The organism is Pseudomonas sp. TE12508 (genome assembly GCF_056279485.1).
In genome coordinates this window covers 1-114377 of record NZ_JBWCCN010000002.1, presented here as the reverse complement: position 1 = coordinate 114377, position 114377 = coordinate 1, and the positions used below count along the sequence as shown (strand labels likewise).

Below are 114377 nucleotides of genomic sequence, written 5' to 3'. Positions count from 1 at the left end.
ACCGCGGCAAGGATGCCGCGGTAGCCGCCCCCGGCCATGGATGGCCGATGGCGGCGGGCCCCCGGAGCAATGCCGGAGTGAGGGCATGCCGAGCCTAGGCGAGGCACCGAATGGCGGGGCAAGAGCGCTTTGGTTACTTTCGCGCTTCTCGAAAGTGACTCGCTGTAAAAGCGAAACCGCCAGCGGCCGTAACCGCAGCAATGGATATGTACACCATCAAAAAACAAACCGCCTGGCATACAGCCTTCGCGGGCAAGCCTCGCTCCTACAAAGACGAGCGATAACCGCCAGCCGACGCTACCGCAGAAACGGATATGTAAACGATCAAAGAGCAGGCCACCTCCGCGGAAAAACCATACAGAGTGCGATAACCGCCCAATAAAAAATGCCCCAATCTCTCGACCAGGGCATTTTGTGTAGCTCAGCTTATATATAGAAACTCAAAGCCTTAGTGCGAAACCGCCCCACTCGCCCCCAACCCAGTCTGCGAACGAACAAACTGCGGGAAGAACAGCGCCCGCTCGTTCACACCCTCAGCCGACTTGTCAGTGACCGAGAAGAACCAGATCCCGACAAACGCAATGGCCATAGAGAACAACGCCGGGTATTCATACGGGAAGATCGCCTTCTCGTGACCCAGGATCTGCACCCAGATGGTTGGCCCCAGCACCATCAAGCCAACAGCACTGACCAGACCCAGCCAGCCGCCAATCATCGCACCACGAGTCGTCAGCTTCTTCCAGTACATGGAAAGCAGCAGTACCGGGAAGTTGCAGCTCGCCGCGATGGAGAACGCCAGGCCCACCATGAACGCGATGTTCTGCTTCTCGAACAGTATGCCCAAGCCGATCGCCAGCACCGCCAGAGCGATGGTGGTGATTTTCGAGACACGGATCTCGTCCTTCTCGTTGGCCTTGCCCTTCTTGATCACACTGGCGTACAGGTCATGGGACACTGCCGAAGCACCGGCCAGGGTCAGACCAGCCACCACCGCCAGGATGGTTGCGAACGCCACCGCCGAGATGAAGCCCAGGAAGATGCTGCCACCCACCGCGTTGGCCAAATGCACCGCCGCCATGTTGTTGCCGCCCATCAGCGCGCCAGCCGCATCTTTAAAGGCCGGGTTAGTGCTGACCAGCAAGATCGCGCCGAAGCCGATGATGAAGGTCAGGATGTAGAAGTAGCCGATGAAGCCAGTTGCATACAGCACGCTTTTACGCGCTTCTTTAGCGTCGCTCACGGTGAAGAAGCGCATCAGGATGTGCGGCAGACCAGCGGTACCGAACATCAGTGCCAGGCCGAGGGAGAACGCCGAAACTGGATCTTTCACCAGGCCGCCCGGGCTCATGATTGCTTCACCTTTAGGGTGAACCTTGATCGCCTCGGAGAACAGCGCGTTGAAGTCGAAGTTGACGTGCTTCATCACCATCAGTGCCATGAACGAGGCACCGGACAGCAACAGCACCGCCTTGATGATCTGCACCCACGTGGTCGCCAGCATGCCGCCGAACAGCACGTACATGCACATCAGGATACCGACCAGGATCACCGCAACGTGATAGTCGAGACCGAACAACAGCTGAATCAGCTTGCCAGCACCCACCATTTGCGCGATCAGGTAGAACGCCACCACCACCAGCGAACCGCATGCCGACAGCGAGCGGATCTGGGTTTGCCCGAGGCGGTAGGACGCCACGTCGGCAAAGGTGTATTTGCCCAGGTTCCGCAGGCGCTCGGCGATCAGGAACAGAATAATCGGCCAACCCACCAGGAAGCCGATCGAGTAGATCAGGCCATCGTAGCCGGAGGTGAACACCAGGGCGGAAATACCCAGGAAGGACGCCGCGGACATGTAGTCACCGGCAATCGCCAAGCCGTTCTGGAAACCGGTGATCTTGCCGCCCGCCGCATAGTAGTCGGCGGCCGAGTTGTTTTTCTTGGAAGCCCAGTAAGTGATGCACAGGGTTGCACCCACGAATGCCACGAACATCAGGATCGCGGAAATGTTGAGTGGTTGTTTCTGTACCGCACCCGTCAGGGCTTCAGCCGCCCAGGCGCCAGGTGCGAAGGCTGCGATGCTCAATAGAGCCATTAGACGCCGGATCATTGCTGAGCCTCCTTGAGAATCGCATTGTTCAAGTCGTCGAATTCGCCATTGGCGCGTCGCACGTAGATGCCCGTCAGGATAAAGGCCGAAACAATCAGCCCGACACCGATCGGAATGCCCCAGGTAATTGAGGACTCGGGGCTGATTTTTGCGCCCAGGATATGCGGCCCGTAAGCAATCAAAAGAATGAATCCGGAGTACAGCCCAAGCATGATCGCTGAAAGAATCCAGGCGAATCGTTCTCTCTTGCTGACCAGCTCCTTGAAGCGCGGGCTGTTTTGAATCGAGAGGTAAATGCTGTCGTTCATTGTTTTTATCCTCGCAGCACAGATTTAGTTGGAACGGTATCCACTCTATGCGGCTGCCGGACAGGTTCCAGACGACCTTAGTATTAGAACGACATGACAGAGTCGCCATTTCTCATGCATGCGTTAAACACATAAAAAAGCAAAAGGCCCCTTGGCATAAATGCCAAGAGGCCTCGATAAGTGCTGACTAGACGCTTCAGATCAAATCATTTGACCCAGTCGGCAACGCGATCCGGGTGTTTGGCCACCCAATCCTTCGCTGCTGCTTCAGGCTTGGCACCGTCCTGAATCGCCAACATGACTTGGCCGATTTCGTCTTTCGACGCCCACTGGAAGTTCTTCAGGAACTTCGCAACTTCAGGCGCTTTGGTTGCCAGTTCTTTGCTGCCGATGCTGTTCACGGTTTCAGCTGCGCCGTAAACGCCTTTCGGGTCTTCCAGGAAGCGCAGTTTCCACTTGGCGAACATCCAGTGCGGCACCCAACCGGTGACGGCAATGGATTCGTTTTTCTTCTCGGCACGGGTCAGCTCGGCAATCATGCCGGCGCCGGAACTGGCCTTGAGGGTATAGCCGTCCAGGCCATAGTCCTTGATCGCCTGCTCGGACTTGAGCATCACGCCTGAACCGGCATCGATACCGACGATACGATTTTTGAAGCTGTCGTCGGTTTTCAGATCGGCAATCGACTTGGCCTTGACGTACTCCGGCACGATCAGACCGATTTTCGCATCCTTGAAGTTCGGGCCGTAATCGACGACCTGATCCTTGTTCTTGGTCCAGTATTCACCGTGAGTCACGGGCAGCCACGCCGACAGCATGGCGTCGAGTTTGCCAGTGGCCACACCCTGCCACATGATCCCGGTGGCAACCGCTTGCAGCTTCACGTCATAACCGAGTTTCTGTCTGATCACTTCCGCGGCCACGTTGGTCGTGGCGACGCTGTCCGACCAGCCGTCTACATAACCGATCGTCACTGCCTTGCCTTCAGCACTGGCCATCGTAGAACTGATCGCCAGCACCAAAGCGGCACCTGCGCCCAAGAGTCGTCGCATCTTCATCGTTACTTCCCCGAAAGTGCTGCGCTCGACGGATGCCGAGCCGCTCAACGTATTGTTATGGTGCACAGCGCCCCCATCACGCCTCACCGCAAACTCGTTCAAACATCAGCGGAGTACTGACGCCACGATAATCAACCTGACGCCAACGACGACCTGCTCTGCCAGCGACCTCAAGGCATCGAGAAACGACATCAGAAGGCCATTAATTGCAACCGTCGCAAATCCATCCGCCACCCCGCCCAAACTTTGCATGTCAAAATTATGCGGGCCACCAAGCGCGGGACAAATGCAGGTAACATGCGCGGCTTTGTTCCCAGACGGCCTGACCATGCCCGCGACATCCCGCTTTCCTCTTCTTGCTTATTTATTTGCCTGCCTGTTGGGGCTTTTTGCCCTCGGTGGCTTCTGGTATGGACTCGGCAAACCGGTGATCCTGCCGGACGTGGCCAGCGCAACACACAAGCTGCAATGCGCCTCCTACACCCCGTTCGACAAAGACCAATCGCCGTTCGATGTGCCGTTCAAACTGCGCCCCGAGCGCATGGACGCCGACCTCGCACTGCTGGCAACCCGTTTCGAATGCATCCGTACTTATTCCATGACTGGCCTTGAGGCCCTGCCCGACCTGGCACGCAAGCACGGCTTGAAGCTGATGATCGGCGCCTGGGTCAACAGCAACCCGGTGGACACCGCCAAGGAGGTCGACCTGCTGATCGCCTCGGCCAATGCCAACGCCGATGTAGTGACCTCGGTGATCGTAGGTAATGAAACCCTGCTGCGCAAGGAAGTCACCGGCGCACAGTTGGCGACGCTGATTAACAAGGTCAAAAGTCAGGTCAAACAACCGGTGACCTACGCCGACGTCTGGGAATTCTGGCTCAAGCATCCCGAAATCGCTCCGGCGGTGGACTTCCTGACCATTCATTTGCTGCCGTACTGGGAAGACGATCCGTCGAACATCGACGCCGCGCTGCAGCATGTGGCCGAAGTGCGTCAGGTGTTCGGCAACAAATTCGCGCCCAAAGACGTGATGATTGGCGAAACCGGTTGGCCGAGCGAAGGCCGTCAGCGCGAAACCGCGCTGCCGAGCCGGGTCAATGAAGCCAAGTTTATTCGTAGCTTTGTGATCATGGCCGAACAGCAAGGCTGGCATTACAACCTGATCGAGGCATTCGACCAGCCCTGGAAACGCGCCAGCGAAGGTGCGGTCGGAGGTTACTGGGGATTGTTCGACGCCGATCGTCAGGATAAAGGCGTACTCGCCGGACCGGTATCGAACGTGCCGTACTGGTCGCAATGGCTGGCGCTGGGTGGGTTGATCTTCATCGGCACACTGATCCTCGGCGGTCGCGTTCGCAGCACCCGCGCGGCGCTGGTACTGCCGCTGCTCGGCGCGCTGGCGGCCTGTTCGATTGGCGCCTGGGGCGATCTGGCTCGGGTCACCACACGGTTTGCCAGTGAATGGCTATGGGTCGCTTTGCTGACGGGGTTGAATCTGTTGGTGCTGGCCCATGCTGCGCTGACCTTGAGCGCTCGTACTGGCTGGCGTGAACGCGCCTTCAATGCACTGGAGCGTCGCGCTGGCTGGTGGCTGGCCGCGGCAGGTTTTGCCGCGGCGGTGATAATGCTGGAACTGGTGTTCGACCCGCGTTATCGCAGCTTCCCGAGTGTCGCGTTCATCCTGCCGGCGCTGGTGTACCTGTGCCGTCCGGTCAGTGTGCCGCGCCGGGAAATCGCCCTGCTGACCTTCATCATCGGCGCCGGCATTGCGCCACAGTTGTATCAAGAAGGTTTGCAGAACCAGCAGGCCTGGGGTTGGGCGCTGGTGAGTGTGTTGATGGTGGCGGCGTTGTGGCGCAGCTTGCGGGTTCGCAAGGGCTGATCAACAAAGCAAGATCAAAAGATCGCAGCCTTCGGCAGCTCCTACGCGCCTGTGGGCGCTGCCGCAGACTGGGATCTTTTTTATCAGGCGCTACGAGAAGCCCGGACCAGACGCAAAGCAGCAATCACCACCGCAAACACCGCCAACGTGGTGTTGTACAACGCCAGCGCCGGAAACCCGAACACCAGCGCCAGCACCGCCAGCCACCACCCCGCTCGCCCTGGTAGAACAAAACCAATCACGGCGGCGGCCATTGCCGTCCAGCCCAACACCTTGAAATGAATCATCAAGCCCAGGTTCGACCGAATCTGGCATTCCCAACGACTGGCCTCATCCACGCAGATGCCGACCCATTGCGCATCCTCCATGAAGCCATAACGCGCGCCATAACTGGCGGCCAGCCATAATGGCAGAAGAACGAGCAACAGGATCACGGGCAGACGGCGGGACATGCAACACTCCAATAAACGAAATCGGCGGCCAGCTTAATCCCCCGCCCGCGGTAAGCAAGTGACATCAACAGATAACTGTTCATCAAATAGCTGCAAAGTGTATCGTCCAGCTACCGTTGCTCCGAAATCAGGCCTGATTGGTGCCCATCATGGCACTTTGGCGCAAATCCTGTGGTCATAGCCTGCGAACTTCATCCGGCACCTTCCTCTAAGGGATCTAGTCATGCTCCGTTCCTTGCGCTGCGCCGCCCTGTTTGGCGGCTTGATTTTAAGTGCGTCCGCACTGGCGGCCGACATTGATGCCGCCAGTTACGGCTACCCCCTGACCAACCCGTTCGAGGCGACTATCGCCACAACACCGCCGGAGTTACGCCCGGAGTTGCCGCTCGACGACGATATCAATCAGGAGGATCGCAGCGTCACGTTGCGCCCCGAGCGTGAATTCAGCCTGCCGGACAACTTCTGGCCGGTAAAGAAACTCACCTACCGCATCGCCACGCAAGATCAAGCGGCACCGTTGATCTTCCTGATTTCCGGCACGGGTGCACGCTATGACAGCACCCTCAACGAGTACCTGAAAAAGCTCTACTACAAGGCCGGCTATCACGTGGTGCAGCTGTCGTCGCCGACCAGCTTCGACTTCATGACCGCCGCTTCGCGTTTCGCCACACCGGGCGTGACCAAGGAGGATGCCGAAGACATGTACCGGGTGATGCAGGCCGTGCGGGCGCAGAACCCGAAGCTGCCGGTCACCGATTATTTCCTGACCGGTTACAGCCTTGGCGCACTGGATGCGGCATTTGTCGCGCACCTGGATGAAACCCGTCGCAGCTTCAATTTCAAGAAAGTCTTGCTGCTCAACCCACCGGTCAACCTTTACACCTCGGTCACCAACCTGGACAAGCTGGTACAGACAGAGGTAAAGGGCATCAACAACAGCACCACCTTCTATGAACTGGTACTGGACAAACTGACCCGCTACTTCCAGCAGAAGGGCTACATCGACCTCAACGATGCCCTGCTCTACGACTTCCAGCAGTCCAAGCAGCACTTGAGCAACGAACAGATGGCCATGCTGATTGGCACTTCGTTCCGTTTCTCGGCAGCGGACATCGCCTTCACCTCGGACCTGATCAACCGCCGCGGCCTGATCACGCCACCGAAATACCCGATCACCGAAGGCACCACCCTCACGCCGTTTCTCAAACGCGCACTGCAATGCGACTTCGACTGCTACCTGACCGAACAGGTCATTCCGATGTGGCGCGCCCGCACCGACGGCGGCAGCCTGCTGCAACTGATCGATCAGGTCAGCCTGTATGCACTCAAGGACTACCTGCACGACAGCCCGAAAATCGCCGTCATGCACAACGCCGACGACGTGATCCTCGGCCCTGGCGACCTGGGGTTTCTGCGCCGCACCTTCGGCGACCGTTTGACTGTTTATCCATTGGGCGGCCATTGCGGCAACCTCAACTATCGCGTCAACAGCGACGCCATGCTGGAGTTTTTCCGTGGCTAAATACCCCTTGCTGATCGCAGCGTTACTCTGTGCAGGCGTCGCCAATGCCGACAACAGCAAAGCCAATGCACCTGTGGTGGTCGATAGTGACGGCTTCAAGGAACCGCTGAGCAAACTCAAATTCAACCCGGGGCTGGATCAGCGCGAGTTCGAACGTTCGACGCTCAACGCGCTGAACGTCTACGACCCGCTGGAAGAATGGAACCGCCGCGTCTACCACTTCAACTACCGTTTCGACCAATGGGTGTTCCTGCCCGTGGTCAACGGCTATCGCTACATCACCCCAAGCTTCCTGCGCACCGGCGTCAGCAACTTCTTCAACAACGTCGGCGATGTGCCAAACCTGGTGAACAGCTTGCTGCAATTCAAAGGTCAGCGTTCGATGGAAACCACCGCGCGCCTGCTGCTCAACACCACCATCGGTGTCGCTGGCCTGTGGGACCCGGCCACCGCCATGGGGCTGCCGCGCCAGAGCGAAGACTTCGGTCAGACACTGGGCTTCTACGGCGTACCGGGTGGCGCCTACTTCGTGCTGCCGATCCTCGGCCCGTCAAACCTGCGTGACACTGCAGGCCTGGTGGTGGATTACACCGGCGAATCGGCGATCAACTTCCTGAACGTGGCCGAAGTCAGCTCCAACCATCCGGAAGTCTGGGCACTTCGCGTCATCGACAAGCGCTATCAGAACAGCTTCCGTTACGGCCAACTGAATACGCCGTTCGAGTATGAAAAAGTGCGTTACGTGTACACCGAGTCGCGCAAGCTGCAGGTCGCCGAGTAATTCTGTCGACAATAAAAAAGGCCATTCGATTTGCGTCGAATGGCCTTTTTATGCGCGTCTCAAACACCACCAATCAACTGTGGGAGCGAGCCTGCTCGCGATGAGGCCATCACATTCACCATCAATGTTGACTGCTAGACCGCTATCGCGAGCAGGCTCGCTCCCACAGGTTCAGGCTTTCACCGTTTTCCAAAGCTTGCCGACAGCCATTACGCCCACCAAAACCGCCGCACCGGCAATAATCCCGGCCACAGCATTCAGCAACGTCGGCACGATAAACCCGGCCCCACCAGCACCCGCGCTGACACTCTCGATCCAGTGATGAACCACCGGCACGCCGTGGGTCAGAATCCCGCCGCCGACCAGGAACATCGCCGCGGTACCGATCACCGACAGGCTTTTCATCATGTACGGCGCTGCACGCAGAATCCCGCCGCCGATGCTTTTGGCCATTTGACCGGGCTTCTGGGTCAGCCACAGACCGAGGTCATCGAGTTTGACGATGCCGGCTACCAGGCCGTAGACGCCGATGGTCATGACGATGGCGATGCCCGAGAGCACGATCACTTGCTGGGTCAGCGAAGCGGCAGCCACGGTACCTAAGGTGATGGCGATGATTTCCGCCGAGAGGATGAAGTCGGTACGGATCGCCCCTTTGATCTTGTCCTTCTCGAACGCCACCAGATCGACCGCCGGGTTGGCCACGGCCTCGACCAATTCTGCGTGTTCGGCCTGATCTTCAGCTTTGCTGTGCAGGAACTTGTGGGCGAGTTTCTCAAAGCCTTCAAAGCACAGGTAAGCGCCACCGACCATCAACAACGGCGTGACCAGCCACGGAATGAACGCACTGATGGCCAAGGCCGACGGCACCAGGATCAGCTTGTTGAGGAACGAGCCTTTGGCCACGGCCCACACCACCGGGATTTCCCGCTCGGCACGCACGCCGGAAACCTGCTGGGCATTGAGCGCCAGATCGTCGCCAAGCACGCCGGCGGTCTTCTTCGCGGCCATTTTGGTCATCAACGCCACATCGTCCAGTACGGTGGCGATGTCGTCGATCAGCACCAGCAAACTGCTTCCTGCCATGAATCAGGTTTCCTTCTTGAATGAATGGTGCGCAGCATAGCGCGACCCGAGGCCAGACGGGGCATTCTTGAGCGCCGCGCGAGGCCGGTGCTACCATGCGCAACCGCCAGAACAGGCAAGGAACTCCTTGGTTTATGAGCACCATCCGCGAGCGCAACAAAGAACTGATCCTGCGTGCCGCCAGTGAAGAATTTGCCGACAAGGGCTTCGCTGCGACCAAAACCAGTGACATCGCGGCCAAGGCCGGGCTGCCCAAGCCCAACGTCTACTACTACTTCAAATCCAAGGAAAATCTCTACCGCGAGGTCCTGGAAAGCATCATCGAGCCAATCCTGCAGGCCTCGACGCCGTTCAACGCCGACGGCGTGCCCAGCGAAGTGCTGAGCGGCTACATTCGCTCGAAAATCCGCATCTCCCGTGACCTGCCCTTCGCCTCCAAGGTGTTCGCCAGCGAAATCATGCACGGCGCCCCGCACCTGAGCCCCGACCTGGTCGAGCAGCTCAACGGCCAGGCCAGGCACAACATCGACTGCATCCAGACCTGGATCGACCGCGGCCAGATCGCCCCGATCGACCCCAACCACCTGATGTTCAGCATCTGGGCCGCGACCCAGACCTATGCCGACTTCGACTGGCAGATCTCTGCGGTTACCGGTAAAGCCAAGCTGGATGAGGCCGACTATGAGGCGGCGGCGCAGACGATTATCCGGTTGGTGCTTAAGGGGTGTGAGCTGGACTGATAGACCGCGGTGCATTTATCGCCAGCAGGCTAGCTCCCACATTTGATCGATGGCGTAAACAAAATCCCCTGTGGGAGCTAGCCTGCTAGCGATGAAGACAACTCGATGTCAGTTCAAACCCAAATGGCATCCCACAGCGGATAGTCGCCAAGCTTTTTCACCAGACCAGCCCGCAATGGATTGGCCACGACATATCGCGCCACCGTCACCAGATCCTCCTCTCGCCGCAGAGCCCGGTCATGAAAGCCTTTCTGCCAAAGAGTGGTCTTGTGACCAGTAAAACGATTTACCGTTTTGGTGCTCATCGACTTGGTCTTCTGCATGAGGTCACTCAATGATCCCTGCTATAACTCAACCAACCAATGGAAATGATCGGGCATTACAACCCAGGCCAATGAATTTGCGATGCCTTGATGCTGCGCAGTTCTGAACTGATCCACGACCAAACGACCCAGCGCAAAATTTTTGAATATCGGTGTTCGTCCAAACGTATTGGTAGTCAGCAGATAAATTCGGTTGGTTTCAGCATAGCGACCGCGTCGTAGGCGATGTGAAGCAGGTAAGCCAGACATTCCTTTGCCTCTCCCATGAATTGATCCTGGGAAGGCTAGCTCGGCTGACTCGATTGAGATGTACAGACTGTTGGCAGGATGTGTCCGGGAGATAGCAATCGCTAGCAGGCTAGCTCCCACATTGGATCTCTGTGAACACAAAATACGTGTGAACAAACATCCCTGTGGGAGCGAGCCTGCTCGCGATGGCGACTGTTCAGACGCTGAAGATCAACCAATCACCCCCGCATCCGCCCTCAACCCCTGCGTCTCGATCGCTCTGATCGCACACTGCTCATCCACATCAGACAAATCACCGCTGATCCCCACCGCCCCCAACACACTCCCATCCTGATCCCGAATCAACACGCCGCCCGGTACCGGGACGACGCTGCCCTGCCCCAGGCTATTCAGCGCGGCGAAGAACGCCGGGCGTTGTTGGGCGTCCTGGGCCAGCAGGCGTGAGCCCTTGCCCAGGGCGATCGCGCCCCAGGCTTTGCCGATGGCTATCTGCGGGCGTAGCAGGCTGGCGCCGTCTTCGCGCTGCAGCGTTATCAAGTGCCCGCCGGCGTCCAGCACGGCAACGGTCAAGGGCGCGGCAGAGATTGCACGGCCTGCGGAGATGGCCTGGTTGGCCAGGTTGACTGCGACGTTCAAGGTTAAAGCGCTCATGGTGCCGTCCTCATTTTGTTATTGGGAAAGCCGTTGGATTACCTTCTGTTGCGCAATCCGATGCAACAAATAGAACACAATGAATTATTTTTTTGTATACAATAATTCTCGAAAAGCGCCACATGCGACGAAAAGCCACAGTCCTTCGGGCTTCCGACGAATGAAACAGCTGCTTGAGAAAATGGATTGACCTGCGCCGTCCGCCGTGAATACACTCTGCGCAAAGCCACTTGTATACAATTACAAAACGTAAGAGGCACAAAACTATGAGCAAAATGAGAGCAATCGAAGCCGCCGTTCTGGTGATGCGCCGTGAAGGGGTTGATACCGCTTTTGGCATCCCGGGCGCCGCGATCAACCCGCTGTACTCCGCCTTGCAAAAGGTCGGTGGCATCGATCACGTCCTCGCTCGCCACGTTGAAGGCGCCTCGCACATGGCCGAGGGCTACACCCGCACCAAGGCCGGTAACATCGGCGTGTGCATCGGCACGTCCGGCCCGGCCGGTACCGACATGGTCACCGGGCTCTACAGCGCCTCGGCCGACTCGATCCCGATCCTGTGCATCACCGGCCAGGCACCCCGGGCCCGGATGCACAAGGAAGACTTCCAGGCCGTCGATATCACCAGCATAGTCAAGCCGGTCACCAAGTGGTCGACCACCGTCATGGAGCCGGGCCAGGTGCCTTACGCGTTCCAGAAAGCCTTCTATGAAATGCGCTCCGGCCGCCCTGGCCCAGTGCTGATTGACCTGCCGTTCGACGTGCAGATGGCCGAAATCGAATTCGACATCGACGCCTATGAACCGCTGCCGCTGGCCAAGCCGACCGCTAATCGCGTACAGATCGAGAAGGCTCTGGCCATGCTCGATCAGGCTGAACGTCCATTGCTGGTCGCCGGTGGTGGCATCATCAATGCCGACGCCAGCGAACTGTTGGTGGAGTTCGCCGAGCTGACCGGCATTCCAGTGATCCCGACCCTGATGGGCTGGGGCACCATCCCGGACGATCACCCGCTGATGGTTGGCATGGTCGGTCTGCAAACCTCACACCGTTACGGCAACGCCACGATGCTGAAGTCCGATGTGGTGCTGGGTGTCGGTAACCGTTGGGCGAACCGTCACACCGGTTCGGTCGACGTTTATACCGAAGGCCGCAAGTTCATTCACGTCGACATCGAACCGACCCAGATCGGCCGGGTGTTCACCCCGGACCTGGGCATCGTGTCCGACGCTGCAGCCGCGTTGACCGTGTTCATCGAAGTCGCTCGTGAATGGCAAGCCGCCGGCAAGTTGAAAAACCGTAGCGCCTGGCTGCAAGACTGCCAGCAACGCAAAGCCAGCCTGCAGCGCAAGACTCACTTCGACAACGTACCGGTCAAGCCGCAACGCGTTTACGAAGAGATGAACCAGGTGTTCGGCAAAGACACCTGCTACGTCAGCACCATCGGTCTGTCGCAGATTGCCGGCGCGCAGTTCCTGCACGTCTACAAACCGCGTCACTGGATCAACTGCGGCCAGGCCGGCCCGTTGGGGTGGACCATTCCGGCCGCACTCGGCGTGGTCAAGGCTGATCCGACCCGTAAGGTTGTGGCGCTGTCTGGGGACTATGACTTCCAGTTCATGATCGAAGAACTGGCGGTGGGCGCGCAGTTCAAGCTGCCATACATCCACGTTGTCGTGAACAACTCATACCTGGGGCTGATCCGTCAGGCCCAGCGCGGTTTCGACATGGACTACTGCGTGCAGTTGTCTTTCGACAACCTCAACGCTCCGGAACTCAACGGTTACGGTGTCGACCACGTCGCTGTCGCCGAAGGCCTGGGTTGCAAGGCGTTGCGGGTGTTCGAACCGGCTCAGATCCAGCCTGCCCTGCGCAAGGCTCAGGAACTGATCGAGGAGTTCAAAGTGCCGGTGATCGTCGAAATCATTCTGGAGCGCGTGACCAACATTTCCATGGGCACCGAGATCAACGCCGTCAACGAATTCGAAGACCTGGCGCTGGTCGGCAACGATGCGCCAACGGCGATTTCGTTGCTCGACTAACTGCTGATCGATACCCCTGTGGGAGCGAGCCTGCTCGCGATGAGGCCGGCACATTCAACATTGATGTTGACTGCCCCACCGCTATCGCCAGCAGGCTGGCTCCCACAGGGGGTCTGCACATATTTACAGGAGACCACCATGCCGCGTTTCGCAGCCAACCTGTCCATGCTGTTCACCGAGCAGGATTTTCTTGCCCGTTTCGACGCTGCCGCCAAGGCCGGCTTCAGTGGTGTCGAATACCTGTTCCCCTACGATTTCAGCTCCGCCGAAATCAAGGCCAGGCTCGATGCCAATGGCTTGACCCAGGTGTTGTTCAACCTGCCGGCCGGTGACTGGGCCAAGGGCGAGCGCGGTATCGCGTGCCTGCCGGATCGGGTCGAAGAATTCCGCGCCGGTGTCGATCTGGCCATCGCTTACGCCAAAGTACTGGGCAACACCCAGATCAACTGCCTGGCCGGTATTCGTCCGCAAGGTGTCGACGATGTCACCGTGGAAAAGACCTTCGTCGCCAACCTCAAATACGCGGCCGACAAGCTGCAAGCGGCGGGTATCAAACTGGTGATGGAAGCGATCAATACCCGGGACATCCCAGGCTTCTACCTGAACAACACGGCGCAAGCCCTGTCGATTCGCGAGCAGGTCGGCAGCGCCAACCTGTTCCTGCAATACGACATCTATCACATGCAAATCATGGAGGGCGACCTGGCCCGGACCATGGCTGCGCACCTGGGCGAGATCAACCACATCCAGTTGGCCGACAACCCGGGGCGCAACGAACCGGGCACCGGTGAAATCAACTACAGCTTCCTGTTCGAACACCTGGACCGTATCGGTTATCAGGGTTGGGTTGGCTGTGAATACAAGCCGCTGACCACCACTGAAGCGGGCTTGGGCTGGCTTAAAACCCATAACGCGATTTGAAGTTGAAACAGAACCATTGTGGCGAGGGAGCTTGCTCCCGCTCGGCTGCGAAGCAGACGTAAAACCTGCGAGCGAGTTCTACCTGACACACCGCAGTGGCTGTTTTGGGGTCGCTTCGCAACCCAGCGGGAGCAAGCTCCCTCGCCACAGGATGTGTCTACCTCAGCCACGCGCACATTATTTGGCTACACAAAAACAAGAGGATTTTCTCATGGCTAAAATCGGATTTATCGGCACCGGCATCATGGGCCACCCAATGGCGTTGAACCTGCAGAAAGCCGGTCACAGCCTGTTCCTGTCGGCGCACCACGACCCAGCCCCTGCCGATCTGGTCGCTGCTGGCGCCATCGCCCTGGCGAACCCGAAAGAAGTGGCCCAGGAAGCTGAATTCATCATCGTCATGGTCCCGGATACCCCGCAGGTCGATGACGTGCTGTTCCGCGCCGATGGCGTTGCGGCTGGCGTGAGCAAGGGCAAAGTCGTGATCGACATGAGTTCGATCTCGCCGACTGCCACTAAAGCCTTCGCAGCCAAAATCAACGAGAAAGGCGCGCAGTACCTCGACGCCCCGGTTTCCGGCGGCGAAGTCGGCGCCAAGGCTGCGACCCTGAGCATCATGGTCGGCGGCGATGCCGATGCGTTCGAACGCGCCCTGCCGCTGTTCCAGGCCATGGGCAAGAACATCACTCTGGTCGGTGGCAACGGCGACGGTCAAACCGCGAAAGTGGCGAACCAGATCATCGTCGCGCTGAACATCCAGGCCGTGGCCGAAGCGCTGCTGTTTGCCTCGAAAAACGGTGCCGATCCGGCCAAGGTGCGTGAAGCGCTGATGGGCGGTTTCGCATCATCGAAGATCCTTGAAGTTCACGGCGAACGCATGATCAAGGGCACCTTCGACCCGGGCTTCCGCATCAGCCTGCACCAGAAGGATCTGAACCTGGCCCTGGCCGGCGCTCGCGAATTGGGCATCAACCTGCCGAACACCGCCAATACCCAGCAAGTGTTCAGCACCTGCGCGGCCATCGGTGGCAGCAACTGGGACCACTCTGCGCTGATCAAAGGCCTGGAACACATGGCGAATTTCTCGATTCGCGATAAGTAAAACCTGCACAAAACCCTGTGCTGATCGTTCCCACGCTCCGCGTGGGAATGCAGCCCGGGACGCTCCGCGTCCCTGCCGAAGCGGACGCGGAGCGTCCATTGAGGCATTCCCACGCAGAGCGTGGGAACGATCATCTGCGTAAACCAAGAACAATAAGATTGGGAGCCCGCCATGTCGGTCGATCCGCAACAATTGCTGCGCGAGCTGTTTGCTACAGCCATCGACGCGGCCCATCCGCAGCACGTCCTCGAAGCCCATTTGCCCCAAGATCGCAGCGGTCGGGTGATCGTCATCGGCGCCGGTAAAGCCGCAGCCGCCATGGCCCAGGTGGTCGAGCGCTGCTGGCAGGGCGAAGTGTCCGGCCTGGTGGTGACCCGTTACGGCCACGGCGCCCCGTGCGAAAAAATCGAAGTGGTCGAAGCCGCACACCCAGTGCCGGATGCTGCCGGCCTGGCCGTGGCAAAACGGGTACTGGAACTGGTCAGCGACCTGAGCGAAGACGACCGCGTGATCTTCCTGCTCTCGGGCGGTGGCTCTGCCCTCCTCGCCTTGCCCGCCGCCGGCATCACCCTCGCCGACAAACAGTCGATCAACAAAGCCCTGCTCAAATCCGGCGCGACCATCGGCGAGATGAATTGCGTGCGCAAGCACCTCTCGGCAATCAAGGGTGGTCGTCTGGGCAAAGCCTGCTGGCCGGCCACGGTTTATACCTATGCGATTTCCGATGTACCGGGCGATCTCGCCACAGTCATCGCGTCCGGCCCCACCGTGGCCGACCCGAGCACCTCGGCCGAAGCGCTGGCGATCCTCAAGCGTTACGACATCGAAGTTCCGGCCTCGGTGCGTCACTGGCTGCAAAGCCCGGAATCGGAAACGGTCAAACCCGGCGATGCGAGCCTGGCCCGCAGTCATTTCCAGTTGATCGCACGCCCACAGCAATCGCTCGAAGCGGCAGCGGTGAAAGCCCGTCAGGCCGGTTTCAGTCCGTTGATTCTTGGCGACCTGGAAGGTGAATCCCGGGACGTGGCGAAAGTCCATGCCGGCATTGCGCGGCAGATCGTCCAGCACGGCCAGCCGCTGGCAGCGCCGTGCGTGATTCTGTCCGGCGGCGAAACCACCGTCACTGTGCGCGGCAATGGCCGTGGCGGGCGCAACGCCGAATTCCTGCTGAGCCTGACCGACAGCCTCAAAGGCCTGCCCGGCGTCTACGCGCTGGCCGGCGACACCGACGGTATCGACGGCTCCGAAGACAACGCCGGCGCCATCATGACCCCAGACAGTTACGCCCGCGCTGCCGCCCTCGGCCTCGCTGCCTGCGATGAACTGGACAACAACAATGGCTACGGCTATTTCGCCGCGCTGGATGCGCTGATCGTCACCGAGCCGACCCGCACCAACGTCAACGACTTCCGCGCCATCCTGATTCTCGAGAGCACTAAACATGACGCCTGATAAGAAGGTCAAAATTCTCGCCACCCTTGGCCCGGCCACCAACGGGATCGACGACATCCGTGAGCTGGTGCAGGCCGGGGTCAATATTTTTCGCCTGAACTTCAGCCACGGCGATCACGCCGACCACGCCCAGCGCTATCAGTGGATTCGTGAAGTCGAGCGCCAACTGAATTACCCGTTGGGGATACTGATGGACCTGCAAGGCCCGAAACTGCGGGTCGGCAAATTCTCCCAAGGCAAAGTGCAGTTGCATCGTGGTCAGGCCTTGCGTCTGGACCTCGACCCGACGCCGGGCGATGAGCGCCGGGTCAACCTGCCTCACCCGGAAATCATCGCTGCGCTTACGCCTGGCATGGACCTGCTGCTGGACGACGGCAAGCTACGCCTGCGGGTGGTGACCAAGTACGCCGATGCCATCGACACCACGGTGCTCAATGGCGGCGAGCTGTCGGATCGCAAAGGCGTCAACGTGCCGCAAGCGGTGCTCGACCTGAGCCCGCTGACCGCCAAGGATCGTCGCGATTTGAGCTTCGGTCTGGAGCTGGGGGTGGACTGGGTCGCGCTGTCGTTCGTGCAACGTCCGGAAGACATTCTCGAAGCCCGCGCACTGATCGGCGACAAGGCCTTCCTGATGGCCAAGATCGAGAAGCCATCGGCCGTGACTCAACTGCGGGAAATCGCCGAATTGAGCGATGCGATCATGGTCGCTCGCGGTGACCTGGGCGTGGAAGTGCCGGCCGAAAGCGTGCCGCAAATCCAGAAAAACATCATCAGCACCTGCCGCCAACTCGGCAAACCGGTAGTGGTGGCGACGCAGATGCTGGAGTCGATGCGCTTCTCTCCCGCCCCGACCCGCGCCGAAGTCACTGACGTCGCCAACGCGGTGGCCGAAGGCGCGGACGCGGTGATGCTGTCGGCGGAAACCGCGTCCGGCGAGTATCCGCTGGAAGCGGTGCAGATGATGAGCAAGATCATCCGTCAGGTGGAAAACGGCCCGGACTATCAGGCCCAACTGGACGTGAGCCGACCGAAAGCCGAGGCCACGGTGTCGGACGCGATCAGTTGCGCGATACGTCGCATCAGCAACGTGCTACCGGTGGCGGTGCTGGTGAATTACAGCGAGTCCGGCACCTCGAGCCTGCGGGCTGCGCGGGAACGGCCAACGGTGCCGATCCTCAACCTGACGCCGAATTTGCAAACTGCACGGCGTTTGACGGTGGCGTGGGGCGTGCACTCGGTGGTCAACGATCGGCTACGCCAGGTGGACGAAGTGTGCTCGACGGCGCTGGAGATTGCCCAGGCACAGGGCATGGCTCAGCGGGGGGATACGTTGTTGATCACGGCGGGAGTGCCGTTCGGGCAGCCGGGGTCGACCAATTCGTTGCGTATCGAAACCCTGATTTAACCCCTACACGATGATCGTTCCCACGCTCTGCGTGGGAATGCAGCCCGGGACGCTCTGCGTCCCAAGAGCAGACGCAGAGCGTCCATTGAGGCATTCCCACGCAGAGCGTGGGAACGATCTGTACTGAACGACCCTTAACATGCCTGCCAACCACTTCAACACCCACTGCCCCGACTGGGCCACCGCTCTGCTCAACGGCTTCAGCCAGGTATTCCTCCAGTGCCATCCCCTGTGCGGTCTCCTGTGTCTGTTGGCGATTCTGCTCAGCGCCCCGGCCCTGCTCGGCGGTGCGTTGCTGGGAGGGGTCGCCGGGTTGCTCACCGCGCAACGTCGCGGGTACACCAAGGTTGATCGTCAGGCCGGCCTGTTCAGTTACAACGGTATTCTGCTCGGTCTGCTGCTGAGCCTTTATTTCCCATGGTCGGTGCTGTTGCCACCGCTGATCATTGCCGCTGGGGGGCTGAGCGCGATGCTCACTCAGCAATGGCTCAAGCATTCGCGCGATCTTCATTGCCTGCCCGCCTACACCGCGCCCTTTGTCGGGATGAGCTGGTTGCTACTGTCGTTTGCCGCTCCCCAGCAACCCGCGCCGCTGATCGAAATGACCACACTCAATTTGCTCGCCGCGTCATTGAAAGGGCTCGGTCAGGTGCTGTTTCTCGGTCATCCGCTGGCCGGTGCTCTGATTGCCACAGGTTTGATGATCGCTGACCGTCGTGCCTTCCTGTGGGCGCTGCTCGGCTCCGCTGCTGGTCTCATCTTCGCCTTGCTGCACCACGACACTTCAAGCGCCTTACAGGGCTTGAGCGGCTACAACGCCGTGCTCGCCGCCCTCGCCTTCAGCCAAAATCGTCGCCAGCCTTGGCTGCCATTGTTGGGAATCCTGCTGGCGGTGTTGCTCACACCGGGGTTCGCCGCACTCGGCCTGGCCACGTTGACGGCCCCCTTCATCCTCGCCTGCTGGATGATTCGCGCAGGTATGCGGGTGTTGCGTCAGGCCGCCATGGACAGCGCGCCTTGCGCTACCGGGGAGAATCGACCTAGGCTTCGCTGATTCTTGGTTCAGGCGTTCTCCATGGACAGCAATAAAAACTGGCGTGAAGACCTTTACGTCATCATTTTCCAAGCCGATACCCCGGCCGGTCGCCGCTTCGACAGCATTCTGTTGTTGATCATCCTGGCGAGCCTGGTGATCGTGATTCTGGACAGTATCGACAGCGTTCATCAGAACTACGCCGACATACTGGCGTACATCGAATGGGGCTTCACCATCGTTTTCGCCATCGAATACGGTCTGCGCCTGTACTGCTCGCCCAAGCCGCTGCGCTACGCGTTCAGCTTCTATGGGCTGGTGGATTTGCTGGCGATCGTGCCCGGCATTCTTGCGCTGTATTACAGCGATGCGCAGTACCTGCTGATTATCCGGATCATTCGGATGCTGCGGATTTTCCGCGTGCTCAAGCTCAGCCCATATCTGAAGCAAGCCAACTATTTGATGACGGCGTTGCGCGGCAGCAAGCAGAAGATCGTGGTGTTTCTGCTCAGCGTCAGCACCCTGGTGACGGTGTTCGGCACCTTGATGTACGTGATCGAAGGCCCGGAACACGGCTTCACCAGCATCCCGAAAGGCATCTATTGGGCCATCGTCACACTGACCACCGTGGGCTTTGGCGACATCGTGCCCAGGACGCCGTTGGGTCAGGTGATTTCGTCGCTGGTGATGATCACCGGTTACTCGATCATCGCCGTGCCAACAGGGATCTTTACCGCGGAACTGGCCAACGCCATGCGCGGCGAACAACTGCAACACGATTGCCCGACCTGCCAGAAAAACAGTCACGAACACGGCGCAGCATTTTGCTCGCGTTGCGGCAATGCGCTGTTCAAGAAACTGGAATAAGCAAAGTGCTTTTTAATCTTTAAAGGACTATGCGAGCCCGGCTATAGTCGCTGGCAAATTGCCAACACTTTCCATAGAACATGTTTGATAAAACAAGGAATGCGCAGTGAAAAAACTCTTTGGCGCCTCACTTCTGGCCGCGGGCCTGGCCTTGGGCAGCGTGGCACAGGCTGCACCGACCCTGCTTAACGTTTCCTACGACGTGATGCGAGATTTCTACAAGGACTACAACGCTGCCTTCCAGAAACACTGGCAAGCCGAGCACAACGAAAACATCACACTGCAAATGTCCTTCGGCGGTTCCAGCAAGCAGGCGCGCTCAGTGATCGATGGCCTGCCGGCTGACGTCATCACCATGAACATGGCCACCGACATCAACGCCTTGGCGGACAACGGCAAACTGGTCCCGGACAACTGGGTCACGCGCCTGCCAAACAACAGCGCGCCATTCACCTCGGCCACAGTGTTCATCGTGCGCAAAGGCAACCCGAAAGCATTGAAAGACTGGCCAGATCTGCTCAAGGACGGCGTGCAAGTGATCGTCCCCAACCCGAAAACCTCGGGCAACGGCCGCTATACCTACCTCTCGGCCTGGGGCTATGTGCTGAAGAACGGCGGTGACGAGAACAAGGCCAAAGCCTTCGTCGGCAAACTGTTCAAGCAAGCGCCAGTGCTGGATACCGGTGGCCGTGCAGCGACTACAACGTTCATGACCAACCAGATCGGCGACGTGCTGGTGACCTTCGAAAACGAAGCGGAAATGATTGCGCGTGAATTTGGTCGGGATCAGTTTGAAGTGATTTACCCAAGTGTTTCCGCTGAAGCGGAACCTCCGGTGTCCGTGGTCGACAAAGTGGTCGAGAAAAAAGGCACTCGCGCTGCTGCCGAGGAATATTTGAAGTACCTGTGGTCGCCGGAAGGTCAGGAGATTGCGGCGGCCAACTACCTGCGTCCGCGTGATCCGGCGGTATTGGCCAAGTACACCGATCGCTTCCCGAAGGTTGATTTCCTTTCGGTGGAGAAGACCTTTGGTGACTGGCGCACTGTGCAGAAGACCCACTTCAATGATGGTGGGGTTTTTGATCAGATTTACAGCGGTCAGTAATTCCTGAGGCCAATGAAAAGGCGACCTATGAAGGTCGCCTTTTTTTGTGGGAGCTTGAAGACCCAATGAACGGCCTCTCTCAATCATTCTTCAGAGGCATGATTACTATCACCCTGTTCCCTCTTCCGCCGCTCTAGCCAGCCGATTAGCCTCTGCGCATTCCTTCTTGTTCAACGAGACCCTTTATGAATCCAGCGACTCTGGTGCCCCTCGGTACCGCGACAATGACCCGAGGCATGGTGCTGCTCTTTGCCTTCTGTTGCGGCGCCATCGTGGCCAACATCTACTACGCCCAGCCGATCATCGGCCTGATCGCGCCGGACATCGGCCTGACCGACACCATGGCCAGCCTGATCGTTTCGCTGACACAGATTGGTTATGCGTTGGGTCTGTTCTTCCTGGTGCCGTTGGGTGATCTGCTGGAAAACCGCCGCTTGATGATTATTACCACCGTGGTGGCGATTGCCAGTTTGCTGGGCGCGGCGTTCACCAATCAGCCGAACGTGTTTCTGCTCATCTCGTTGCTGGTGGGGTTCAGTTCGGTGTCGGTACAGATCCTGATTCCACTGGCCGCCCACCTGGCGCCGGAAGAATCGCGCGGCCGCGTGGTCGGCGGCATCATGGGTGGTTTGCTGCTGGGGATTCTGCTGGCTCGACCGGTATCCAGCGTAATAGCCGACCACTTCGGCTGGCGTGCGATGTTCATCATCGCTGCGGTATTGATGGCGGCCATCAGCATTGTGCTGGCCCTGACCATTCCCAAGCGCCAGCCTGATCACAGCGCTTCTTATGGCCAGTTGTTGGGTTCGCTCTGGACGCTGTTGCGTCAGCAGCCGGTATTGCGTCAGCGCGCGTTTTACCAAGCCTGCATGTTCGCCACATTCAGCCTGTTCTGGACTGCAGTACCACTGGAGCTGTCGCGCAATCATGGCTTGTCGCAAACCCAGATCGCGATCTTCGCCCTGGTCGGCGCCATCGGCGCGATTGCTGCACCCATCGCCGGTCGACTGGCCGATGCTGGCCATACCCGCATAGCCTCGCTGCTGGCCCTGCTATTCGCCAGCCTGAGCTTCCTGCCCGCCTTCATCCACCCGGTCTACAGCGTTATCGGCCTGGCCGTGACGGGGGTGGTGCTGGATTTCTGCGTGCAAATGAACATGGTCCTCGGCCAACGCGCGGTCTACACCCTCGACGCTAAAAGCCGAGGCCGTCTGAATGCGCTGTACATGACCAGCATCTTCATCGGCGGCGCGTTTGGTTCTTCGGTGGCCAGCGCGGTGTATGAGCATGGCGGCTGGTTGTGGATCGTGATTGTGGGTAGTGCGTTTCCGTTGTTGGCGTTGTTGCGGTTTTTGAGTGTTTCGCAAAGGCGTTCGTTGGCAACGGCTTAGGACGCTAAAAGCTTCGCGGGCAAGCCTCGCTCCTACATTTAGGGGTAATGGTATGAGGCTTGCCCGCGAAGGCGATTCGGTTGATACCCCTCAATGCCGAACCAGCTTCTCCATCGCCGCATCCGCGAGAAAGGAGGAGCGGCTTTTGACATTGTGCTCTCGCACATAACGGTCAATGCGCTGGATCACGTAGCCAGGCAGTGTCACGTTGACCTTCTCGGTCTTGCCCAGATATTGCGAGATGTCGAGTTCCAGCATTCCCCAACCCATGTCGGCAAATTCCGGATTCTCGCGGTGCGCAGCCGCTGAGGTCGGCATCGGAATCGACTCCCCGTCTGCCATGATCTCCTGCAGCATGATGTGGGCGATTTCGACTGCCGCGTTGTAAGCATCTTCAAACGTATCCCCGGCCGTTACGGCACCAGGAATATCGGGGATCTGAATACCGATTGCGGTGTTCTCGTCGCCCCACTCGATACAGATTGGGTATTGCATTATGGATCTCCTGCCAAACTGGCTCCCGGGCAATAAAGCCCGGCTCGCCTCCTGATGCTTTTGACCGTCCCGACCGGCAAATCCTTCTTCGGATGAGGAACGGGTATCGTGTAAGGGTTGTAACGGTGAGTGAAAATGTGATGACTGCCGGTGACCCGGTCCAGTGTCCAGCCCGCCTCTATCAGCTCTTTGATCAATAACCTGCTCTGCACCACCAGCCTCCTTGCTCCGGCCCAACAAAAAATAACCCTAGAGTTACTTTTACTCAAGCACAAAAATCCGGATCACGACGCTCGGTTGTTTTACAGGGTGTTGATTTGATCGGACCGGAGCTGGCCAGTGTGGAGGCTCGGGCGTTTGTCGATTACGTCCAGACCTTGCTGGCAAAAGAACCTTAAACAAGCTCTTGTTTCGTTTATTGCGATTTTCGTTTGATTCGAATAGCCTTCCAGCATCGCTACTCAGAATGTTGGAATTTCATCATGTCCTTAGTCCTCCACCCACCGATCAACTTGCCCATGGCGCGCGAAGTTCAGGCTGCTATCGAAGGCCAGCGCGCCCTCGCTGCCTATCTCGCGACTCAGTTCGAAACCCAACGCATCCAGATTTTCGATGAGCAAAATGAAGCTCACAGCGTCGAACTGCCCACTTCAGCCCTTCGATTGCTGGTCGACATCCTGGCTGCATTGGCAGAAGGCAACGCGGTAAAGGTCGTCCCGGTTCACGCGGAACTGACCACCCAGGAAGCGGCGGACTTACTCAATGTCTCACGCCCGCACCTGATCAAACTGCTGGAGTCCGGCGAGTTGTCCTACCACAAAACCGGCAAGCACCGACGTGTGCGCTTTGCCGATTTGATGGACTATAAAAACCGGCGCGACACCGCCAGCGAGCAAGCAATGACGCTTCTCGCCGAGCAAGCACAAGCGTTAAGGACAGGATACGAGTGAGGCATTCCCCTTTTACCGCTGTATATGACGCATGTGTTCTTTACCCCGCTCCCTAGGGGGCGTTCTCAATTAGTTTCCCCGCCGCGCCGGGTCTGCTGTTGTGCAGGGCAAGGCGCGAGAAGTGTGGTTTGGTCATTCCAAATAAGCTTCGAGCAACGCAGCCCTCCACAACAGCAGGCCCGGCCCTTCGGGTTGTGCCTTAAAGCGGGCCAGCCTGCGTTGCAGGCCTTGGAAAGGGAGCAACCATTCCCAGCGGCCTGCGCCTTGCCTAGCCCGCTTTAAGGCGACAACGCGGCGGGGAAACTAATTGAGAACGCCCCCTAAGAGACTTTCTGATGTGGCTCGCGCTCTCTGGACGTTTCAGGGCGCGATGGTCGCTGGAGATACACAACGAATGGAAGCGCAATCTGCTGAAAAACCGCCTGGACCTGACAACAGAGCAATTGGATCGCACGTCCGACTTGATGGATCAGGCCATACCCGATGCTTGCGTATCCGGTTACGAAAAGCTGATCAAAGGGCTCACGCTGCCCGACATCGATGACCGACATGTTCTGGCTGCCGCCATACGCTGCAACGCCAGTGTCATCGTGACTTTTAATCAGAAAGACTTTCCCGATGAAACACTCGGATCTTTTGGCATCGAGGCCCAACATCCTGACGAATTCGTCGATAACCTCTTTGACCTGGACCCGGCAGCAGTTGTCGCGGCAGCACAACGGCAACGCAAACAGCTAAAGATGCCGCCGATGGATGTCGGCACCTATCTTGATCTGCTGTTACGCCAAGGCCTGATTCGGTCGAGCAAGGCGTTGACCCACTATCGAGCCATTCTTTAATCGCCTTCCTCCCCCCCCAAAAAAGCAAAACGGCGATCCTCAGATCGCCGCTTCCATTCACTGCCCGAATTGCCTGCCCAACCCGCCCGGCACGCCATGGATGTCCGTCTCTTCCCATGGCCCGTTCGGGCTGATCGAGCGGCTCCAGCCGTTGTTCCAGCGGTAGTAGGTGCGCTGGCGGTAGAAGGTGTTGGTCTGATCATCGAGAACGTAAACGCCGAGTTTCGCATCCCAATGGCTGTTGCCCCCCGGTGGCGGGGCGAAACTGGCGGAAGTGCGTGGAATCGGCTTGGACGGTTTGACCGGGATGCTCGGTTTGCTCGGTGTCGTCGTTGGAGGCGGTTTGGTGCTTGGCCCCGAAGGCGGGATTGGCGGCAGCCGTGTGGGCTCGGGCTGCTGGACCGCACAGGCGCTTAACCCCAAAACCATACTGAGGAGAGTGATACGAGCGATGGCGGTCATGGTGGTGCTTCCTGTTATTTATCCGGGCTGTCGATGATCAGTTTTTGTTGCGCGGTGGTGCTGGTGGCCAAGGGTTGGCTGCGACCGATCCATTCGCCGGCAGTCGGTTGGCCAGCGCGGGAGATGCGCGCAACCAGTTGGACTTCAGGGAAGTTCGACAGTTTCAACTGCGGCATCATGGCGTCGGCATCACCCAGTTCGACGGTTGCCGGCAAGTCGGCGACGGTCAGACGCTTGGCGGCCAGCGGTGCGGGCGGGCCGGAGATGGCGCGGGCGAAGATGAACACGCTGTCACCCGGCAGGACCTTGGCTTTCAGCTCTGGCGAAAGTTCGACTTGCACTTTGAGCAGCGCTGCAGCTTTAACCGCAGGCGCTTGGGCAACCTTTCCACCGCTGGCTTCCAGCTTCTCGGCGGCCCGAGTAATGCCGCCTTGCAGAGCGACGCGGGATTTATCATCCGGCGGCAGTTGCGCCAGCAGGCGATTCCAATAGTCGATGGCGTCCTGATAACGCTCGCCTTCGAAGGCCGCGATGCCCAGCAGACCGAGGCTGGTGACTTCTTTCGGATCAGCTTTGAGCGCTTCGTCGGTCAGGGCCTGGACCTTGTCCGACCACTTCTTGCCGTCGGCGAAATATTGCGCCTGAGCCCACTGCCCGAGCAGTTCCGGCTGACGACCGGCCAGGCTCACGGTGCGTTCGAAGATCTTCGCCGCATCGCCCGGACGGTCCTGAGCCATGTAGGTGCGGCCAAGGAAGTACAAGCCCTCGGCCGAGTCCGGTTGGGCGGCGACCGCACGCTCCAGACGACGGGTCATTTCTTCCATCGACTGCGGCGCCTGGGCGAATTCGCGGGTCAGCTCGACTTTGTCGCTGGCGCCGAAATGCAGGTACAGCCCAAGGCCCAGCACCGGAACCAGAATCGCCGCCAGCAATGGCAACGGCTTGCCCAGACGCGACACGCGCGGCGCCTCGACGCCTTCGGTGTCGGCGAGCAGTTCACGGGCAGCTTCCGCGCGGCCGGAGTCCATTTGTTCGGCGTTGAGTACGCCCTCTTCCTGCTGAGTCTGCAACTCAGCCACGCGCTCCTGATAAAGCGCGACGTTCAGTGCCGTGCGATCCTCTTCCAGCTGAGCGCGGCGACCACGCAGAACGGGGATCAGCAGAAAACTCAGGGCAACCAGAAGCAGCAGGCCTGCAGCGAGCCAGAAATCAATCATTCTTGGTTTTATCCAACAGGTGGTCGAGGCGCTCGCGCTCCTCGGCAGAAAGCGTGTCCGGGCTGTCAGTGCGTTGCACGCGACGACGACGGACGATCACGGCGATGATCACAAAACCGCCCAGCAGCAGGCCGGCGGGGCCGAACCAGAGCAGTGCGGTTTTGGCGTTGAGGGCAGGTTTGTAGCGAACGAAATCACCGTAGCGGTCGACCATGAAATCGATGATTTGCTGGTTGTCCTTGCCCTCGCCGAGCATGCGAAAAATCTCTTTACGCAGGTCGGCAGCGATCGGAGCATTGGAATCGGCGATGTCCTGATTCTGGCACTTGGGGCAACGCAACTCTTTGGTCAGCTCGCGAAAACGCTCACGGTCGCCTTCTTTGGCGAACTCGTAGGTGTCGATGGCCGCGTGGGCCACACCGGCCATGCTCAAACCCAGCACGGCGGCGGCAATCCAGCGCTTCATGGCTTGGCCTCGTCGACCAGCGCCTGATACTTGGCCGCAAGTTTTTCGCGCCAGACTTGTTCGTCGATCACGCCGACGAATTTGTCGCGGATGATGCCCTTGGCGTCGATGAAGAAAGTTTCCGGTGCGCCGTATACGCCGAGGTTCAGGCCCAGGGTGCCGGCATCGTCACGGATGTCCAGTTGATACGGGTTATGGAACTCGGCCAGCCACTTCAAGGCATCGGCGTTGACGTCCTTGTAGTTGACGCCGTAGATCACCACGCCTTGCTGAGCTAATTTGTTCAGCACCGGGTGCTCGACCCGGCAGGAAATGCACCAGGTGCCCCAGACGTTGACCAATGCCGGTTTACCCAGAATGTCCGCTTTGGTCAGGGTTTTGTCACCCTGCACCGAGGGCAGCGAAAACTCAGGGAACGGTTTGTTGATCATCGCCGAAGGCAGCTCGGCCGGGTTCAGGTACAGCCCCCGATACAGAAAAACAGCAACCACCAGAAAAATCGCCAGTGGCAACAGCATCAACCAACGTCTCATGCGGTGGCTCCCGTCATGCCGAGTGCTTCACGCACGCGGCTTTTCACCTTGACCCGATAACGACGATCCAGCGCCGCCAGCAAACCGCCGAAACCTGTGAGCAACCCGCCGAACCAGATCCAGCGCACGAACGGTTTGACGTGTACCCGAACCGCCCAGGCGCCCTCGCCGAGCGGCTCGCCCAGCGCGACGTAAAGGTCACGGGTGAAACCTGCGTCGATCCCGGCTTCGGTCATCACCGAGTTCTGCACGGTGTAGAGGCGTTTTTCCGGGTGCAGCACACTGATTTCCTTGCCATCGCGGATCACCCGCACGGTGCCCTTGTCGGAGGTAAAGTTCGGCCCTTCGAAGTGCTTGGCGCCGTCGAACACAAACTGATAACCGGCCAGGCTCATGGACTCACCCGGTGCCAGGCGCAGATCGCGCTCGGCACTGTTCTGGCTCGACAACACGACACCCAGCGCGCATACGGCAATGCCCAAATGCGCGATCTGCATCCCCCAATAGCTGCGGGTCAGGGTCGGCAGACCTTTGATCAAACCCTTGTGACGCGTTTTGTCGAAGATATCCCGCACACCGGCCAGCAACACCCAGGCAGCCAGCATGAACGTCGCCAGCACCGCCCAGTTGAAATCGCCGTAAGCGACACCCGCCACAACGGCCAGCGCAGCGCTGCCGAGCAACACCGGGGTCAACATGCTCATCAGCCATTTAACCGGCGTGTCTTTCCAGCGCACCAGCATGCCGACCGCCATCACCACCATCAGTATCGCCATCAATGGAATGAACAGCGCGTTGAAGTACGGCGGGCCGACCGACAGTTTGGCGCCGGTCATCGCGTCGAGGATCAATGGATACAAGGTGCCGAGCAGGATCATCGAAGCGGCCACCACCAGCACCAGGTTATTGCCCAGCAGCAGGGTTTCCCGGGACCAGAGGTTGAAGCCGACATGGCTCTTGACCACCGGCGCGCGCAGGGCAAACAGCGTCAGCGAACCGCCGACCACAAACAGCAGGAAGATCAGGATGAATACGCCGCGCTCAGGGTCGGACGCAAAGGCGTGAACCGACGTCAGCACGCCGGAGCGCACGAGGAAGGTGCCGAGCAAACTCAACGAGAACGCGGCGATCGCCAGCAACACCGTCCAGCTCTTGAACACGCCACGTTTTTCCGTGACCGCCAACGAGTGAATCAACGCCGTGCCCACCAGCCAAGGCATGAAGGATGCGTTTTCCACCGGGTCCCAGAACCACCAGCCACCCCAGCCAAGTTCGTAATAGGCCCACCAGGAGCCCAACGTAATACCGATACCGAGGAAAGCCCAGGCGACGATCGTCCACGGACGGGACCAGCGCGCCCACGCCGCATCGAGGCGGCCGCCCAGCAGCGCGGCAATGGCGAAGGCGAAGGCCACGGAGAAACCGACGTAACCCATGTACAGCATCGGTGGGTGAACGATCAGGCCGATGTCTTGCAGCAAGGGATTGAGGTCGCGCCCATCCGTCGGCATCTGCGGCAGGATGCGTTTGAACGGGTTGGACGTCAGGATCAGGAACAGCAAAAAGCCGGTGCTGATCATGCCCATCACTGCCAACACGCGAGCCAGCATCACTTGCGGCAATTGTCGGGAGAACACCGACACCGCGAAGGTCCAGCCGCCGAGGATCAATGCCCACAGCAGCAACGAACCTTCGTGAGCGCCCCAGACGGCGCTGAATTTGTAGTACCACGGCAAGGCGCTGTTGGAGTTGCTGGCCACATAAGCGACGGAGAAGTCGTCCGCCATGAAGGCATACGTCAGGCAACCGAAAGCGAACAGCAAAAACGCGAACTGCCCCCATGCTGCGGGCTGAGCCAGGCTCATCCACAGACGGTCGCCACGCCAGGCACCGAGCAACGGCACCACGGCTTGAACCAGCGCGAAACACAGCGCCAGGATCATGGCCAAGTGGCCGAGTTCGGGGATAAAGATGCCGGAAGTCATCGATCAACCCTCCTTCGCGGGTGTTGGGGCGGATTGACCACTGTCTTTCAGCGCCTTGGTCACTTCCGGCGGCATGTACTTCTCGTCGTGCTTGGCCAGCACTTCATCAGCCACCACCACGCCGTCAGCGTTGAGCTTGCCGAGGGCGACGATGCCCTGCCCTTCGCGGAACAGGTCCGGGAGGATGCCGCGGTAGCTGATGGTCACGGACTTGTTGAAGTCGGTGACGATGAATTTCACGTCCAGGGAATCGCCGGAACGTTGTAGCGAACCTTTCTCCACCATACCGCCCGCGCGGATACGCGTGTCTTGCGGGGCTTCGCCGTTGGCGATCTGGGTCGGGGTGTAAAACAGATTGATGTTCTGCTGAAGGGCGCTCAGGGCCAGGCCGACGGCAGCGCCGACACCGACCAGGATCGCGAGAATGATGATAAGACGCTTTTTACGCAGCGGATTCACTTGCCGTTCTCCCGGCGCAGACGACGCGCCTCTTGTTGCAGATACCGCTTGCGGGCCAGGATCGGCGCCGCCACGTTGAGGGCCAGCACCGCCAGGCTTATGCCATAGGCTGACCAGACATACAGGCCGTGATGGCCCATGGCGAGAAAGTCGCCGAATGAAGCGAAACTCATCGAGCGGCCTCCAGGCTGTTCTGCACTTCGGTTTTCACCCAGCTCGCCCGGGCTTCGCGCTTGAGCACTTCAAGGCGCATGCGCAGCAACAGCACCGCGCCGAAGAAACAGTAGAAACCCAGCGCCGACAGCAGCAGCGGCAGCCACATCTCGGCGGGCATCGCCGGTTTTTCGGTGAGGGTGAAGGTCGCGCCCTGGTGCAGGGTATTCCACCACTCCACCGAGTATTTAATGATCGGGATGTTGATCACGCCGACGATTGCCAGCACCGCGCAGGCCTTGGCCGCACTGTCACGATTGCTGATGGCGTTGCCCAGCGCAATAAGACCGAAGTACAGAAACAGCAGAATAAGCATGGACGTAAGTCGCGCATCCCAGACCCACCACGAACCCCAGGTCGGTTTGCCCCAGATCGCACCGGTGACCAGCGCCACGGCAGTCATCCAGGCACCGATCGGCGCGGCGCATTGCAGGGCGACGTCGGCCAGCTTCATCTTCCAGACCAGCCCGACGATGCCGCACACGGCCAGCATCACGTAGATGGACTGCGCCAGCATGGCGGCGGGAACGTGGATGTAAATGATGCGAAAGCTGTTGCCTTGCTGATAGTCCGGAGGCGCGAAGGCCAGCCCCCAAACCACGCCGACGCTAATCAGCAGCAACGCCGCGACGCTCAGCCATGGCAGCAGTTTGCCACTGATGCCGTAAAACCATTTGGGCGAGCCGAGCTTATGAAACCAGGTCCAGTTCATTGCTGTTTCCATCACGGGTGCTCTTCGCTTTGAAGAGCCAAGGGTCTTTACTGATCAAAATTTGACCAGACCTCATTATTCGCCGACGCTGATCTTCAGGCCAGCAGCTATTGCAAAAGGTGTCAGGGTTATCGCCAGGGCGGTCAGGCTACCAAGCCACAAGAGATAACCGGTCGCCGGCATGCCCTGCAATGCCGCCTGCAAGGCGCCACTGCCGAGAATCAACACCGGGATGTACAGCGGCAGAATCAGCAGCGCCAATAACAGGCCACCGCGCTTCAATCCTACCGTCAACGCCGCGCCCACCGCACCGAGCAGGCTCAGCACCGGTGTACCGAGCAATAAAGAAAGCAGCAACACCGGCAGACAGGCGGCAGGCAAACCAAGCATCAGCGCCAGCAAGGGTGCGAGCAAAACCAGCGCCAGGCCGGAAAACGCCCAGTGTGCCAGCACCTTGGCCAAAACCAGAATAGGCAGGGGGTGCGGCGAAAGGACCCACTGCTCAAGCGATCCGTCTTCGAAATCACTGCGAAAGAGCCCGTCCAGCGAGAGCAAGACCGATAAAAGTGCTGCCACCCAGACCAGCCCCGGGGACAAGGTTTGCAACAATTGAGGCCCGGCGCCGACCGCCAATGGGAACAAAGAGACGACGATGGCGAAGAACACCAGCGGATTCGCCAATTCGGCAGGACGACGGAACAGCAAACGTGCCTCGCGGGCGACCAACAGACCGAAAACACTCATACGGCCCAGTTCCCCAAATCAATGTCACGATAGCCGGCCGGTATCCGGGTGAGCGTGTGGTGAGTGGTGAGGACCACCATGCCACCCCTTTCGCAGTGCGCCGCCAGGTGTTCTTCGAGTTGCGCCACGCCTTGTTTGTCGAGCGCGGTAAACGGCTCATCGAGGATCCAAAGCGGCGGGCTGTCCAGATACAAGCGCGCCAACGCGACGCGGCGTTGCTGGCCGGCAGACAGGGTATGGCAGGGAACATCCTCGAAACCGCGCAGCCCCACCGCCGTCAGCGCCTGCCAGATCGCCTCATGGGAGGTCGGTTGATGCAAGGCGCAGAGCCAACTGAGGTTTTCCTCAGGGGTCAGCAGGTCCTTGATGCCGGCGGCATGGCCGATCCACAACAGGTTGCGCGCCAGTTCGCCGCGCTGTTCGTTCAGTGGCAAGCCGTTGAGCAGCACCTGCCCGGCAGTCGGATGCATCAAGCCGCAAAGCAGACGTAAAAGACTGGTCTTGCCACTGCCGTTGGGGCCGCTGATCTGTACCATTTCGCCACTGGCCAGTCTCAATTCGAGATTTTCGAAGAGCAGCCGAAGGTCTCGCTCACAGGCAAGGGCAACGGTTTGCAGGACAGGACTGGTCAAGAGATCACGGGCCTTTTGCGGTTCAAGTCGGCGGCAGGGCGGCCGCTAAAGAGATGCAGCATAGATGCATTGGCGGCTTGTTCTAGAGAGCCAGGTCAAACAAATGCAATGTTTTCGCCACTCCCCGAAGACGGGCGGCATTATACATGCCATGCCCTACTCTAAAGAGCGCAATTTCCACAGGTTGTGACCGCATATGACAGGCGAAATGAACATCCTCCCGCTGCCGCCGACCACGCCCGCGACTTCGCGGCCGCTGGTGGTGAGTGGTGATCTACTCAAGCTGCTGACACCGATGGAGGGCCTGATCTCCGTTGGGCAAACCGCCAAGGCTGAAGTGCTGTCGCTCAAGCAGACGGATCAGACCTTTCAACTGTTGCTCAAGGTCACCCTCGACAGCGGCCGCCAGACCACGGTCCAGGCCACCAGCACTCAGCCGTTGCCCCAGGGCACCAGCCTGGCGATTACCCAGCCATCGGCGGGCAACCTGGCGGTCACGGTGCAACAGGCCATCGCCTCCAGCGTCGCGACTCTCACCCGCATCGACACGGCGCAACTGCCGGTCGGCACTTTGCTGCAAGGCAAAGTACTGACCTCCCAGGTAATGCCGCAGGTGCCGGGTCAGCCGACGGTGTTTCGCTCGATGGTGAGCCTGCTCAATACCGCGCTGAGTGGCAGCACGCTGAGCATCGACAGCCCGACGCCACTGCGCATCGGTACATTGCTGAGCGCCTTGGTGCAGGACACCCAGACCCTGAAATTCGTCCCGTTGAGCAGCCGTCAGGAACAGTTGGCGGTGACGCAGCAATTGGTCAGCCAGCAAAGTCGCCAGGGCTCTCTGGATGGCTTGCTTAAAGTCCTGCAAAACCTGCCGCCATCGGATCAGACCTCCAGCGACCTGCGCGCCGCCGTAGACAAATTGCTCGCCGGCCTGCCGGACGTTCAGCAATTGAGTACACCCAAAGGTCTGGCCCAGGCGTTGGCCAACAGCGGTCTGTTCCTTGAAGCGAAACTGCTGACCGGGCAAAACCCGACGCTGACGCCAGACATGAAGGGCGACCTGCTCAAGCTGATCGCGCAACTGACGCCGGGCCTGCCGGCCAATACCAATCTCAACGCGATCATCGCCGCCAATACACTGGCGCAAGCGCTGCCCAGCTTCGTGCGCAGCGCCTTGGGAATGCTTGGGCAAGTCAGCGCCAAACCGTTGCCGACCAGTTTCCCGCTCCCCGAGCGCCTGCTGCAAAGTCAGGACGGTGAAGGCGATCTGGAACATTTGCTGCGCCTGGCAGCAGCGGCTGTCTCGCGCCTGCAAAGCCATCAACTGTCGAGCCTGGAACAGACCGGCCTCACCGACGACGGTCGGCTGCTCAGCACCTGGCAACTGGAAATCCCCATGCGCAACCTGCAGGACATCGTGCCATTGCAGGTCAAATTCCAGCGCGAAGAAGCACCTGAGAAAGAACAACCGCACGAACGCCGCGACGAACACGAACCCAAGCAACCATTGTGGCGAGTCGATCTGGCGTTCGACATGGAGCCGCTGGGGCCGTTGCAGATTCAGGCGCAGCTGATCAAAGGCAGCCTCTCCAGTCAGTTGTGGGCCGAGCGGCCGTACACCGCGAGCCTGATCGAAAGCAATCTGGCCGGGCTGCGCGAACGCCTGCTGGCGTCAGGCCTGAACGTCGGCGATCTGGATTGCCACCTCGGCACACCGCCACAAGGCCCTCAAACCCGCCTCGAACAACGCTGGGTCGACGAAACCGCATGAACAAATCCACCGCACCGCGCCAGGCCATCGCCCTCAAATACGACGGCAGCCACGCCCCTACCCTCACGGCCAAAGGTGATGAAGAACTGGCCGAAGCCATTCTGCAGATTGCCCGTGATTACGAAGTGCCGATCTACGAAAACGCCGAGCTGGTGAGATTGCTGGCGCGGATGGAATTGGGGGAGAGTATTCCGCAGGAGTTGTACCGCACGATTGCCGAGATCATTGCGTTTGCGTGGAATTTGAAGGGTAAGTTTCCCGAGGGGCATGATCCGCATGCGCCGATGGTGGAGAAAGATGTGACTGATCGCGGGGATGACTACTGATCGTTCCCATGCTCTGCGTGGGAATGCAGCCCGTGACGCTCTGCGTCACACAACAGCGGAACGCAGAGCGTCCCAAGAGGCATTCCCACGCAGAGCGTGGGAACGATCTCCATTGTGCACGCCCTGTAGGAGCTGTCGAGTGAAACGAGGCTGCGATCTTTTGATCTTCTCAGCTTCTGTGCAACTTGCTCATCAACTCCGCCTCAGCCTGGGTCAACCCGCAGGACTGCGTCAGCTCACTGACGCTCGCGCCCATTCCTACCAGCCGTGCCGCCTGGGCGAATGAAAGGCTCGACGGATCACGCTGCTCCAGCTGCGCCAGTTTGTCCGGCAACGGCCCGACGACGGCGCGCAGTTCGTGCAGGTCTTCACCCATGCGCACGTTGCCGTTCTGGTAGTCGTCGACGCGTTTGGCCAGGTCCTTGATGCGCTGATCGCGCAGCGCATCGCCCTCGACCTGTTGCGCGGCGATCTGCCGCTGAGCGCGGATGTACGCCAGGAACATCGCCAGCGTGCCTGCCCATAAAAGGAACAGGACAATGACAGCCACCTCAAGAATCAATCAGATACTCTCCAGTTCCGACCATTCTTCTTCGCTCATCATCTTGTCCAGCTCGACCAGGATCAGCAGTTCGTTGTTCTTGTTGCACACGCCTTGAATGAACTTGGCGGACTCTTCGTTACCGACGTTCGGCGCGGTCTCGATTTCCGACTGACGCAGGTAAACCACTTCAGCCACGCTGTCGACCATGATCCCGACCACTTGCTTGTCGGCTTCGATGATGACGATACGGGTGTTGTCGCTGATCTCGGCATTCATCAGGCCGAAGCGCTGACGGGTGTCGATCACGGTGACCACGTTACCGCGCAGGTTGATGATGCCCAGCACGTAGCTCGGAGCACCCGGGACCGGGGCGATTTCGGTGTAGCGCAGGACTTCCTGAACGCGCATCACGTTGATGCCGTAGGTTTCGTTGTCCAGCTTGAAGGTTACCCATTGCAGGATCGGATCTTCAGAACCTTTTGCATTCGTCGCTTGACTACTCATACCCTGACCCCTCGAAAAACCGCTTCTGGCGGTGTGTGTTCTGTAGGCAGCATTCAACAATGCCGTCGCATACTTGTTATGTCGGCAGCTATGTCGGTTTGTGAAGTGGCTTGCTGCCGCTCATGTGCTTTGCCCCGCCGCTGGCGATCAACTCGGCCAGGGCAGAAACGTCCAGCAGCGCACACATGTGCTCAATCACCGTGCCGGCGAGCCATGGCCGCTGACCTCGATGACTTCTCCATTTGATTTCGTTCGGGTCCAGGCGCAATGAGCGGCTGACCTGATGCACCGCCAGCCCCCACTCGTAGCCCTGAACCGAAATGACGTATTGCAGGCCCTGGCGGAAATCATCGCGGTAGCGGTCCGGCATGACCCAACGCGCGGTATCCAGCACTTTCAGGTTGCCGGCCTGGCTCGGCAGGATCCCAAGGAACCATTCCGGCTGGCCGAACAACGGCGTCAGCTCGTGACCGGCCAGGGAATAAATCGATCCCAGGCACACCAGTGGCACCGCCAGGGTCAACCCGGCGACGTCGAACAACAGGCACTCGAACGGCTCGGCAGCCCATGCCGGACGACCGTCGGTTTCCACCGGTGGCGGCGTGTTGCTGGGTGGCAGATGAACATCAACCAACGGCGGCACCAACGCTTGCAGCAGGGGTGCAATCGTCGACACGGGCGCCAGAATCGGTGCCGGTGCTTCGATCACGGCCACCGCTGCTTTCACCACTGGCGCAACGATGGGTGCAGCGGCCACGGCCGGTTTCTGCGCATCACGGGCCTGCTCTTCAAGCACGGCAGCCTGGAACTCATCCAGCGCGGCCTCAACCTCGATAACCTCGATAACCTCGATAACCTCGGGCAGCGCCTCCACTTCTGGCGGCAACTCTTCGGTCGCGTCCTGCAGCAATGCGTCCAGATAGGACTGGAGGGCCAGTTGCGGACGCGAGGTGATCTTCACCGGCCGATTCATGCGCACACCATCGTAGGAGCTGCCGAAGGCTGCGATCGTTTGGCGGATTCGAAGATGTCACAAAGCGAGATCAAAAGATCGCAGCCTGCGGCAGCTTCTACAGGGATTGAGTTCATCTCACGCCACCTGCGGAACAAGTTGCGCCGCCAGCAGATGCTTGAGCAGTGCGCGATAAGCGAGAACGCCACGGCTCTTGCCGTCGAATTGTGAGGGCGTCAGCCCTGCCCGGCTCGCGTCACGCAAGCGGGTGTCGATCGGAATGTAGCCTTGCCAGATTTCTTCCGGGTACTTGTCGCGCAGCACGCGAAGGGTGCCGAGGGACGCCTGGGTGCGGCGGTCGAACAGGGTCGGCACGATGCTGAACGGCAGCGCCTGTTTGCGCGAACGGTTGATCATCGCCAGGGTATTGACCATGCGTTCCAGGCCTTTGACGGCCAAGTGTTCGGTCTGCACCGGAATCACCAACTGCTGGCTGGCCGCCAAGGCATTGACCATCAGCACACCGAGCAACGGCGGGCTGTCGATCACCGCGTAATCGAAGTCCTGCCACAACTGCGCCAGGCTCTTGGCGATCACCAGGCCCAAACCACTCTGGCCCGGCGACTGGCGCTCAAGGGTTGCCAGCGCGGTGCTCGATGGCAACAGGGAAATGCGTTCGTCACTGGTGGGCATCAGCAACTGACCGGGCAAGCCTTGCGGCACACTGCCCTTGTGCAGAAACAAGTCGTAGCTGCTGTGTTCCAGGCTGTCGGGGTCGTAACCGAAGTAGCTGGTCATGGAGCCGTGGGGGTCGAGATCGACCACAACCACGCGCTTGCCCGCCTCAGCCAGCAAACCGGCTAAAGCGATGGAGGAAGTGGTTTTACCGACACCACCCTTTTGATTGGCGACTGCCCAGACTCTCATTCGGATTGTTCCTCCCGGTCGAAAAGGTCGACCGAGAAATAGCTCAACGTATTAATGCGGGTGACGGAGAATTGACGGCGCTCTCTCGTCCCGGCGACTTGACCGGAGCCGGTGCAGTTTGTGTGCCAGCCCGCTTCAACGCGGCATCCGGTTGTGCATGAGCCGTTCCGGTACCCGTGAGGCTGCGGCGTACATCGAGATTTCGTGAAACCACCAACACCACCCGACGGTTGCGCGCCCGGCCTTCGGCGGTGGCGTTATTGGCCACCGGCTGGAACTCGCCATAACCCACCGACGCCAGGCGCCCCGGGTTCACACCCTGCATCGCCAGCATGCGCACGATGCTTGCCGAACGGGCCGAGGACAGTTCCCAGTTGGTCGGGTATTGCGCGGTGCGAATTGGCTGATCGTCGGTAAAACCTTCGACGTGGATCGGGTTGTCGAACGGCCTCAGGATCGCGGCGACCTTATCGATAATGTTGAAGGCGATGTCGCTGGGCATCGCATCGCCGCTGCCGAACAACAGGCTGGAATTGAGCTCGATCTCGACCCACAACTCATTGCCGCGCACGGTCATCTGGTTGGAACTGATCAAGTCGCCGAACGCCGCGCTGATGTCATCGGCAATGCTTTTGAGCGGATCGTTCGCAGCCTGGGCGATGCCAGCGTCAATCTGTTCGCTGTCCTTGACCAGCGGCTTGGCCGGGGTCACGGTCTTCGGTCGCTCGTCACCGATCGGGATCGGCTTGAGGGCGCGATCAGAGTCGGTAAACACCCCGATCAACGCCTCGGAAATGACCTTGTACTTGCCTTCGTTGATCGAAGAAATCGAGTACATCACCACGAAGAAAGCGAACAGCAACGTAATGAAGTCGGCGTATGAAACGAGCCAGCGTTCATGGTTTACGTGTTCTTCAGGTTGCCGACGACGAGCCATGAGGTTATTCCCTTAATCCATGAAGCCCTGAAGCTTCAACTCAATAGAGCGAGGGTTTTCACCTTCGGCGATCGACAGGATCCCTTCCAGCAACATCTCGCGATAACGCGACTGTCGCAACGCGATGGATTTGAGCTTGGCGGCAATCGGCAGCAAGATCAGGTTGGCACTGGCCACGCCATAGATGGTGGCGACAAAGGCAACAGCAATGCCGCTGCCCAGCTGCGATGGATCGGCCAGGTTGCCCATGACATGGATCAGGCCCATCACCGCACCGATGATGCCAATGGTCGGCGCGTAGCCGCCCATGCTTTCAAAAACTTTGGCGGCTTCGATGTCACGGCTTTCCTGGGTGTAGAAATCCACTTCCAGAATGCTGCGAATCGCTTCCGGCTCGGCGCCGTCCACCAGCAGTTGCAGACCTTTGCGCGAGTAGCTATCGGGCTCGGCGTCGGCCACCCCTTCCAGACCGAGCAAACCTTCCTTGCGGGCAGTCAGGCTCCAGTTCACGACGCGATCGATGCCGCCGGCCAGATCCACACGCGGTGGAAACAGAATCCAGGCGAGAATCTGCATGGCGCGCTTGAAGGCGCTCATCGGTGATTGCAGCAGCGCTGCGCCAACGGTCCCGCCGAGTACGATCAACGCTGCCGGGCCGTTGGCCAACGCGCCGAGGTGACCGCCTTCAAGGTAGTTGCCGCCAATGATGGCGACAAATGCCATGATGATCCCGATAAGGCTGAGTACATCCATCAGAGACACGCCTCGACCAGGTGACGGCCGATATCGTCCAGGCTGTACACCGCGTCCGCGAGCTCGGCTTTGACGATCGCCATTGGCATGCCGTAGATCACGCAGCTGGCTTCATCCTGAGCCCAGATCGCACTGCCGCCCTGCTTGAGCAGACGCGCGCCTTCGCGACCGTCGGCGCCCATGCCGGTGAGTACCACCGCCAGAACTTTGTCGCCGTAGGATTTGGCCGCGGAACCGAAGGTGATATCCACGCAAGGCTTGTAGTTCAGACGTTCATCGCCCGGCAGGATTTTCACCGCACCACGGCCGTCGATCATCATCTGCTTGCCACCCGGCGCCAGCAGCGCCAGGCCCGGACGCAGGATGTCGCCATCCTCGGCTTCCTTGACGCTGATGCGGCACAATTTGTCCAGACGCTCGGCGAAGGCTTTGGTGAAGGCTGCCGGCATGTGCTGGATCAACACGATCGGTGCCGGGAAGTTGGCCGGCAACTGCGTCAGTACCCGTTGCAGGGCAACCGGGCCGCCGGTGGAGGTACCGATGGCGACCAGTTTGTAAGCTTTGCGTTTCGGCGCTGGCGACGCCGGCGTCGCTGCATGGCTGCGAGCCGGAATCGGTGCCGGGGCCGGACGCGCAGGCGCACTGCTGCTGCCGTAGCTGCTGACGCTCGAAGGCGCAGGCGTCGGGGCTGGTGCGGCCACTGGAGCCGGGGCACTGTAGGCGCTGACACGACGGTTACTGCGCGAGATGCTGAGAATCTTCTCGCACAGCAGCTGTTTGACCTTCTCCGGGTTACGCGAGATGTCTTCGAAATTCTTCGGCAGGAAATCCACCGCGCCAGCGTCCAGCGCATCGAGGGTGACCCGCGCGCCTTCGTGAGTCAGCGAGGAGAACATCAACACCGGGGTCGGGCAGCGCTGCATGATGTGCCGCACTGCCGTGATGCCATCCATCATCGGCATCTCGTAGTCCATGGTGATCACGTCTGGCTTGAGCGCCAGCGCCTGATCGATCGCCTCTTTGCCGTTGGTTGCCGTACCGACGACCTGGATATTGGAATCCGCTGAAAGAATTTCCGAGACGCGGCGGCGGAAAAACCCCGAATCGTCCACCACCAGGACTTTGACTGCCATAAACACTCCGTTAGACGGGGCGAGGCTCAGTCGCCCCGCTCCCGCAGAATCAAATACGCCGTGCGGCGTAACGCTTGAGCATGCTCGGAACATCGAGAATCAGCGCAATGCGGCCGTCACCGGTAATGGTGGCGCCGGACATGCCCGGGGTTCCCTGGAGCATTTTGCCCAATGGCTTGATGACCACTTCTTCCTGGCCCACCAGTTGATCGACGACGAAGCCGATCCGCTGAGTGCCCACCGAAAGGATCACCACATGGCCTTCGCGCTGCTCTTCGTGAGCGGCGGAGCTGACCAGCCAGCGCTTGAGGTAGAACAGCGGCAGCGCCTTGTCCCGCACGATCACCACTTCCTGGCCGTCCACCACGTTGGTGCGCGACAGGTCGAGGTGGAAGATCTCGTTGACGTTCACCAGCGGGAACGCGAACGCCTGGTTGCCGAGCATGACCATCAGCGTCGGCATGATCGCCAGGGTCAACGGGACCTTGATGACGATCTTCGAGCCCTTGCCCTTGGTCGAGTAGATATTGATGGTGCCGTTGAGCTGGGCGATCTTGGTTTTCACCACGTCCATGCCCACGCCGCGCCCGGAGACGTCGGAAATCTCGGTCTTGGTCGAGAACCCCGGCGCGAAGATCAGGTTGAAGCAATCGGTCTCGCTGAGACGGTCCGCCGCATCCTTGTCCATCAGGCCTTTCTTCACGGCGATACCGCGCAGGACATCGGCGTCCATGCCTTTACCATCATCGGAGATGGACAGCAGGATGTGGTCACCTTCCTGTTCAGCGGACAGAATCACCTTGCCGCTGCGAGGCTTGCCCATCGCTTCGCGCTCAGCCGGCTCTTCGATACCGTGGTCGACCGAGTTGCGCACCAAGTGGACCAGCGGGTCGGCCAGGGCTTCGACGAGGTTCTTGTCGAGGTCGGTTTCTTCGCCGACCAGCTCCAGGTTGATCTCTTTCTTGAGCTGGCGAGCCAGGTCGCGAACCAGACGCGGGAAGCGCCCGAAGACTTTCTTGATCGGCTGCATCCGGGTCTTCATGACCGCGGTTTGCAGGTCGGCCGTGACCACGTCGAGGTTCGACACGGCCTTGGACATGGCTTCGTCGCCACTGTTGAGGCCCAAGCGGACCAGGCGGTTACGCACCAGTACCAGCTCGCCGACCATGTTCATGATCTCGTCGAGACGCGCGGTATCGACCCGCACGGTGGTCTCGGCTTCGCTGGCCGGTTTTTCCGGTGGCGGTGCGGCCGGGGCACGAGCAGGTGCCGGTGCAGCAGCGGCGGCCGGTTTCGGCGCTTCGGCTTTTGGCTCGGGCGCTTTGGCCACAGGTTTCGCAACCGGTGCTGGCGCCTTGGCGACAGGAGCAGAAACCACTGCGCCAGTGCCAACCTCGGTAAACTTGCCTTTGCCATGCAATTCGTCGAGCAGTGATTCGAACTCGTGATCGGAGATCAGATCGTCGCCGGCCGCTTTAGCGGTTGGCGCAGCCGGCGCCGGAGCCGAAGCAATCGCCGACTCCAATGCATCGACCGCAAAGTTGCCTTTGCCGTGCAACTGATCGAGCAGTGCTTCGAACTCGTCGTCGGTAATATCGGAGCTGTCGCCTGGCGCTTTCGGGGCCGCCGGTGCGGTGGGCGCCGCAACCACTGCATCGGGGGCGAACTGGCCTTTGCCGTGCAATTGATCGAGCAACGACTCGAACTCGGCATCGGTGATTTCGTCGCTGGCCGAGGCATCGCTGGTCGGCACTGGCGCAGCCGCTGGAGCCTCGGCTTGAGCCTTGACGGCATTCAGCGAGTCCAGCAGTTGTTCGAATTCGTTATCCGTGATGTCGCCCGATTCTTCAGCGGCAGGTTCTTCCACCACCTCGGCGACCGGTGCCGACTCATCGGCGGTTTGCGGCTCGGCCAGACGGGCCAACGCGGCAAGCAACTCAGGCGTGGCAGCCGTGATCGGGCTGCGTTCGCGGACTTCGCTGAACATGCCGTTCACCGCGTCCAGTGCCTCGAGAACCACGTCCATCAGTTCCGAGTCGACGCGTCGTTCACCCTTGCGCAGGATGTCGAACACGTTCTCGGCGATGTGACAGCACTCCACCAGCTCGTTGAGCTGGAGGAAGCCGGCGCCCCCTTTTACAGTGTGAAAACCGCGAAAAATTGCATTGAGCAAATCCGCATCATCCGGTCGGCTTTCAAGCTCGACCAGCTGTTCGGACAGTTGCTCTAGAATCTCGCCGGCCTCAACCAGGAAATCCTGAAGGATCTCTTCATCGGCGCCGAAGCTCATTAAGGGGGGTGCTCCTGAGGTCTAAAAACCTAAAAAACCTAAAATGCTAAAACTCTAGAATCCTAGGCTGGATAACAAATCGTCCACATCGTCCTGACCGGACACAACGTCTTCTCTTTTATCGGCATGAATCTGCGGACCTTCACCCTGAGAGAGATGTTTTTGCGGATCTTTTTCAGCCAGCATCGCTTCACGGTCATGTTCGATGCCCGCAAAGCGGTCGACCTGACTGGCCATGAGCACGAGCTTGAGCAGGTTGCTTTCAACTTCGGTGACCAACTGGGTCACGCGCTTGATCACCTGACCGGTGAGGTCCTGGTAATCCTGGGCCAGCAGAATGTCGTTGAGGTTGCTCGACACGACGCGGTTGTCTTCACTGCTGCGGGTCAGGAAACCGTCGACCCGCCGGGCCAGCTCGCGGAACTCTTCGGCCCCGACTTCGCGACGCATGAACCGTCCCCAATCCGTGCTCAGCGCCTGAGCTTCGTCGCTCAGGCTGTTGATCAGCGGCGTGGCGTTTTCCACCAGGTCCATGGTGCGGTTGGCCGCGGCCTCGGTCAGCTTGACCACATAACCCAGGCGCTCGGTGGCATCCGTGATCTGAGACACTTCCTCGGCTTGCGGCATGTGCGGGTCAATCTGGAAATTGACGATCGCGCTATGCAGCTCGCGGGTGAGCTTGCCCACTTCCTGATACAGGCCGCGGTCACGGGTCTGGTTGAGCTCATGGATCAGTTGCACAGCGTCGCCGAACCTGCCTTTTTCAAGGCTTTCGACCAGTTCGACCGCGTGTTTTTTCAGGGTCGACTCAAAATCGCCCTGTGAAGATTCGTTATGCTCCATAGCTCCCCCGTGACGGACTGGCTTTGCACATCAACCGATGCGTTCGAAGATCTTTTCAATCTTGTCTTTCAACGCTTGAGCCGTGAATGGCTTGACCACATAGCCGTTCACGCCCGCCTGAGCGGCTTCGATGATTTGCTCGCGCTTGGCTTCGGCCGTGACCATCAACACCGGCAGGTGTTTGAGTTTTTCATCGGCACGCACGTGGCGCAGCAGATCAATACCGGTCATGCCGGGCATGTTCCAGTCCGTTACCAGAAAGTCGATGCTCCCGCTGTTGAGGACCGGAATCGCGGTAATACCGTCATCCGCCTCGACCGTGTTGGTGAACCCAAGGTCACGCAACAGGTTTTTTATGATCCGCCGCATCGTTGAGAAGTCATCAACGATGAGGATTTTCATATTCTTGTCCAATTCGACCTCCAAGCAGTCTTAAAACGCGCGCAGCACCTGAACGCGCCGTTCAATCAATTCGGCGTAACACTCAACAGTTGTATGGATTACAACGGGCCGTGGCCGATGCAGCAAAATGCCGTACCCACCTCGTTCGCAGTGTCCCCACACTGCCTGTCAGCGCGCTCGCCACTCCCCCAAACGCCCCCGCAAACGGGCCGCGCACTGGCTGTGTAACTGGCTGACCCGCGATTCGCTGACCCCCAGGACCTCACCGATTTCCTTGAGATTCAACTCTTCGTCGTAGTACAGCGCCAACACCAGTCGCTCACGCTCCGGCAAATTGGCAATCGCGTCCGCCAGCGCTGCCTGGAAGCGTTCATCTTCCAGATCGCGCGACGGCTCGAGATGAGCACTGGCGCCATCCTCGTGCAGCCCTTCGTGTTCGCCGTCCTGCAACAGATCGTCGAAACTGAATAACCGGCTACCGAGGGTGTCGTTCAAAATCCCGTAATAATCGTCAAGACTCAATTGGAGTTCGGCCGCAACTTCGTGATCTTTAGCGTCACGGCCGGTTTTAGCTTCAATCGAGCGAATTGCGTCGCTGACCATGCGGGTATTGCGGTGAACCGAACGTGGCGCCCAGTCCCCCTTGCGCACTTCATCGAGCATCGCGCCGCGGATTCGAATGCCCGCGTACGTCTCGAAGCTCGCGCCTTTGCTGGCGTCGTATTTGGTTGATACTTCAAGCAGGCCGATCATCCCGGCCTGGATCAGGTCTTCGACCTGGACACTGGCCGGCAAACGCGCCAGCAAGTGATAGGCAATGCGTTTGACCAGTGGCGCGTAACGCTCGATCAGCTCGTACTGCGCGTCACGTGCCGACTTCTTGTAGAGGTTGTAACCACTGGCTGTCATAGGACGGGTCCTGCGGTCTGTTGCACGAGGCGCTCGACGAAAAACTCCAGGTGCCCGCGCGGGTTGGCCGGCAGTGGCCAGGTATCGACCTTCTGCGCAATGGCCTTGAACGCCAGGGCGCACTTGGAACGCGGGAAGGCTTCGTAGACAGCACGCTGCTTCTGCACGGCCTTGCGCACGCTTTCGTCGTAAGGCACGGCACCGACGTATTGTAAGGCGACGTCGAGGAAACGATCCGTGACCTTGGTCAACTTGGCGAACAGATTGCGGCCTTCCTGCGGGCTCTGCGCCATGTTGGCCAGGACGCGGAAGCGGTTCATGCCGTAGTCGCGATTCAGCAATTTGATCAGCGCGTAGGCGTCGGTAATCGAGGTCGGCTCATCGCACACCACCAGCAGCACTTCCTGGGCTGCGCGAACGAAACTGACTACCGAGTCACCAATACCCGCAGCGGTGTCGATCACCAATACGTCGAGGTTGTCGCCGATGTCGCTGAAGGCCTGGATCAGGCCGGCATGCTGGGCCGGGCTCAAATGAACCATGCTCTGGGTGCCGGACGCCGCCGGGACGATGCGGATGCCGCCGGGCCCTTGCAACAGTACGTCGCGCAGCTCACAGCGGCCTTCGATCACGTCGGCCAAGGTGCGTTTGGGTGTCAGTCCCAGCAGGACGTCGACGTTCGCCAGTCCCAGATCGGCATCCAGCAGCATGACGCGCCGGCCGAGCTCAGCTAGAGCCAGGGACAAGTTCACTGACACGTTAGTCTTCCCGACGCCACCTTTGCCGCCGGTCACCGCGATCACCTGTACGGGATGCATGCTGCCCATGTTATTTCTTTACCTTGTCTTACTTAGACGGAGGCCACATTACTGGCTGCGCGTTCATCAACGGAACAATGCATGGCAGACCATCGATGTAGGTACAAAAACTGTTCATTAGTACCTCAGCCAACCTGCTTGGTCGGACTGTGGTAAATATCAGCGAACATGTCAGCCATGGCTTCTTCGCTGGGTTCTTCCTGCATTTGCACGCTAACGGCGCGGCTGACCAACTGATGACGACGCGGCAGATGCAAATCATCCGGAATCCGCGGACCATCGGTCAGGTAAGCCACCGGCAACTCATGGCTGATAGCCAGGCTCAACACCTCGCCCAGACTTGCCGTTTCATCCAGTTTAGTCAGGATGCAGCCGGCGAGGCCGCAACGTTTGTAACTGTGATAAGCGGCAGTTAGAACCTGTTTCTGGCTGGTGGTTGCCAAGACCAGATAATTTTTTGATTTGATGCCACGTCCAGCCAGGCTTTCGAGCTGCATGCGCAATGCCGGGTCGCTGGCCTGAAGGCCGGCGGTATCGATCAGCACCACGCGTTTGCGCAGCAAAGGTTCCAGCGCCTGCACCAGCGATTGACCCGGGTCGACATGGGTGACCGACACGTTGAGGATGCGGCCCAGGGTCTTGAGCTGTTCCTGAGCGCCGATGCGATAGCTGTCCATGCTCACCAGCGCGATGTTTTGCGCGCCGTACTTGAGCACATAACGCGCTGCGAGCTTGGCCAGCGTGGTGGTCTTGCCCATGCCTGCCGGGCCAACCATGGCAATCACACCACCCTCTTCCAGTGGCTCGACTTCCGGCGTGGCGATCATCCGCGCCAGGTGCGCGAGCAACATGCGCCAGGCCTGACGGGGTTCTTCAATATCGGTGATCAGTGCCAGCAAATCGCGCGACAACGGGCCGGACAGACCGATGCGTTGCAGGCGACGCCAGAGGTTAGCCTGGGCCGGACGGCTGCCTTGCAGCTGATTCCAGGCCAGCGAGCCAAGTTGCACTTCCATCAGTTCACGCAAACTGTTGAGCTCGAAACGCATCGAATCGAAGGCTCGCGGGTCAACTCCGCCGGAGGCTGGCGCAGGGGCTGGTGCAGCACGACGAGGTTCAGCGTAAGTCGGTTCGATCAGTGGCTCGGCGGCGGTCAGCGGCAGGCCGGCGAACAATTGGCGATTGGTGCTGTTGTCGCTCTCGCCATCGCCACGCAGGCTCAATTCGGCCTGGGCGGTGACGATCCGCGACTGGGTCTTGCGCAGCTCGTCCTCGAGCTCCATGTTCGGAACACGCGGGGCCAGCGCCGACAATTTGTAATCCAGGGCAGCCGTCAGCTCGACACCGCCGGCGATCCGGCGATTGCCAATGATGGCGGCATCAGCGCCCAGCTCATCACGAACCAGTTTCATGGCCTGACGCATATCGGCGGCGAAAAAACGCTTAACTTGCATAAACCACTACCTCAGCCGTTGGGCCCTACTGTCGCAACGATGGTCACTTGCTTGTTGTCAGGGATTTCCTGGTAAGCCAACACATGCAAACCCGGGACTGCCAGTCGGCCGAATCGCGAGAGCATCGCGCGAACCGGACCGGCCACCAGCAGAATCACCGGTTGACCTTGCATTTCCTGACGCTGCGCCGCTTCGATCAACGAACGTTGCAGTTTCTCTGCCATGCTTGGCTCCAGCAGAACGCCCTCTTCCGAGCCTTGTCCTGCCTTCTGAAGACTATTGAGCAATATTTGTTCCAACCTTGGCTCCAAGGTGATCACAGGCAGCTGCGACTCAGTGCCTACAATGCTTTGCACGATTGCGCGGGATACGCCGACGCGCACCGCGGCCACCAAAGCGGCAGTATCTTGACTCTTGGCGGCGTTATTCGCGATGGCTTCGGCGATGCTGCGAATGTCCCGTACCGGCACCTGTTCGGCCAGCAATGCTTGCAAGACCTTGAGCAACTGCGACAGCGAAACCACCCCCGGCACCAGCTCCTCAGCCAGTTTCGGTGAGCTTTTGGCCAGCAATTGCATGAGTTGCTGGACTTCTTCGTGGCCGATCAGCTCGCTGGAGTGCTTGTACAAAATCTGGTTCAAGTGGGTTGCCACGACTGTACTGGCATCGACCACGGTGTAGCCGAGGGATTGCGCCTGGGCACGCTGGCTGATTTCGATCCAGACCGCCTCCAGACCAAAAGCCGGATCTTTGGCGGTAATGCCGTTGAGCGTGCCGTAGACCTGCCCCGGGTTGATCGCCAGTTCGCGGTCCGGGTAAATCTCGGCCTCGGCCAGGATCACGCCCATCAGGGTCAGGCGGTAGGCGCTCGGCGCCAGGTCGAGGTTGTCACGGATATGCACAGTCGGCATCAGAAAGCCCAGGTCCTGGGACAGCTTTTTACGCACACCCTTGATCCGTGCCAGCAACTGACCACCCTGGTTGCGATCCACCAGCGGGATCAGGCGGTAGCCGACTTCCAGGCCGATCATGTCGATCGGCGTCACGTCATCCCAGCCAAGCTCCTTGGTTTCCTGGGCGCGGGCCGGCGATGGCAACAGTTCCTGCTGACGCTTGACCTCTTGCAGGGCCTGAACCTTGACCGTGTTCTGCTTCTTCCAGAACAGGTAAGCGCCGCCGGCCGCCAGGGCCGCCATGCTCAAAAAGGAGAAGTGCGGCATGCCCGGCACCAGGCCCATCACCGCCATCAAGCCAGCGGCCACCGCCAAGGCTTTCGGCGAGGCGAACATCTGACGATTGATCTGCTTGCCCATGTCTTCCGAGCCGGAAGCCCGGGTCACCATGATCGCGGCGGCAGTCGACAACAGCAGTGATGGCAATTGCGCCACCAAACCGTCACCGATGGTCAACAAGGCATACACCCGACCGGCATCGCCAAAGGTCATGCCGTGCTGGAAGATACCGACCGCCATGCCGCCGATCAGGTTGATGAACAGAATCAGCAGGCCGGCGATGGCATCACCGCGCACGAACTTGCTGGCACCGTCCATCGAACCGTAAAACTCGGCTTCCTGGGCCACTTCCATCCGGCGCAGTTTCGCCTGGTTCTGATCGATCAGGCCGGCGTTCAAGTCGGCGTCGATGGCCATTTGTTTGCCCGGCATTGCGTCGAGGGTGAAACGCGCGCTCACCTCGGAAATCCGCCCGGCACCCTTGGTCACTACGACGAAGTTGATGATCATCAAAATCGCGAAGACCACGATACCAACCACGTAGTTACCGCCGATCACCACCTCACCGAAGGCCTGAATCACCTTACCGGCGGCGGCATGGCCATCCTGACCGTGGAGCATTACCACCCGTGTCGAGGCCACGTTCAGCGCCAGTCGCAACAACGTCGCCACCAGCAGAATGGTCGGGAACACGGCAAAATCCAGCGGCCGCAAGGCGTACACGCAGACCAGCAATACGACGATGGACAAGGCAATGTTGAACGTGAAAAACACGTCCAGCAGGAACGGCGGCACCGGCAACATCATCATGGCCAGCATGACCAGCAGCAACAGCGGCACGCCCAGATTGCCCCGACTGAGGTCGGCAACGTTTGTGCGTGCAGTGTTGATTAACTGAGAGCGATCCACCGGTTTTCCCCGTTCCTTTAAAGCAAACTTTTGACGCCTGAAGCAGGCGCAGGGCGGCTATTGCAAGAAGCCTTCCAACTTTTGCCGGGGTTTGGAATAGAGGTGTTTTCAAGTGCGGAAGATCAAAAGATCGCAGTCTTCGGCAGCGCCTACGGATTAGGTTCACACCGCAACATCGCGGGTAAATCACGATCCGTGCAGGAGCTGCCGAAGGCTGCGATCGTTTGATCTGTCAGGAATCGCGGCGCAAATCCGGTGGAATCGGCAAATCATCCTGGAGCGGATCCGGACGCTTGCCCTTGCCGGCGCGGTACTGGCGAATCTGGTAGACGTAGGCCAGTACCTGGGCGACTGCCAGATACAGCCCACCGGGGATTTCCTGCTCCAGCTCGGTGGAGTAGTAGATCGAACGCGCCAGCGCCGGCGATTCGAGCAGCAGCACATTGTTGGCCACGGCGATTTCGCGGATTTTCAAGGCAAGGAAATCGCTACCCTTGGCCAACAGCACCGGCGCATTGCCTTTGTCCGGGTCGTACTTAAGCGCCACGGCGTAGTGAGTCGGGTTGGTGATGACCACGTCGGCCTCGGGAATGGCCGCCATCATCCGCCGCTGCGACATCTCGCGTTGCAACTGGCGAATGCGCTGCTTGACCTCTGGTTTACCTTCCTGATCCTTGTGCTCGTCGCGCACTTCCTGCTTGGTCATCTGCAGCTTCTTGTGGCTTTCCCAAAGCTGCACCGGCACGTCGACCACCGCGATAATGATCAGCCCGCAAGCCATCCACAAGGTACTCCAGCCGACCACCTGCAAGCTGTGAATGATCGCCATGTCCAATGGCTCGTGGGCGATGCGCAACAGATCATCGATGTCCGACGACAGGACCGCCAACGCCACGAACAAGACGATGAAAAACTTCGCCAGAGCCTTGAGCAGCTCAACCAAAGCCTTGGCCGAGAACATCCGTTTCAGGCCCGCGCCGGGGTTCATGCGACTGAACTTGGGCGCCATGGAGCCGGCCGCGAACAGCCAGCCACCGAGAGAGATCGGGCCGATCAACGCAGCCAACAGCAAAGTGATCATCACCGGCTGAATCGCCAACAGGGCAATCTGTCCCGATTGCAGCAAGAAGGTACCCATGTTGCGCTGATCCAGAATCACTTCCCGCGACAGCGTGAAGTTCATCCGCATCAGTTCCATCATGTCCTGCGCCAATGCACCACCGAAAATCAGTAGCGCACCGGCGCCGGCGAGCATGACCGCCAGAGTATTGAGCTCCTTGGAGCGCGCAATTTCGCCCTTCTCACGGGAGTCCTTTTTACGTTTCTCCGTGGGGTCTTCTGTTTTGTCCTGACCGCTTTCGCTCTCAGCCATGACTCAGCGCGCCCGTGCCAGTTCGCGTAACAACTGCAAAGCCTCGGAGGCCAGCGGTTGATACTGATTGAGAATGTCTGCCAGACCGACCCAGACAATGAACAGCCCGAGCACTAGCGTCAGAGGGAAACCGATCGAGAAGATGTTCAACTGCGGCGCCGCACGGGTCATCACGCCAAACGCAATGTTGACCACCAGCAACGCCGTGATCGCAGGCAGCACCAGTAACAGCGCCGCACCCAGTACCCAGCCGAGTTTGCCGGCCAATTCCCAGAAATGATGGACCATCAAGCCGCCGCCGACCGGCAGCGTGGTGAAGCTTTCGGTGAGCACTTCGAACACCACCAGATGGCCGTTCATTGACAGGAACAGCAGGGTCACCAGCATGGTGAAAAACTGCCCGATCACCGCCACCGACACACCGTTCGTAGGGTCGACCATCGAGGCGAAGCCCATGCCCATCTGGATCGCAACAATTTGCCCGGCAACCACGAAAGCCTGGAAGAACAGCTGCAAGGAGAATCCCAGTACCGCACCGATGATGATCTGTTCGGCAATCAGCAGCAGCGCACTCAAGTCCAGCGCATTGACGGCGGGCATGGGCGGCAGCCCCGGCGCAATGACCACGGTGATCGCCAGCGCGAAGTACAAACGCACGCGCGTGGGCACCAGCGTCGTGCCGAAAATCGGCATGACCATCAGCAGCGAACCGATGCGAAACAACGGCAACATGAACGTTGCCACCCAGGTGCTGATCTGGGTATCGGTCAACTGCAGCAGCGACATGGTTTAGCCGATGACCTGAGGAATACTGCCGTACAGCTGCAGGATGTATTCCATGAAAGTCTGCACCAGCCACGGACCGGCAACGATCAGCGTCACCAGCATCACCAGCAGGCGCGGCAGGAAGCTCAGGGTCTGTTCGTTGATCTGGGTGGCGGCCTGGAACATCGCCACCAACAAGCCCACCAGCAAGCTCGGGATCACCAGCACGGCAACCATCATGGTGGTGAGCCACAGCGCTTCGCGAAAGATGTCTACGGCCACTTCAGGCGTCATGGTGAAACGCCGCCGAAGCTGCTGGCCAAGGTACCGATGATCAACGCCCAGCCATCCACCAGCACAAACAACATGATTTTGAACGGCAGGGAAATGATCAGTGGCGAGAGCATCATCATACCCATCGCCATCAACACGCTAGCCACCACAAGATCGATGATCAGGAACGGGATGAAGATCATGAAGCCGATCTGGAACGCGGTTTTCAGCTCAGAGGTCACGAACGCCGGCACCAGAATCGTCAGCGGTGCCTGATCAGGCGAAGCGATGTCGGTGCGTTTGGAAAGGCGCATGAACAACTCCAGATCGCTACTGCGAGTCTGGGCCAGCATGAAGTCCTTGATCGGCACCTGGGCCTTGGCCACGGCATCCTGAGCGGTGAGTTTCTCCGCCAGATACGGCTGCAAGGCATCCTGATTCACGCGATCGAACACCGGCGCCATGATGAACATGGTGAGGAACAACGCCATGCCGGTGAGGATCTGGTTCGACGGAGTCTGCTGCAAGCCCAGGGCCTGACGCAGGATCGAGAACACGATGATGATCCGGGTGAAACTGGTCATCAGCATGACGAACGCCGGGATGAAGCTCAGCGCAGTCATGATCAGCAGAATTTGCAGGCTGACCGAATATTCCTGAGCGCCTTCGGCGTTAGTGCCCAAGGTGATTGCCGGGATCGACAACGGATCGGCGGCGAACGCCAGCGGCGCGGCCAGCATCAGGGCCAGCGTCAAGACGATGCGTAACGCACCCATTACTTCTTATCCTTCTGATCCTTGCCGAGCATCTTCAGCAGATGCTGGGCAAATTCCGGCGTGGCTTTCTCGGCATTTTCCGGCACCTGCACCGGTTCCTTGAGTACATGCAACGCGGTAATGGTGCCAGGGCTCAGGCCGAGCAGGATTTGTTCGTTGCCGACCTGCACCAGCATCAAACGGTCACGGGGACCCAGCGCGCGGGAACCGATCAGCTCGATCACCTGCCCCTTGCCGGCCGGCCCGGCCTGCTGGACCCGGCGCAGCAACCAGGCGAGGAAGAAGATCACCCCCAGCACCAGCAGCAAGCCGAACACCAGTTGCGTCAATTGTCCGGCCACACCGCTGCTGACAGCCGGTGCAGCGGCCGCTGTCGCAGTCGCAACCGGTTCGGCAGCCAGAACACTGAACGGCAAGGCCAGCGCTAACCCCAGCACAAAACCCAGAACCTTTTTCACTCAGCGCAGCTTCTTGATGCGTTCGCTTGGGCTGATCACGTCGGTCAGGCGAATGCCGAACTTTTCGTTGACCACCACCACTTCACCATGGGCGATGAGCGTGCCATTAACCAACACGTCGAGCGGCTCACCGGCCAGACGATCGAGCTCGATTACCGAACCCTGGTTGAGTTGCAGCAGGTTGCGGATGTTGATATCGGTGCTGCCGACTTCCATGGAAATCGACACCGGAATATCGAGGATCACGTCCAGGTTCGGACCGTCCAGCGTCACCGGATCGTTGTTCCTCGGCACGCTGCCAAACTCTTCCATCGGCAGACGGTTGGACGGCGAACCGGCGGCGTCGGCGGCCAGCAAGGCATCGATATCGTCCTGCCCGGCGTCACCGGTTTCTTCCAGGGCCGCTGCCCATTCATCAGCCAGTGCCTGGTCGTCCTGGGCGTTCATATCGTCGTTCATCATTTGTCCTCGGCGGGCACCTGCTCAATCAAGAGCAGTCAATTAAAAGGGGGGGGTTGGAGCGCCGGTCAGCGGCGCTCGATCGGCTCGATCACTTGCAACGCGAGGTTGCCCTTGTGCGAGCCCATCTTGACCTTGAAGGCCGGTACGCCGTTGGCGCGCATGATCATTTCTTCCGGCATCTCGACCGGGATCACATCCCCCGGCTGCATGTGCAGGATGTCGCGCAGGCGCAGCTGGCGGCGGGCAACGGTGGCACCGATGGGTACATCGACGTCCAGCACGTCCTGGCGCAAGGCGTTGATCCAGCGCTCATCCTGATCGTCGAGGTCCGACTGGAAGCCGGCGTCGAGCATCTCGCGCACCGGCTCGATCATCGAGTACGGCATGGTCACGTGCAGGTCGCCGCCACCACCATCGAGCTCGATATGGAACGTCGACACCACAACGGCTTCGCTCGGGCCGACGATGTTGGCCATGGCCGGGTTCACTTCCGAGTTGATGTACTCGAAGTTCACTTCCATGATCGCCTGCCAGGCTTCCTTCAAATCGACGAAGGCCTGTTCCAGCACCATGCGCACCACACGCAGTTCAGTGGGGGTGAATTCACGCCCTTCGATCTTCGCGTGACGGCCGTCGCCGCCGAAGAAGTTGTCCACCAGCTTGAACACCAGTTTGGCGTCGAGGATGAACAGTGCGGTGCCGCGCAGCGGTTTGATCTTGACCAGGTTGAGGCTGGTCGGCACGTACAGCGAGTGCACGTATTCGCCGAACTTCATCACCTGCACGCCCCCGACGGCAACGTCCGCCGAGCGGCGCAGCATGTTGAACATGCTGATGCGGGTGTAGCGGGCGAAACGCTCGTTGATCATTTCCAGGGTCGGCATGCGTCCACGGACGATGCGATCCTGGCTGGTCAGGTCGTAGCTTTTGACACTGCCGGGGTCGGCAGCGTTATCGGTCTGTACCAGACCATCGTCGACGCCATGCAACAGCGCATCGATCTCATCCTGGGACAGCAGGTCCTGCACGGCCATGTCGTGTTCCTACTGCAGTACGAAATTAGTGAAAAGCAACTGTTCGATCACCACTTTGCCAAGCTCTTTCTGCGCCACTTCCTGGACGCTGGCCGTGGCCTTCTGACGCAACATTTCCTGGCCGACCGGGGTCGCCAGCGTGGCGAAATCCTGACCGGAAAACAGCATCACCAGGTTATTGCGAATCACCGGCATGTGGACTTTGAGCGCTTCCAGATCGGCCTGATTGCGGCCCTGCAGGGTGATGCTCACCTGCATGTAGCGCTGGCGACCGTTCTGGTTGTAGTTGGCCACGAAAGCCGGCGCCATGGGCTCGAAGATCGCTGGCTGCTTGCCGATCACCGCAGTTTCAGCCGCGGGGGCAGGCTTGCTCTGGGCGCTGTGCATGAAGAACCAGGTCGCCCCCACGGACAAGCCGATCGCCAGCAACAGGGCCACGACGATCACAATGATCAGCTTGATTTTGCCTTTGGTTGCGGGGTCTTTCACTGGTGCTGCGTCGCTCTTAGCCATGCCAATAATCCGTCACTATTCGGGTTTTCACAGTCGCACGGCAAGGCAAGAGCAAGTGTTATGCCAGAAGTGTCGGGAGGTAGGGAGACGGCGAATGATCGGCGAGCACCAATCAAATGAGGGAGCGGGCTTGCTCGCGAATGCGGTGTGACAGCCAACATAACTGTTGAATGTTAAATCGCATTCGCGAGCAAGCCCGCTCCCACAAGGTTTTCTGCGTTTGATCAGGCGTAGTAGTCGACCGCGCTGGAGCCAATCACGCTGGTGGTGTTGGCGGCTACTTCAGCGACAGTCGCAGGAAGCTCTTCATCGGCAGACTCGAGGCGACCGCCATTGGCGTTGGCACGCCCACCCTGCCCCTGTTGAGCCTGCTCCTGACCCTGCCCCTGCCAGCCACGGGACTGATCGGAAACGTTGACGTCGACCTGACCCATGCCCTGTTGCGCGAACATGTCACGCAGGCGATGCATTTGCCCGTCGAGCGCTTCACGAACGCTTGGATGGGCACTTATGAAGGTCACCTGGGTCTGCTGATCCGGAACCATGTTCACCCGAATATCCAGGCGCCCCAGCTCGGCCGGTTGCAACTGAATGTCGGCCGCCTTGAGATTGGCGCTGGACAGGTACATGACCCGGTTGACCACCTCTTCGGTCCAACCGCTTTGATGCATGGCGATTGGCTGGTTTACCGGTAATGCATTGGCAGTCTTCGGCGTTGCCGCCTGGGTCAATGCCGCCAGACGATTGGCGAAATCATCGACACGGGTATCGCTGCTGGCGGACTTGAGATCCTTGAGGCCGTCATCGATCAGGCCACTGAAAGCCTTCTCGCCGCCCTGGCTGGTGCTGTCCTGATCGGCTTGCACATCGAGCATGCCCGCCATGCCCGTGGCAAAGTTCTGTGCCGAAGTTGGCTCGCCGTCGACTTGAGCCGAGATCGGTGCCGCCTTGGGCTGGGCCTGGCTGACGGGCGAAACGTGCCCGCCCTGCTCCATGGCCATGCGCACGGCTGGCAGCGCATCGAGAGGATCGGCTTCGGGATCGAAATCCGGATCGATGGTCGCAACAGTCTGTGCCGCAGCCGCGGTAACGACGACGGCGACAGGTGCCTCAACTTGTGATTGCGCAGTGGCCACAACTGTTGGCGTTTCCGGCACAGGAGCTGGTAACACCGGCTGCACCACCAACGCAGGATCGAGGGCCGGATCGACAGGCGCGGTATCAGCCACCGGCGTCGACGCCTCGGCCGGATCCGATGCATCATCGCTGGCCGTCTTGTCGTCAGCCTGCGCCGGTTTATCGACGGGCAAGGATTTGCCGCTATCGGCAACCGTCGGTTCCGGGGCGGCAGACTTGTCGTTGCTCACGTCCTTTTTGCCGACGCTGTCCGAGACTTTGTCGCGTGCGGGTTTAGCCGAGCCGTCCGCCATGGCGGAGGGTTTATTCTGCGCCTGATTGGCATAGACCTGAGCGAAGCTGGAGGCCTTGTCCCCGGGCTCGGCCGTCAGCGCCGGTGCATTGGCGGACGCGGCTTGAGCCTTGGCCGTCGTGGCGGCCTGAAGAAGGATGTTTGGGGTAACGGGCATAAAACGGTCTCCGCTGCACTGGGATCGTAGGTACAGTTGAGTAAGTTATTAGCAAGGGTCGAGCCAGCTTTGTTCGCTGGCTGCTAAAAACGCCGGACGGATGCTGGTTCAGCCTGGGAACGCTGGCGTTCCGCTTCGTAGAGCGGTCGGACAATAGCGAATTCGCCGTCAATGTCATCAATGAGCCGTTCAATGCCGACGAGACTCTTTTCTTTGGCACGCTGCTCCAGCTCACCGCACAGCTTGGCCAGATAACTGGCGCCCATGTTGCTGCTGCTACCTTTGAAACTATGGGCAGCATTCATAAGCTGCGCGGCATCCTCGGCCTTTCGCAGGACGCGTAAACGCTCTTCGGAATCGGCGAGAAAGGTATCGAGCAATTCTGGATACCCGTCCTCCATCACTTCCTGCAACGCGCTCAGCACGTCACGGTCCAGATGTGTGTCGTCCACTTGTTCACTCCTTGATCAAGAATGCCTGGCATTATGCCAGAGCCTCCCAGAAAAACTCCACGCGAGCACTTTTTCCATTATCGGACCAGGTCGCATGATCGCTCAACTGGCGGATCAAATTGACCCCACGTCCTGACAGACGGACGTCATCGACGGGACGCGCCATGACCCGCGCCACATCGAAGCCTTTGCCACTGTCTTCGACCCGGACCACCAGGCAACCGCCCTCGCCTTTTGGCGTCACCTGCAAATGCACCCGCACATAGCCATCGCGCAACTCGTCCAGGCGTGCATTGCGCTGCTGATAATAACGCGCAAAACCTGCCGCATCGCGTTTCAAACTCGAATCCAGGCCCAACACGCCATGCTCCAGAGCATTGGAATAAAGCTCTGCCAGCACACTGTAGAGTGCGCCACTCTGAGCCCGCAGACCATGCACCTCAAGCAGCAACTGCAACAAGTACGGCAGCGGATTGAAGCGCTTGAGGGTGGCGGCGCGGAACTCGAAACTCACCGACCAGTCCAGCGGGCACGACTGGCCGCTGTCGGAATACACTGGCGTCGGAGGGCTCAGTTGCGCGGCCTCCAGCAGACGGACCTCGACCATGCTCACGTCATCACGAGCCTCGCCACGAAAATCCCGCAGTGCCTGCTCGATCTCTTCGAACAGTGCATCGGGCTGGCGATTGACCGCAAACACTTGCTCCAGCCGCTCTACGCCAAACAACTGCTCATTGGCATCACAGGTATCAATCACCCCATCGGACAGCAGGAACACCCGATCGCCGACGGCCATCGGGAACACCTCGGTGCGATCATCGAAGGTTTGCGAGCTCAGTACGCCCAGCGGCAAGTGCCGTGCCGTCAGCGCCGTGCGCTCGCCACTGGCGATACTGTGCAGGTAACCGTCCGGCATTCCGCCGTTCCAGACCTCCACCGACCCTCGCTGAAAGCTCAGGCACAGCAGCGCCGCACAGCAGAACATGTCCACCGGCAGAATACGTTTGAGCTTGGCGTTCATCTCGCGCAGGGTTTCGGACAAACCGTAACCCTTGGCCGTCATGCCATAGAAGACTTCGGCCAACGGCATGGCACCGACAGCGGCCGGCAAACCATGGCCGGTAAAATCACCGAGCAGCACATGCATGTCGCCAGCCGGAGTGAAAGCGGCTAGCAACAGATCGCCATTGAACAGCGCATAGGGTGATTGCAGGTAACGGATGTTCGGGGCATTCAGGCAACCGGAGTGGGCGACCTTGTCGAACACGGCTTTGGCTACCCGTTGTTCGTTGAGCAGGTAATCGTGATGCCTGGCGATCAGGTCGCGCTGCTCCAGCACCGTGGCTTGCAAACGTCGCAAGCGGTCCATCGCCTTGACCTTGGCCGCGAGGATCACCTGGTTGTAAGGTTTTGCCAGAAAATCGTCGCCCCCGGCCTCCAGACAACGAGCCAAGGCTTCGCTCTCGGTCAGCGACGTCAAAAAGATGATCGGCACCAGCGTTTCGCCGGCCAGTGCCTTGATCTGCTGCGCCGCCTCGAAACCGTCCATCACCGGCATCATGGCGTCCATCAGCACCAGGTGCGGTCGCTGCGAGCGGAATGCTTCGACCGCCTCGGCGCCGTTGGCGGCCGTCAGCACTTCATGGCCCTGGCGCCGGACGATAGTCGACAGCAGCATGCGATCGGCCGCGCTGTCTTCGGCGATCAGAATCGTCAGCGGTTCGAGCGGCTGCATGACGGTCAACTGATGTCGAACAGCTTGTCGAAATTGGAGATGGCGAGGATTTTCTTCACATCGGAACTGCTGTTGACGACGCGAATATCGGAGTTGTCGCCACCGGCGTGATCGCGCAGCAAGAGCAGCATGCCCAACGCCGAGCTGTCGAGATAAGTGGCTTTCTTCAAGTCCACCACAATGGATTCGGGTGTACTGTTGAGTCCCTCGTAGGACTCGCGAAACTCCTGATGCCGACCGAAATCGAATCGCCCCTCGATCGAAATCGTCAGCTTTTTCCCATCCGGAGATACTTCTGTAACGACTGACATTTCACGGCTTCCTTGTCATTGGCGAACGTACGTGTAGAAGGTTTAGCACCTGACGAGGGCTGGAGCAAGGTCAAAAGATCGCAGCCTTCGGCAGCGCCTACTTTGACCGCATGCAAACCCGATCCTGTAGGCGCTGCCGAAGACTGCGATCTTTTAAAACCGACACTCAATACGGATCCTGACGCGGCAACCGCTGGGACAGCTCATCCAGCAGTTTCTGCTCGCGCTTGTCTTCCAGTTGCCGTGCCTCATCCATGTAGCGCTGAACCAGTTTGCGCAAGCCTTCGACCCGGGCAAACGCCTGCTGCCAGGCTTCCCGGGATTTGTTCAGGTTGTTTTGATGCCAGTTCAGGCTCTGGCGCTGCTGGTCGATGGCCGTGCCCAATTGCGCGAGAAAACCCTGATAACCCAGCAACCATTGGCCCGACACGCCGCTACTGCCGCGTACGATCCATTGTTCCTGGTACTCGAGGCGGAAGTTTTCCAGGTCGGCGAGTTTGCTTTCCGCCAGGCGAACCTGGCCCTGAAAGTGCCCCAGGCGCAGGACAGCGGTCTTTTCGGCCTTTTCAGCCATTTCCACCACAGGCGCCAGACGTGCTGCGCGGCTCGAGGCCATGACTGGTTAACCGCCCGGCGCTGGCGCAAAGATCGAAGCGAGATGGTTCTCGCTGGCGCCCATGCTGATGTTGTCGTTCAAGCCCTGGCGCAGGTACATGGTCATGGCCGGTTGCAGATTGATCGCGGTATCGGTTTCCCGATCACCGCCGGACACATAGGCGCCGACACTGATCAAGTCGCGGCTCTGCTGATAGCGCGACCAGTATTGCTTGAACGTCTGCGCGTGGTTCATGTGCTTGATGCCGACCACCGACGGCATGACCCGGCTGATGGAGGCTTCGATATCGATGGCCGGGTAATGCCCTTCCTCGGCCAGACGCCGGGACAGCACGATGTGTCCGTCGAGCACACCCCGCGCCGAGTCGGCGATCGGGTCTTGCTGATCGTCGCCTTCGGACAATACCGTGTAGAACGCGGTGATCGAACCGCCGCCCTTTTCAGCGTTACCGGCACGCTCCACCAGTTTCGGCAACTTGGCGAACACTGACGGCGGATAGCCTTTGGTCGCTGGAGGTTCGCCGATGGCCAGGGCGATTTCCCGCTGGGCCTGGGCGAAACGGGTCAGGGAATCCATGAGCAACAGGACGTTCTTGCCCTTGTCGCGAAAATACTCGGCGATTCGCGTGCAGTACATGGCCGCGCGCAGCCGCATCAGCGGCGCATCGTCCGCTGGCGACGCCACCACCACCGAACGCTTGAGCCCTTCTTCACCGAGGATGTGCTCAATGAATTCTTTAACTTCTCGACCTCGCTCACCGATCAGCCCGACGACGATGATGTCGGCCTCGGTGAAGCGGGTCATCATGCCCAGCAGCACACTCTTGCCCACGCCAGTACCGGCGAACAGCCCGAGCCGCTGACCGCGACCAACCGTCAACAAACCGTTGATGCAGCGAATGCCCACGTCCAGCGGCTCGCTGATGGGTTCGCGCTTGAGCGGGTTGATGGTCGGGCCGTCCATCGGCACCCAATCTTCAGCCTTCATGCCACCCTTGCCATCCAGCGCACGCCCGGCGCCATCGAGCACCCGCCCGAGCATGCTCATACCCATGGGCAAGCGACCGGTATCAGCCAGGGGAACCACACGGGCACCGGGGGCGATGCCGGCGACGCTGCCAACTGGCATCAGAAAGACTTTGCTGCCAGAGAAACCCATGACTTCAGCTTCGACCTGCACCGGGTGATAGCTGTCATCGTTGATGACCATGCAGCGGCTGCCCATGGCGGCGCGCAAGCCTTCGGCTTCGAGGGTCAGGCCGACCATGCGCAGCAGGCGACCTTCGAGGATCGGCGCACTGGCAAGCTCCGTGGCCTCGGCGTAGCTACCGAGGCGCTTGGCGAAGCTGGTGCGATCAAGACGCATCGGGAGCGTCCAGTGTCGCCTCGATCGGTGTAACCGCAGGTTTTTCGTCGATTGGCAGTTCCAGGCTCAGGTCCGGTGCGGCCGGGTGCAGCGCCTGATCGTGCAATTGATCGAACAGCTTGGCCATGACTTGGGTAACACGGGTTTCGATGGTGGCGTCGATGCGGCTGTGCTCCGTTTCGACCCGGCAGCCGCCCGGCAACAAGGACTCGTCCTCGACAATGCGCCAGGTTTCTTCATGGCGCTCGCGCAGGGCTTTGACCTGTTCGAAATCCTGCGGATTGATGTACAGCCGCACGTTGCCCACACCCAGCGGCAAAAGCTTGAGCGCCTCGCGCATGACGTGTTCGATCTGCGTCGAGTCGATGGCCAGTTCGCGCTGAATCACTTGCTTGGTGATGTGCTGCACGAGGTCAACCAGCGACTTTTCGATCTGCGTGTCCTGCTCGGCAATCGGCTCGAACAGGTTGGCCATCAGTTGCTCCAGGCCAGCGATCTTGGCCGTCAGGGCCACTTCGGCTTCCTGACGGACCTTGAGCGCGGTGCTGTGGAAACCTTCTTTTTCGCCAACGGCGAAGCCTTCGTTGTAGGCCTCCTGGCGAATGCTCTCGAGCTCTTCGAGGGTCAGTGGCTGGACTTCTTCCAGCGGCACTTCTTCCATTTCCGGCGGTTCGGGTTCCGGTTCCGGCTCGGGTTCCGGCACAAACGGGTCGAAGCTGGGCAACGACCAGATGTCGAAACCACCGACGTCCTTGGCACGGATCAGGTCGGTATTGGACTCATCATGTTTGGACGACATAGTGACCTTAGATCATCTCTTCGCCGCCCTTCCCGCCGAGAACGATTTCTCCGGCTTCGGCCATACGGCGGGCAATGGTGAGGATTTCTTTCTGCGCGGTTTCCACGTCGCTGACGCGCACCGGGCCTTTGGCCTCGAGGTCGTCGCGCAACAGTTCGGCCGCCCGTTTGGACATGTTCTTGAAGATCTTTTCCTTGACGCCTTCGTCCGAGCCCTTGAGGGCCAGCACCAGGACGTCCGAGGACACTTCGCGCAACAGCGCCTGAATGCCGCGGTCGTCGACATCGGACAGGTTGTTGAACACGAACATGAGGTCTTCGATCTGACCGGACAGGTCTTCGTCGACTTCGCGGATCGAGTCCATCAGCTGACCTTCGATCGAGCTGTCGAGGAAGTTCATGATGTCGGCCGCACGCTTGATGCCACCCAGGGTGGTGCGCGAGGCATTCGAGTTGCCGGAGAACTGCTTCTCGAGAATCTGGTTGAGTTCTTTCAGGGCTGCCGGTTGCACGGTGTTCAACGAAGACACCCGCAGGATGATGTCCAACCGGACCTTGTGGTCGAAGTTGCCCAGCACTTCACCGGCCTGATCCGGGTCGAGGTAGGCGACCACGATTGCCTGGATCTGCGGGTGCTCGTAACGGATCACGTCGGCGACGGCGCGCGGCTCCATCCACTTCAGGCTGTCGAGACCACTGGTGTTGCCGCCCAGCAGGATCCGGTCGATCAGGCCGTTGGCCTTGTCTTCGCCCAATGCCTGAGTGAGCATTTTGCGCACGTAGTCATCGGAGCCGACGCCCAGGCTGGTCTGGTCGCCGACGATGTCGACGAACTCGCTCATCACCTGTTCGACCTGCTCACGGTGCACGTTGCCCATCTGGGCCATCGCCACGCCCACACGCTGGACCTCCTTGGGCCCCATGTGGCGCAGCACTTGCGCAGCATCGGTGGAACCGAGGGACAGCAGCAGAATCGCGGCTTTGTCGACCTTGGTCAGTTTGGCGGCAACGGCTCGGTTATCACTCATCTGCGTTAATCCACTCTTTCACGACCTGGGCCACGCGACCCGGATCTTCTGCCACCAGACTCTTGATTGCGTTCAACTGTGCGTCATAGCCTTCGCTCGGGCTCGGCAGCAGGATACTGGTCGGGCCACCAAGGCTGACGCGGTCGTTGGACAGTTCGCCGTCCAGGCCGCCCATGCCACCGAGCTCCATGTCGCTGCCCAGGCCTGCGAGTTGCTTGTCTTTGCCGCCACCGGTGATGTTGTTGAGCACCGGACGCAGCACACCGAACACCAGCACCAGGATGAACAACACACCCAGCACTTGCTTGACGATGTCCCAGAACCACGGCTGGGAGTAGAACGGAATCTCGGCAATCACTTCACCGCGCTCGGCGGAGAACGGCATGTTGATCACACTGACGCTGTCGCCACGGCTGGCGTCGAAACCGACCGCGTCCTGTACCAGACGAGTGAAGCGCGCCAACTCATCGGCGCTCCACGGCGCACGTGTCGTTTCGCCGTTGGCCGCGTTGACCTTGACCTGATCATCCACCACCACCGACACCGACAGGCGATTCAAACGGCCCTGCTGTTGTTTGGTGTGACTGATGGAACGGTCGAGTTCGAAGTTCTTGGTGGATTGTTGACGCTTGTCCGCCGGGTACGGTGCCAGCATCGGCTGGCCGGTGGCCGGGTCCATGATTTGCTGACCGTTGGCATCGAGCAATGGCTGGCCTGGCTGCACCATGCCGGCCGACGCGGTGGCGCCACCGGTGGTTTGCGGCGCCGAGGCCGGCGATGGCGGCTGGTTGCTCAGGGCACCCGGCACACCTTGCGGGCCATTGCTGGCGGTGCGCTGTTCGTTGACCGATTGCTCACTGCGCAACGCCGGCTGATCCGGGTTGAATTGCTCGGAAGTCGACTCGACGGCGCTGAAATCCACATCGGCCGAAACTTCGGCTTTATAGCGATCATTACCCAACACCGGTTGCAGGATGTTGTGTACACGCTGGGTCAGCATGCTTTCCATGCGACGGCTGTAATCGAATTGCTTGCCGGCCATGGTCAGTTCGGAGTTTTCCGCCTGATCCGACAGCAGGTTGCCCTTCTGATCGACCACAGTGATCTGCGACTTGCTCAGTTCAGGAACGCTGGTAGCAACCAGATTGATGATAGCGACGACCTGGCCCGGCTCCAGCGAGCGACCGGAATAGAGTTCAACCAGAACCGAAGCGCTGGGCTTACGCTCGTCACGCACGAACACCGAACTTTTCGGAATCGCCAGGTGCACGCGGGCACCCTTGACGTTGTTCAGGCTGGAAATGGTCCGTGCCAGTTCGCCTTCGAGGCCGCGACGATAACGGGTCGCTTCCATGAACTGACTGGTGCCCAGCCCTTGTTCCTTGTCGAGGATCTCAAAACCGATGTTGCCGTCGCTGGGAGTGACACCAGCGCCCGCGAGCTTGAGCCGCGCACGAGACAGGTCATCGGCCTTGACCAGCAAGGCACCGGAGTTCGGTTCAACGGTATAGGGAATATCGGCTGCGGCCAGGGTTTCCATGACCTGCTTGGCGTCCATACCGGCAAGGCTGCCGTACAGAGGCCGGTAGTCCGGCTGCTGGGACCACAACACAACGGCAAAACCAATCGCCACGCTCGCAGCCAGGCCGACCAACAGGCCCACCTGACGCAACATGGTCATCTCGGAGAGGTTTTCCAGGAAGGACAACCCGAACAGCGGCGGTTTGCCGTCTATTGGAGTGGCCTTGACCGGAACATTATCGGCGATTGCTTCTGCCATGACTCAATCTCGTCCTTAAACCGGCATCTGCATGATGTCTTGGTATGCCTGAACCAGCTTGTTACGCACTTGGGTCAACGCTTGAAAAGACACGCTGGCCTTCTGCGAGGAAATCATCACGTCCGTCAGGTCGACGCCGCTTTTACCGATCTCAAAAGCACTGGCCAACTGATTTGACGCCTGCTGGGTGTCGTTCACTTTATTGACGGCCTGACCGAGCATGTCGGAAAAGCTGCTGCCACCCAATTCAGGGACTGCGGCAGTCGATTTCGGCGCAGACATGGCATCCATTTGCATGGAGCGCATATCCAGCATCAACCGATTGAATTCAATACCTTGGCTCATGGTTTCTCTCTTTGACGAAGCTACGTCTTTGGCTACCCGCAATTTTTTGACACTCACTCGGCGGGCAGAGAGGTGTTAGCAACAAGGGTGCCAGCTCTGTGGCCGCTCTAAACAAAAGCCTTCCGGGCTTTCCCTTAACCGCAAAACATTGGGGGAGCATGCCTTTGTGGCGAGGGGGCTTGCCCCCGTTCGGCTGCGCAGCAGTCGTAAAATCTCAGCACACAACAAACCTGCATCCCTCAAAAAGAAGGACCGCTTCGCGCTCCAACGGGGTGATGCGGCATTCCAACAAGCCCCCTCACCACAGGGCTCCCACATTTGGATTGGTGTTGCTGCGTCAACTTTCAGGTGGCGAACAAGTACGCTTCCACGTCCATTCCGGCGTCGCGCATTTGCGCCAGCTTGTAGCGCAAGGTGCGCGGGCTGATGCCCAGTCGCTCGGCGGCTTCTTTGCGACGGCCGCGCTCGGAACGCAAGGTGTCGATGATCATCTGAAATTCACGGCGCCGCAGGTCATCGCCGAGGGCGCCCGCCGATTCAGCTTCGACGTCTACGGCCCGCGTGGGGGTCGACGCCAATGGCGGCAACGGCGCACACGCCACAGGTCCGGCCAGGCAAAAATCCTGCGGCTGGATCAAGCCGCCTTGCTGCAGAATCAAGGCTCGCTGGATCGCGTTATCCAGCTCACGCACGTTGCCCGGCCACGGATAAGCGATCAGGCAAACTTGCGCCTCGGGCGAGAGCTTCGCCGCGGCATGCTTCATTTTATTGACGTGCTTGGCCAACAGTCGCTCGGCCAGCGGCAGGATGTCGGCGGTACGCTCGCGCAGCGGACGCCAGGCCAGCGGGAACACCGACAGGCGATAGTAAAGATCTTCGCGAAAACGCCCCGCCGTTACTTCGGCGGCAAGGTCACGGTTGGTGGTAGCCACCACTCGAATATCCAGCGTGATCGGCTTGCGTGCGCCGACTCGCTCGACTTCACGCTCTTGCAACACGCGCAGTAATTTGGCTTGAAGGCCGAGGGGCATTTCGGAGATTTCATCGAGCAGGATCGTCCCGCCATCGGCCTGCTCGAACTTGCCAGCCTGCGCCGCAATGGCGCCTGTGAAAGACCCCTTTTCGTGACCGAACAAGGTGGCTTCGAGCATGTTGTCCGGGATCGCTGCGCAGTTGATCGCAATGAACGGCTGACTGGCGCGGTGAGAGTGCTGATGGATGTAACGCGCCAGCACTTCCTTGCCGGTCCCGGACTCACCGGAGATCAACACCGTGGAGTCACTGCGTGCCACCCGCGCAGCCAGTTCCAGCAATTGCGCACTGGCGGGTTCGAACGCCACAGGCCCTTCACTCTCGGTCGCGCCCAGATTGCCCAGTGCGTGCCGCGCCACCAGATCGAGCAAGGCTTTGGGCTCGAAGGGTTTGACCAGATAATCCGCCGCGCCCTGACGCATGGCGTCGACTGCGCGCTCGACCGCACCGTGAGCGGTCATCAGTAATACAGGCAGTTGCGGCTGACGAGCCCGCAGCAATCCAAGCAGTTGATGACCATCCATGCCCGGCATGTTGACGTCGCTGAGCACCAGGTTAAATGCCTCGGCGCCGACCGCAGCCAACGCCTCTTCCGCCGAACCGACCGCCGTGTAATCGTGCCCGGCAAGCAGCAGCGTATCGGCCAATGCTTCCCGTAGCGCGCGGTCATCCTCGACCAGTAAAACCTTGATGGCCATGTCCTTCACTTCGCTCCCTGAGCGCTGGGTTGTTCACCAGAAAAAAGCGGCAAGATCACCTGCGCACAAGTGCCGCGACCCGGCCGCGAGCGCAATTGCAATTCTCCCTGATGAGCACGGGCGACTGCCTTGACCACGGTCAGGCCCAGGCCGGTGCCGGTGGTTTTAGTGGTGAAAAACGGTTCACCCAAACGCGCCAGTATCTTCGTGTCGATACCGCTGCCGCTGTCGCTGATGCACAAGCGCAGGTTGTTGCCGCGGGTATACAGGTGAACCTTTAAACGAACGTCGCCGGCGCTGGCCTGGATGGCATTCTCGATCAGGTTGAGGATCGCCCCGACCAAGGTGTCGCGATTACACAGCAACTCACCAGCATGACTGTCGCACTGCCAGCGAATCGGCAAGTCCTGAACGTGGGTCAGCGCTGCCGCTTGCAGCGACTGCATCAGCATCCTGGGGGTCACGCGATCGGTCAGCGGCAGCTCGCCGCGGGCGAACACCAGCATGTCGCGAACCTGGTGTTCGAGTTCATGCAGACGCTCTTTCAGGCGCCCGGCAAAACGTTGCTGGGTCTCGACCGGCAACTCCTGCTCAGTCAAATGACTGGCGTAGAGCAACGCAGCGGACAACGGCGTGCGAATCTGATGAGCCAACGAGGCAACCATACGCCCCAGAGACGACAGACGCTCATGACGAGCCAGTTGATCTTGCAGATGACGGGTTTCAGTCAGGTCATTGAGCAACACCAATTGACCGGGCTCGGCGTCCAGCGAACGCGTGGCGATCGATAGACGTCGACCGTCCTTAAGGGATATTTCGTGACCGTCGTCCTCGCGCGGTGCAAAGCATCGAGCAATCACATGACGCCACAGCTCGCCTTCGAGAGGCAGACCAAGCAGTTCACTCGCGGCGGGATTAGCTTCGCGCACGATACCCTGGGCGTCGATGACGATGACGCCGCCGGGCAACAGATCGAGGAGATTTTGCAGGCGGTTGGCCAGGCGTTCTTTTTCCGCCAGCTCCTGCATGCGCTGAGCACTGACCACCGCCAGCTCGCCCTTAAGCTCGGTGACCCGGGCTTCGAGCATGCTGTAGGAATTGGTCAATTGGCTCGACATCTGGCTGAACAGCGCAAATGCCTGCTCAAGGCCAAGCCGGCTTGCCTGCTCTACGGACGACGGTTGCCCCGAAGCATCAAGGGCAGGAGACATCTGGGCGGCTTGGGGCATCGGACTCTCTCGCGTGGTTGACCGTCAGTTAAACGGAACGTTGCGAGGGATGTAGCAATACCCGTGCCTAAAAAAAACTAACTATAAATGAAGGAGTTGAAAAACAGGCGTCAATCATCCGCCTGTTCATCACCGTCACGACGACTCATGCCGTACTTGCGCATCTTCTCCACCAGCGTGGTACGACGAATCCGCAGCCGTTCTGCCGCCCGCGCCACGATGCCATTGGCATCATCCAGCGCTTGCTGGATCAGTCCTTGTTCCAGACCACCGAGGTAATCCTTCAAGTCCAGGCCTTCCGGTGGCAGCAACGCATTGGCGGTGAAGTCCGGGGTATGACCGTTAATGGCCACCCGCTCTTCAAGATCGCTGCGCAGGCTGTCGACCAGTTGCTCGTCTTCGTCATCGACGTAGCGGAATTTCTTCGGCAACTCGACCACGCCGATCACCCCGTACGGGTGCATGATCGCCATGCGCTCCACCAGGTTGGCAAGCTCGCGAACGTTGCCCGGCCAGCCATGACGGCACAGCGACATGATCGCCGCCGAATTGAAACGGATCGAACCGCGCTTCTCGTGCTCCATGCGCGAGATCAACTCGTTCATCAGCAGCGGAATGTCTTCGACGCGTTCGCGCAATGGCGCCATCTCGATCGGGAACACGTTCAAGCGATAGTAGAGGTCTTCGCGGAAAGTGCCGATCTCGATCATGCTTTCGAGATTCTTGTGGGTCGCCGCAATGATCCGCACATCGACGCTTTGGGTCTTGTTGCTGCCCACGCGCTCAAAGGTGCGTTCCTGCAAGACGCGCAGCAGCTTGACCTGCATCGGCAACGGCATGTCGCCGATTTCGTCGAGGAACAAGGTACCACCGTTGGCCAGCTCGAAACGCCCGGCGCGACTGGTGATCGCTCCGGTGAAGGCACCCTTCTCATGGCCGAACAATTCGCTTTCGAGCAACTCGGCCGGAATAGCACCGCAGTTGACCGGCACGAACGGCGCATCACGACGCTTGGAGTGGTAGTGCAGGTTGCGCGCGACCACTTCCTTGCCGGTCCCGGACTCGCCGAGGATCAGCACGCTGGCATCAGTATCGGCCACTTGCTGCATCATCTGACGGACGTGTTGAATCGCCCGGCTGGTGCCGACGAGGCTACGGAAAAGATTGGGTTCACGGTGACGACCGCGCTCACGCGCCTGGTCATACATCTCGCGATAGACCTGTGCACGGTGCAACGAGTCGAGCAATTTGCTGTAGCTGGGTGGCATTTCGAGAGTCGAAAGCACTCGACGACGCTGGTCTTCCGGCAAGTCAATGGAAGAATTATCGCCCATTAACAAAACTGGAAGGAACTCATCCCAGGTTGAGAGTGTCTTTAACAAGCCCAAAAGTGCACCAGGAGCATTTACCGTCCCGATGAGGACACAGATTACTTCACGACTTGATGACAAAGAGCCGACAGCCTGCTGCCAGTCATGGCTGCCACAGGGTAAATTTTCTTCGCCAAGAAAATTTAAAATCACCGCCAAATCGCGGCGACGGACGCTATCGTCATCAATCAGCAGAATTTTGGTTTCACGCCACATGCAATAGCAACTTCCCTAGTCAACTCAATGCCCAAAATGAGGGGCAAGCTAGACGCTTGCAGACACGTTATGCCTGTAGACGCCTGAAATCTGGAACCAGCCACTAGTTAAGTCAAAAAACCGTGCACAGTCAAATTTATGGCGCACTATGTTTGGATTAACTGAGGGTTAACTACCCAAACAGATGGTAAACCTTTGCCGCGCTCTGCGCTTGGTGGATCTGCGACATCTCGTCGACTATCGCTTGGCGCTCCCCCGTCGCCGCCTCCAGAAGCTGTTTATACACCCCCAGCAACTCCTCAAGGTTGTCGCGCAACGCGGCTTCGTCCACCGAAGCTTCACTCAAGACGTCTTCCATGCAGGAACGGCAAGCCAGGTCCAATTCACCAATGGCCTCCCAGTTGCGCTCGGCCAATGCATCGACGAGGGCATCACGGGTTTGTTCGATTCGCTGCAAGACAAGACTCATAGTGATCTCCTTAAAACTGCGGACCCGGCGCGGCAATGGAATCCCAACCGTCTTTGACCGTGCGAAGCAGGTCGGCGACTTCGTCGAGAATTTTTGGATCGGTCTTGAGATTGGCTTCAGCCAGACGCTTCATCATGTAGGTGTAAAGGTTATCCAGCTCAGTCACCGAGTCGGCCTGATTTTCCAGATCCAGACCTTCACGCAGACCACCGATGATGCCTATGGCCTTGCCTATCAGAACGCCTTTGTTGGCGACATCCTTGCGCTCCATGGCACCTTTGGCCTGAGCGATGCGATCCAGGCCGCCTTCCATAAGCATTTGCACCAGGCGATGAGGACTGGCCTCGGAAGTCTGGGCTTGCGCGCCAATCTTCTGATACTGCCGAAGGGCTAACATCGGGTTCATGTCTTACCTCATCCAAAACTCTGTGATTCGTATAATCAAGCTATCGACACGGCGTCAAAAAACTTTAGACCAAACCAAAAAAAGCCCGACAAGCGGAATCCGCTGCCGGGCTTTTGGCGTTTCTGTGTTACGAGGCGTTTTTCTGCGCGTTCATCGCCTCGAACATCGAGGTGATGTTACTGGCAGTTGCCTTGAGTTTGCCGACCAGAGAATCCATGTCGTTATATTTTTTGGTCAGCACAGCAGTCAGCGTCTCGATACGGCGATCCAGGGCTGCCTGCTGGTTGGCCAGATTCGACTTGGCCTTGGCCAAGTTGGTCGAACGGGCATCGAGGATACCCTCACTGCCAGTGACCGTGTAAGGGGTGATTGCATCGTTCATGCGTGTCAGCAAGCCCTTGGCGGCATCGCCAGTCGCCGTCGGATCACCCAGGAACAGCTTCTGAACCTCACCACCGAGTTTTTGGGTATCCATCGCGGTCGTGAACTTGGTGCTATCGAAATCCAGCGCACCGGTTTTCTGATTGGTGGTGATACCCAGTTGCGACAGAACAGTGAGCTTGTCACCTGCGCCGGTAGTGACCAACGGCTGACGAATGGATGCCAGAATGCCGCGCGCCAATGGGTCACCGGTCAGTGCAGCAGCGATGGTCGGCTTGCCATCGTCATCCAGGGAAGGCTTGGTCAACGCATTAACACTGGTCACAACCTGGTTATAAGCGTCAACGAAAGCCTGGATGGATTTTTTCAGGCCATCACTGTTCGGGCCGACTGTCACCGTCGTGGTTACATCACCCCCGGCGACCAGATTCAGGGTCAAGCCGGAAATGGCCGCGTCAACCTTGTTGCTTTTGCTGGTCAGCGCGAGCCCATCCACGGTGAAATTGGCGTCCTTCGCGAAATCGCCAATGGCACCCGCCGAAGTCGCTGTCGGGGTTGTACCCATTTGCTGGCCGGCATTGATCTCCAGACCCGCAATACCGCTTAGGGTGATATCGGAACCGGCACCGGTCACCGTGGAACCCAACACCAGTCGCGAGCCAAACGAGTCGGTCACGATGTTGGCACTGAAGCCGTTGGCGCCCTGCTGTGTGTTTATCGCATCCCGAACCGACTGCAACGTCGCGCCCGCCGGAATGGTGACAGAACTGGAAACGCCGTTTTGCGTGATATTGAGCGTGCCGCTCGCAATGGCACTGCTGGTACCGCCGGCAAAGGCTGCGGTAGCCACTTTGGACGAAGTTGCAAGGTTAGTGACCTTGACCACGTAAGTGCCGTTGACGGCCGTGTTGCTGGCCACAGCGGTCAATACTTTCGCGTCAGCGGAGGTGGCGTTGTAACCCAGAAATTGCGGAGTTTGCGTATTGCCCAGATTCTTGATTGCAGCCTGGAAGTTCGCCAGGACACTTTTGAGGGAACCAATACCGGAAATCTGCGCGGTATTGATGGTCGTCTGACGGTCGATCTGGTTCTGCTTGGCTGCTTTGTCGGCATTGACCAAGGCTTTGACAATAGCACCGGTATCAAGGCCAGAGCCTAAACCCGTGCCCGGTAGAATTGGACTTGCCATGCATATCTCCCTTCAGTGTGTCGCCGGTCTTTTGACCACTACAACGTCCAAAAGAACATAGCAACAATATTCATGCCAGCGGTCAGGCTTTCGCGCTGAACAACAGGCTGCTTGCATCATTCAAACTATTGGCCAGTTTCAGGACTTCTTCATTGGGGATTTGGCGAACCACCTCACCGGAGTCACTGGCAATAACCTTGACCACAACTTTGCCTGAAGGCTCATCGATCGAGAACTCCAGATTGCGCTTGACCGACTGAACGAACTTCTCGATTTCCTGAACGGCCATCTTCAGTTTTTCCTGTTCGGTCTGATCGTTTTTACCTTCTTCCTTGACGGCAACCACTGGCGCAGTTTCCGCTCGAGGCTTCTCCACCGGCTTGTCGGCAACAGTCGTCGCCGGCTTCGCAGCTGGATAAGACAAGTTCAGCTTCACGCTCATATCCATGTCCATCACCTCTTAAACTGAAAAAGCGAGAGAGCGCGCATGCGCACTCCCCCGCCAAAACACATCAGCTATTACTGAAGCAGTTTCAGTACAGCGGATGGCAGTTGGTTGGCCTGGGCCAGAACTGCGGTGGAAGCTTGTTGCAGAGTTTGTTGCTTGGTCAGCTGTGCAGTTTCAGCAGCGAAGTCGGTATCTTGTACACGGCTCAGTGCAGCACTGGCGTTTTCGTTGATGTTCTGCAGGTTGGAAATGGTAGTCGAGAAACGGTTCTGAGCAGCACCCAAGTCAGCGCGAGTGGCGTTGATGTTTGCCAGAGCAGCGTCGATAGCCGAGATAGAGGCATCAACGTTAGTGTGGTTAGTTGTGTTATCCACGCCGGAAATGACAGTACCGGTCATGCCCAGGGCGCTGGCGTCGAAGCTGGTCGACAAGGTCAGAGTGATCTGGTTGTCAGAGGTAGTGTTCGAACCTACCTGGAACTCCATCGCACCAGCAGTACCGTCGATCAGCGCTTTGCCGTTCAGGTTGGTCGACTGAGCGATACGGGTCAGCTCAGCGATCGACTGTTGGTATTCTTTGTCCAGAGCGGTACGGTCAGCAGTGCCGTTGGAGTCGTTTCGCGCTTGCAGTGCGATTTCACGCATACGCTGCAGAATGTTGGTCGACTCTTGCAGAGCGCCTTCAGCGGTCTGAGCAATCGAAACACCGTCGTTGGCGTTTTTGATAGCCATGGTCTGGCCACGGATTTGCGAAGTCATGCGGGTAGCGATCTGCAGGCCGGCGGCGTCGTCTTTGGCGCTGTTGATTTTCAGGCCGGAGGACAGACGGGTCATCGAAGTCGACAGTGCGTCGGACGCACGGTTCAGGTTCTTCTGAACACTCAGGGAAGTAGTGTTAGTGTTTACTGTTAAAGCCATGACGAATTCCTCGTTGGTTGGGTACTGCGGCTTCCGGCCCTGGCAACCGCCCGGTATGGCCTAGAGAACCTTCGTAATAGTTATCGTCGTCAATGCAGGTTGCTTGAGGGGATTTTTGAATTTTTTTGCCATCACCCTGCCACCCCCTGTAAAACCAAGGCTTACCGACGATCCAACCACCAAAAAATGACGCCAGAGAACTGCCACAATCCTTCCTCACAGCCCCGCTCCCGCTGATCTGCCATGGCATTACGCAGAACTGACAGCCCCCAGCAAATCGACCAGTTCGTATTCAAGGTAGTCCGCCAGCGCCAGCCAGTCCTGTCGTTCCTGGCTATCCAGCATGCCTGCCAGCAATGCCATCCACCGGGCCGCGATCTGGCTGTCTGCCCCGCCAACCCGCGACTGCACCCCCTCTGCTACCTCGACCATGACCAGCGCCGCCTCGACATCCCTTCCCAGGCGAAACAACGCTGAACATTGCCGGGCCTGATCAACGAGTAGCACTTCGCTCATCGACTGAACTCCGGATGAAATGTCGTGCCGGCAATCATGGCCCCGGCTCGACTGCTGTTGTAGAAGACGACTTGTGGATTCGCAGCGATATAGCGCTCCAGCTCACACAAGTAGCTGCGGAAATTGAGCTGGGTCTTGACCCGCTGCCCATTCCCGTCCAACACCCAATGGCGAGCCGCGCCCAATTGGGGGCCAAGGTCGCCGTCATTCCAGCCGGCATGAGTCTTGTTGTTGGGGAACGCGAAGTCAGCCCCGAACAAGGTGATCTGACTGGCCCCCATTTTCACCGCCAGGTCCACCGCCGGATGAATCACGCTGCCGCCTGCAAACAGCCCGGCGCGGGGCAACTGCTCACGCAAATAACGGAAAACCGGGCTTGCCGAGTAGGCGACATAGCGTTTGCCTTGCCAGGCCTGCAACACGACAGGGTCCACCAGCGGCATATAGACCAGCGTGGTATTTGCGCTGTCCTCGGGTGGCAGATGACGCTGCGAGATACGCTGATCAATCGTGACAACCACATCCGGCTTGATGCCGTGTTCGATCAGCGGCCGGTAAGCAGTATCGACACAAACGAACAGCGGTCGCGGTGTCTGCCCTCGAACAGATCGCAAGGTCACGAAATGCTGTTCCAGGCTTGGCCCGGTGGCGATGACGAACATCGGCTGGCCAGCATGTGTTGCGAACAATTGTGCGACGTCGCCATCGACGCGGATCTGTTCGACACTTTCCAGCAGGCGTGCCGCTATTTCCGGATTGTCCGGATCGAACTCACGGTTGTTGAATGTCAGATGGGTTTCGCTGATCAAGCGGTCGCGGATCCTGGCGTTGTAGTCATCGGCCAGCACCAGCTCTGAAGGCAGGGCAAAGAACGGCAAACAGATTTCAGATAAATCGCCGGCATAGTGCAGCTGGACACGCGAATCGCTGAGCCACGGCTGTTGGTCGAGCAATTGCAAGACCAGCGCAAAAACCGCACCGTTGAGGATATGTACATGTAGCTGAATCAGCTGGGAACGCTGCAGCAGCTCCAGTTGAAGATCACCCAGTCCTGTGCCGTAAACGTGCACCACCGGGCTGTCGAGCGGCAGGCTTTCGGCTTGAAGCTGCGCTTCACGGGTACGGTCATGGCGACTGGTCAACTGAATGCCGTTGATGCTCAACGTCGAGCCCAGGCCTTCGACCAGATCGGCCTGCAACAGGCTCACGTCTTCAACCAGCAAGCGCGCAGACAGCAGCGGCCAGCGGCGCTGTATGATCTCGACGTTGCGCTCAAAGAACTCGCTCATGGAGCCTCGCTTTTCATTCGGGCAAAAAAATAGCGCTCAAGGTTACACCTTGAACGCTTTTTTTGTGCCTGGCTTTTAGAAGCTCAAGGACGATAGATGATTGCCGAACCCCAGGACAAACCAACACCGAAACCGCTGAGCGCCACACGCTTCCACTTGGAATCGAGCACATGTTTTTCCAGCAGCAACGGAATGCTCGACGACACGGTATTACCGGTTTCGACCATGTCCTTGATGAACTTCTCAGGCTCACCCTCGAAACGCCGCGCCACGGCGTCGACAATCGCCGCACTGCCCTGGTGAATGCAGAAGGCATCGATATCGTCAGCCGTCAAGCCCGAGTCAGCGAGCAGCTCATGCAAATGCGCCGGCACTTTGAGCAGCGCGAAGTTGAAGACCTGACGACCGTTCATGAAGAACACCCCGTCGGAAACTTTCAGGTGCGGCGCGCCGGAACCGTCGGTGCCGAACTTGGCCTTGCCCAGCTGCCACGGGGCATCTTCGCCCATCCAGGTGGCGGTGGCGGCATCGCCGAAGAGCATGGTGGTGTTGCGGTCTTCCGGGTCGACGATCTTCGAATACGGATCGGCGGTCACCAGCAGGCCATTCTTCAGGCCCGCGGCTTCCATGAAGCCCTTGATGGCGTAGATCCCGTAGACATAGCCGGAGCAGCCCAGGGAAATATCGAACGCTGCCACGGTCGTCGGCAGGCCCAGTTTGTCCTGAACGATGGCGGCGGTGTGCGGCAGACCTTCTTCGTCACCGTTCTGGGTGACGACGATCAGCACGTCGATGGCTTCACGCTTCAAATCAGGATTGTTGGCGAACAGCGCGTTGACTGCTTCGACACACAGGTCCGAGGTTTCCTGACCGGCATCTTTGCGCGGCAGGAAGGCCGAACCGATCTTGCCCAGGATGAATTCTTCATCCTTTTCGAATTTTGCACCTTGTGCGTAATTGTCCACGCCGGCTACAGGAACGTAGCTCGCAATGCTCTTTATGCCAATCATTACGGCTTCCCAATAATAAACAGCCCAATACCACCGCTCGCAAGGAATCGAGGGGCGCCGACAAACAACGAATAAACGTCGCCCTCAAGGGGTGACAGCGGGAAGAATAAAAGGCCATCACTGGGCTAAAAACCAGACCAGGCGCCATCTCCCCTTTTTATACAATACAGTGAAGATGCGCGTTATGACTCGCAGGTCACGCTATTTTGCCGAATCAGCCGCACAAGCGGTTATTCAACCAACGACCAATCCAGCGGTGTTCCGCGCTTGATGGGCTGGTGCGCACGGCGGCCCAGAAGGGTTTCAGCGTGTTTGGGGGCCAGCCCCAGGCCAGGCCGGATGGCCCGCAGATTGGCAACGGTGAAAGGCTCACCGGCGGCCATGTCCTGAGTGACGTATAGCGAACGTCGGTATACCAGAGACTTGCGCTCGGCTTCGGTCACGCCGTAATGCACCTGACCCATGGCCTGCCAGGCGCGTTCGGTTTCGATCACCAGGCTGGCGAGTTCAGCCGGTTCCAGCGAGAAACTGGCGTCCACGCCACCGGCGGCACGGTCGAGGGTGAAGTGTTTTTCCACCACCGTCGCCCCCAGCGCTACCGCGGCGACGGACACTCCAACGCCCATCGAATGATCGGACAAACCGACTTCACAGCCAAACAGCTCCCGCAGATGAGGGATGGTGCGCACATTGCTGTTGGCGGGCGTCGCCGGGTACGTGCTGGTGCACTTGAGCAACACCAGGTCCTTGCAACCGGCCTCACGGGCGGCACGCACGGTTTCGTCGAGTTCGGCGATGCTGGCCATGCCAGTGGAGATGATCAGCGGCTTGCCGGTGGCAGCGACCCGCCGGATCAACGGCAGGTCGGTGTTCTCGAAACTGGCGATCTTATAGGCGGGCACGTCCAGGCTTTCGAGGAAGTCCACGGCGGTGTCATCGAACGGTGTGGAGAACGCCAGCATGCCCAGCTCTTTGGCCCGGGCGAAAATCGGCGCGTGCCATTCCCACGGCGTATAGGCCTTCTCGTACAGCGCGTACAGCGAAGAACCGGCCCACAGGCTGTTGGGATCCTTGATGAAGAACTCGCCTTCGGACAGGTCCAGCGTCATGGTCTCGGCGGTATAGGTTTGCAGCTTCAAGGCGTGCGCGCCGGCCTTGGCCGCGGCTTCGACGATGTGCAGCGCCACGTCCAGCGACTGATTATGGTTGCCGCTCATCTCGGCAATGATGAACGGCGGCGCATCGGCACCGATCGAGCGGTTGCCGATCTTGAAACTGGTCATTGTTTTGGATCCTTCAATACGCGCGTGAACGCGCAAGCACTCTGAGTGAAACCTGCCTCGCGGAAAACTTTCAGCGACGCTGAATTGGCCGGCAATACCTGAGCGGTGATGACTTCCAGCGCAGGCCAATGAGCGGCGACGAAGGCTTCACCCCGCGCCAGCAGCGCCCTGCCCCAGCCCAGGCCAAATCGGCCTTCGAACAGATAAATCGAGACTTCGGCGCGAGTATCGTCGAGGTCATAACGCAGCACACCGACCGGGCCATCATCCGCCTCGGCGATCAACAGCAGCCGCCGCGGATTGCTCAGGCTCGCGGCCAGCCAGGCCTGATGCCGTTGCCAGTCGATGACGTGCGTGTCCAGCGACCAGCGCCGAACCGCTTCGGCATTGCGCCCATCGAACAACAATTGCGCATCATCCTGAGTGGCCTGACGAACCTGCAACACCGCCCCCGCCAGCGCCGCCGCCACCCGCTGCGCCCCACGGCCATCGACCAACTGCCGCGAGCGTTCAGCCAGACTCTGACGAATCCCCTGATTGCCCACGACAAAACCGATGGTCTGATGCAACTGCTCGACGCTGACCCGGTCGCGATTGCCCAGGAACACATGAGCACCCGAGGTCGCCATCACCTCGCCGTTGGCCTGCTGATTATTCGAAACCGCAATGCAGATCGTCGGCAGCCCCATGGCCGCCCGCTCCCAGCTGGTACCGCCACCGGCACCGATGAACAGGTCGGCCTCGGTCATCAGCTGGTAGAAATCGCTGACAAAACTGTGCAGGCGCCAGTTCGGACGATAGTCCACCAGACTCTGCATCTGCTCCCAGGCCGGGTTGTCGGCACCTGCCACGAAATCGACTTCCAGCTCATGGAAGTCCGCCAATGCCAGCATCGCGTGATGGGTCTGCATGGCCGCATCGAAACCGCCGAAGTTCACCAGCACTCGCCTGGCTCGAGGTTTGATCTCGATTGCCGGGCAACAGAACTCATCGCGCAGCAGGGCAAACCGTGGGCCCAGCAGGGTCTGGCAATCGGGCGTCAGCAGTGAGGCATAAGCCTCTGGCGTGCCCGACAGATTTTGATTGAGCAACAGATCGACGCTGTATTGCCGAGTGGCCAAATCGTCCACCGCCGCAATTCGTGGGGCCCAGCGGCGGGCGGCGGTCTGCCAATGGTGATCGAGACCGTAGTGGTCGGCGATGATCCAGTCGAAAGCCGGATGACTTTCCAGTGCTTGCCCCAGCGCAGCGATGTCCGCTTGCCACGGCAGCATCGACTCGATGGCCTGCTGTGGGTCTTCATCGGGGTAGCGCTCCGGCAGCGCGAAAGTCTCGAAATCCTCAGCCTGCAGACTGTCCAGCCGATGCCCCGGCAACTGACGACACGCGAAGGCAACGTGCGTGCCCTGCTTGCGCAATACCCTGGCCAGGGTCAGGCAACGGGCGATGTGGCCACTGCCAATGGTCGGCGACGCGTCGGCGCGGATCAGCACTCTCATTGCAGCTCACCTCCCGCCTTCAAGGCGATGTAGAGGTATTCGGCGCGTTTCCAGTCTTCGAGGGTGTCAATGTCCTGCACCAGATGCCGCGGCAGAATCACCGGCAGGCTTGCCGGCGAGAACAGCACATCGCCACGCAACCAGGCTTCGCTACGCCCCCAATAGAACTGGCCGGCGTCCTGAAAAGCTTCGGGCAAATCCTGGGAACGGGTCTCGCGAAACTCCGGGTAGAGCGAGGTCAAGGCGCCCTGCTCGTCGAGGGTCAAGGCCCGTTGTACCGGGAAGCCAAAACCGGCGACTGAAAACGCGAAAGACTTGTCCGGATGCTGCACCAGCAACTCATGCCCCTGACGCAGATAACGCGCCTGCAACAGGGGCGCCGTCGCGTAGACGCAGCACGCATAGTCGAACGGCGGCAATTGCTGCAAGGCATGTACGATCACCGCTGCAGTCCCGGTGAAATCGTCGGCAAGCGCCGCGGGCCGCATGAACGGCACTTGAGCCCCATTGGCCCGTGCCACCTCGGCGATTTTTTCATCGTCAGTACTGACGATCACCTGGTCGAACAGATTCGACTCCAGCGCCGTGCGAATCGAACGGACGATCATCGGCACGCCGTCGAACGGCTTGAGGTTCTTGCGCGGGATTCGCTTGCTGCCCCCGCGGGCCGGAATGATCGCAACACTGCTCAAGAGTCAGTACTCCTCAAGTCACTATTCCTCAGTCGCTATTTCTCAAGTCGCTATGCCTCAAGAATCAGTCGTCGCAATTGCTCGACTACATAATCCTGTTGTTCATCGCTTAGCAGAGGAAACAGCGGCAGGCTGATGGCCTCGGCGTAATAACGTTCGGCCTGGGGGAAATCCCCCTCGGCAAAACCCAGGTCGCGATAGTACGGCTGCAAGTGCAGAGGAATATAGTGCAGGTTCACGCCCACCCCTGCCGCTCGCAAGCCTTCGAATACCTGTCGATGGCTGAGGTTGATTCGGTCGGTCTGCAAGCGCACCACGTACAGATGCCACGCCGATTCGGCCTCGGGCTGCGCACTGGGCAAGGTCAGCGGCAAGTACGCCAGCAACCGCCCATAACGCGCCGCCAGTTCACGCCGACGTTCGATGAAACCATCGAGCTTGTTCAGCTGCGACAGGCCGAGGGCCGCTTGCAGGTCGGTGATGCGGTAATTGAAACCCAGCTCCACTTGCTGGTAGTACCAGGGACCGTGGCTGGGTTCGGTCATCTGTGCAGGGTCACGGGTCATGCCGTGGCTGCGCAGGCGCTGCAAGCGCTCGGCCAGTTCCGGGCGGTTGGTCAGGACCATGCCGCCTTCGGCGCTGGTGATGATCTTCACCGGGTGGAAACTGAACACCGTCATCGCCGCAAAATCGCCGCACCCTACCGGACGCCCGGCATAAGATGCGCCGACCGCGTGGGAAGCGTCCTCGATCACGGTAAAACCATAGCGCTCGGCCAGTTCGGCGATCATGCGCATATCACAGCTCTGCCCGGAGAACGCCACCGCCACCAGCACTTTCGGCAGCTTGCCGTCTCGCTCGGCGATCTCAAGCTTCGACGCCAAAGTGTAGGCGTCGAGGTTCCAGGTCAGCGGGTCGATGTCGACAAAATCAACCTCGGCGCCGCAATAGCGACCGCAATTGGCCGAGGCCAAAAAGGTGTTCGGCGTAGTCCATAACCGATCGCCCGGCCCGAGGCCGGCGGCGAGGCAGGCAATGTGCAACGCCGCCGTGGCATTGCACACCGCCACAGCGAAATCGGCCTGGCAACGCTCGGCCATGGCCTGTTCGAAACGCTCGATGGTCGGCCCCTGCGTCAGCCAGTCGGACTGCAACACGGCAACCACCGCGTCAATATCTTCCTGATCCAGGCTTTGCCGACCGTAGGGAATCATGCCGACAACTCCGCGTGCAGATCAGCGATCTGGCCGACCGACAGGAAGTGCGGGTTGGTGTCGGAGCGGTACTCGAAATCTTCGCTCACCGGCCGGCCCTGCTCGCCCAGTTTGTCGACGGCAAAATCCACGTCGACGCTGGTGAAGCGAATCGACGGCTGAATGGTGTAGTGATCATCGAACTCCAGGGTCATGCGCGCGTCGTCCAGCGGCACCATCAGTTCATGGAGCTTTTCCCCCGGACGGATGCCGACGTTTTTGTGCGGCAAATGTCCAGCCATGCCCTGCGCCAGATCGACGATGCGAATCGACGGGATCTTCGGCACAAACACTTCACCGCCGTGCATGCGGGCAAAGCTGTCGAGCACAAACTTCACACCGTGATCGAGAGTGATCCAGAAACGCGTCATGCGCTCATCGGTGATCGGCAGCTCTTTGGCGCCCTCGGCAATCAGCTTGCTGAAGAACGGCACCACCGAACCCCGCGAGCCAGCGACGTTACCGTAGCGCACCACGGCAAAACGGGTCTGCTGTTCACCGGCAATGTTGTTGGCAGCCACGAACAGTTTGTCCGACAGCAGCTTGGTCGCGCCGTACAGGTTGATCGGGCTGGCCGCCTTGTCGGTAGACAGCGCGACGACCTTTTTCACGCCGTTGTCGATGGCAGCGGCGATGATGTTTTCCGCACCGTTGACGTTGGTACGAATGCATTCAGTGGGGTTGTATTCCGCCGCCGGCACTTGCTTCAGGGCCGCGGCATGCACCACGTAATCGATACCGCGCATGGCCTGACGCAAACGCTCGGCATCGCGCACATCACCAATGAAGTAACGCATGCACGGCGCGTTGAACGTCTGCTGCATCTCATACTGCTTGAGCTCATCGCGGGAGAACACCACCACCCGCTTGGGCTGGTATTGCTCCAGCAACCGGCGGATGAAATTGCGCCCGAACGAGCCGGTGCCGCCAGAGATGAAAATCGATTTACCGTTGAACATGCCTTGAGTCCTTTTACCTGTCAGCCAGGCTTATGCGAGCAACTGCGCCCAGTTCACGCTGGTCGGTTCGCTGAGAGTAAAGCCCTTGCCGGTCAAGGCCAGGTTCTGGTTGTAGGCCGAGTCGTGTTCGAAGCGGGTCTGCCACTTGTCGCGCAGAGCGGCTGCCGCCTGCGGGTCATCCGGCAACGTCCCGGGGTGGGCGATTTGCACTTGCGGCGTCCATACAGTCAACAACCCGGCATCGGCGACTTTCAGGCAAAAGTCGACATCGGCATACGCTTGCTCGAAATGCTCTTCATCCAGCCCGCCCAGTGCGTCGAACACCTCTTTGCGCACCATCAGACAAGCGTCGGAAACCGCCGAATAATTCTGCTCGACCAGCAGCCGATGCATATAACCCGGTGCGTCTTTTTTCTCGCCGATGAACGCAGAAGCCACGCCATCGTTCAGCCCCAGAATCAGACCGGCGCCGGTCACGCTGCCCTCGCGATCAACCAGTTTGGCACCCACCACACCCACTTCAGGACGCTGGGCCTGGTTGAGCAAAGCTTCGATCCAATTGGCATTGACCACCTCGGCGTCCGCCGCGAGCAGTATCAGGTACTCACCTTGCGCCTGCGCAACGGCCTGGTTGAGCAGTGCAGACGGGCTCATGCGCTGCTCGTTCTTGATCAGGCGAATCCGCCCGCGACCGTTTTGCTCCAGACTGTCGAGCCACGTCAGCAGATCGGCCGACTGACTGTGATTGTCGGCGATGATAATTTCGTTGTTCTGATAGCGCGTGCGCTGCAATACGCTCACCAGGCAGCGCTGCAATTGCTCCTGATTGCCTTCGCTGCGCACGATGATCGACACCTTCGGACGCGCGGCGTGGCGGTAGTCGACCCGCAAGCCACCCAATGCCTCCGCACTCACCTGAGCCTGATAGCCACGGGTTGCCAGATGGCGTACCAGGGTCTGACGTTGGTGCTCGTTCGGTGCCAGCTCCACTGCCGGGGTGATAAGCAATGGCTCGGCCAAATGCGCCAGACCCGCCAGCCCGCCAGTTTCGATCAGGCGCAGCAGCAGGTCGAATTCCAGTGCATCGCTGAACTCGCGGGCATAACCACCGACATCCACCAGCACCTCGCGTCGGATCAGCCAATGCCGGGCGGTCAACGTCGGCAGACTTTGCAGCAGGTCGAGGTTGAAGGCTGGGCGGAAAACCTCGGTCAATGTGCCGTTACTACGGCGATGAATCTCATCCATCGACACCGCACGGCAACCTTCGGCGTTCTGCAACTCAAGGCTGGCACGCAACAAGCCAGCAGCGGTGAACTCATCACCGGCCTCGGCCAACAGCAGCCAGTCCGAGGTCGAGCGCTGGGCAATCTGGTTCAGTTTATCGACGTAGTTGCTGGCGCTGACCTTTACAAAATGCACGGTATTTTGTTCGGTGGTGACGTCGGGCAAATCACCGGTGGTGAAGACCACCACCTTGAAGGCGCGGAAAGCGCTTTCCATCAGACTGTCGAAGGTGACCTGCAACTTGTCCATGTCGGCTTCAAGGTCCAGCAACAGAATGCCGAACTGAGGCCCACCCTCGTTGGCCGCCAGGTGTTGATTGATTTTCCGTACCGCGGTGTCGTTCGGCTGGCGTGCCTGCAACCAGTTCAACAGGCGGCCAGAGGGCATACTGTCCAGCAACTGACGGCTGTCGTAGGTCGCTATGCTGTCCAGGCGCGCAATCCAATTCGTCAAAATTTTTGCATCGGCGCTCTCGCCCATGTCCAGCAGCTGCTGCACCAGTTTTTGCACGACCCTACGGTTGAAAGCGCCCAACTGCACGGCATGCAGCAAACGGTTCTGAATTGTCTCGGGCGTGTCATTGGAATAGGTGCGCTGCAACGTATGCTGCTGCAGTAACGCACCTTCCATTTCTTCCAGCTGCAAGCGTCCGGCAGGCATCGCATGGAGCAGGAATTCGCATTCGGTCAGTTGATCAAAAAACGCCTGGTTGTAGAACGGCATCTCGACATACTGCTGAGGCCCGAATGCGCGTTTCGGGCCGATGGTAGGGTCTTTCCAGTAGGACTCGAAGATCGGCTCGATCGTCAAGGCATTGCGCGCGGCCAGGCTGTCGGCCAGCGCCTGGAAACTTTGCAGGGCGAACTCGGCGGTCTGCATTTTATTCAGGCCACTGATGCCGGTCGGCAGCGTGGCGAGGAAACCGGCAAAACGCTCACGCTCGGCGACTGAGCGGGCGTCTTTGAAACTCAGGACATGAATGATCTCGGTATTGTGATCCGAACGGCCGTAGTTGACCTCCCGCACCACATATGGCATCGGCAGAATCCGCGCCTTGGCCCGCGCGAGCATGTAATACACATGGCCGATTTCCTGCCACTCGAAAATCGTGCCCTCCGGCATGGCCGCGTACCAGTCCTGCAACAGCGAAGTACGGTGCACCGCATAGAACGGCGGAATGTACTGGCCCATGTAGTCGAGCACACGATCCTGCGCGCGCTCGGCGCTGTAATCCTCTTTTACCTTCTTGTCGCGACGGTAGTACTGCACATAGTTGGAGTGCGTCAGGTACATCAGGCAGTAGCCGTGACACATACCGTAATCGGGGTTGGCCTGGAGGAAGTTCACCGATTCGGTCAGTGCATCGTGCAGCAGGAAGTCATCGTCGGCGGCCAGCACCATGTAGGGCGTGGTGACCTGGCTTGCGCCGTAGGCAAGCTTTTGCTGAAACCCCGTATAGGTGAACTGCGGCAAATGGCGATAGTCGACCGACGGAAAATCGTCCACGATGCGTTCGTCGCCCTGCACGGATGAATCCAGCACCAACACCTTGGCGGAGTAACTGCTGTAGTACTGCAAGGCGCGTCGCAGGAACGCACTGCGGTTGTGGGTGATTAAAACCACCGTGAACAGCTCGTTCAGCGGTGTCACGTTGGTTTGAGTGCTGCTTTGAACCTGCATCTTTCTATCCCCACAACCGGCCAATCGCCAAGAACCTGAAACCACTTTTGATTAACGAACGCGACGCAGATAGCCGTCCGGCGCTACGGTGATCAGCAGCTTGTTTTGCAGTTGCTGGTCAATTTCGAAGTCCTTGTTCTCTTCCAGGTACTTCCATACCGCAGTCTTCGGGTTGTCGCCCGGGCCCCATGGACGATCCGGAAAGAAGTCGGCCGGCATGTCTTCGACCACGGTGTCCATCACCACGCAGTAGCTGTCCACCGAAACCAATGGCGCATACAGACGCAGCTCTTCGAGCACGTGATCGTGGGTGTGGTTGGAATCCAGCACCAGGATGACTTTCTTGCCTTCGGCGGCAGCGCGCACTTGTGCGGCGATCGCAGGATCAATGCTCGAACCTTCGATCATCGAAATACGCTTGCTCATCGGGTGGCTTTCGATGGCTTCACGGTTGTGCGGGCGAATGTCGAGGTCGATGCCCAGCACTTCGCCGTGGCCTTGCAGCTCCAGCAACGATGCGTAGTAGATGATCGAGCCGCCGTGGGCAATGCCGCACTCGATGACCAGATCCGGTTTGACCTGCCAGATGATCTCTTGCATCGCCATCATGTCTTGCGGCAGCTGGATGATCGGACGGCCCATCCACGAGAAGTGGTAGCTGTATTTGTGCTTGGCCGATTCGTTGAAGAAATCCCGGGCCAGGCCGGTGAGTTTCTGGTCATCGCCTTGGCGGGCGATTTCTGCCTGGCATTCAGCTTCGAAGGCTTTATTGATGGTGTTATCGGTCATTTTAGAATCTCAATAGTCACTGGAACGAAGCGCTGTCGACGGCGTGATAGACGTAGCGTCCACCGGTCATCCGCTTGATTTCTTCGAGGTAGTTGGAGTTCATCACAAACAGGTTGGCGCCTTCGGGCAGAGCGTCCATGGCCTCTTGCGGCGAGGACACCCGCGCGCCGCTCAGGGGCAGATATCGGCCCTGTTTGGCCGGGTTGATATCCACCACGCGATCCACCGCCACGCCCGCTCGTTGCAGGAACAGCGAATAAATCACGCCTTTGGACGAGGCGCCCCAGATCGCCGAACCCTGCTCGGGCGCGGCCTGGATGATCTGCACGGCGCGGTCGAGGCTGGCGGTGAAATCTTCCGGCAGCGTCAGGCGCGGCACCGGTTGTTCCGGGGTCAGGCGCAACGTGGACAGGTCGGCGACGATGTACAGATACTGGCCACCGAACAGGTGACCGGCCTCGTGCACCGTGCCGAACATCCGGCGCAGGTCATCGAGGCGGAAATAATTGACGTGTTCATAGAACAGGTCGAACCAGGCGCGGTGCTCAAGAATCCAGTCCAGGCACGGCACTTCGATGTAGATCTGCCCGCCCTGATTGGCCCCGGCCATCTCGGCGAGAAAACTCACCGGGTCCTGGATATGTTCCAGCACATGCCGCAGCACGATGGCGTCCGCCGACAGGCCCAGGCCACGAGTGAACGGTGCTTTGATCACATCGCAGTTGTCGCCTTCGTAGGCCGGATCAATGCCGGTGATGGCGTAACCCAGGCCTTTGAGCAGTTCAAGAAAGTAGCCTTTGCCGCAGCCGACTTCGATCAGCTCCTGACCCTTGAAGTGGCGAGCAATGATTCCTTCGACATCGTTCAGGTGCTTCTGGAACTGGCCGGAATGCGCCTGCTCGTTCTGATAGTCGGCGTCATAAGTGAGCTTGTCGGCATCGAAGGCCTGATTGAAGATCAGCCCGCTCGTCTCGTCTTGCACCAACACCATGTCGGCACAGGCCGAAGCTTTCGCTGATTGCGCATCGGCAAAGGTACGGTTCTGCAACACCGGCAGGTCGGCGACCCGATACAACTCATGCCTCATGCTCTGCTCCCAGTAGCTGTTGCAAACGGTCCGCCACGCCCCAGAACGCCATCGGTTCATGGGTCGGGTATGGGTAATGGCCCAGGTTCAAACGGATCGACGCGCCACGCTCCCGCAAGCGCTGCTCGACCAGCGCCCTGACCGATACCGGCTGGCCACTGGAACAATTGATCACGCCATCAAATTCGCGTTGTTGCAGGATCGCGGCGAGGTAACCGGCCGCTGTTTCAATCGACAGGTAATCGCGCAGCTGTTCGCCGGCCGACATGTTGAAGCTGTGGTCCCCAGCCTCGATTGCCCGGTCCAGCGCAGCCAATAAACTGTTAGGGTTCTGCCCTTCCCCGTGCAGGTAAAACAGCCGCGCCCATTGCAGGGTGAACGGTTGAACCCGCTGCAAATTTTCGAGGAACAGCCGTAGCGTGTTCTTCGCCAACCCGTAAGGGTTACTCGGCCGCGCCTCGGTCTGCTCGCTGAGCGGTCCGCTTTGCAGGCCATATTCAAAACAGGTGCCCGTCACCAACACCTGCGAAACGCCCGCCGCGACCGCGCCCTTGATGAATCGGTAATCGGCCATCAGGTTGTGCTCGAAGTGAAACAGCGCCTGATAGTTCGGCAAGCCTGGCCAGGCGAGATGCGCCAAGGCATCGACGCCATCGGTGAGTGCAGCGGAGTCCAGGTTGGCGGCATGAATATCCGCTGCCACGAATTCCACGGCGTTGATCCACGGCAGTTGCGCTGCGGTCTCGGCATTGCGTGCCACCGCCCGCACCTCGCAGCCACGGGCGAGCAAGGCTGCGACCAGATGTCGGCCGACGAACCCGGTGGCACCGGTCACCAGCACTTTCACAGTACGGTCAACTCGGGCACGGCGATCACGAAACGGCCGTCCCACTGACGCACCTGCGCCAGTTGCTGACTGACTTCGTGCAACAGGTTCCATGGCAACACGAGAATGTAATCCGGTTTTTCCAGATCGATCTGCGCTGGCGAAACGATCGGAATGCGACTGCCCGGCAAGTACTTGCCCTGTTTGTGCGGGTTGGCGTCGGCCACCCAGGCCAGCAGGTCCGGTTTGACCCCGGCGTAGTTGAGCAAGGTGTTGCCCTTGGCCGCCGCGCCATAACCGACCACGCGCTTGCCGTCGGCCTTGGCCTGCAGCAGGAAACGCAGCAGTTCGTGCTTGATACGTTCAGCCGCTAGCGCCAGGGTCGCGTAGTACTCGGGCGTCTTTACCCCGGCGTCCAGTTCAGCCTGCAACTGATGTTGCACAGTTGGTTGGACGGCGCGGCGTTCACCGTCCTTGCGCTGCACGAACACCCGCAGCGATCCGCCATGAGTCGTCAGCTGGCTGACGTCGAACACCTCCAGCCCATTGCGCTCGCACAGAGTCTGCACGGCGGTCAGGGACAGATAGGAATAGTGCTCGTGATACAGCGTGTCGAACTGCTGCCCCGCCATCAGCGTCAGCAGTTGCGGAAACTCGAACGTCGCCACGCCTGTCGGCTTGAGCAAGGTGGCGAAACCACCGAGGAAATCATTGATGTCCGGCACATGGGCGAGCACGTTGTTGGCAGCCATCAGGTCGGCGGCCCAGCCTTCATTTTTCAGCTGCGCAGCGGTGTCGCGACCGAAGAACAGTTCACGAATCTGCAGGCCTTTTTCCCGCGCCGCCTGCGCGGTGCTGCGGGTTGGCTCAACGCCCAGACAAGGGATGCCGCGCCCCGCCACGTACTGCAACAGGTAACCATCATTGGCGGCGATTTCCACCACGCGGCTGTCGGCGGTCAGGCCGAAGCGTTCGACCATCTCGGCGACATAGCGCTCGGCGTGGGCCAGCCAGGTGCTGGAGAACGAACTGAAATACGCATACTCGGCATCAAACAGACTGTCGGCGCTGGTGTAATCCTCGGTCTGCACCAGCCAGCACTGCTGACACACCGCGACCTTCAGCGGCACCCATTGCTCGGCTTGTTCCAGGCGATCCGCATGCACGTAGGCATTGGACGGCGGCGAGGTCCCGAGATCGATCAGCGGCAGGCTCAGCGGTGCAGCGCAACCACGGCAATTCATAGACGCACTCCAGCGAAGTGTTCATCGAGCAAGGGATGGCTGGAATCCCTGGCCGACAGATTATTGACAGGCAACGGCCAGGCGATGGCCAGCCGTGGATCGTTCACGCTCAAACCGCCCTCATGTGCAGGCGCGTAATCGTTGCTGTGCAGGTAGAGCAATTCGGCGTCGTCGGTGAGGGTCTGGAAACCATGGGCGAACCCGGCCGGGATCAGCAAACTGCGACCGTCGCCGGCCTGCAGGTGTTCGGCGTGCCAGTGCAGAAAAGTTTCGGAGTCAGGGCGCAAGTCCACCGCCACATCCCAGACCTCGCCACGCAGGCAGGTAATCAACTTGGCTTCCGGCGCATTGGAATTTTGATAATGCAGGCCGCGCACACTGCCCCGCTCGCGAGTGCAGGAATGATTGATCTGGCGGATATGAAACGTCTGGCCGAAGGCGCTCAGGCTGCCTTCGCAAAACAGCCGAGCGAAGTGCCCGCGATCATCTTCGAAGCGTTTGTGCTGGACACTGAACAGACCGGCCAGCGGCAAGGCTTTCAACAGGAATTCGCTCACAGCGCGCCTCGGTACAGGTTCAACTGGTTCAGGGTGACTTCACGCATGTCATCGCCGTTCTGCCATGCCAGGTGCCAATCGAGGGTCTGGGTCAGGCACTGCTGTAACGACCAGCGCGGTTGCCAGGCCAACAGTTGACGGGCGCGACTGCTGTCCAGGCGCAGCAGACCGGCCTCATGCAAATCAGTCGGTTCGATGCGCAAGCCACGCGCTTGCGGCCAGCGGCTGGCGAGCAACTCGACCACTTCACCGACGCTGCACATGTCCGCTTCACTCGGGCCAAAGTTCCACGCACCGGCAAACTCCGGGCCTTGCTCGTAGAGGCCGGCGGCCAATTGCAGATAACCGGCCAATGGTTCAAGCGCGTGCTGCCATGGGCGTACTGCCTGCGGGTAGCGTAATGTCACCGGCTCATCCGCCGACCAGGCTTTGAGCACATCGGGAATCAGGCGCTCAGGCGCAAAGTCGCCACCGCCCAGCACGTTGCCGGCACGCGCGGTGGCCAACGCCAAGCCATGCTCGGCGTACTTGTCGGCCGGGAAAAACGATGCGGCGTAAGACTGCGCCAACAATTCGCAGCAAGCCTTACTGCTGCTGTAAGGATCATGGCCGCCGAGGGCTTCGTTCTCGCGGTACGGCCACAGCCATTCCTTGTTGGCGTAGACCTTGTCAGTGGTCACCAGCACACAGGCACGCACGCCGCCGACCTGGCGGATCGCTTCAAGCAGATTGAGCGTGCCCATGACGTTGCTGGAATAGGTGCCAAGCGGATCGCGATAGCCTTCGCGCACCAGCGGTTGAGCCGCCAGGTGCAGAACGATTTGCGGCTGGGTTTCGGCGATCAATTCCAGTAAGGCACCGAGATCACGCAGGTCACCGCGCTGATCATTGATGCCCTCGTGCACGCGGGCCAGTTCGAACAGGCTCGGCTCGGTGGACGGATCAAGCGAAAACCCGCTGACCTCGGCACCGAGGCTTTGCAGCCACAACGTCAACCAGCTGCCTTTGAAACCGGTGTGGCCGGTCAGCAGAACACGTTTGCCGCGCCAGAATTGCGAGCTCAGTCCCATTGCTTCCATGGGGCCTCCCCGCTCTGCCACAACGCTTCGAGGTGGTTCTTGTCGCGCAGGGTGTCCATCGGATGCCAGAAACCTTCGTGCTCGAAGGCCTTCAACTGTTCATCCTGGGCCAGACGCGCCAAGGGCTCGGCTTCCCAAGTGGTTTCGTCACCGCCGATGTATGACAGCACTTTCGGCGAAAGCACAAAGAAACCGCCATTGATCCAGCCACCGTCGCCACGGGGTTTCTCGGTAAAACCAAGCACCTGATCGCCGTGACGCTCCAGGGCACCGTAACGGCCCGGCGGTTGTACGGCGGTGACGGTCGCCAGACGACCGTGGGCGCTGTGGTAGTCCACCAGTTGACGGATATTGATATCGGAGACGCCGTCGCCATAGGTGAAGCAGAACGCCTCTTCGTCCTTGAGGTAACGGCCGGCGCGCAACAAGCGGCCACCGGTCATGGTTTCCTCGCCGGTGTCGATGAGCGTGACGCTCCACGGTTCGCTGTAGTTCTGGTGTACGTCCATGCGGTTGTTGCGCATGTCGAAGGTGACATCGGAGGTGTGCAGGAAGTAATTGGCGAAGAAGTCCTTGATCGCATAGCCCTTGTAGCCAAGGCAGATCACGAAGTCATGAATCCCGTGGGCGGAGTACTGTTTCATGATGTGCCAAAGAATTGGCTTGCCGCCGATCTCGATCATCGGCTTGGGCTTGAGGTGCGACTCTTCGCTGATGCGCGTGCCCAGGCCACCCGCCAGAATTACTGCCTTCATCGTCTCCCCTCTTGTTCTTCACAGAGCTCGGCCAAGCTATTTCAGGCTTTTGCGGGCTGTCTGGCTAAAACGCTCTGCCGTGTCAGACGCTGCGTACCGGCCGCAAGCGCTCGTTTTATGGCGATATGAGGGGGACTTGCAGGAAACGCGCCAGCTCATGAGTCCAGATAGAAGGCACAAAAAAGGGACGAATCCGGACATGCAGACCGGGTTCGCCCCCCCAAGCGAAAAGCGGACACCTTCAATCCCGTTGCAGGAGAGAAGGCGCCTGATTCAGGTATCAGCCGAACATGGCAAACGCATCACTGTTGGCCGGCAGGCTGAAGAGCTGTCCGTCCGCCGTCTGGATTTGCTCGATGGTATCGGAACCGGCAAACCAGTCCTTGAGCTGTACACCTTCCTGCGGAACCTCTCCTGGACTAACACTTGATCTGTGCAGGTAGAGATCATTACCGACACGATCAACCAGCAGTTCGGCACTACTGATGTACGACAGCACTATTTTGTCGGAGCCGCTGACACCATCGTCCTGGATCGTCACCAATGCCGAGGTGTTGACGTTGTAGGTATCGTCACCCTCGCCACCAAAGGCGGACCCGCTGGCTTGCAGCACCAATTTGTCATCACCCACACCACCAAACAGCGAAAAGCCCAAGCCCGTGCCGGTCAACAAATCATTGCCGTCACCACCGTCGGCCATGCCGTGAACCACCGTGATGACGTCGCCTCCCGCTTCACCATAAGCCTGGCTACCCTCGTCGTTGGCAGCGGTGACGATGGTGTCGTTGCCATTGCCGCCATACAAGGTGTCAGCCTGCGGCCCATTGATCAGACCATCCAGCGTGAATGGCCCGATCGGGGACACCAGCCCGCCATAGAGGTAGTCGTTGCCGTCGCCACCGTAGATGACGTCGTTACCCAACCCGCCTTCAAGGTAGTTGACGCTGGCATCACCGGTCAGGGTGTCATCGAAGTGACTGCCCACTACGCGCTCGATGTTGCTCAATACATCACCTTGCGCATCGCCGCCCTGATTGACGCCCGTCAACAGGTTGATGTTCACGGCGGTGGCACTGGTGATGTACCAGGCACTGTCCAGACCTTCGCGCCCATCGATCACATCCGCACCGGCACCACCGATCAAAATGTCGACGCCGGTCGATCCGGACAACGTGTCGCCAAAGTTGCTGCCCTGGAATATCTCGATCCCGGTGTAGGTATCACCAGCAGCGTCGCCGGTGTTGGCTTTGGTTTTCAGGTCGATGTTCACGGCACTGTCGGATTGCTCATAGGTGACCAGATCTTGGCCGCCTGCACCATCCAGACCCATCGCAGTGGTACCGCCATAGAAGGTGTCGTTGTAGTTCGACCCTCTGATCACTTCAATTGCGGTGAAGGTGTCGCCTGCCGCGATCCCGGAATGCACACCCGTCTTCAGGTTGATACTCACCGCCACGGTACTGTCGAGATAACCCGCAGTGTCGAGGCCGGCTCCACCGATAAACTGGTCGGCCCCCGCGCCGCCGTACAGGGTGTCGTTGCCCGAGCCACCGGTGATGATGTTGTCGCCAGCATTACCCCAACCGGTGAACGCGCCAGTGCCGACGAAGGTCAGGCGCTCGATGTTGGCTGCCATATACGTGTGGCTGGGATTGACCAACGACACACGCATTTCATCGTTGCCGCCATCGGCTTGCTCGACGATGGTCGGCGTGGCGCTGCTGTTGATGTAGTAGATATCATCGCCGGCACCGCCTTCCAGCCTGATCGCAGGTGCAGTGTGATCCGGATCGACGGTGAACGTGTCGTTGTATGCCGAGCCGATGACGTTCTCGATATTGGCCAGGGTGCTGCCTTCGGCATCCCCTCCTGTACCAGCGATGCCTGTGCCAAAGCGAACCTCAACGTTTACCGCGGCAGCCGACGCCGAGTAATCGACCGTGTCGGTACCGACCCCGCCATCGAAGTCCATGCCCCGGCCATCGCCGACAAAGGTGTCGTTGAGGTTGGAGCCCTTGATCGCTTCGATGTCGGTGAAAGTGTCTCCCGCCGCGATCCCTGAATACACACCGGTCTTCAGGTTGATGCTCACCGCCACTTTGCTGTCGGTATAGCCGACGGTGTCATAACCGGCACCACCGATGAACTGGTCGGCGCCCACGCCACCGTACAGCGTATCGTTGCCCGAAGCGCCGGTGATGATGTTGTCGCTGGCGTTGCCCCAACCGGTGAACGCGGCAGTGCCGACATAGGTCAGACGCTCGATATTCTCCGCCATGTAGGTGTTGTTGGGGTTGATCACCGACACGCGCACTTCGTCATTGCCGCCACCGGCCAGTTCGACGATGGACGCTGTAGCGCCATTGTTGATGTAGTAGATATCGTCGCCGGCACCGCCTTCCAGCCTGATCGCAGGTGCAGTGTGATCCGGGCCGACGGCGAACGTGTCGTTGAACGCCGAACCGATGACGGTTTCGATGTTGGTCAGGGTGCTGCCTGCGGCATCGCCACCGGTACCGACCATGCCCGTACCAAAACGGACTTCAACGTTTACTCCGGCGGCCGACGTCGAATAGTCGACCGTATCGGTGCCAACTCCGCCGTCGAAGTCTATGCCCCGGCTATCGCCGACAAAGGTATCGTTGTAGTTCGAACCCTTGATCGCCTCGATGTCGGTGTAGGTGTCACCCGTCGCAATGCCGGTATTCGCACCGGTTTTCAGATTGACCGTCACGCCGGCCGTACTGTCCGTGTAACTCACGGTGTCCAACCCGGAACCGCCGATGAACTGGTCGGCGCCCGCGCCACCGTACAGCATATCGTTGCCCGAACCGCCAGTGATGATGTTGTCGCTGGCGTTGCCATAACCAGTGAAGGCCTGGCTGCCGGTATAGGTCAAACGTTCTATGTTCGCCGCCAGGACGGTGCCGACGGGATTGATCACCGACACGCGCACTTCGTCATTGCCGCCACCGGCCAGTTCGACGATGGACGCTGTAGCGCCATTGTTGATGTAGTAGATATCGTCGCCGGCACCGCCTTCCAGCCTGATCGCAGGTGCAGTGTGATCCGGGCCGACGGCGAACGTGTCGTTGAACGCCGAACCGATGACGGTTTCGATGTTGGTCAGGGTGCTGCCTGCGGCATCGCCACCGGTACCGACCATGCCCGTACCAAAACGGACTTCAACGTTTACTCCGGCGGCCGACGTCGAATAGTCGACCGTATCGGTGCCAACTCCGCCGTCGAAGTCTATGCCCCGGCTATCGCCGACAAAGGTATCGTTGTAGTTCGAACCCTTGATCGCCTCGATGTCGGTGTAGGTATCGCCCGCCGCAATGCCGGTATTCACACCGGTTTTCAGATTGACCGTCACGCCAACCGTACTGTCGGTGTAACCCACAGTATCCAGCCCGGCACCACCAATGAACTGGTCGGCGCCCGCGCCACCGTACAGCGTGTCGGCGCCCGAACCGCCGGTGATGATGTTGTCGCTGGCATTGCCCCAACCGGTGAAGGCCTGACTGCCGGTATAGGTCAATCGCTCGATGTTCGCCGCCAGGACAGTGCCGCTGGGGTTGATCACCGAGACGCGCACTTCATCATTGCCGCCACCCGCCAATTCGACGATGGTCGCTGTAGCAGCGTTGTTGATGTAGTAGATATCGTCGCCGGCACCGCCTTCCAGCCTGATCGCGGGTGCGGTGTGATCGGGCCCGACGGCGAAAGTGTCATTGAACGCCGAACCAATGACGGTTTCGATATTGGTCAGGGTATCCCCCTCCGCATCGCCGCCGGTGCCTGCCATGCCTGTACCAAAGCGGACTTCAACGTTTACTCCAGCGGCCGACGCCGAGTAATCGACCGTATCAGAACCGGTGCCGCCATCCAGCTTGTCCGCACCGGCACTCCCTTTGATCACATCATTGCCACCCAAGGCATAGATCTCGTCATCCCCACTGGTACCTGTCAGCGTATCCACGCCGTTTGTCCCGTTTATCACTGCCATTTCGACTTCTTCCTTGCCATGTTGTTGAACCAGATACCTTTCCCGTAGCGATGTTTAAACCCGCATCGCAGAAGGGTCTTTCATATAAACGAAGCTGTGGTGCCTTTATCGACCCAAACCAATCCGGGCTTGAGCCGGCTACAACAAAAATTCGTGGTGTGTTCGACACAAACAAAACAGGCGGCCCAAGGCCGCCTGCAGATGCACATCCATGTCCGATCAGTTTGGCAACCAGCCCTCGGCCCAGTAGTTGAGGTTGTTGCCCTTGAGCATGTAATCACGCAGCACTTCCTCACGCAGTGCGTCGCCCATGCGATAGCTCGCATCAGGGTCGGACAGGTGCATGCGGATTGCCTCAAGCCATTCCTCGGTGCTGTTGCTCACTACCTTGGTGCAGGGCAGATAGCCGCGGTAGGCCTCGGTGTCGGTGCAGATCACCGGGTAACCGCAGGCACCGTACTCCAGCAGACGCAGGTTGCTCTTGCAGTCGTTGAAGATGTGAAACTCCAGTGGCGCCAGCGCCAGGTCGAGGTTCAGGCTGGCCAGTTTGGCCGGATAAGCCTGCAGGCCGATGCTGGGATGGAACTCATGGACAAACGGGCGCAAAGCTTGCGGACACATGCCGAAGAACACCCATTCGACCTCGTTGGCCAGCAGGCGTACCACGTCCGCAATGATGGCCAGATCTCCATCATGGCTCGTCCCACCGCCCCAACCCACACGAGGCTTGCCAGAGGTGCGGCGCTGACTGGTAAGCCCGCTCCAGAGATGCGGCGCCAGCATGTTCGGAACGACCCGGATATCGTGATGCATGTCACGCAATGCGTCGGCCAAAGGCTGGGTCGAGACCACAACCCGATCACACAACCCTATGCCACGGCGCACTATTTTATCGACCCCGACCTCGGCCTTACGCAAGTGCGCGTTCTTTTTCGGAACATCAATCACATAATCGTCAAGTTCGAAGATGCGCAAAGCGTGCGAGCAGTTTTTGACTCGCTCAACCTCATCGACCGCATTCTGGCTATAGCGCCCCTGCAACACGATCACGTCGGGAGAGCACCGCTCAAGGTCAATGTCTGTCGGCGTGTGATAACTCAAGTGCCCCACTACGCGCCCGGCCGCCTCCAACTCAAGGAACGGCTGAGCGACCCGGTAATGGCCCACTGCGGTGGTATTGATTGGAATCGCCAGGATTTTGGGCAAAAGCTGACGCGAGAACGGGTCCCAGCCATCCTTGAATCCCGGCTCCAGACTGAAGTTGCTGGTGCCCAGGCTCAGATTGGGGTTGTAGGCCGGATCCCTGGCCACCACAGGCAACCATCGCTGGTAAAAACTTTTCTGCTCGGCTTGCAACACCCTTGGAGCGGGATTGAAGGCAGAGGATGGCACCACTCGCATCAATTCGGCGTAGGGAGTCCACACCACCAGGTATCCGTTTTGCTTAACACGCAGGCAAAAGTCAGCGCCATTGAGTGCTTGCGCCAGATTTTGCTCGTCCAGGCCATGCAATTCGTCAAAAACCTTCTTGCGCACAAGCAGGCAATCGATGCCCACTGCACTGAAGTTCTGCACCGTCTGCTGGCGCTGCATGTAACCCGGCGTGTTGAGCGGCTCGCCACGATTGGGAACACCGACGGCCCCCCGTAACCCCAGTACCTGGGCCGTTCCCTCGATACGTCCTTGCGGACTCACCAGACGACCGCCGACCACACCGACTTCCGGACGCTGAGCGTGATTGAGCAACTCGTCGAGCCAATCAGGGCTCACCACGACACTGTAGGAACTGAGAAACAACAGATAGTCGCCACGAGCGTGGCCGGCAGCGAAGTTCTGTACTGCCGCCAGATTGTCACCTTGATCACAGCGCAACACCCGAAGTTTGTCACTGCCCATTTGCTCCATGGCCGACAGCCAGTTGCAGGTATCAACGGCAGTACTGCCGTTGTCGACAATGAGAACTTCATAGCGTTGGCAGGCGGTTTTCTCCAACAGACTTTCGACGCAACGCTCCAGGGAACTCAGTTCGTCGCGGGTCACAATGATGATCGAGACCATGGCCGGCTCATCATGCAGATAATCCACACGATTGATCATCGGCTGGCTGCCGGGGCGAATTCGGTGCGGTGCGCCGAGCCGCTGCAGATGCGCGCCCAGCACGCGAGGGTTCTGCTCGATAATCTGCGGCTGCGTGAGCCACTGGGATAGGCACTGAGCGGACTCCACGAGCACTTCAGCAATGTGCCCGATCGCGTGCGGCCCGTTACTCTCCACCAGTCGCCAGACCAGATCATGCACACCCAGCTCGCCAAAACCGTCTTGCATGCCACCCAGCTCGATCAACCGCTGCCGCTGCAGGGCCAGCACGCGGCCGACATAGGGAAAGCTGCGCATCAGATCCAGGTTGAAGTCCGGCTTGAACACCGGCTCGACCGAGACGTCATCACGCAATCCGCCCTCGTCACTGTAGAGGCAGCGCACATCAGGCATTTCCACCATGCGCTCTGCCAGCAACAGCAAAGCCAGTTCATTCAAGCGGTCACCCGCGCGAACCAGATAGATCCAGTCTGCGTTGTCCAACTGAATGAGCAGGCGATTGAATTGAGCAACCGGCTCATCATCCAGACGCATATAACGCACACCGTCGCATGGTTCGTGCTGCAATTGGGACAGCACTACCACTTGCTCGGCGGCGTAGGTCTGATGACGAATACTCTTGAGTGTCTCTTCCAGCGCCGGAACATCGCCTTCGCTATCGAGAACAATCGGCACGATGCGCGGACGCCAGTGCCAACCTTGCAAACGGGCGTCGAGCAAACGTTGCTGGGCCGGTTTCAAACGACGGCACGACAGCCATTCCCGGTACATGTCGGCAAAGCTGCCGCACTCGACGCCTACCCGGGTGTGCACCATCGTTTGAATGAAGCCCAGTTGCCGGCCCAGCGCGGTTTCTTCCCAGGCATAGGCGTGCCCCTCAACCGCATCGGCCAGTGCCAGATAACGAACCCAGCCCGGCGCAGGCGCCGGCTCACCACTGCGCAAGGCAAGCATTTGCTTGAGCCAGTCAAGCTCTGTCATAACCGCAGCCTTGACTGGCGACTGATCGCTCAGCCGCGCTGGATGCAAACGCTCAAGGCTCAACACCTGCCCCACCACCACCAGATTGCCACGCCGTAGCAGGCAGGCAAACAAGGCGAAGTCCAGACACGCGATAAAACCTTCGCCAATCTGAGTCAGGGCCGGCAAATACTCCAGCGCATGCCGGGTTCGCAACAACGCCCCGCTAAGGCCACTGAGAAAGTTGATCAGACTGCTTTCCAGAACGCCCAGCAGATCCTCACCCTTGAACAAGGTGACACCCGTAGAAAAACAGCAATTTTCCACACGGTCGGAAAGCAGGATGTAATCACCGTCGTAAAACTGCCGCTGGCCGATCACCAGGTTGACGTCTTCGTGGTCGATGAAGCCGACGATCTGCTGAGTGATGCACTCAGGGAGCAGTTGGTCGTCGTCGCACAGCAACTTCAGATAGTCACCGCTGGCCTCTTGCGCACAGGCCATGAGGTTAGCCTGAAAACCCAGGCGCTGCGGATTGCGCACATAGCGCAAGCGAATCGAGACAGGCACCTCACAGGCTTCGACGATCTTGCGGATCTCGTTACCGCCACTGTCATCGCAGACGATCACTTCAAGATTGGCGTAGGTCTGATTCAGCGCGCTTTGCAGCGCCGTCTGGAAGAACTGCGGGTTGAACGCGGGAATGGCGATGGTGACAAGCGGTGCTGGTTTCACGGCGGGAGAACTCGCGAGCGGCGGGAGCTTACTTCAACGAAGTGAAACTCCCCGAACCGCTGAATAAAGACGGTTTGCACTCGGCAGTCGCAAGCCTTCGCGAGATCATCGCGAAGGCCCTGACTCAGACTTTGTTGAACAGCCCCAACTGGGCGATCTTGCTGAACGCCAGTTGCGAAGCTTGCAGCATGGTCTGCTGCAGAGTCAGGCGGGTCATCACTTCAGCCGCATCGGAATCGCGAATGGCCGACTGGGTCTGGGTATTGGCGAGTGCCAGACTCTGGTTGATATCGGTCTGAGTCACCAATGACGCACCGCGACCGCCTACAGAACTGATACTGGAAGCCAGTTGATCGATACCGCTGGACAGGTTGCCAATACCGGCAGTGACTGCAGCGTTCATTTGCTGAATGGCAATCGGATTATTATTGGTTGGCGTCGACAGCGCTGTTTTCAGCTGGCTGACGGTGTCCAGAATGTTTTGGGTCTGGTGCGTGTTGACCGCCACAGAGAACTGATCGCCTGCACCCGGCGTACCGGCCACGGTGAACGAGACACCCGACGCTGTCGCGGTCGTACCGGCCATGGTACCGGTGGACACCGGTTTACTATTGGCGGTCACCGGCGCGGCATAGAGTTCGAAATTCGTGGCACTGGTGAACTTGAGAATCGCCCCGCCGCCCGGAAAACTGGCGTGGTAGTCGGTGCTGTTAGTCACAGAGGCGTCGGTCACCAGTGCGGTCGACGGGTTACCCGGGCTGCGCGAAGTGTTGAAACTGTCCGGCTTGGCTGTCAGTGTGAAGCTGTGCCCGGTGATCACGGTTCCCGGGGCATCCCCCGCTTGCAGGTTGATGTTCAACTTCAGATCAATGCCACGAAAACTGACAGTCTGTGTGGCCGCACCACTGGTGGAACTGAACACGCCGTTCTGACTGGCCTCAGCGGTGACATCATTACCTAACGAGTCAGTAATTTGCAGCTGCGTGCCGCTGAGGAAATTCACGGTGTAAGGCTCACCGCTGCGGAACTTGGCGTTGTAGGTGACATCGGATTCGACCTGACCGTTGGACAACACCACACGACCATCATCGATCGCAGGCGCGTTGAGCGTGGTCTGAGTCCGGGTGGTATTGATTGCCTGCTGGAACACGTCCCAACCGGTGCTGTTGGTAGCCATCGACTGGGTATCGCCGATCGGCAGATCCAGCGTGACCTGATCACCGTTGTAGGTGTAGCTGCCATCAGTGTTACGGGTGAACGGCACCACATCGCCCTTGGAACCGGAGAAGATGTACTTGCCGTTTTCATCCTTGGTGTTCATCAGGCTGAGCAGTTGCTCTTCAATCTGCCCCAGTTCGGAAGCGTTGGCCTGGCGGTCGGCATCGGTATAGCCGGCGTTGCCAGCGCCCAGCGCCAGCTCTTTGGCGCGTTGCAGCACGTTGCCGATGCTGGTCATCACCGCTTCGGTCTGACCGAGAGTGCCTTTGATGGTGGTCATGTTGGCCGAATACTGATCAAGCATCGAAGCCTGCTGACCCAGTTGCAGCAAACGCGAAGCGCCGACCGGATCATCCGCCGCGGTATTCACACGAACCAGGCTGCTGGCCTCTTCGCTGCTCTTGACCACGTTGGCGAAGTTCTTCTGATAGTTGGCGGCAGAGGACTCGTAAAACTGGGCGGTAGAAATGCGCATGGGCTACGACTCCTTAAAGACTGTTGATCAGTGTGCTGAAGATTTCCTGCGCAGCCTTGATGATCTGCGAAGACGCGGTGTAGTACTGCTGATACTTGACCAGGTTGCCGGTTTCCTCATCGAGGTCGACACCGGACAACGAGTCGCGAGCGCCCTTGGCGTTGGCCAGGATCGCTTCGGTGGCAGCGCTGTCGAGCTTGCCTTGGGCCGCCTTGGCGCCAACACCCGAGACCAGTTTGCCGTAGGCATCGTTCAGGGAAATACCGTTACTGGCCGAACCGGTGTCCACGGTCTGCCTGGTCTGCAAGCCGGCCAGTGTGGTGCCGTTACGGTTGTCCAGCGAACCCGGTTGGCTGAGCGAGACGTTGATCCCGGTGCCGTTAGCTGGTGAACCGGCCACGGTCATGTCAAACGACACAGTGCGCTGCACAACTGGCGGTCCCGGGTCATTGATCGCAGCGCCGCTGGCGTCGACCAGTGGAATGGTCAAGCTCAGCGTATTGTTCTGGCCCGGCACGATGGTGCCTGTGCTGAGCGAGTTGCCTTGGGCATCGAGCATTTCATAAGTCTGGGTCGTACCACCCGCCGCGCCGAACACAATCTTGACCGGAGTCGACGTCTTCAGACCGTTCTGGATCGTGGTGGTGGTCGCCGTGTCGTAGATATCGAACTTCGTGGTCAGGGTCGGTTGACCGCTGGCCGGAATCGTCAGTGTGCCGCTGCCGCCCGCAGCAATGGCCGCGCCCAACGGTGCCGCGATGGCCAGACGTTTGGAGTCGGTCATCTCGGTCTTGATGGTGGTCGCCGCGTTGCGGGTCGGGGTGATCTTGAAGGTGTCGCCGGCGGCTGCGGTGCCACCGGTGAGCTTCATCGAGAAACCATCGACCACTGGCGGCGGCGTGGTCAGCGTACTGAACGCGCCCATGGCGGTGCCTTCAGGCAGGCGCTGCACGGTGTAGTTCGTGGCGCTGGTGAAGGTGACCTTGTAATCGTTGATGGTCAGCTTGCCGCTGTCCTCGATGCTCACCTCGAAGTTGCCCGAGCCGGCGCTATTGCCGACCGTGGCGACGCTGCGCTGAGCCATTTGCGCGGCACTGTTGATGCTGTTGAACAGGTTCGAACCGAAGTCACCGTTCTTGTCGATGCCCTGGGCCTGGATGGTATTCATCTGATCGGCGACGACCAGCGCCACACGCCCCAGCTCGTTCATGGCCGGGTCCAGCACGGTGCTGCGATAGCGCAGCAAGCCGCCCATTTCACCACCGGTCATCACCGAAGTGATGTCGATGGTGCTCGAACCACGATTGAGCTGAATGGCCGAGCGCGAAGGGTCGTCTTTGCTCGGCACCACTTCCAGCTTGCTGGCGGTGCTGCCCATGACCAGCGGCTGACCGCTGCCCAGGTAAATGTCGAGGTTACCGTCACGCTCCATCACCTGCGCACCGGTGAAAGTGGACAATTGACGTACGGTCTCGTTGCGCGCATCGAGCAAGTCGTTAGGCTGGCCGCCGGCTTTGGAAACTTCAGAAATCTTCTGGTTCAGCTGGGCCACGGTGGCCGCCAGCTTGTTGATCTGATCGGCCATGTCCGTCAGGTTGCCGTTGATGTTCGCGTTCTGCGTCGTCAATTGGCTGGAGATCGAGTTGAACCGGTTGCTCAGGGCTTGCGCATCGCTGAGCAGCAGTTGCCGGGAAGCATCGTCACCCGGTTTGGCATTGACGTTCTGTACCGAGGCGAAGAACTTGGTCAAGGCGCCATTGAGGCCTGTGCCGCTGTCCGACAGCAAGGCATCGAGCGGGCTGATCTGCCCGGCGTAGGCAGCCGAGTCGCTGTTAAGCGAAGTGGTGGTCTGCAGCTGCGCATCGAGGTAGCTGTTGTACACCCGACGTACATCAGCGAGGGTCGTACCGCTGCCGATAAAGACATTGCCGAACTGATTCGAGGCCTTGGTGCCTTGCACGGTTTGTTGGCGTGAATAACCGGAGGTGTCGGCGTTGGCAATGTTATTACCGGTAACCATCAACGCGGTTTGGCCCGCGGATAAACCCGACATCCCGATATTGAGCAAACTCATGGTTCAGACCTTATGCCTTATGCCTATAAAGGCGTAGTGGAAGCGCCCGCCGCAGCGTAGTTTTGGTAACTCGTCATCTGCTTGGCTATCTGCGAAATCTTGCTTGCGTAATCCGGGTCGGTTGCATACCCGGCTTTTTGCAACTCGCGTACAAACTGTTCTGGGTTATCGGCCGACTTCAGCACATCTTGATAGCGATTATTGCTTTGCAGCAGCGTTACAAGGTCATGGAAGCTGTCTTTGTAAGAGCCGTAGGAACGGAACTCGGCCGTCTCCTTGACCATCTCGCCGTTTCTGAATTCGCTGGTGATCGCCCGCGCCGAATCGCCCTTCCAGTTACTGCTGGCCTTGATGCCGAACAGGTTGTGGCTGCTGCCATCCTGGGCGCGCATGACCGATTTGCCCCAACCGGTTTCCAGGGCAGCCTGAGCCACCAGGTAACGTGGATCGACACCGATACGGTCGGCAGCTTCTTTGGCCATTGGCAGCATGGTGTTGACGAATTCGTCGGCGGAACTGAAGGCTTTCTTCGCCGGCGCCAGGGGTATTTGAGCCATGGAACGCCCATAAATCTGCAGGCGCCCGCTGGCCGCTGTATCCGTTTGCCCAGCCAGCCAATCGCCGTTGTACAGAGGGCCGGAACCGGTCTTGGTGCTCTGCGGCATCTGGATAGTGTTCTGCGCCGTTGTGGCGGTTGTTGCAGCGGTCGATGCCGACGGCACCAGCCCGGCGAGCAAACGATCAGCCAGTTTCGGCGGCAGCGCCAGACGCCGCTGATTGATCAGCGCCATGTCATTGCGATGAGCGCCCTCGCCCGCGCTTGTCGGCGTCTTCACCGAGCGCGAAGCCCACAACGGGCGCTCACCATTGAGACGCGACAGCGGCCCGTTGGTGGCGACCGTACCGGCGGCAATCGGTGTTTCCACGGCGGCTTTCGCGGCAGCTTGCTTGGCGGCAGACGCTGCTGCCGCCTCACCCGGCGCCATCGGTTTGTTCTTCGACATCTGGCGCATCAGTACGTCCGCCAGGCCAATACCGCCGCCTTCGCGGGACAGGGAAACGGCCAACTGCTGGTCGTACATTTCCTGGTATTGCTTGGCTGCCGGCGTGTTGAGCGGGTTGTCCTGGCCCAGCGCTTCGGTGGCCGAACGCATGGACTTGAGCATTTCACCAAGAAATAGCGATTCGAATTCCTGCGCCACTTTGCGCATGTTCGCATCGCTGTTCTTGTCGCCGACCTTGAGCTGGTTCAGGCGATTCAGGTCCGAGTAGGAACCCGAATCGCTGCTGCTGACCAGACCGCTTTTGCGCATATCCATGGTCGCCGCCCTCAGATTACGATCAGATCGGCTTGCAACGCACCGGCCTGCTTCAGCGCTTCGAGGATCGCCATCAAGTCACCCGGTGCCGCGCCGACCTGGTTCACCGCACGGACGATTTCGTCGAGAGTGGTGCCCGGGCCAAACTTGAACATCGGCTTGGCTTCTTGCTGAGCGTTGACCCGCGAGCGCGGCACCACTGCCGTCTGCCCATTGGACAAAGGGCCGGGCTGGCTGACGATCGGGTCTTCGGTGATGGTTACGGTCAGGCTGCCGTGGGTCACGGCGGCCGGGGAAACCTTGACGTTCTGGCCGATCACGATGGTGCCGGTGCGCGAGTTGATGATGACTTTCGCCACCGCCTGGCCCGGGTCGACTTCGAGGTTTTCGAGGATCGACAAATAGTCGACCCGCTGGCTCGGGTCGAGTGGCGCAGTCACGCGAATCGAACCACCGTCGATGGCCTGAGCGACGCCAGGGCCAAGCATGTTGTTGATCTTGTCGACGATGCGCTTGGCGGTAGTGAAGTCCGAACGGTTGAGGTTCAGGGTCAGGCTGTTGCCCTGATTGAAACCGCTTGGCACGGCACGCTCGACCGACGCACCGCCAGGGATGCGACCGGCCGACGGAACGTTGACGGTGATCTTCGAACCGTCACGTCCTTCGGCATCGAAACCGCCAACCACCAGGTTGCCCTGAGCGACGGCGTAGACGTTGCCGTCGATCCCTTTGAGCGGCGTCAGCAACAACGTACCGCCACGCAGGCTCTTGGAGTTACCGATGGACGCAACGGTGATATCTATCTGTTGACCCGGCTTGGCGAACGCCGGCAGATCAGCACTGATCGACACCGCCGCGACGTTCTTCAATTGCACGTTGCCCGAACCTGCCGGCACCTTGATGCCGAACTGCGAAAGCATGTTGTTGAAGGTCTGCAGGGTGAACGGGGTCTGGGTCGTCTGATCGCCGGTGCCGTTAAGCCCGACTACCAGACCGTAGCCGATCAATTGGTTGGAACGCACGCCGGAAATACTGGCGATGTCCTTCAGCCGCTCGGCTTGAGCGTCGAAGGCCGCGGACAGCAAGAGGACGCCCACCATCAGGTGTTTAAGATTCAACATAGCCACCTAGAAAGGGAACAGCGGGCTGAGGAAGAAACGGTCGAACCAGCCTGGCTGACTCGCATCGGCAAACGCACCGGTGCCCGAATAGGTGATGCGTGCATCGGCGACGCGGGTCGACGACACGGTGTTGTCGGTGGCGATGTCATCGGCGCGAACGAGGCCGGCAATCCGCACCAGCTCATCACCGGTATTCAGGGTCAGCCACTTCTCGCCGCGCACGGCGATGATGCCGTTGGGCAACACGTCGGCGACGGTCACGGTGATCGAACCGGTCAGGCTGTTGCTCTGGCCGGACTTGCTGTCGCCCTTGGTGGCGCGGTCACCTTCATAACCGACGTCCAGACTCAGGCTACCGCTGCCCACTGGATCACTGGTGCTCAGGCCGCCCCCGAAAAACGAGCTCAGGCCGATGTCGGTCTTGCTGTTCTTGTCGATCTGCGAGTTGGCGTTCTTGCTCGCCTGGGTGCGCTCGTTCAGGGTGATGGTGATGATGTCACCGACCCGGAACGCCTTGCGGTCGCTGTACAGGTTCTGTTCGAAACCGGCCTGGTAGATCGAGCCGTTATTGGCGGCAGCCGGCAGCGGCGTGCGCGGCAACACCGGGGCGTAGTAAGGGTCATTGGGCTTGGGCGGCGGAGCGACGCAGCCCGCGAGCACGACGACCCCACTCAGTGCCAGAACAGATACAAAGCGATTCATGACCCTACCTCACGGTGTTGCAGGCGGCCTCATGGCCGCCTCATAGACTTGATTACAGATTCTGCGTTACGAACGAGAGCATCTGATCGGCGGTGGAGATCACCTTGGAGTTCATCTCGTAGGCGCGCTGAGTGGTGATCATGTTGACCATCTCTTCTACGGTGCTGACGTTCGAGGTTTCCAGAGTGTTCTGCAGCGTGGTGCCGAAACCGGCGAGGCCCGGGGTGCCGACTTGCGGCGCGCCACTGGCAGCGGTTTCCAGGAACAGGTTGTTACCCACCGCTTGCAGACCGGCCGGGTTGATGAAGTCGGCGGTTTGCAGGTTGCCGATCACCTGAGAGGCCGGGTTGCCGGCGACGGTGATGGACACGGTGCCGTCACGACCGACGGTGAAGGTCTGGGCGTCGTTCGGAATGACAATAGCCGGTTCAAGGGCGAAACCGCTGGCGTTGACGATCTGGCCGTTGGAATCCAGGTGGAACGTACCGTCACGGGTGTAGGACGTGGTGCCGTCCGGCTGCAGGATCTGGAAGAAACCGCGACCGTCGATGGCCATGTCCAACGGTTGCTCGGTGGTTTGCAGGCTGCCGGCGGTGAAGTTTTTCTGGGTGCCGACGATGCGCACACCGGTACCCACTTGCAGACCCGACGGCAATTCGCTGTCCTGGGTCGACTGGGCGCCTGGCTGGCGTTTGATCTGATACAGCAAGTCCTGGAACTCGGCGCGGTCACGTTTGAAACCCGTGGTCGATACGTTCGCCAGGTTGTTGGAAATGGTGGTGAGGTTGGTGTCCTGGGCGGACAGACCTGTTTTGGCAACCCATAGAGCCGGAAGCATTCGATTCTCCTCGTGCGCCTGTTTTACGGCGCGACGTTCTGATAATTAGCTGATCTGCAAGACCCGAGCCATGGCCTGGTCATCGTCTTTGGCGGTGTTCATCATCTTGATGTGCAGCTCGAACTGCTTGGCCAGCGCCAGCACCGAAGTCATTTCTTCCACGGCATTGACGTTGCTCGACTCAAGGAACCCGGACACCAGTTTGACGTTGGCATCGGCCTGCGCCGGCTTGCCGTCCTTGGTGTGGATCGAACCGTCCAGGCCTTTGGTCATGTTCTTGAAGTCCGGGTTGACCAGTTTGATGCGGTCGACTTCGGCCATCACCCGTGGACCTTCGCCCATCGCACGAATACTGATGGTGCCGTCTTCGCCGACTTCGATTTGCTGCTCGGGCGGCACGGCAATCGGCCCGCCATTGCCTACCACCGGCATACCGTTGCCGGCACGCAGCACGCCCAGGGCGTCAACGTTCAAGCTGCCGGTGCGCACGTAGCTTTCACCGCCATCGGGGTTCTGCACGGCGATCCAGCCGTTGCCTTGCACCGCGACATCGAGGTCGCGACCGGTTTCTACCAGCGAGCCAGGGGAGAAGTCGGTGGCCGGACGTTCGCTCATGGCAAACGCACGCGCCGGAAAGCTGTCACCAAACACTGGCATCGAACGAGCCTGTTCCAGGTCCTTCTGAAAACCGTTGGTAGAGATGTTCGCCAGGTTGTTGGCATGAGCCTTCTGCGCCAGTGCATTCTGGCTGGCGCCGGTCATTGCCACATAAAGGTACTTGTCCACACTCTTTCCTCTGCATGCCGGACGTTTGCCGCCCACCGCTGTACTGCTGAGCCATAAGCAATTTGCAGACCAACTTTTTTCTGGCGGCGCAGGGCCCGGCAAACAAAGGACTTGAGGGATTCAGAGGGGATTGGGGGAATGTATCGAAGACGAAAAACCGGCGGTGTTATGCCGCTTCGCGGCAATCCTCAGTTTCCGTCACCTGATCGTTCCCACGCTCTGCGTGGGAATGCAGCCCGGGACGCTCCGCGTCCCAAGAGCGGACGCAGAGCGTCCATTGAGGCATTCCCACGCAGAGCGTGGGAACGATCAGTCAGGTGTTGTCTTTACCAACCTCATACTCACGCAACTTATTGGCAATGGTCGTATGCGAAACCCCCAACCGCTTGCCCAGTTGCCGACTGCTCGGATGCTCGGAATACAAACGCTCCAGCACCGCTTTCTCAAAGCGCCCGACAATCTCGTCCAAACCACCCTCAAGCGAAAAATCGCCGAGGGGCTGACGCACACCGTAATCCGGCAGACGAATATGTTCAGCTTTGACCGTCCCGCCGTCGCACAGGGAAACCGCCTGGAACAGTACGTTTTCCAACTGTCGCACATTGCCCGGCCAGTGATAGTGACTGAGCCGTTCCATGGCCGCTGGCGCCAGTTTCGGCAACGGGCAACCGATCTGCCGACTGGCCTGATCGAGGAAGTGCTCCACCAGCGGCGCCAGTCCGTCGAGGCATTCGCGCAGCGGCGGGATGTGCAGCGAGAGCACGTTCAAACGGTGGTACAAATCCTGGCGAAACTCACCGCGAGCGCACAGCTCGGACAAATCCACTTGCGTTGCGCAGATCACCCGCACATCCAGATAGACCTCTTCATCGCTGCCGACACGACGGAAGCAACCGTCCTGCAGAAAGCGCAGCAATTTCACCTGCAAGCGAGGGCTCATTTCACCGACGCCGTCGAGGAACAACGTACCGCCCGCCGTCAGCTCCAACAGCCCAAGCTTGCCTTCGGCCCGCGCGCCTTCGAAGGCACCAGGACCGTAGCCGAACAATTCGGTCTCGGCCATGGACTCCGGCAGACCGGCACAGTTGAGCGCCATCAACGGTGACTGCCCACGCGGGCTCGCCAAGTGACAGGCCCGCGCCAACAACTCTTTGCCGGTGCCGGTTTCGCCTTCTATCAATAGCGGCGCATCCAGCGGGGCCATGCGCCGCGCTTCGCGCACCACCGCCGCCATCACTTTCGAGCTTTGGAAAATACTGTCGAAGCCGCGCAATTCCTGCTTGCGCACGTTATAGATGCGCTCGCCCACCCGGTCCGCCCGGTGCAACGTCAACACCGCACCGGCCATGGCCTCGCTTTCGTCATGCTCCGATTGCAGCGGCGCGATGTCGGCGAGAAACACATCGCCCTTGACCTTGACCCGCAAGCCGTTGATCCGTGACTTGTTGGCCCGCACCAGTTCCGGCAGATCGAAATCCTCGGCGTACCGCGACAGCGGAATCCCCGGCACCTCGTCCACCCGCACCCCGAGCAACTGCGCAGCCGCACGGTTGGCCGCGACGATGGAGCCGCCCATGTCGATCGACAGCACCGGAAACTCCAAGGCACCAAGCAAGGCATTGAGCTCCATGTGCCGACGCTCGCTGGGCATCAGCCCTACGCGCTTGACGCCGAATACTCCGCCAATCGCCTCAAACTTCGGACGCAACGCCTGAAACTGAATGTTGATCAGGTTCGGGCAGTGCAGGTAGATCGCATTGCCGTGCTCACCGCCCACTTCGCCGCGAGCGACGTTGATCCCGTACTCGACCAGCAGGTTGAGAATGTCGCGCAGAATACCGATGCGGTTCTGGCAGTGAACTTTGATACGCATATAAAGGCCCACAAAACGGTGAGTGAGGTTGATGCCGAGCGCACAACCTGTGGGAGCGGGCCGTGGTGAGGGGGCTTGCCCCCGTTTGAGTGCGCAGCACTCACAAGATCTTTGGCGCATCAGAGATTTTGGGGCTGCTTCGCAGCCCAACGGGGGCAAGCCCCCTCACCACAACCCGCTCCCACAGGGGTACTTGCCAGACCGACGTATTTTTCTGCCGAGGCACTCAAATAGTCGTCAAGATTATGTGACACCTGTGAGCCATTTCAAACCCGCAAATATCAATACTTGCGCCACAGCGATCAATCCGTAACGAATATTTTACGAAAAGTGCAGATTTTTCCTGCATGCAACGACAATCACCTGCTGCAACACCGCACGCCTTGGAGTATTTCTAGGTCCATAGCTGTACACACAACAAGAACGAATCCCCTAGCAGGAGAGCAGCATGAAGCAGACGCAATACGTGGCTCGTGAGCCCGATGCGCAAGGTTTTATCGACTACCCCGCCGAAGAACACGCGGTGTGGAACACGCTGATCACTCGCCAACTGAAAGTGGTCGAGGGCCGTGCGTGCCAGGAATACCTGGACGGTATCGAAAAACTCGGTCTGCCCCACGACCGCATTCCGCAACTCGGTGAAATCAACAAGGTCCTCGGTGAAACCACCGGTTGGCAGGTTGCCCGAGTCCCCGCACTGATTCCCTTCCAGACCTTTTTCGAATTGCTGGCGAACAAGCAGTTCCCGGTGGCGACGTTTATTCGTACCCGCGAAGAGCTGGATTACCTGCAAGAACCGGACATTTTCCACGAGATCTTTGGCCACTGTCCGCTGCTGACCACCCCCTGGTTTGCCGAATTCACCCACACCTACGGCAAACTGGGCCTACAGGCCTCCAAGGAAGAACGCGTGTACCTGGCGCGCCTGTACTGGATGACCATCGAGTTCGGCCTGGTCGACACGCCGCAAGGCCTGCGCATCTATGGCGGCGGCATTCTGTCCTCGCCCAAAGAAACCGTTTACTGCTTGTCGAACGAGCCTGAGCATCAGGCCTTCGACCCGCTGGAATGCATGCGCACGCCGTACCGCATCGACATTCTGCAACCGCTGTACTTTGTCCTGCCGAACCTCAAGCGCCTGTTCGATCTGGCCCACGAAGACATCATGGGCATGGTCAAGCAAGGTATGCAGCTGGGGTTGCGCGCGCCGAAATTTCCGCCAAAAGCCGCGTGACCCGCGTCTTTTGGCATCAAGTGAGTCTGTTACGGATCGCCGCTTTGCTTTAGCGTGGTCCCACTGACGACCGTTTTTCAAAACACTCGATTTCAGGAACACATCATGTCCACATTAAACCAAGCCCATTGCGAAGCCTGCCGCGCCGACGCCCCTCAGGTCAGCGACGAAGAATTGCCGATCCTGATCAAGCAGATCCCTGACTGGAACATCGAAGTTCGCGACAGCGTGATGCAGCTGGAAAAAGTTTTCCTGTTCAAGAACTTCAAACACGCGCTGGCGTTCACCAACGCCGTCGGTGAAATTTCCGAGGCCGAAGGTCACCACCCAGGCCTGCTGACCGAGTGGGGCAAAGTCACCGTGACCTGGTGGAGCCACTCCATCAAAGGCCTGCACCGCAACGATTTCATCATGGCCGCGCGCACTGACGAAGTGGCGAAGAACGCCGAGGGCCGCAAATAATGCATTTCGACGCCATCGGTCGAGTACCAGGCGACCCGATTCTCGGCCTGATGGAGGCCTTTGCGCAGGACCCTAACCCGCGCAAATTCGACCTTGGCGTGGGTGTCTACAAAGACGCCCAGGGCCTGACGCCAATCCCCGAAGCGGTGAAGCTCGCCGAGCAGCGCCTGGTGGATCGTCAGCCCACCAAGACCTACATCGGCGGTCACGGCGATGCAGCGTTCGGCAAGGTGATCAACGAGTTGGTGCTTGGCGCTGATTCAGCGCTGATCGCCGAACAACGGGCCGGCGCCACTCAAACGCCGGGCGGCACTGGCGCATTGCGTTTGAGCGCTGACTTCATCGCCCAATGCTTGCCGGGCCGTGGCGTGTGGTTGAGCAACCCGACCTGGCCGATCCACGAAACCATTTTCGCGGCGGCCGGGGTCAAGGTCAGTCATTACCCGTACGTGGGCAGCGACAACCGTCTCGATGTGGAAGCGATGCTGGCGGTGCTCAATCAAGCACCCAAAGGCGATGTGGTGCTGCTGCACGCATGCTGCCACAACCCGACCGGTTTCGATTTGTCCCATGACGATTGGCGTCGGGTGCTGGACGTGGTACGCAGTCGCGATTTGCTACCTCTGATCGACTTCGCCTATCAGGGGTTCGGCGACGGCCTGGAGCAAGATGCCTGGTCGACGCGGTTGTTCGCCGCCGAGTTGCCGGAAGTGCTGATCACCAGTTCCTGCTCGAAGAACTTCGGCCTGTACCGCGACCGCACCGGCGCACTGATTGTCTGCGCGAAAACCGCCGACAAGCTGGTGGATATCCGCAGCCAACTGGCCAACATCGCCCGTAACCTATGGTCGACGCCACCGGATCATGGCGCCGCCGTGGTCGCGACCATCCTCGGCGATCCAGAGCTGAAAAGCCGCTGGGCCGACGAAGTGGAAGCCATGCGTTTGCGTATCGCCCAGTTGCGCAGCGGTCTGGTCGAAGCACTTGAACCCCATGGCTTGCGCGAGCGATTTGCGCACATCGGTGTGCAACGCGGGATGTTTTCCTACACCGGTTTGTCGTCGGAGCAGGTCAAACAGCTGCGTGAACGCCACAGCGTTTACATGGTCAGCTCAGGCCGGGCTAACGTGGCGGGGATTGATGCGACACGCCTGGATCTGCTGGCAGAAGCCATCGCTGACGTCTGCAAATAACCCTCCCCCAATGATCGTTCCCACGCTCCGCGTGGGAATGCAGCCCGGGACGCTCCGCGTCCCAACAGCGGACGCAGAGCGTCCATTGAGGCATTCCCACGCAGAGCGTGGGAACGATCATCGCAGGCTCCACCAGCGCCTACACAGACCTGTCTAGACAATCCCATCCGTCGCAACAAATGGATATAAAAGTCTATTTGTCATTTCTCCTGCTGTATCCTGCGCAGGCTTTTTTAAAAGCGCGGATCTACCAGATCTATCAACAGACTTAGCGAGGAGCGCGACATGCACGAGATCCCTAATCTCCCCTTCCCAAGCCTGCACGAAACTGAGCAGACAACCACGCAACAAGCCGGTGCCCAACAGCCCGAGATGAAAGAAGCACCTGAACGCCGCCAGGCCGACAGCGAAGACTGATCCACCCGCACGACCAGACCGTGTGGAAAGCGCTAATATGCGCTTTCCACACCGCCTGAACCTTGAGCTTTCCCATGACCGACGAATTCAGTGCAACCCAGGCCAGCGTCCTGATCGGCACCGCCGAGAAGATGATCGAGATCTGGAACCGCCTTTCCCCCGAGAAACAAGCCGCGTTGCTGGCCCGCTTCGGCAGCGAAGAAAACGCCCTGGCCGCTCTGGTCACGACGCAACTGGTTGCCCCCGCCAAAACCTGACTCACCCCGCCTGGCAAATAGTTTTACTTTTTCACGCCCCGCGACCGTTCACGCCGCTATCATAAGCAGCCTATCTATCCTGCTGCCCCGTGGACCTTTACCCATGTCAGAAACCCAGCGCCCCATGGCGGTCACGCTGCAAGTCGTTTCCATCGTCCTGTTCACGTTCATCGGTTACCTGAATATCGGCATTCCCCTGGCTGTATTGCCGGGCTACGTCCACAGCGACCTCGGTTTCGGCGCCGTGATCGCCGGGCTGGTGATCAGCGTGCAATACCTGGCCACCCTGCTCAGCCGTCCTTACGCCGGGCGCATCATCGACAACAAGGGCAGCAAACTGGCGGTGATGTACGGCCTCGCCGGCTGTGGTTTGAGCGGTGTGTTCATGTTGATTTCGGCCTGGACGCAAAGCCTGCCGACATTAAGCCTGATCAGCCTGTTGATCGGCCGACTGGTGCTCGGCAGCGCGGAAAGCCTGGTCGGTTCCGGGTCGATCGGCTGGGGCATCGGCCGGGTCGGCGCAGCGAACACCGCCAAGGTCATCTCCTGGAACGGCATCGCCAGTTACGGTGCGCTGGCGGTCGGCGCGCCGCTGGGGGTGTTACTGGTGAGTCAACTGGGTTTGTGGAGCATGGGCGTGAGTATCGTGCTGTTGGCCGTTCTGGGTCTGGCGCTGGCCTGGCCAAAAACCGCCGCACCGATCGTTGTCGGCGAACGCCTGCCGTTCATGCACGTGCTGGGGCGGGTGTTTCCTCACGGTTGCGGTCTGGCCTTGGGTTCCATCGGCTTTGGCACCATCGCCACATTCATTACCCTGTATTACGCCACTCAGCAGTGGTCCAACGCGGTGCTGTGCCTGAGCCTGTTTGGCGCCAGTTTTATCGGTGCGCGATTGTTGTTCGGTAACCTGATCAATCGCCTCGGCGGCTTTCGCGTGGCGATTGCCTGCTTGTCGGTGGAAACCCTCGGACTGTTGCTGCTGTGGCTGGCACCCGATGCCCATTGGGCACTGGCCGGCGCGGCGCTGAGCGGTTTCGGTTTTTCGCTGGTGTTCCCGGCCTTGGGCGTGGAAGCGGTCAACCTGGTGCCCGCCTCCAGCCGTGGCGCGGCAGTCGGGGCGTATTCGTTGTTCATCGATTTGTCGCTGGGGATCACCGGACCGCTGGCGGGTGCGATTGCGGCTGGATTCGGGTTTGCCTCGATCTTCCTGTTTGCTGCGTTGGCCGCTTTGAGCGGATTGATACTAAGCGTTTACTTGTACCGGCAGGCGCCAAAGTATCGCGAAGAAAGAGAAGCGCGTTAAAAGTCGACCTTTCCGCGCCCAGCCTTGATGCTGCCGCGCTTGGTCTTGGATTCGAGCCGACGCTTCTTCGAACCGAGGGTCGGCTTGGTCGGACGGCGCTTCTTCTCGACTTTGGTGGCACTGAGGATCAACTCGGTCAGGCGCTCCAGCGCATCGGCGCGGTTCTGTTCCTGCGTGCGATATTGCTGAGCCTTGATGATCAACACGCCGTCGCTGGTGATGCGACTGTCACGCAGCGCCAGCAGCCGTTCCTTGTAGAACTCGGGCAAGGACGAGGCCGGAATGTCGAAGCGCAGGTGCATGGCGCTGGAAACCTTATTTACGTTCTGCCCACCGGCGCCTTGGGCGCGAATGGCCGTCAACTCGATCTCGGCATCCGGCAGATGCACGTTGTTGGAAATCACCAGCATGGAAAAAAATCCGTATTCAGAACAAGCAGGATACCGCGAATAGACAGAAGGAATGCGGCCCCTGTGGGAGCGGGGGGGGGGGGGGGGGGGGGCGAAAACCGGGTGGCCGGGTGGACCCCCCCGCCCCCAAGCCGGCCCCCCCCCCCCCCCCCCCCAATTTTTAAGGACACCCAAAAA

The 114377-nt window shown here is 59.5% G+C and carries 109 protein-coding genes and 1 pseudogene; 24 read left to right on the top strand and 86 right to left on the bottom strand.

Annotated elements, in window-relative coordinates:
* Positions 1-448: 448 nt before the first annotated feature.
* The 3 genes from ACZ9IM_RS02700 to ACZ9IM_RS02690 form a co-directional block, all read right to left on the bottom strand.
* The gene (locus tag ACZ9IM_RS02700) at positions 449-2107 is read right to left on the bottom strand and encodes a cation acetate symporter (protein WP_427626751.1); all 1659 of its coding nucleotides are present in this window, start codon (positions 2105-2107) and stop codon (positions 449-451) included.
* Positions 2104-2415: a DUF485 domain-containing protein gene (locus ACZ9IM_RS02695; protein ID WP_008026759.1), complete on the bottom strand. Its 312-nt coding sequence runs from the start codon at positions 2413-2415 to the stop codon at positions 2104-2106. The genes ACZ9IM_RS02700 and ACZ9IM_RS02695 overlap by 4 nt, the downstream gene beginning before the upstream one ends.
* 206 nt (positions 2416-2621) lie before the next feature.
* A complete protein-coding gene (locus ACZ9IM_RS02690; RefSeq protein ID WP_427626748.1) occupies positions 2622-3473 on the bottom strand; it encodes a glycine betaine ABC transporter substrate-binding protein in 852 nt (283 codons plus the stop codon).
* Positions 3474-3759: 286 nt separating this feature from the next.
* On the opposite strand from ACZ9IM_RS02690, the gene ACZ9IM_RS02685 reads away from it, so the two are divergent.
* On the top strand, positions 3760-5355 hold the full coding sequence (locus ACZ9IM_RS02685) for a glycoside hydrolase family 17 protein (RefSeq protein ID WP_427626747.1): 1596 nt from the start codon (positions 3760-3762) through the stop codon (positions 5353-5355).
* Between the two features lie 83 nt (positions 5356-5438).
* Here the strand turns inward: ACZ9IM_RS02685 and ACZ9IM_RS02680 are convergent, their stop codons facing one another.
* Positions 5439-5807, bottom strand: a complete 369-nt coding sequence (locus ACZ9IM_RS02680; RefSeq protein WP_427626745.1) for a hypothetical protein — start codon at positions 5805-5807, stop codon at positions 5439-5441.
* A gap of 223 nt (positions 5808-6030) precedes the next feature.
* Between ACZ9IM_RS02680 and ACZ9IM_RS02675 the strand changes: the two genes are divergently transcribed.
* Both ACZ9IM_RS02675 and ACZ9IM_RS02670 read left to right on the top strand, forming a co-directional pair.
* Positions 6031-7329: a serine/threonine protein kinase gene (locus ACZ9IM_RS02675; RefSeq protein ID WP_192345748.1), complete on the top strand. Its 1299-nt coding sequence runs from the start codon at positions 6031-6033 to the stop codon at positions 7327-7329.
* A complete protein-coding gene (locus ACZ9IM_RS02670) occupies positions 7322-8110 on the top strand; it encodes an MlaA family lipoprotein (protein ID WP_218394209.1) in 789 nt (262 codons plus the stop codon). The genes ACZ9IM_RS02675 and ACZ9IM_RS02670 overlap by 8 nt, the downstream gene beginning before the upstream one ends.
* Positions 8111-8281: 171 nt before the next feature.
* Here the strand turns inward: ACZ9IM_RS02670 and ACZ9IM_RS02665 are convergent, their stop codons facing one another.
* On the bottom strand, positions 8282-9196 hold the full coding sequence (locus ACZ9IM_RS02665; protein WP_427626742.1) for a DUF808 domain-containing protein: 915 nt from the start codon (positions 9194-9196) through the stop codon (positions 8282-8284).
* Positions 9197-9330: 134 nt separating this feature from the next.
* Between ACZ9IM_RS02665 and ACZ9IM_RS02660 the strand changes: the two genes are divergently transcribed.
* The gene (locus ACZ9IM_RS02660; RefSeq protein WP_030131738.1) at positions 9331-9936 is read left to right on the top strand and encodes a TetR/AcrR family transcriptional regulator; all 606 of its coding nucleotides are present in this window, start codon (positions 9331-9333) and stop codon (positions 9934-9936) included.
* A 113-nt stretch (positions 9937-10049) separates the two neighbouring features.
* Here ACZ9IM_RS02660 and ACZ9IM_RS02655 read toward each other — a convergent pair.
* Both ACZ9IM_RS02655 and ACZ9IM_RS02650 read right to left on the bottom strand, forming a co-directional pair.
* Positions 10050-10508 (bottom strand): annotated as a pseudogene (locus tag ACZ9IM_RS02655) (REP-associated tyrosine transposase).
* Between the two features lie 210 nt (positions 10509-10718).
* Positions 10719-11159: a GlcG/HbpS family heme-binding protein gene (locus tag ACZ9IM_RS02650; protein WP_427626738.1), complete on the bottom strand. Its 441-nt coding sequence runs from the start codon at positions 11157-11159 to the stop codon at positions 10719-10721.
* Positions 11160-11425: 266 nt separating this feature from the next.
* Between ACZ9IM_RS02650 and gcl the strand changes: the two genes are divergently transcribed.
* From gcl to ACZ9IM_RS02605, 9 genes are all read left to right on the top strand, one after another.
* The gene (gcl, locus tag ACZ9IM_RS02645) at positions 11426-13201 is read left to right on the top strand and encodes a glyoxylate carboligase (protein WP_007894263.1); all 1776 of its coding nucleotides are present in this window, start codon (positions 11426-11428) and stop codon (positions 13199-13201) included.
* 138 nt (positions 13202-13339) lie between these two features.
* Positions 13340-14122 carry a hydroxypyruvate isomerase gene (hyi, locus tag ACZ9IM_RS02640; RefSeq protein WP_476223306.1) on the top strand — a complete coding sequence of 261 codons (783 nt, stop codon included), beginning with the start codon at positions 13340-13342 and terminating at the stop codon, positions 14120-14122.
* 211 nt (positions 14123-14333) lie between these two features.
* Complete coding sequence (locus tag ACZ9IM_RS02635) at positions 14334-15224, top strand: 2-hydroxy-3-oxopropionate reductase (RefSeq protein ID WP_007894261.1); 891 nt, start codon at positions 14334-14336, stop codon at positions 15222-15224.
* Between the two features lie 171 nt (positions 15225-15395).
* On the top strand, positions 15396-16676 hold the full coding sequence (locus tag ACZ9IM_RS02630; RefSeq protein WP_476223305.1) for a glycerate kinase type-2 family protein: 1281 nt from the start codon (positions 15396-15398) through the stop codon (positions 16674-16676).
* On the top strand, positions 16666-18081 hold the full coding sequence (gene pyk / locus ACZ9IM_RS02625; RefSeq protein WP_427626732.1) for a pyruvate kinase: 1416 nt from the start codon (positions 16666-16668) through the stop codon (positions 18079-18081). Before ACZ9IM_RS02630 ends, pyk begins: the two co-directional genes overlap by 11 nt.
* A 139-nt stretch (positions 18082-18220) precedes the next feature.
* Positions 18221-19135: an urea transporter gene (locus ACZ9IM_RS02620; protein WP_427626730.1), complete on the top strand. Its 915-nt coding sequence runs from the start codon at positions 18221-18223 to the stop codon at positions 19133-19135.
* Between the two features lie 21 nt (positions 19136-19156).
* Entirely contained in the window at positions 19157-19981 is an 825-nt protein-coding gene (locus ACZ9IM_RS02615) for an ion transporter (protein WP_427626728.1), read from the top strand.
* A gap of 106 nt (positions 19982-20087) precedes the next feature.
* Entirely contained in the window at positions 20088-21086 is a 999-nt protein-coding gene (locus tag ACZ9IM_RS02610; protein ID WP_008073033.1) for a sulfate ABC transporter substrate-binding protein, read from the top strand.
* A gap of 185 nt (positions 21087-21271) precedes the next feature.
* Positions 21272-22477: an MFS transporter gene (locus tag ACZ9IM_RS02605; protein ID WP_476223304.1), complete on the top strand. Its 1206-nt coding sequence runs from the start codon at positions 21272-21274 to the stop codon at positions 22475-22477.
* 90 nt (positions 22478-22567) lie between these two features.
* Here ACZ9IM_RS02605 and ACZ9IM_RS02600 read toward each other — a convergent pair whose 3' ends face one another.
* The gene (locus ACZ9IM_RS02600) at positions 22568-22972 is read right to left on the bottom strand and encodes a type II toxin-antitoxin system HicB family antitoxin (protein ID WP_007894254.1); all 405 of its coding nucleotides are present in this window, start codon (positions 22970-22972) and stop codon (positions 22568-22570) included.
* Positions 22972-23184: a type II toxin-antitoxin system HicA family toxin gene (locus ACZ9IM_RS02595; RefSeq protein ID WP_427626725.1), complete on the bottom strand. Its 213-nt coding sequence runs from the start codon at positions 23182-23184 to the stop codon at positions 22972-22974. The genes ACZ9IM_RS02600 and ACZ9IM_RS02595 overlap by 1 nt, the downstream gene beginning before the upstream one ends.
* Before the next feature lie 270 nt (positions 23185-23454).
* Between ACZ9IM_RS02595 and ACZ9IM_RS02590 the strand changes: the two genes are divergently transcribed.
* Both ACZ9IM_RS02590 and ACZ9IM_RS02585 read left to right on the top strand, forming a co-directional pair.
* Positions 23455-23922, top strand: a complete 468-nt coding sequence (locus ACZ9IM_RS02590; RefSeq protein ID WP_192345737.1) for a helix-turn-helix domain-containing protein — start codon at positions 23455-23457, stop codon at positions 23920-23922.
* Positions 23923-24257: 335 nt separating this feature from the next.
* A complete protein-coding gene (locus tag ACZ9IM_RS02585; protein WP_476223303.1) occupies positions 24258-24761 on the top strand; it encodes a VapC50 family PIN domain-containing toxin in 504 nt (167 codons plus the stop codon).
* Positions 24762-24818: 57 nt separating this feature from the next.
* Here the strand turns inward: ACZ9IM_RS02585 and ACZ9IM_RS02580 are convergent, their stop codons facing one another.
* From ACZ9IM_RS02580 to ccmA, 10 genes are all read right to left on the bottom strand, one after another.
* A complete protein-coding gene (locus ACZ9IM_RS02580; protein WP_207267371.1) occupies positions 24819-25223 on the bottom strand; it encodes a hypothetical protein in 405 nt (134 codons plus the stop codon).
* A gap of 14 nt (positions 25224-25237) precedes the next feature.
* Positions 25238-26440, bottom strand: a complete 1203-nt coding sequence (gene ccmI / locus ACZ9IM_RS02575) for a c-type cytochrome biogenesis protein CcmI (protein ID WP_476223302.1) — start codon at positions 26438-26440, stop codon at positions 25238-25240.
* Entirely contained in the window at positions 26433-26906 is a 474-nt protein-coding gene (locus tag ACZ9IM_RS02570) for a cytochrome c-type biogenesis protein (protein ID WP_007894247.1), read from the bottom strand. Before ACZ9IM_RS02570 ends, ccmI begins: the two co-directional genes overlap by 8 nt.
* Positions 26903-27439 (bottom strand): DsbE family thiol:disulfide interchange protein, encoded by a 537-nt coding sequence (locus tag ACZ9IM_RS02565; RefSeq protein ID WP_007894246.1) that lies wholly within the window; start codon positions 27437-27439, stop codon positions 26903-26905. The genes ACZ9IM_RS02570 and ACZ9IM_RS02565 overlap by 4 nt, the downstream gene beginning before the upstream one ends.
* Entirely contained in the window at positions 27436-29424 is a 1989-nt protein-coding gene (locus ACZ9IM_RS02560) for a heme lyase CcmF/NrfE family subunit (RefSeq protein ID WP_476223301.1), read from the bottom strand. Before ACZ9IM_RS02560 ends, ACZ9IM_RS02565 begins: the two co-directional genes overlap by 4 nt.
* 3 nt (positions 29425-29427) lie before the next feature.
* Complete coding sequence (gene ccmE / locus ACZ9IM_RS02555) at positions 29428-29883, bottom strand: cytochrome c maturation protein CcmE (RefSeq protein ID WP_008026817.1); 456 nt, start codon at positions 29881-29883, stop codon at positions 29428-29430.
* Positions 29880-30056: a heme exporter protein CcmD gene (gene ccmD / locus ACZ9IM_RS02550; protein WP_007894243.1), complete on the bottom strand. Its 177-nt coding sequence runs from the start codon at positions 30054-30056 to the stop codon at positions 29880-29882. The genes ccmE and ccmD overlap by 4 nt, the downstream gene beginning before the upstream one ends.
* Positions 30053-30808, bottom strand: a complete 756-nt coding sequence (locus ACZ9IM_RS02545) for a heme ABC transporter permease (RefSeq protein WP_063342926.1) — start codon at positions 30806-30808, stop codon at positions 30053-30055. The genes ccmD and ACZ9IM_RS02545 overlap by 4 nt, the downstream gene beginning before the upstream one ends.
* A gap of 75 nt (positions 30809-30883) precedes the next feature.
* Positions 30884-31552 carry a heme exporter protein CcmB gene (gene ccmB, locus ACZ9IM_RS02540; protein WP_008072659.1) on the bottom strand — a complete coding sequence of 223 codons (669 nt, stop codon included), beginning with the start codon at positions 31550-31552 and terminating at the stop codon, positions 30884-30886.
* Positions 31549-32184, bottom strand: coding sequence for a cytochrome c biogenesis heme-transporting ATPase CcmA (ccmA, locus tag ACZ9IM_RS02535; protein ID WP_476223300.1), 636 nt, complete (start codon positions 32182-32184; stop codon positions 31549-31551). Before ccmA ends, ccmB begins: the two co-directional genes overlap by 4 nt.
* Before the next feature lie 196 nt (positions 32185-32380).
* On the opposite strand from ccmA, the gene fliK reads away from it, so the two are divergent.
* Together fliK and ACZ9IM_RS02525 are read left to right on the top strand one after the other, a co-directional pair.
* Positions 32381-33955, top strand: a complete 1575-nt coding sequence (fliK, locus tag ACZ9IM_RS02530) for a flagellar hook-length control protein FliK (RefSeq protein WP_476223299.1) — start codon at positions 32381-32383, stop codon at positions 33953-33955.
* On the top strand, positions 33952-34281 hold the full coding sequence (locus tag ACZ9IM_RS02525) for an EscU/YscU/HrcU family type III secretion system export apparatus switch protein (protein WP_427626710.1): 330 nt from the start codon (positions 33952-33954) through the stop codon (positions 34279-34281). The genes fliK and ACZ9IM_RS02525 overlap by 4 nt, the downstream gene beginning before the upstream one ends.
* A gap of 169 nt (positions 34282-34450) precedes the next feature.
* On the opposite strand, the gene ACZ9IM_RS02520 is transcribed toward ACZ9IM_RS02525, so the two are convergent.
* From ACZ9IM_RS02520 to flhA, 14 genes are all read right to left on the bottom strand, one after another.
* A complete protein-coding gene (locus tag ACZ9IM_RS02520; protein WP_427626708.1) occupies positions 34451-34843 on the bottom strand; it encodes a DUF2802 domain-containing protein in 393 nt (130 codons plus the stop codon).
* Positions 34844-35329: a chemotaxis protein CheW gene (locus ACZ9IM_RS02515; RefSeq protein ID WP_008072653.1), complete on the bottom strand. Its 486-nt coding sequence runs from the start codon at positions 35327-35329 to the stop codon at positions 34844-34846.
* Between the two features lie 88 nt (positions 35330-35417).
* Positions 35418-36302, bottom strand: coding sequence for a CheW domain-containing protein (locus tag ACZ9IM_RS02510; RefSeq protein ID WP_476223298.1), 885 nt, complete (start codon positions 36300-36302; stop codon positions 35418-35420).
* A 117-nt stretch (positions 36303-36419) separates the two neighbouring features.
* Positions 36420-37208 (bottom strand): ParA family protein, encoded by a 789-nt coding sequence (locus ACZ9IM_RS02505; protein WP_030130563.1) that lies wholly within the window; start codon positions 37206-37208, stop codon positions 36420-36422.
* Between the two features lie 43 nt (positions 37209-37251).
* Positions 37252-38145, bottom strand: coding sequence for a flagellar motor protein MotD (gene motD, locus ACZ9IM_RS02500; RefSeq protein ID WP_008072648.1), 894 nt, complete (start codon positions 38143-38145; stop codon positions 37252-37254).
* Between the two features lie 12 nt (positions 38146-38157).
* A complete protein-coding gene (locus ACZ9IM_RS02495) occupies positions 38158-38898 on the bottom strand; it encodes a flagellar motor protein (protein WP_427626701.1) in 741 nt (246 codons plus the stop codon).
* On the bottom strand, positions 38898-40031 hold the full coding sequence (locus ACZ9IM_RS02490; RefSeq protein ID WP_192345723.1) for a protein-glutamate methylesterase/protein-glutamine glutaminase: 1134 nt from the start codon (positions 40029-40031) through the stop codon (positions 38898-38900). The genes ACZ9IM_RS02495 and ACZ9IM_RS02490 overlap by 1 nt, the downstream gene beginning before the upstream one ends.
* 49 nt (positions 40032-40080) lie before the next feature.
* Positions 40081-42321, bottom strand: a complete 2241-nt coding sequence (locus ACZ9IM_RS02485) for a chemotaxis protein CheA (protein ID WP_427626697.1) — start codon at positions 42319-42321, stop codon at positions 40081-40083.
* A gap of 54 nt (positions 42322-42375) precedes the next feature.
* Positions 42376-43164 (bottom strand): protein phosphatase CheZ, encoded by a 789-nt coding sequence (locus tag ACZ9IM_RS02480; RefSeq protein WP_008072644.1) that lies wholly within the window; start codon positions 43162-43164, stop codon positions 42376-42378.
* A 30-nt stretch (positions 43165-43194) separates the two neighbouring features.
* A complete protein-coding gene (locus ACZ9IM_RS02475) occupies positions 43195-43566 on the bottom strand; it encodes a chemotaxis response regulator CheY (protein ID WP_008072643.1) in 372 nt (123 codons plus the stop codon).
* 168 nt (positions 43567-43734) lie between these two features.
* Positions 43735-44475 carry an RNA polymerase sigma factor FliA gene (gene fliA, locus ACZ9IM_RS02470; protein ID WP_007894214.1) on the bottom strand — a complete coding sequence of 247 codons (741 nt, stop codon included), beginning with the start codon at positions 44473-44475 and terminating at the stop codon, positions 43735-43737.
* The gene (gene fleN, locus ACZ9IM_RS02465; RefSeq protein WP_003222917.1) at positions 44472-45302 is read right to left on the bottom strand and encodes a flagellar synthesis regulator FleN; all 831 of its coding nucleotides are present in this window, start codon (positions 45300-45302) and stop codon (positions 44472-44474) included. Before fleN ends, fliA begins: the two co-directional genes overlap by 4 nt.
* Before the next feature lie 116 nt (positions 45303-45418).
* Positions 45419-46747 carry a flagellar biosynthesis protein FlhF gene (gene flhF / locus ACZ9IM_RS02460; protein ID WP_427626691.1) on the bottom strand — a complete coding sequence of 443 codons (1329 nt, stop codon included), beginning with the start codon at positions 46745-46747 and terminating at the stop codon, positions 45419-45421.
* A gap of 11 nt (positions 46748-46758) precedes the next feature.
* A complete protein-coding gene (gene flhA / locus ACZ9IM_RS02455; protein ID WP_008072641.1) occupies positions 46759-48888 on the bottom strand; it encodes a flagellar biosynthesis protein FlhA in 2130 nt (709 codons plus the stop codon).
* 60 nt (positions 48889-48948) lie between these two features.
* Here flhA and ACZ9IM_RS02450 point away from each other — a divergent pair, with 60 nt between their 5' ends.
* Positions 48949-49116, top strand: coding sequence for a hypothetical protein (locus ACZ9IM_RS02450; protein ID WP_476223297.1), 168 nt, complete (start codon positions 48949-48951; stop codon positions 49114-49116).
* A gap of 4 nt (positions 49117-49120) precedes the next feature.
* Here ACZ9IM_RS02450 and flhB read toward each other — a convergent pair whose 3' ends face one another.
* The 52 genes from flhB to ACZ9IM_RS02190 form a co-directional block, all read right to left on the bottom strand.
* On the bottom strand, positions 49121-50260 hold the full coding sequence (gene flhB, locus ACZ9IM_RS02445; RefSeq protein WP_476223296.1) for a flagellar biosynthesis protein FlhB: 1140 nt from the start codon (positions 50258-50260) through the stop codon (positions 49121-49123).
* Positions 50261-50263: 3 nt separating this feature from the next.
* Positions 50264-51046: a flagellar biosynthetic protein FliR gene (gene fliR / locus ACZ9IM_RS02440; RefSeq protein ID WP_427626685.1), complete on the bottom strand. Its 783-nt coding sequence runs from the start codon at positions 51044-51046 to the stop codon at positions 50264-50266.
* 3 nt (positions 51047-51049) lie between these two features.
* Positions 51050-51319, bottom strand: coding sequence for a flagellar biosynthesis protein FliQ (gene fliQ / locus ACZ9IM_RS02435; protein ID WP_007948918.1), 270 nt, complete (start codon positions 51317-51319; stop codon positions 51050-51052).
* Positions 51316-52074 carry a flagellar type III secretion system pore protein FliP gene (fliP, locus tag ACZ9IM_RS02430; protein ID WP_008072635.1) on the bottom strand — a complete coding sequence of 253 codons (759 nt, stop codon included), beginning with the start codon at positions 52072-52074 and terminating at the stop codon, positions 51316-51318. Before fliP ends, fliQ begins: the two co-directional genes overlap by 4 nt.
* Positions 52074-52532 carry a flagellar biosynthetic protein FliO gene (gene fliO, locus ACZ9IM_RS02425; RefSeq protein WP_476223295.1) on the bottom strand — a complete coding sequence of 153 codons (459 nt, stop codon included), beginning with the start codon at positions 52530-52532 and terminating at the stop codon, positions 52074-52076. The genes fliP and fliO overlap by 1 nt, the downstream gene beginning before the upstream one ends.
* A complete protein-coding gene (gene fliN, locus ACZ9IM_RS02420; RefSeq protein WP_008072631.1) occupies positions 52533-52991 on the bottom strand; it encodes a flagellar motor switch protein FliN in 459 nt (152 codons plus the stop codon).
* 68 nt (positions 52992-53059) lie between these two features.
* On the bottom strand, positions 53060-54028 hold the full coding sequence (gene fliM / locus ACZ9IM_RS02415) for a flagellar motor switch protein FliM (protein WP_476223294.1): 969 nt from the start codon (positions 54026-54028) through the stop codon (positions 53060-53062).
* A gap of 9 nt (positions 54029-54037) precedes the next feature.
* Entirely contained in the window at positions 54038-54541 is a 504-nt protein-coding gene (gene fliL, locus ACZ9IM_RS02410; RefSeq protein WP_008072628.1) for a flagellar basal body-associated protein FliL, read from the bottom strand.
* A 224-nt stretch (positions 54542-54765) separates the two neighbouring features.
* A complete protein-coding gene (locus tag ACZ9IM_RS02405; RefSeq protein WP_476223293.1) occupies positions 54766-56127 on the bottom strand; it encodes a flagellar hook-length control protein FliK in 1362 nt (453 codons plus the stop codon).
* An 83-nt stretch (positions 56128-56210) separates the two neighbouring features.
* Positions 56211-56579 carry an Hpt domain-containing protein gene (locus ACZ9IM_RS02400; RefSeq protein ID WP_218394187.1) on the bottom strand — a complete coding sequence of 123 codons (369 nt, stop codon included), beginning with the start codon at positions 56577-56579 and terminating at the stop codon, positions 56211-56213.
* A 31-nt stretch (positions 56580-56610) separates the two neighbouring features.
* Positions 56611-58314, bottom strand: coding sequence for an ATP-binding SpoIIE family protein phosphatase (locus ACZ9IM_RS02395; RefSeq protein WP_476223292.1), 1704 nt, complete (start codon positions 58312-58314; stop codon positions 56611-56613).
* A 5-nt stretch (positions 58315-58319) separates the two neighbouring features.
* Positions 58320-58625, bottom strand: coding sequence for an STAS domain-containing protein (locus ACZ9IM_RS02390; protein ID WP_427627547.1), 306 nt, complete (start codon positions 58623-58625; stop codon positions 58320-58322).
* A gap of 166 nt (positions 58626-58791) precedes the next feature.
* On the bottom strand, positions 58792-59241 hold the full coding sequence (gene fliJ, locus ACZ9IM_RS02385) for a flagellar export protein FliJ (protein WP_476223291.1): 450 nt from the start codon (positions 59239-59241) through the stop codon (positions 58792-58794).
* 6 nt (positions 59242-59247) lie between these two features.
* Positions 59248-60606, bottom strand: a complete 1359-nt coding sequence (gene fliI, locus ACZ9IM_RS02380; protein ID WP_008072617.1) for a flagellar protein export ATPase FliI — start codon at positions 60604-60606, stop codon at positions 59248-59250.
* Positions 60596-61405: a flagellar assembly protein FliH gene (gene fliH, locus ACZ9IM_RS02375; protein ID WP_476223290.1), complete on the bottom strand. Its 810-nt coding sequence runs from the start codon at positions 61403-61405 to the stop codon at positions 60596-60598. Before fliH ends, fliI begins: the two co-directional genes overlap by 11 nt.
* Positions 61406-61412: 7 nt before the next feature.
* Complete coding sequence (fliG, locus tag ACZ9IM_RS02370) at positions 61413-62432, bottom strand: flagellar motor switch protein FliG (protein WP_007894195.1); 1020 nt, start codon at positions 62430-62432, stop codon at positions 61413-61415.
* Positions 62425-64212, bottom strand: a complete 1788-nt coding sequence (gene fliF / locus ACZ9IM_RS02365) for a flagellar basal-body MS-ring/collar protein FliF (protein WP_427627552.1) — start codon at positions 64210-64212, stop codon at positions 62425-62427. Before fliF ends, fliG begins: the two co-directional genes overlap by 8 nt.
* 15 nt (positions 64213-64227) lie before the next feature.
* Positions 64228-64557 carry a flagellar hook-basal body complex protein FliE gene (gene fliE / locus ACZ9IM_RS02360; RefSeq protein WP_008072611.1) on the bottom strand — a complete coding sequence of 110 codons (330 nt, stop codon included), beginning with the start codon at positions 64555-64557 and terminating at the stop codon, positions 64228-64230.
* 344 nt (positions 64558-64901) lie between these two features.
* A complete protein-coding gene (gene fleR / locus ACZ9IM_RS02355) occupies positions 64902-66287 on the bottom strand; it encodes a sigma-54-dependent response regulator transcription factor FleR (RefSeq protein WP_427627555.1) in 1386 nt (461 codons plus the stop codon).
* A gap of 5 nt (positions 66288-66292) precedes the next feature.
* The gene (locus tag ACZ9IM_RS02350; RefSeq protein WP_476223441.1) at positions 66293-67498 is read right to left on the bottom strand and encodes a sensor histidine kinase; all 1206 of its coding nucleotides are present in this window, start codon (positions 67496-67498) and stop codon (positions 66293-66295) included.
* 128 nt (positions 67499-67626) lie between these two features.
* Positions 67627-69102 (bottom strand): sigma-54 dependent transcriptional regulator, encoded by a 1476-nt coding sequence (locus ACZ9IM_RS02345; RefSeq protein WP_007894189.1) that lies wholly within the window; start codon positions 69100-69102, stop codon positions 67627-67629.
* Positions 69103-69274: 172 nt separating this feature from the next.
* A complete protein-coding gene (fliT, locus tag ACZ9IM_RS02340; protein WP_008072606.1) occupies positions 69275-69571 on the bottom strand; it encodes a flagellar protein FliT in 297 nt (98 codons plus the stop codon).
* Positions 69572-69581: 10 nt separating this feature from the next.
* Positions 69582-69977, bottom strand: coding sequence for a flagellar export chaperone FliS (gene fliS, locus ACZ9IM_RS02335; RefSeq protein ID WP_476223289.1), 396 nt, complete (start codon positions 69975-69977; stop codon positions 69582-69584).
* 127 nt (positions 69978-70104) lie between these two features.
* Positions 70105-71547, bottom strand: a complete 1443-nt coding sequence (gene fliD, locus ACZ9IM_RS02330) for a flagellar filament capping protein FliD (protein WP_476223288.1) — start codon at positions 71545-71547, stop codon at positions 70105-70107.
* Between the two features lie 82 nt (positions 71548-71629).
* Positions 71630-71995: a flagellar protein FlaG gene (locus ACZ9IM_RS02325; RefSeq protein WP_476223287.1), complete on the bottom strand. Its 366-nt coding sequence runs from the start codon at positions 71993-71995 to the stop codon at positions 71630-71632.
* Between the two features lie 71 nt (positions 71996-72066).
* Positions 72067-72912, bottom strand: a complete 846-nt coding sequence (locus ACZ9IM_RS02320) for a flagellin domain-containing protein (protein ID WP_217858367.1) — start codon at positions 72910-72912, stop codon at positions 72067-72069.
* A 249-nt stretch (positions 72913-73161) separates the two neighbouring features.
* Positions 73162-73428 carry a hypothetical protein gene (locus tag ACZ9IM_RS02315; protein ID WP_429542740.1) on the bottom strand — a complete coding sequence of 89 codons (267 nt, stop codon included), beginning with the start codon at positions 73426-73428 and terminating at the stop codon, positions 73162-73164.
* Complete coding sequence (locus ACZ9IM_RS02310; RefSeq protein WP_476223286.1) at positions 73425-74717, bottom strand: motility associated factor glycosyltransferase family protein; 1293 nt, start codon at positions 74715-74717, stop codon at positions 73425-73427. Before ACZ9IM_RS02310 ends, ACZ9IM_RS02315 begins: the two co-directional genes overlap by 4 nt.
* A gap of 83 nt (positions 74718-74800) precedes the next feature.
* Positions 74801-75727 (bottom strand): ketoacyl-ACP synthase III, encoded by a 927-nt coding sequence (locus tag ACZ9IM_RS02305; RefSeq protein WP_008072591.1) that lies wholly within the window; start codon positions 75725-75727, stop codon positions 74801-74803.
* Between the two features lie 230 nt (positions 75728-75957).
* Positions 75958-77010 (bottom strand): pseudaminic acid synthase, encoded by a 1053-nt coding sequence (gene pseI, locus ACZ9IM_RS02300; protein ID WP_476223285.1) that lies wholly within the window; start codon positions 77008-77010, stop codon positions 75958-75960.
* Entirely contained in the window at positions 77007-78509 is a 1503-nt protein-coding gene (pseG, locus tag ACZ9IM_RS02295) for a UDP-2,4-diacetamido-2,4,6-trideoxy-beta-L-altropyranose hydrolase (protein ID WP_476223284.1), read from the bottom strand. Before pseG ends, pseI begins: the two co-directional genes overlap by 4 nt.
* Positions 78506-79201 carry a pseudaminic acid cytidylyltransferase gene (gene pseF / locus ACZ9IM_RS02290; protein WP_476223283.1) on the bottom strand — a complete coding sequence of 232 codons (696 nt, stop codon included), beginning with the start codon at positions 79199-79201 and terminating at the stop codon, positions 78506-78508. Before pseF ends, pseG begins: the two co-directional genes overlap by 4 nt.
* A gap of 50 nt (positions 79202-79251) precedes the next feature.
* Complete coding sequence (gene pseC, locus ACZ9IM_RS02285) at positions 79252-80415, bottom strand: UDP-4-amino-4,6-dideoxy-N-acetyl-beta-L-altrosamine transaminase (protein WP_427627572.1); 1164 nt, start codon at positions 80413-80415, stop codon at positions 79252-79254.
* Entirely contained in the window at positions 80412-81413 is a 1002-nt protein-coding gene (pseB, locus tag ACZ9IM_RS02280) for a UDP-N-acetylglucosamine 4,6-dehydratase (inverting) (protein WP_008006616.1), read from the bottom strand. Before pseB ends, pseC begins: the two co-directional genes overlap by 4 nt.
* Before the next feature lie 30 nt (positions 81414-81443).
* A complete protein-coding gene (locus tag ACZ9IM_RS02275; protein ID WP_476223282.1) occupies positions 81444-84380 on the bottom strand; it encodes a glycosyltransferase family 2 protein in 2937 nt (978 codons plus the stop codon).
* A 51-nt stretch (positions 84381-84431) separates the two neighbouring features.
* A complete protein-coding gene (locus ACZ9IM_RS02270; RefSeq protein ID WP_476223281.1) occupies positions 84432-85169 on the bottom strand; it encodes a cephalosporin hydroxylase family protein in 738 nt (245 codons plus the stop codon).
* 16 nt (positions 85170-85185) lie between these two features.
* Entirely contained in the window at positions 85186-86256 is a 1071-nt protein-coding gene (locus ACZ9IM_RS02265; protein ID WP_427627578.1) for a class I SAM-dependent methyltransferase, read from the bottom strand.
* Positions 86246-87103 carry an NAD-dependent epimerase/dehydratase family protein gene (locus ACZ9IM_RS02260; RefSeq protein WP_427627590.1) on the bottom strand — a complete coding sequence of 286 codons (858 nt, stop codon included), beginning with the start codon at positions 87101-87103 and terminating at the stop codon, positions 86246-86248. Before ACZ9IM_RS02260 ends, ACZ9IM_RS02265 begins: the two co-directional genes overlap by 11 nt.
* Complete coding sequence (locus tag ACZ9IM_RS02255; RefSeq protein ID WP_427627579.1) at positions 87100-88326, bottom strand: methyltransferase domain-containing protein; 1227 nt, start codon at positions 88324-88326, stop codon at positions 87100-87102. The genes ACZ9IM_RS02260 and ACZ9IM_RS02255 overlap by 4 nt, the downstream gene beginning before the upstream one ends.
* Positions 88323-88883, bottom strand: a complete 561-nt coding sequence (locus ACZ9IM_RS02250; RefSeq protein WP_218394165.1) for a dTDP-4-dehydrorhamnose 3,5-epimerase family protein — start codon at positions 88881-88883, stop codon at positions 88323-88325. Before ACZ9IM_RS02250 ends, ACZ9IM_RS02255 begins: the two co-directional genes overlap by 4 nt.
* On the bottom strand, positions 88880-89962 hold the full coding sequence (rfbG, locus tag ACZ9IM_RS02245; protein WP_476223280.1) for a CDP-glucose 4,6-dehydratase: 1083 nt from the start codon (positions 89960-89962) through the stop codon (positions 88880-88882). The genes ACZ9IM_RS02250 and rfbG overlap by 4 nt, the downstream gene beginning before the upstream one ends.
* A complete protein-coding gene (gene rfbF, locus ACZ9IM_RS02240; protein WP_008072576.1) occupies positions 89944-90717 on the bottom strand; it encodes a glucose-1-phosphate cytidylyltransferase in 774 nt (257 codons plus the stop codon). Before rfbF ends, rfbG begins: the two co-directional genes overlap by 19 nt.
* A 280-nt stretch (positions 90718-90997) precedes the next feature.
* Positions 90998-94726 carry a beta strand repeat-containing protein gene (locus tag ACZ9IM_RS02235; protein ID WP_476223279.1) on the bottom strand — a complete coding sequence of 1243 codons (3729 nt, stop codon included), beginning with the start codon at positions 94724-94726 and terminating at the stop codon, positions 90998-91000.
* Positions 94727-94945: 219 nt separating this feature from the next.
* Positions 94946-98518 (bottom strand): glycosyltransferase, encoded by a 3573-nt coding sequence (locus ACZ9IM_RS02230; protein ID WP_427627792.1) that lies wholly within the window; start codon positions 98516-98518, stop codon positions 94946-94948.
* Positions 98519-98642: 124 nt separating this feature from the next.
* Positions 98643-100211 carry a flagellar hook-associated protein 3 gene (locus tag ACZ9IM_RS02225; protein WP_476223278.1) on the bottom strand — a complete coding sequence of 523 codons (1569 nt, stop codon included), beginning with the start codon at positions 100209-100211 and terminating at the stop codon, positions 98643-98645.
* A gap of 13 nt (positions 100212-100224) precedes the next feature.
* Positions 100225-102285: a flagellar hook-associated protein FlgK gene (gene flgK / locus ACZ9IM_RS02220; protein WP_427627789.1), complete on the bottom strand. Its 2061-nt coding sequence runs from the start codon at positions 102283-102285 to the stop codon at positions 100225-100227.
* Between the two features lie 23 nt (positions 102286-102308).
* Positions 102309-103604: a flagellar assembly peptidoglycan hydrolase FlgJ gene (flgJ, locus tag ACZ9IM_RS02215; protein ID WP_476223277.1), complete on the bottom strand. Its 1296-nt coding sequence runs from the start codon at positions 103602-103604 to the stop codon at positions 102309-102311.
* A gap of 11 nt (positions 103605-103615) precedes the next feature.
* Positions 103616-104725, bottom strand: a complete 1110-nt coding sequence (locus tag ACZ9IM_RS02210) for a flagellar basal body P-ring protein FlgI (RefSeq protein WP_305422688.1) — start codon at positions 104723-104725, stop codon at positions 103616-103618.
* A gap of 6 nt (positions 104726-104731) precedes the next feature.
* On the bottom strand, positions 104732-105427 hold the full coding sequence (gene flgH, locus ACZ9IM_RS02205) for a flagellar basal body L-ring protein FlgH (protein WP_052966739.1): 696 nt from the start codon (positions 105425-105427) through the stop codon (positions 104732-104734).
* 52 nt (positions 105428-105479) lie between these two features.
* A complete protein-coding gene (flgG, locus tag ACZ9IM_RS02200; protein WP_008011001.1) occupies positions 105480-106265 on the bottom strand; it encodes a flagellar basal-body rod protein FlgG in 786 nt (261 codons plus the stop codon).
* Positions 106266-106310: 45 nt separating this feature from the next.
* A complete protein-coding gene (locus ACZ9IM_RS02195) occupies positions 106311-107051 on the bottom strand; it encodes a flagellar basal body rod protein FlgF (protein WP_008074885.1) in 741 nt (246 codons plus the stop codon).
* A 313-nt stretch (positions 107052-107364) separates the two neighbouring features.
* Positions 107365-108924: a sigma-54-dependent phenylalanine hydroxylase transcriptional regulator PhhR gene (locus ACZ9IM_RS02190; RefSeq protein ID WP_007902506.1), complete on the bottom strand. Its 1560-nt coding sequence runs from the start codon at positions 108922-108924 to the stop codon at positions 107365-107367.
* 448 nt (positions 108925-109372) lie between these two features.
* Here ACZ9IM_RS02190 and phhA point away from each other — a divergent pair, with 448 nt between their 5' ends.
* From phhA to ACZ9IM_RS02160, 6 genes are all read left to right on the top strand, one after another.
* Positions 109373-110158 carry a phenylalanine 4-monooxygenase gene (gene phhA, locus ACZ9IM_RS02185; RefSeq protein ID WP_476223276.1) on the top strand — a complete coding sequence of 262 codons (786 nt, stop codon included), beginning with the start codon at positions 109373-109375 and terminating at the stop codon, positions 110156-110158.
* A gap of 105 nt (positions 110159-110263) precedes the next feature.
* Complete coding sequence (locus tag ACZ9IM_RS02180; RefSeq protein WP_010457024.1) at positions 110264-110620, top strand: 4a-hydroxytetrahydrobiopterin dehydratase; 357 nt, start codon at positions 110264-110266, stop codon at positions 110618-110620.
* On the top strand, positions 110620-111813 hold the full coding sequence (locus ACZ9IM_RS02175; protein ID WP_476223275.1) for an amino acid aminotransferase: 1194 nt from the start codon (positions 110620-110622) through the stop codon (positions 111811-111813). Before ACZ9IM_RS02180 ends, ACZ9IM_RS02175 begins: the two co-directional genes overlap by 1 nt.
* A gap of 285 nt (positions 111814-112098) precedes the next feature.
* Complete coding sequence (locus ACZ9IM_RS02170; RefSeq protein WP_256348506.1) at positions 112099-112230, top strand: hypothetical protein; 132 nt, start codon at positions 112099-112101, stop codon at positions 112228-112230.
* A gap of 74 nt (positions 112231-112304) precedes the next feature.
* A complete protein-coding gene (locus ACZ9IM_RS02165) occupies positions 112305-112487 on the top strand; it encodes a hypothetical protein (RefSeq protein WP_427627779.1) in 183 nt (60 codons plus the stop codon).
* Positions 112488-112590: 103 nt separating this feature from the next.
* Complete coding sequence (locus ACZ9IM_RS02160; protein WP_063342884.1) at positions 112591-113790, top strand: MFS transporter; 1200 nt, start codon at positions 112591-112593, stop codon at positions 113788-113790.
* Here ACZ9IM_RS02160 and arfB read toward each other — a convergent pair.
* The gene (gene arfB, locus ACZ9IM_RS02155) at positions 113787-114200 is read right to left on the bottom strand and encodes an alternative ribosome rescue aminoacyl-tRNA hydrolase ArfB (RefSeq protein ID WP_427627775.1); all 414 of its coding nucleotides are present in this window, start codon (positions 114198-114200) and stop codon (positions 113787-113789) included. The two genes, ACZ9IM_RS02160 and arfB, sit on opposite strands and share 4 nt — an antisense overlap.
* Between the last annotated feature and the right edge of the window lie 177 nt (positions 114201-114377).

Excerpts from the sequence above, each read along its gene's own strand:
- ACZ9IM_RS02700 (WP_427626751.1), bottom strand. The coding sequence starts at position 2,107 with ATGATCCGGCGTCTAATGGCTCTATTGAGCATCGCAGCCTTCGCACCT.
- ACZ9IM_RS02695 (WP_008026759.1), bottom strand. The coding sequence starts at position 2,415 with ATGAACGACAGCATTTACCTCTCGATTCAAAACAGCCCGCGCTTCAAG.
- ACZ9IM_RS02690 (WP_427626748.1), bottom strand. The coding sequence starts at position 3,473 with ATGAAGATGCGACGACTCTTGGGCGCAGGTGCCGCTTTGGTGCTGGCG.
- ACZ9IM_RS02685 (WP_427626747.1), top strand. The coding sequence starts at position 3,760 with ATGCAGGTAACATGCGCGGCTTTGTTCCCAGACGGCCTGACCATGCCC.
- ACZ9IM_RS02680 (WP_427626745.1), bottom strand. The coding sequence starts at position 5,807 with ATGTCCCGCCGTCTGCCCGTGATCCTGTTGCTCGTTCTTCTGCCATTA.
- ACZ9IM_RS02675 (WP_192345748.1), top strand. The coding sequence starts at position 6,031 with ATGCTCCGTTCCTTGCGCTGCGCCGCCCTGTTTGGCGGCTTGATTTTA.
- ACZ9IM_RS02665 (WP_427626742.1), bottom strand. The coding sequence starts at position 9,196 with ATGGCAGGAAGCAGTTTGCTGGTGCTGATCGACGACATCGCCACCGTA.
- ACZ9IM_RS02660 (WP_030131738.1), top strand. The coding sequence starts at position 9,331 with ATGAGCACCATCCGCGAGCGCAACAAAGAACTGATCCTGCGTGCCGCC.
- ACZ9IM_RS02650 (WP_427626738.1), bottom strand. The coding sequence starts at position 11,159 with ATGAGCGCTTTAACCTTGAACGTCGCAGTCAACCTGGCCAACCAGGCC.
- gcl (WP_007894263.1), top strand. The coding sequence starts at position 11,426 with ATGAGCAAAATGAGAGCAATCGAAGCCGCCGTTCTGGTGATGCGCCGT.
- hyi (WP_476223306.1), top strand. The coding sequence starts at position 13,340 with ATGCCGCGTTTCGCAGCCAACCTGTCCATGCTGTTCACCGAGCAGGAT.
- ACZ9IM_RS02635 (WP_007894261.1), top strand. The coding sequence starts at position 14,334 with ATGGCTAAAATCGGATTTATCGGCACCGGCATCATGGGCCACCCAATG.
- ACZ9IM_RS02630 (WP_476223305.1), top strand. The coding sequence starts at position 15,396 with ATGTCGGTCGATCCGCAACAATTGCTGCGCGAGCTGTTTGCTACAGCC.
- pyk (WP_427626732.1), top strand. The coding sequence starts at position 16,666 with ATGACGCCTGATAAGAAGGTCAAAATTCTCGCCACCCTTGGCCCGGCC.
- ACZ9IM_RS02620 (WP_427626730.1), top strand. The coding sequence starts at position 18,221 with ATGCCTGCCAACCACTTCAACACCCACTGCCCCGACTGGGCCACCGCT.
- ACZ9IM_RS02615 (WP_427626728.1), top strand. The coding sequence starts at position 19,157 with ATGGACAGCAATAAAAACTGGCGTGAAGACCTTTACGTCATCATTTTC.
- ACZ9IM_RS02605 (WP_476223304.1), top strand. The coding sequence starts at position 21,272 with ATGAATCCAGCGACTCTGGTGCCCCTCGGTACCGCGACAATGACCCGA.
- ACZ9IM_RS02600 (WP_007894254.1), bottom strand. The coding sequence starts at position 22,972 with ATGCAATACCCAATCTGTATCGAGTGGGGCGACGAGAACACCGCAATC.
- ACZ9IM_RS02590 (WP_192345737.1), top strand. The coding sequence starts at position 23,455 with ATGTCCTTAGTCCTCCACCCACCGATCAACTTGCCCATGGCGCGCGAA.
- ACZ9IM_RS02585 (WP_476223303.1), top strand. The coding sequence starts at position 24,258 with ATGTGGCTCGCGCTCTCTGGACGTTTCAGGGCGCGATGGTCGCTGGAG.
- ACZ9IM_RS02580 (WP_207267371.1), bottom strand. The coding sequence starts at position 25,223 with ATGACCGCCATCGCTCGTATCACTCTCCTCAGTATGGTTTTGGGGTTA.
- ccmI (WP_476223302.1), bottom strand. The coding sequence starts at position 26,440 with ATGATTGATTTCTGGCTCGCTGCAGGCCTGCTGCTTCTGGTTGCCCTG.
- ACZ9IM_RS02570 (WP_007894247.1), bottom strand. The coding sequence starts at position 26,906 with ATGAAGCGCTGGATTGCCGCCGCCGTGCTGGGTTTGAGCATGGCCGGT.
- ACZ9IM_RS02565 (WP_007894246.1), bottom strand. The coding sequence starts at position 27,439 with ATGAGACGTTGGTTGATGCTGTTGCCACTGGCGATTTTTCTGGTGGTT.
- ACZ9IM_RS02560 (WP_476223301.1), bottom strand. The coding sequence starts at position 29,424 with ATGACTTCCGGCATCTTTATCCCCGAACTCGGCCACTTGGCCATGATC.
- ccmD (WP_007894243.1), bottom strand. The coding sequence starts at position 30,056 with ATGAGTTTCGCTTCATTCGGCGACTTTCTCGCCATGGGCCATCACGGC.
- ACZ9IM_RS02545 (WP_063342926.1), bottom strand. The coding sequence starts at position 30,808 with ATGAACTGGACCTGGTTTCATAAGCTCGGCTCGCCCAAATGGTTTTAC.
- ccmB (WP_008072659.1), bottom strand. The coding sequence starts at position 31,552 with ATGAGTGTTTTCGGTCTGTTGGTCGCCCGCGAGGCACGTTTGCTGTTC.
- fliK (WP_476223299.1), top strand. The coding sequence starts at position 32,381 with ATGACAGGCGAAATGAACATCCTCCCGCTGCCGCCGACCACGCCCGCG.
- ACZ9IM_RS02525 (WP_427626710.1), top strand. The coding sequence starts at position 33,952 with ATGAACAAATCCACCGCACCGCGCCAGGCCATCGCCCTCAAATACGAC.
- ACZ9IM_RS02515 (WP_008072653.1), bottom strand. The coding sequence starts at position 35,329 with ATGAGTAGTCAAGCGACGAATGCAAAAGGTTCTGAAGATCCGATCCTG.
- ACZ9IM_RS02510 (WP_476223298.1), bottom strand. The coding sequence starts at position 36,302 with ATGAATCGGCCGGTGAAGATCACCTCGCGTCCGCAACTGGCCCTCCAG.
- ACZ9IM_RS02505 (WP_030130563.1), bottom strand. The coding sequence starts at position 37,208 with ATGAGAGTCTGGGCAGTCGCCAATCAAAAGGGTGGTGTCGGTAAAACC.
- motD (WP_008072648.1), bottom strand. The coding sequence starts at position 38,145 with ATGGCTCGTCGTCGGCAACCTGAAGAACACGTAAACCATGAACGCTGG.
- ACZ9IM_RS02495 (WP_427626701.1), bottom strand. The coding sequence starts at position 38,898 with ATGGATGTACTCAGCCTTATCGGGATCATCATGGCATTTGTCGCCATC.
- ACZ9IM_RS02490 (WP_192345723.1), bottom strand. The coding sequence starts at position 40,031 with ATGGCAGTCAAAGTCCTGGTGGTGGACGATTCGGGGTTTTTCCGCCGC.
- ACZ9IM_RS02485 (WP_427626697.1), bottom strand. The coding sequence starts at position 42,321 with ATGAGCTTCGGCGCCGATGAAGAGATCCTTCAGGATTTCCTGGTTGAG.
- ACZ9IM_RS02480 (WP_008072644.1), bottom strand. The coding sequence starts at position 43,164 with ATGGAGCATAACGAATCTTCACAGGGCGATTTTGAGTCGACCCTGAAA.
- ACZ9IM_RS02475 (WP_008072643.1), bottom strand. The coding sequence starts at position 43,566 with ATGAAAATCCTCATCGTTGATGACTTCTCAACGATGCGGCGGATCATA.
- fliA (WP_007894214.1), bottom strand. The coding sequence starts at position 44,475 with ATGACAGCCAGTGGTTACAACCTCTACAAGAAGTCGGCACGTGACGCG.
- fleN (WP_003222917.1), bottom strand. The coding sequence starts at position 45,302 with ATGGGCAGCATGCATCCCGTACAGGTGATCGCGGTGACCGGCGGCAAA.
- flhF (WP_427626691.1), bottom strand. The coding sequence starts at position 46,747 with ATGCAAGTTAAGCGTTTTTTCGCCGCCGATATGCGTCAGGCCATGAAA.
- flhB (WP_476223296.1), bottom strand. The coding sequence starts at position 50,260 with ATGGCTGAGAGCGAAAGCGGTCAGGACAAAACAGAAGACCCCACGGAG.
- fliR (WP_427626685.1), bottom strand. The coding sequence starts at position 51,046 with ATGTCGCTGCTGCAGTTGACCGATACCCAGATCAGCACCTGGGTGGCA.
- fliQ (WP_007948918.1), bottom strand. The coding sequence starts at position 51,319 with ATGACGCCTGAAGTGGCCGTAGACATCTTTCGCGAAGCGCTGTGGCTC.
- fliP (WP_008072635.1), bottom strand. The coding sequence starts at position 52,074 with ATGGGTGCGTTACGCATCGTCTTGACGCTGGCCCTGATGCTGGCCGCG.
- fliN (WP_008072631.1), bottom strand. The coding sequence starts at position 52,991 with ATGAACGACGATATGAACGCCCAGGACGACCAGGCACTGGCTGATGAA.
- fliM (WP_476223294.1), bottom strand. The coding sequence starts at position 54,028 with ATGGCCGTGCAGGACCTGCTGTCCCAGGATGAGATCGATGCGCTGTTG.
- fliL (WP_008072628.1), bottom strand. The coding sequence starts at position 54,541 with ATGGCTAAGAGCGACGCAGCACCAGTGAAAGACCCCGCAACCAAAGGC.
- ACZ9IM_RS02405 (WP_476223293.1), bottom strand. The coding sequence starts at position 56,127 with ATGCCCGTTACCCCAAACATCCTTCTTCAGGCCGCCACGACGGCCAAG.
- ACZ9IM_RS02395 (WP_476223292.1), bottom strand. The coding sequence starts at position 58,314 with ATGCAGCCGCTCGAACCGCTGACGATTCTGATCGCCGAAGACAGCGCG.
- ACZ9IM_RS02390 (WP_427627547.1), bottom strand. The coding sequence starts at position 58,625 with ATGTCAGTCGTTACAGAAGTATCTCCGGATGGGAAAAAGCTGACGATT.
- fliJ (WP_476223291.1), bottom strand. The coding sequence starts at position 59,241 with ATGGCCTCGAGCCGCGCAGCACGTCTGGCGCCTGTGGTGGAAATGGCT.
- fliI (WP_008072617.1), bottom strand. The coding sequence starts at position 60,606 with ATGCGTCTTGATCGCACCAGCTTCGCCAAGCGCCTCGGTAGCTACGCC.
- fliH (WP_476223290.1), bottom strand. The coding sequence starts at position 61,405 with ATGTCGTCCAAACATGATGAGTCCAATACCGACCTGATCCGTGCCAAG.
- fliG (WP_007894195.1), bottom strand. The coding sequence starts at position 62,432 with ATGAGTGATAACCGAGCCGTTGCCGCCAAACTGACCAAGGTCGACAAA.
- fliF (WP_427627552.1), bottom strand. The coding sequence starts at position 64,212 with ATGGCAGAAGCAATCGCCGATAATGTTCCGGTCAAGGCCACTCCAATA.
- fliE (WP_008072611.1), bottom strand. The coding sequence starts at position 64,557 with ATGAGCCAAGGTATTGAATTCAATCGGTTGATGCTGGATATGCGCTCC.
- fleR (WP_427627555.1), bottom strand. The coding sequence starts at position 66,287 with ATGGCCATCAAGGTTTTACTGGTCGAGGATGACCGCGCGCTACGGGAA.
- ACZ9IM_RS02350 (WP_476223441.1), bottom strand. The coding sequence starts at position 67,498 with ATGTCTCCTGCCCTTGATGCTTCGGGGCAACCGTCGTCCGTAGAGCAG.
- ACZ9IM_RS02345 (WP_007894189.1), bottom strand. The coding sequence starts at position 69,102 with ATGTGGCGTGAAACCAAAATTCTGCTGATTGATGACGATAGCGTCCGT.
- fliT (WP_008072606.1), bottom strand. The coding sequence starts at position 69,571 with ATGAGTCTTGTCTTGCAGCGAATCGAACAAACCCGTGATGCCCTCGTC.
- fliS (WP_476223289.1), bottom strand. The coding sequence starts at position 69,977 with ATGAACCCGATGTTAGCCCTTCGGCAGTATCAGAAGATTGGCGCGCAA.
- fliD (WP_476223288.1), bottom strand. The coding sequence starts at position 71,547 with ATGGCAAGTCCAATTCTACCGGGCACGGGTTTAGGCTCTGGCCTTGAT.
- ACZ9IM_RS02325 (WP_476223287.1), bottom strand. The coding sequence starts at position 71,995 with ATGGATATGAGCGTGAAGCTGAACTTGTCTTATCCAGCTGCGAAGCCG.
- ACZ9IM_RS02320 (WP_217858367.1), bottom strand. The coding sequence starts at position 72,912 with ATGGCTTTAACAGTAAACACTAACACTACTTCCCTGAGTGTTCAGAAG.
- ACZ9IM_RS02315 (WP_429542740.1), bottom strand. The coding sequence starts at position 73,428 with ATGAGCGAAGTGCTACTCGTTGATCAGGCCCGGCAATGTTCAGCGTTG.
- ACZ9IM_RS02310 (WP_476223286.1), bottom strand. The coding sequence starts at position 74,717 with ATGAGCGAGTTCTTTGAGCGCAACGTCGAGATCATACAGCGCCGCTGG.
- ACZ9IM_RS02305 (WP_008072591.1), bottom strand. The coding sequence starts at position 75,727 with ATGATTGGCATAAAGAGCATTGCGAGCTACGTTCCTGTAGCCGGCGTG.
- pseI (WP_476223285.1), bottom strand. The coding sequence starts at position 77,010 with ATGACCAGTTTCAAGATCGGCAACCGCTCGATCGGTGCCGATGCGCCG.
- pseG (WP_476223284.1), bottom strand. The coding sequence starts at position 78,509 with ATGAGAGTGCTGATCCGCGCCGACGCGTCGCCGACCATTGGCAGTGGC.
- pseC (WP_427627572.1), bottom strand. The coding sequence starts at position 80,415 with ATGATTCCCTACGGTCGGCAAAGCCTGGATCAGGAAGATATTGACGCG.
- pseB (WP_008006616.1), bottom strand. The coding sequence starts at position 81,413 with ATGTTCAACGGTAAATCGATTTTCATCTCTGGCGGCACCGGCTCGTTC.
- ACZ9IM_RS02275 (WP_476223282.1), bottom strand. The coding sequence starts at position 84,380 with ATGCAGGTTCAAAGCAGCACTCAAACCAACGTGACACCGCTGAACGAG.
- ACZ9IM_RS02270 (WP_476223281.1), bottom strand. The coding sequence starts at position 85,169 with ATGACCGATAACACCATCAATAAAGCCTTCGAAGCTGAATGCCAGGCA.
- ACZ9IM_RS02265 (WP_427627578.1), bottom strand. The coding sequence starts at position 86,256 with ATGAGGCATGAGTTGTATCGGGTCGCCGACCTGCCGGTGTTGCAGAAC.
- ACZ9IM_RS02255 (WP_427627579.1), bottom strand. The coding sequence starts at position 88,326 with ATGAATTGCCGTGGTTGCGCTGCACCGCTGAGCCTGCCGCTGATCGAT.
- rfbG (WP_476223280.1), bottom strand. The coding sequence starts at position 89,962 with ATGGAAGCAATGGGACTGAGCTCGCAATTCTGGCGCGGCAAACGTGTT.
- rfbF (WP_008072576.1), bottom strand. The coding sequence starts at position 90,717 with ATGAAGGCAGTAATTCTGGCGGGTGGCCTGGGCACGCGCATCAGCGAA.
- ACZ9IM_RS02235 (WP_476223279.1), bottom strand. The coding sequence starts at position 94,726 with ATGGCAGTGATAAACGGGACAAACGGCGTGGATACGCTGACAGGTACC.
- ACZ9IM_RS02225 (WP_476223278.1), bottom strand. The coding sequence starts at position 100,211 with ATGCGCATTTCTACCGCCCAGTTTTACGAGTCCTCTGCCGCCAACTAT.
- flgK (WP_427627789.1), bottom strand. The coding sequence starts at position 102,285 with ATGAGTTTGCTCAATATCGGGATGTCGGGTTTATCCGCGGGCCAAACC.
- flgJ (WP_476223277.1), bottom strand. The coding sequence starts at position 103,604 with ATGGATATGCGCAAAAGCGGTCTGGTCAGCAGCAGCGATTCGGGTTCC.
- ACZ9IM_RS02210 (WP_305422688.1), bottom strand. The coding sequence starts at position 104,725 with ATGTTGAATCTTAAACACCTGATGGTGGGCGTCCTCTTGCTGTCCGCG.
- flgH (WP_052966739.1), bottom strand. The coding sequence starts at position 105,427 with ATGAATCGCTTTGTATCTGTTCTGGCACTGAGTGGGGTCGTCGTGCTC.
- flgG (WP_008011001.1), bottom strand. The coding sequence starts at position 106,265 with ATGCTTCCGGCTCTATGGGTTGCCAAAACAGGTCTGTCCGCCCAGGAC.
- ACZ9IM_RS02190 (WP_007902506.1), bottom strand. The coding sequence starts at position 108,924 with ATGCGTATCAAAGTTCACTGCCAGAACCGCATCGGTATTCTGCGCGAC.
- phhA (WP_476223276.1), top strand. The coding sequence starts at position 109,373 with ATGAAGCAGACGCAATACGTGGCTCGTGAGCCCGATGCGCAAGGTTTT.
- ACZ9IM_RS02180 (WP_010457024.1), top strand. The coding sequence starts at position 110,264 with ATGTCCACATTAAACCAAGCCCATTGCGAAGCCTGCCGCGCCGACGCC.
- ACZ9IM_RS02175 (WP_476223275.1), top strand. The coding sequence starts at position 110,620 with ATGCATTTCGACGCCATCGGTCGAGTACCAGGCGACCCGATTCTCGGC.
- ACZ9IM_RS02170 (WP_256348506.1), top strand. The coding sequence starts at position 112,099 with ATGCACGAGATCCCTAATCTCCCCTTCCCAAGCCTGCACGAAACTGAG.
- ACZ9IM_RS02165 (WP_427627779.1), top strand. The coding sequence starts at position 112,305 with ATGACCGACGAATTCAGTGCAACCCAGGCCAGCGTCCTGATCGGCACC.
- ACZ9IM_RS02160 (WP_063342884.1), top strand. The coding sequence starts at position 112,591 with ATGTCAGAAACCCAGCGCCCCATGGCGGTCACGCTGCAAGTCGTTTCC.
- arfB (WP_427627775.1), bottom strand. The coding sequence starts at position 114,200 with ATGCTGGTGATTTCCAACAACGTGCATCTGCCGGATGCCGAGATCGAG.